66 protein-coding genes and 4 pseudogenes (2 of these 70 cut by a window edge) are annotated in these 115343 nt (G+C 57.4%); 28 read left to right on the top strand and 42 right to left on the bottom strand.

Going from position 1 to position 115343, the window contains the following annotated elements; all coding sequences use genetic code 11:
• The 6 genes from IEV53_RS09025 to IEV53_RS09000 all read right to left on the bottom strand — a co-directional run.
• Positions 1-11734, bottom strand: the 5' portion of a protein-coding gene (locus tag IEV53_RS09025) for a two-partner secretion domain-containing protein (RefSeq protein ID WP_188426456.1). It extends 1307 nt beyond the left edge of the window; 11734 of the gene's 13041 nt are visible here — the first part of the coding sequence; the start codon lies at positions 11732-11734; its stop codon lies off the left edge, out of view.
• 14 nt (positions 11735-11748) lie between these two features.
• The gene (locus IEV53_RS09020) at positions 11749-13509 is read right to left on the bottom strand and encodes a ShlB/FhaC/HecB family hemolysin secretion/activation protein (protein WP_188426455.1); all 1761 of its coding nucleotides are present in this window, start codon (positions 13507-13509) and stop codon (positions 11749-11751) included.
• A gap of 40 nt (positions 13510-13549) precedes the next feature.
• Positions 13550-14164 (bottom strand): invasion associated locus B family protein, encoded by a 615-nt coding sequence (locus tag IEV53_RS09015; protein WP_188426454.1) that lies wholly within the window; start codon positions 14162-14164, stop codon positions 13550-13552.
• Between the two features lie 439 nt (positions 14165-14603).
• Positions 14604-16082 carry a S41 family peptidase gene (locus tag IEV53_RS09010; RefSeq protein ID WP_229719789.1) on the bottom strand — a complete coding sequence of 493 codons (1479 nt, stop codon included), beginning with the start codon at positions 16080-16082 and terminating at the stop codon, positions 14604-14606.
• Between the two features lie 363 nt (positions 16083-16445).
• The gene (locus IEV53_RS09005) at positions 16446-19328 is read right to left on the bottom strand and encodes a TonB-dependent receptor plug domain-containing protein (protein WP_188426452.1); all 2883 of its coding nucleotides are present in this window, start codon (positions 19326-19328) and stop codon (positions 16446-16448) included.
• Positions 19329-19443: 115 nt separating this feature from the next.
• On the bottom strand, positions 19444-21723 hold the full coding sequence (locus IEV53_RS09000; RefSeq protein WP_188426451.1) for a Tat pathway signal protein: 2280 nt from the start codon (positions 21721-21723) through the stop codon (positions 19444-19446).
• Positions 21724-21944: 221 nt separating this feature from the next.
• Here IEV53_RS09000 and IEV53_RS08995 point away from each other — a divergent pair, with 221 nt between their 5' ends.
• Positions 21945-22649 carry a GntR family transcriptional regulator gene (locus IEV53_RS08995; protein WP_188426450.1) on the top strand — a complete coding sequence of 235 codons (705 nt, stop codon included), beginning with the start codon at positions 21945-21947 and terminating at the stop codon, positions 22647-22649.
• Here the strand turns inward: IEV53_RS08995 and IEV53_RS08990 are convergent.
• Genes IEV53_RS08990 through IEV53_RS08980 form a run of 3 tightly spaced genes read right to left on the bottom strand, consistent with a single transcriptional unit; the run spans position 22621 to position 26104 of the window.
• Positions 22621-24189, bottom strand: coding sequence for a DUF5597 domain-containing protein (locus IEV53_RS08990; RefSeq protein WP_188426449.1), 1569 nt, complete (start codon positions 24187-24189; stop codon positions 22621-22623). The genes IEV53_RS08995 and IEV53_RS08990 overlap by 29 nt on opposite strands.
• A complete protein-coding gene (locus tag IEV53_RS08985; protein ID WP_188426448.1) occupies positions 24186-25193 on the bottom strand; it encodes a 4-hydroxyproline epimerase in 1008 nt (335 codons plus the stop codon). Before IEV53_RS08985 ends, IEV53_RS08990 begins: the two co-directional genes overlap by 4 nt.
• Before the next feature lie 23 nt (positions 25194-25216).
• On the bottom strand, positions 25217-26104 hold the full coding sequence (locus tag IEV53_RS08980; RefSeq protein WP_188426447.1) for a dihydrodipicolinate synthase family protein: 888 nt from the start codon (positions 26102-26104) through the stop codon (positions 25217-25219).
• A 101-nt stretch (positions 26105-26205) separates the two neighbouring features.
• Here IEV53_RS08980 and IEV53_RS08975 point away from each other — a divergent pair, with 101 nt between their 5' ends.
• Genes IEV53_RS08975 through IEV53_RS08945 form a run of 7 tightly spaced genes read left to right on the top strand, consistent with a single transcriptional unit; the run spans position 26206 to position 37256 of the window.
• A complete protein-coding gene (locus tag IEV53_RS08975) occupies positions 26206-27354 on the top strand; it encodes a M24 family metallopeptidase (RefSeq protein ID WP_188426446.1) in 1149 nt (382 codons plus the stop codon).
• Positions 27351-29771 (top strand): glycoside hydrolase family 127 protein, encoded by a 2421-nt coding sequence (locus tag IEV53_RS08970; RefSeq protein ID WP_188426445.1) that lies wholly within the window; start codon positions 27351-27353, stop codon positions 29769-29771. The genes IEV53_RS08975 and IEV53_RS08970 overlap by 4 nt, the downstream gene beginning before the upstream one ends.
• Positions 29768-31525 (top strand): M24 family metallopeptidase, encoded by a 1758-nt coding sequence (locus tag IEV53_RS08965; RefSeq protein ID WP_188426444.1) that lies wholly within the window; start codon positions 29768-29770, stop codon positions 31523-31525. Before IEV53_RS08970 ends, IEV53_RS08965 begins: the two co-directional genes overlap by 4 nt.
• Positions 31522-32766 carry an NAD(P)/FAD-dependent oxidoreductase gene (locus IEV53_RS08960; RefSeq protein ID WP_229719788.1) on the top strand — a complete coding sequence of 415 codons (1245 nt, stop codon included), beginning with the start codon at positions 31522-31524 and terminating at the stop codon, positions 32764-32766. Before IEV53_RS08965 ends, IEV53_RS08960 begins: the two co-directional genes overlap by 4 nt.
• Positions 32763-34328 carry an aldehyde dehydrogenase (NADP(+)) gene (locus IEV53_RS08955; RefSeq protein ID WP_188426443.1) on the top strand — a complete coding sequence of 522 codons (1566 nt, stop codon included), beginning with the start codon at positions 32763-32765 and terminating at the stop codon, positions 34326-34328. Before IEV53_RS08960 ends, IEV53_RS08955 begins: the two co-directional genes overlap by 4 nt.
• A 54-nt stretch (positions 34329-34382) precedes the next feature.
• Entirely contained in the window at positions 34383-35900 is a 1518-nt protein-coding gene (locus IEV53_RS08950) for an APC family permease (RefSeq protein WP_188426442.1), read from the top strand.
• Between the two features lie 12 nt (positions 35901-35912).
• Positions 35913-37256: an MFS transporter gene (locus IEV53_RS08945; RefSeq protein WP_188426441.1), complete on the top strand. Its 1344-nt coding sequence runs from the start codon at positions 35913-35915 to the stop codon at positions 37254-37256.
• Between the two features lie 231 nt (positions 37257-37487).
• Here IEV53_RS08945 and IEV53_RS08940 read toward each other — a convergent pair whose 3' ends face one another.
• Positions 37488-38324 carry a helix-turn-helix transcriptional regulator gene (locus IEV53_RS08940; protein WP_264784318.1) on the bottom strand — a complete coding sequence of 279 codons (837 nt, stop codon included), beginning with the start codon at positions 38322-38324 and terminating at the stop codon, positions 37488-37490.
• A gap of 97 nt (positions 38325-38421) precedes the next feature.
• On the opposite strand from IEV53_RS08940, the gene IEV53_RS08935 reads away from it, so the two are divergent.
• Complete coding sequence (locus tag IEV53_RS08935; protein WP_188426440.1) at positions 38422-39315, top strand: SDR family oxidoreductase; 894 nt, start codon at positions 38422-38424, stop codon at positions 39313-39315.
• Between the two features lie 446 nt (positions 39316-39761).
• Here the strand turns inward: IEV53_RS08935 and IEV53_RS08930 are convergent, their stop codons facing one another.
• Complete coding sequence (locus tag IEV53_RS08930) at positions 39762-40586, bottom strand: IS5 family transposase (RefSeq protein WP_188426439.1); 825 nt, start codon at positions 40584-40586, stop codon at positions 39762-39764.
• 190 nt (positions 40587-40776) lie between these two features.
• On the opposite strand from IEV53_RS08930, the gene IEV53_RS08925 reads away from it, so the two are divergent.
• Positions 40777-41700 (top strand): aliphatic sulfonate ABC transporter substrate-binding protein, encoded by a 924-nt coding sequence (locus IEV53_RS08925; RefSeq protein WP_188426438.1) that lies wholly within the window; start codon positions 40777-40779, stop codon positions 41698-41700.
• Between the two features lie 13 nt (positions 41701-41713).
• On the opposite strand, the gene IEV53_RS08920 is transcribed toward IEV53_RS08925, so the two are convergent.
• A complete protein-coding gene (locus IEV53_RS08920; RefSeq protein WP_188426437.1) occupies positions 41714-42448 on the bottom strand; it encodes an ABC transporter ATP-binding protein in 735 nt (244 codons plus the stop codon).
• A complete protein-coding gene (locus IEV53_RS08915) occupies positions 42448-43275 on the bottom strand; it encodes an ABC transporter permease (RefSeq protein ID WP_188426551.1) in 828 nt (275 codons plus the stop codon). The genes IEV53_RS08920 and IEV53_RS08915 overlap by 1 nt, the downstream gene beginning before the upstream one ends.
• 147 nt (positions 43276-43422) lie before the next feature.
• Here IEV53_RS08915 and IEV53_RS08910 point away from each other — a divergent pair, with 147 nt between their 5' ends.
• From IEV53_RS08910 to IEV53_RS08890, 5 genes are all read left to right on the top strand, one after another.
• Entirely contained in the window at positions 43423-44409 is a 987-nt protein-coding gene (locus IEV53_RS08910; RefSeq protein ID WP_188426436.1) for an aliphatic sulfonate ABC transporter substrate-binding protein, read from the top strand.
• Entirely contained in the window at positions 44406-45977 is a 1572-nt protein-coding gene (locus IEV53_RS08905) for an FAD-dependent oxidoreductase (RefSeq protein ID WP_188426435.1), read from the top strand. Before IEV53_RS08910 ends, IEV53_RS08905 begins: the two co-directional genes overlap by 4 nt.
• Positions 45974-46309 (top strand): 4Fe-4S dicluster domain-containing protein, encoded by a 336-nt coding sequence (locus IEV53_RS08900; RefSeq protein ID WP_188426434.1) that lies wholly within the window; start codon positions 45974-45976, stop codon positions 46307-46309. Before IEV53_RS08905 ends, IEV53_RS08900 begins: the two co-directional genes overlap by 4 nt.
• Positions 46310-46402: 93 nt before the next feature.
• Positions 46403-47527 (top strand): LLM class flavin-dependent oxidoreductase, encoded by a 1125-nt coding sequence (locus IEV53_RS08895; protein ID WP_188426433.1) that lies wholly within the window; start codon positions 46403-46405, stop codon positions 47525-47527.
• Positions 47520-49748: a TonB-dependent siderophore receptor gene (locus IEV53_RS08890; RefSeq protein ID WP_229719786.1), complete on the top strand. Its 2229-nt coding sequence runs from the start codon at positions 47520-47522 to the stop codon at positions 49746-49748. The genes IEV53_RS08895 and IEV53_RS08890 overlap by 8 nt, the downstream gene beginning before the upstream one ends.
• A gap of 148 nt (positions 49749-49896) precedes the next feature.
• Here IEV53_RS08890 and IEV53_RS08885 read toward each other — a convergent pair whose 3' ends face one another.
• Positions 49897-50985: an LLM class flavin-dependent oxidoreductase gene (locus IEV53_RS08885; protein ID WP_188426432.1), complete on the bottom strand. Its 1089-nt coding sequence runs from the start codon at positions 50983-50985 to the stop codon at positions 49897-49899.
• Positions 50986-51111: 126 nt separating this feature from the next.
• The gene (locus IEV53_RS08880) at positions 51112-53538 is read right to left on the bottom strand and encodes a TonB-dependent receptor (RefSeq protein ID WP_188426431.1); all 2427 of its coding nucleotides are present in this window, start codon (positions 53536-53538) and stop codon (positions 51112-51114) included.
• A gap of 174 nt (positions 53539-53712) precedes the next feature.
• Between IEV53_RS08880 and IEV53_RS08875 the strand changes: the two genes are divergently transcribed.
• The 3 genes from IEV53_RS08875 (at position 53713) to IEV53_RS08865 (ending at position 56945) form a co-directional block, all read left to right on the top strand.
• Positions 53713-54852, top strand: a complete 1140-nt coding sequence (locus tag IEV53_RS08875) for an acyl-CoA dehydrogenase family protein (RefSeq protein WP_188426430.1) — start codon at positions 53713-53715, stop codon at positions 54850-54852.
• Positions 54849-55811: an ABC transporter substrate-binding protein gene (locus IEV53_RS08870; RefSeq protein WP_188426429.1), complete on the top strand. Its 963-nt coding sequence runs from the start codon at positions 54849-54851 to the stop codon at positions 55809-55811. Before IEV53_RS08875 ends, IEV53_RS08870 begins: the two co-directional genes overlap by 4 nt.
• Positions 55812-56507: 696 nt before the next feature.
• Positions 56508-56945 carry a hypothetical protein gene (locus IEV53_RS08865; protein WP_188426428.1) on the top strand — a complete coding sequence of 146 codons (438 nt, stop codon included), beginning with the start codon at positions 56508-56510 and terminating at the stop codon, positions 56943-56945.
• Positions 56946-57265: 320 nt separating this feature from the next.
• Here the strand turns inward: IEV53_RS08865 and IEV53_RS08860 are convergent, their stop codons facing one another.
• The 5 genes from IEV53_RS08860 to IEV53_RS08840 are packed head-to-tail and all read right to left on the bottom strand — an operon-like array spanning position 57266 to position 62374.
• Complete coding sequence (locus IEV53_RS08860) at positions 57266-58855, bottom strand: rhodanese-like domain-containing protein (RefSeq protein ID WP_229719785.1); 1590 nt, start codon at positions 58853-58855, stop codon at positions 57266-57268.
• Positions 58852-59433, bottom strand: a complete 582-nt coding sequence (locus IEV53_RS08855) for a cysteine dioxygenase family protein (protein WP_188426426.1) — start codon at positions 59431-59433, stop codon at positions 58852-58854. The genes IEV53_RS08860 and IEV53_RS08855 overlap by 4 nt, the downstream gene beginning before the upstream one ends.
• An 8-nt stretch (positions 59434-59441) precedes the next feature.
• The gene (locus IEV53_RS08850; RefSeq protein ID WP_188426425.1) at positions 59442-60236 is read right to left on the bottom strand and encodes a class II aldolase/adducin family protein; all 795 of its coding nucleotides are present in this window, start codon (positions 60234-60236) and stop codon (positions 59442-59444) included.
• 16 nt (positions 60237-60252) lie between these two features.
• A complete protein-coding gene (locus tag IEV53_RS08845) occupies positions 60253-61269 on the bottom strand; it encodes an NAD(P)-dependent oxidoreductase (protein WP_188426424.1) in 1017 nt (338 codons plus the stop codon).
• Position 61270: 1 nt separating this feature from the next.
• Positions 61271-62374: an LLM class flavin-dependent oxidoreductase gene (locus IEV53_RS08840; RefSeq protein WP_188426423.1), complete on the bottom strand. Its 1104-nt coding sequence runs from the start codon at positions 62372-62374 to the stop codon at positions 61271-61273.
• Between the two features lie 116 nt (positions 62375-62490).
• Here IEV53_RS08840 and IEV53_RS08835 point away from each other — a divergent pair, with 116 nt between their 5' ends.
• From IEV53_RS08835 to IEV53_RS08825, 3 genes and pseudogenes are all read left to right on the top strand, one after another.
• Positions 62491-63399: a LysR substrate-binding domain-containing protein gene (locus IEV53_RS08835; protein WP_188426422.1), complete on the top strand. Its 909-nt coding sequence runs from the start codon at positions 62491-62493 to the stop codon at positions 63397-63399.
• A 109-nt stretch (positions 63400-63508) separates the two neighbouring features.
• Entirely contained in the window at positions 63509-64189 is a 681-nt protein-coding gene (locus tag IEV53_RS08830; protein WP_188426421.1) for a peroxiredoxin-like family protein, read from the top strand.
• Between the two features lie 117 nt (positions 64190-64306).
• Positions 64307-65060 (top strand): annotated as a pseudogene (locus IEV53_RS08825) (IS5 family transposase).
• Positions 65061-65455: 395 nt separating this feature from the next.
• On the opposite strand, the gene IEV53_RS08820 reads toward IEV53_RS08825, so the two are convergent.
• The gene (locus tag IEV53_RS08820; protein WP_188426420.1) at positions 65456-66148 is read right to left on the bottom strand and encodes a hypothetical protein; all 693 of its coding nucleotides are present in this window, start codon (positions 66146-66148) and stop codon (positions 65456-65458) included.
• Between the two features lie 94 nt (positions 66149-66242).
• A complete protein-coding gene (locus IEV53_RS08815; protein WP_188426419.1) occupies positions 66243-66773 on the bottom strand; it encodes a contact-dependent growth inhibition system immunity protein in 531 nt (176 codons plus the stop codon).
• Positions 66774-67125: 352 nt separating this feature from the next.
• Between IEV53_RS08815 and IEV53_RS14960 the strand changes: the two genes are divergently transcribed.
• Complete coding sequence (locus IEV53_RS14960; RefSeq protein WP_371869854.1) at positions 67126-67302, top strand: DDE-type integrase/transposase/recombinase; 177 nt, start codon at positions 67126-67128, stop codon at positions 67300-67302.
• Between the two features lie 362 nt (positions 67303-67664).
• Here IEV53_RS14960 and IEV53_RS08805 read toward each other — a convergent pair whose 3' ends face one another.
• Complete coding sequence (locus IEV53_RS08805) at positions 67665-67952, bottom strand: hypothetical protein (RefSeq protein WP_188426418.1); 288 nt, start codon at positions 67950-67952, stop codon at positions 67665-67667.
• Positions 67953-68128: 176 nt separating this feature from the next.
• Here IEV53_RS08805 and IEV53_RS14955 point away from each other — a divergent pair.
• The 3 genes and pseudogenes from IEV53_RS14955 to IEV53_RS08790 form a co-directional block, all read left to right on the top strand.
• Positions 68129-68232, top strand: a pseudogene (locus tag IEV53_RS14955) (IS5/IS1182 family transposase); the annotation flags it as partial.
• Between the two features lie 386 nt (positions 68233-68618).
• Entirely contained in the window at positions 68619-72821 is a 4203-nt protein-coding gene (locus IEV53_RS08795; protein WP_188426417.1) for a beta strand repeat-containing protein, read from the top strand.
• On the top strand, positions 72821-74605 hold the full coding sequence (locus IEV53_RS08790; RefSeq protein ID WP_188426416.1) for a ShlB/FhaC/HecB family hemolysin secretion/activation protein: 1785 nt from the start codon (positions 72821-72823) through the stop codon (positions 74603-74605). Before IEV53_RS08795 ends, IEV53_RS08790 begins: the two co-directional genes overlap by 1 nt.
• 71 nt (positions 74606-74676) lie before the next feature.
• On the opposite strand, the pseudogene IEV53_RS08785 reads toward IEV53_RS08790, so the two are convergent.
• From IEV53_RS08785 to IEV53_RS08760, 6 genes and pseudogenes are all read right to left on the bottom strand, one after another.
• A pseudogene (locus tag IEV53_RS08785) lies at positions 74677-75476 on the bottom strand (IS5 family transposase).
• Positions 75477-75524: 48 nt separating this feature from the next.
• On the bottom strand, positions 75525-77660 hold the full coding sequence (locus IEV53_RS08780) for an HlyD family efflux transporter periplasmic adaptor subunit (RefSeq protein ID WP_188426415.1): 2136 nt from the start codon (positions 77658-77660) through the stop codon (positions 75525-75527).
• Positions 77633-78949, bottom strand: a complete 1317-nt coding sequence (locus IEV53_RS08775) for an efflux RND transporter periplasmic adaptor subunit (RefSeq protein ID WP_188426414.1) — start codon at positions 78947-78949, stop codon at positions 77633-77635. The genes IEV53_RS08780 and IEV53_RS08775 overlap by 28 nt, the downstream gene beginning before the upstream one ends.
• Positions 78933-79784 (bottom strand): efflux RND transporter periplasmic adaptor subunit, encoded by an 852-nt coding sequence (locus tag IEV53_RS08770; protein ID WP_188426413.1) that lies wholly within the window; start codon positions 79782-79784, stop codon positions 78933-78935. The genes IEV53_RS08775 and IEV53_RS08770 overlap by 17 nt, the downstream gene beginning before the upstream one ends.
• Positions 79785-79824: 40 nt before the next feature.
• Positions 79825-81504, bottom strand: a complete 1680-nt coding sequence (locus IEV53_RS08765; RefSeq protein WP_188426412.1) for a TolC family protein — start codon at positions 81502-81504, stop codon at positions 79825-79827.
• A gap of 118 nt (positions 81505-81622) precedes the next feature.
• Positions 81623-93565, bottom strand: coding sequence for a DUF4347 domain-containing protein (locus tag IEV53_RS08760; RefSeq protein WP_268234638.1), 11943 nt, complete (start codon positions 93563-93565; stop codon positions 81623-81625).
• Positions 93566-94912: 1347 nt separating this feature from the next.
• On the opposite strand from IEV53_RS08760, the gene IEV53_RS08755 reads away from it, so the two are divergent.
• The gene (locus IEV53_RS08755; protein ID WP_188426410.1) at positions 94913-95236 is read left to right on the top strand and encodes a hypothetical protein; all 324 of its coding nucleotides are present in this window, start codon (positions 94913-94915) and stop codon (positions 95234-95236) included.
• A 1384-nt stretch (positions 95237-96620) separates the two neighbouring features.
• On the opposite strand, the gene IEV53_RS08750 is transcribed toward IEV53_RS08755, so the two are convergent.
• From IEV53_RS08750 to metX, 12 genes and pseudogenes are all read right to left on the bottom strand, one after another.
• Entirely contained in the window at positions 96621-97529 is a 909-nt protein-coding gene (locus tag IEV53_RS08750; protein ID WP_188426409.1) for an NAD-dependent epimerase/dehydratase family protein, read from the bottom strand.
• Between the two features lie 12 nt (positions 97530-97541).
• A complete protein-coding gene (locus tag IEV53_RS08745; protein ID WP_188426408.1) occupies positions 97542-97934 on the bottom strand; it encodes a cupin domain-containing protein in 393 nt (130 codons plus the stop codon).
• Entirely contained in the window at positions 97931-98494 is a 564-nt protein-coding gene (locus tag IEV53_RS08740; RefSeq protein ID WP_188426407.1) for an RrF2 family transcriptional regulator, read from the bottom strand. Before IEV53_RS08740 ends, IEV53_RS08745 begins: the two co-directional genes overlap by 4 nt.
• Before the next feature lie 801 nt (positions 98495-99295).
• A pseudogene (locus IEV53_RS14950) lies at positions 99296-100042 on the bottom strand (transposase).
• A gap of 662 nt (positions 100043-100704) precedes the next feature.
• Complete coding sequence (locus tag IEV53_RS08735) at positions 100705-101340, bottom strand: glutathione binding-like protein (RefSeq protein ID WP_188426406.1); 636 nt, start codon at positions 101338-101340, stop codon at positions 100705-100707.
• 28 nt (positions 101341-101368) lie between these two features.
• Positions 101369-102181 (bottom strand): Cof-type HAD-IIB family hydrolase, encoded by an 813-nt coding sequence (locus tag IEV53_RS08730; protein ID WP_188426405.1) that lies wholly within the window; start codon positions 102179-102181, stop codon positions 101369-101371.
• Entirely contained in the window at positions 102181-104553 is a 2373-nt protein-coding gene (locus tag IEV53_RS08725; protein ID WP_188426404.1) for a phosphoketolase family protein, read from the bottom strand. Before IEV53_RS08725 ends, IEV53_RS08730 begins: the two co-directional genes overlap by 1 nt.
• Positions 104550-105752 (bottom strand): acetate/propionate family kinase, encoded by a 1203-nt coding sequence (locus IEV53_RS08720; protein WP_188426403.1) that lies wholly within the window; start codon positions 105750-105752, stop codon positions 104550-104552. Before IEV53_RS08720 ends, IEV53_RS08725 begins: the two co-directional genes overlap by 4 nt.
• Positions 105753-106166: 414 nt before the next feature.
• On the bottom strand, positions 106167-107516 hold the full coding sequence (locus IEV53_RS08715) for a DEAD/DEAH box helicase (protein ID WP_188426402.1): 1350 nt from the start codon (positions 107514-107516) through the stop codon (positions 106167-106169).
• A gap of 288 nt (positions 107517-107804) precedes the next feature.
• Positions 107805-108413 carry a nitroreductase family protein gene (locus IEV53_RS08710; RefSeq protein WP_188426401.1) on the bottom strand — a complete coding sequence of 203 codons (609 nt, stop codon included), beginning with the start codon at positions 108411-108413 and terminating at the stop codon, positions 107805-107807.
• Between the two features lie 128 nt (positions 108414-108541).
• Positions 108542-109141 carry a methionine biosynthesis protein MetW gene (gene metW, locus IEV53_RS08705; RefSeq protein ID WP_188426400.1) on the bottom strand — a complete coding sequence of 200 codons (600 nt, stop codon included), beginning with the start codon at positions 109139-109141 and terminating at the stop codon, positions 108542-108544.
• The gene (gene metX / locus IEV53_RS08700; protein WP_188426399.1) at positions 109131-110369 is read right to left on the bottom strand and encodes a homoserine O-acetyltransferase MetX; all 1239 of its coding nucleotides are present in this window, start codon (positions 110367-110369) and stop codon (positions 109131-109133) included. Before metX ends, metW begins: the two co-directional genes overlap by 11 nt.
• Positions 110370-110662: 293 nt before the next feature.
• Between metX and IEV53_RS08695 the strand changes: the two genes are divergently transcribed.
• A complete protein-coding gene (locus IEV53_RS08695; protein WP_188426398.1) occupies positions 110663-114415 on the top strand; it encodes a glycoside hydrolase family 99-like domain-containing protein in 3753 nt (1250 codons plus the stop codon).
• 57 nt (positions 114416-114472) lie between these two features.
• Here the strand turns inward: IEV53_RS08695 and moaB are convergent, their stop codons facing one another.
• Positions 114473-115003, bottom strand: a complete 531-nt coding sequence (gene moaB, locus IEV53_RS08690) for a molybdenum cofactor biosynthesis protein B (RefSeq protein ID WP_188426397.1) — start codon at positions 115001-115003, stop codon at positions 114473-114475.
• Between the two features lie 230 nt (positions 115004-115233).
• Here moaB and IEV53_RS08685 point away from each other — a divergent pair, with 230 nt between their 5' ends.
• Positions 115234-115343 carry the 5' portion of an NAD kinase gene (locus IEV53_RS08685; RefSeq protein ID WP_188426396.1) on the top strand. It continues 694 nt past the right edge of the window, so only the first 110 of its 804 coding nucleotides appear in the window; it begins with the start codon at positions 115234-115236; the stop codon falls past the right edge of the window.

The following is a 115343-nucleotide window of genomic DNA, read 5'->3' as shown; positions in this document are numbered from 1 at the left end:
CCTGCTTGCCAACCTCTACGGCGCTTTCTGCGAGTGTCTGTGCGGCGGTCTGGATCTGGAGCGTCGTGTTCAGCTTCTTCGCGTTGAAATCATTGTCCAGATGCCCGTTCGCGCCAGCGAGATCGGTGCTGTAATGCCCCGTCGTGCTGCCGCTCTGCACATCGATAGTGCCCGTGATGACCGATTGCGTGATGCTGCTCTCGCTGTGGTCCTCGTGACCTACCGCAAACGTGCTGGTCTTGAGCACATCTTCCGGCGCCTCGTCTTTCGAATACCCGCCACCCGCCGAGACGCTCGTGCCGCTCCAGCGCGAGATGTTCTCCAGGCTCTCCGCCGTCAGACTGCCGGTGCTGAAATGGTTGCGCTCCGCCTCAGCCGTGCTGCTGATTACGCCGCCGGTCAGATGCGTGTTGCCGGACACCTCGACATCAAGACCATCTTTACCCGCATAAAGACCCGATTGGTCCTTTCCGGTCGAACGGTATTCGTCCGTGATCGACGTGTGGGCCATGCTCGCGCCACCACCCGTCTGACCGACGCCCGTAACGGGGACGGAAATACTCGCACCACCCGATGTCGAATGGCTTTCGTAATGCGCCGTATCTTGCGGGCTCTTGATGACCAGATTACCCGTCTGCACACCGATATGACCGCCAGAGACCACCGCACCATCAAGCGTCGTCGTGCCGGGCGTGGTCAGTGTGACACTATTCGTGCCAGTCACCGTCGTCACAACATGCGTCGTGCTGTCAGACTGGCTATGCTGTGTCGAACCACCAACAGAACCCGTAACACTCACGCCGGCACGAGCCCCTTTAGGCCCTGCACCAATACTCGCCTTCACCCCGACCGAGACGCCAAAGGAACTGCTTGACCCTTCCGTCTCGCCTTTTTCAACGCCTGATTGCAGCATGATGTCCTTGCTGGCAGCAAGAACCACATCCTTGCCCGATAGCTGACCCGCCGTGACACTGATCGCACCGTTCTGCGCATCCGCAGCATTGTCACCACGCGCCACCATGGCAAGCGTGCCACCCGCGCTGGCAGACGAGCCCTGCAACGTCGTCTGGCTCTGACTCGAGGCCGTCTTGCTGGTCGAGAAACCCACACTCGCCTGCACGCCGATGATATCGTCTTTCCATGCGCCACTCGGATAGGCTCCTGCCTCACCCACCGCCGTCTGAAGGCCGCCAAGCACCCCGAGCACACCGTTTTCCTGCTTCGATGCCGCAAGCGCGCCATTGACCGCCTGCCCAATCATAGAGCCCGGTGAGAGCCCGATGCTGGCGCCGATGGATTTCTCCTTATGCGCCGTGCTCTGTGTCTGGCTGTTCTCCTTGGCCAGCAACGAGACGGACGAGCCCGAGAGCGTCAGATCGTTCGCCGCCGACAATGCCGAGCCGTCTATCGTGAGTGCCTTGCCCGCATTGAGCGCAACGCTGCCGCCCAGCGAGGCCAGAACCGACGGAGTCCAGACCGTGCTCGAGGACGATGATTTGTCGTCGCGCATGCCATAGCCCAGCGTCCCCTGCGCGCCCTGGCTGCTCAGCGATATACCCGCCACGTGATGCGACGCACTCGCCTCGCTCTGCGTCTTCGTGGCCTCCAGCGTCAGATTGCCCCCCGCAGAAAGCGAGACATCGCCCTGCGCGCCTATCAGACCCTTGAGGCTCATATCCCCGCCCGACAGACCCGTCAGCGTGCCACCGGACGTCACGTTCGAGCCGCGCTCGACCGACAGACTGCCCTTGTCGGTGAAGCTGCTATGCGTCAGGAAGCCCGACTTGCTGCCAGAGATGTCATGGCTGCTGCTGTCCGTGACAGACCCAAGATCGAGCGATTTGGCCGCAGACAGCACCATATTGCCTGTGCTGTCGATCGTCGCACCCGCCGATTTCAGATCGCCCCCAAGGGCCGCCAGAACCGCATTGCCACCCGCTCTGATGGAGCTCGTGTAATTCTGCGTCTGGCTGAACGCGCTGCTGACATTGGCGCCCTTCACCGCCGTGGCCTGACGCACCGTCGCGGCCCCAAGCGTCAGGCTGTTGCCCGCCAGCATCGACAGGTCGCCACCCGAACTCAGGCGACCGCCATTGAAGGTGATGTCATTGCTGGCCGAGAGTGACGCCGCACCACTCGCCGTGATCGTGCCGACCGAGCCCAGCTGGCCCTGATTGCCGCCATTGACCAGATAATCGTTCAGCGTCGCGCTGTTGATGATCGAGCCGTTCTGCGCCACCAGGCTCACCGAGCCGCCTGCCAGCGTGCCCGTATTGGTGATGTCGCCATTGCGCGCCAGAATGCTCAGGCTGTTGCTGCCCGAGATCGTCCCGCTATTCGTGACGCTCGATCCCGCAAGCGACACGTCTTTCGCCGCAATCGTGCCACCGCTCAGCGCTACATTGCCTGGGGCCAGATAGAGCTTCGGCGCCAGCACCGTCGCACCATTCACCTGCACCGGCACATACCAGACGATATTCTGCGTCAGGGACGCTTTTTGCTCATCGCTCAGCGCCTGACCAAAAGTCAGACCAAGGCGCTGCGCCTGATCTGCTCCGTTCGTGACCAGTGCCTGCATCTGGGAAGATGCGTTGACAAACGTGCCGCCCAGGAAGGTCTGGCCCGTCGCCGAAACAATCTGCTGCTGCACATATTGCTGGTCGAAATAGGAATCACCCAGAAACGTATAATCCGACGGTGTCTTGCCCAGACGATCCACAAGATATTGCGAGCCGTGAAACGCTGTCAGGCTCGTATAGGCCGGGTTCGTCTCGACCAGATAATGCGCCTGGGGCGACGGGTTGGGCACATAGAGCGCGCTGCCTGCCGGAATGGAGGTAATCACCTGCATTACCGACGGATCAGAGCTGTTCAGAAAACCCGGGAGACGCAAATGCTGCGCTGCATCCGCTGCCGTCTGGACGCCTTCCTGTGGAAGCACACCTCCACCGGCAAGAGAGGGCGCTGACCCACCGGATGGCGGACGACCGCCGGAAAGCCCGTTGCCGCCCTGGCCCGGCTGGAGCCCTTCGGGTGTGATGCTGCCCCCTGTTTCGGGTCGTCCGCCCGCCAGTCCATTGCCCTGACCTGGCGCAGTCAGCGATCCACCACCGTTGTGCGCAAGATCGGTGTTACCACCGCCGGCGAGAGCACCCGTATCGAACGCGCCAAGCCCGTCATGCCCTGACTGGGCTGTCGCCTGTTGCCCGGAGCCAGTCAAGAACCCGCCATCTAGCCCAGTGCCCGATATGCCTCCCTGCGCCCCGGCGCCACCGGAAACGCCCGTATCGATATTCCCTGTCGGGCGATCGGCACCGGGCAGCGTCAGGGAACCGCCGCCTACTGCCTGACCGTTCAGGCCAGGCGCTGTCACACCACCCGGCGTGCCGCCTTGGTATTGCGAGGCGGCGGCAAGCTGTGCGGCGGTCGCATGCTGGATAATCGTGCTGTTGTTGATCTGCCCTGCAAAATCGCCGATCAGGCTGTTGGCGGCCACAATCGTGCCAGACAACCCGTTTGAGCGGCTGCTGCCCCAGATCTGGCTTGGCCAAGGCCAGCCACCACCCGATCCAACCTGCCAGCCACCGGGAAACCAAGGATTGGCCGCCTCACCGGGGGGCATGTACCAACGGCAGGAATTTCCGTTATAGCAGGTCAGCGTATAGGTAACGCTCGTGTCGTACCCGACATTGTTCAGCGAGCCGCCCTTAAGCGACATGTTGTTGCCAGCAGCCAGATGGCTGGCATCATTGGTAATGGCGCCACTGGTCGTAACGTTCAGATCATGCCCTGCTGAAATGACGGAGGGTGCGTTCGAGGCTGTGGCCAGAGACCCGACGCCGGTTACGACAACCTTCGAGGCGGCAGTGCCGCCATAAAGCGCAGCGAGCACGTAGCCCGATCCCGGTTTACCATCCGGCGTCAGCAAACCGTCAGGAGTCTGGATGGCCAGGATCTTCTGACCCCAGTAATACTGCCCCGTATTGCCGAGATTCGAAGGTGTCGGCGGGTTTGCCAAAGCCTGATCGTAGGTTTGGCTATAAACAACCTGACCCTGCTGATAGGTGACACCGCCAATGATATCATTGGTCAGGGACCGCGCGCTGATGACGACATCACCCTGAGCGCTGCCTGTCAGAATCTGGCCAGAACTGTTCGTGATATCCCCGGCAAACTGGCCCGACCTGCCTCCAATCGTCAGATCGCCTGCATCGGAAAGGATAGCGCCCTGACGGTTGGTCAGATTGCCATCCAGCGCGATCTGCACGCCCTGCGTACCGCTGATCAGCCCTGTATTTGTCAGACTGCCGGGTGTCGAGAGAGACAGGGCAGCGCCTGCGATAAGAGCGCCGTTATTGGCAATATCAGGCGCCATGGCGGTGATCCCGCCACCCGCAATGACGCCAGCCCCGGCATTGATGTGCCAGCCGGAATCCAGGGTGAGGCGCGCGTCGCCTCCGGCAGAGAACAAAAAGCTCCCGACATCCTGCGCCGTGGAGAAATCGAGGTTACGCGTGGTCTGGACCGCGCTGGTTCCCGTGAGCGCGCTGGTATAGAGCGTCAGATCCCGTCCGGCCTGAAGCGTACCCCCGGTGAGATCGAGCTGGCGCATACGTGCGCCCTGCCCGGCAGTGAGGGACAGGTCGCCTCCTTGCGTCAGGATCGTGCCCTGGGAGCTCTCAATCTGCTGCGCAGCAACAGCAAGGTCCGACCCGGCCTGCAGGCGCCCCCCGTTATTGATCAGGTCGTCAAGCGCATGGCCTGCCCCATCTCTGGCGATGGACAGCGCGCCACCGACAGCAAGAACCTGGCCCGCATCATTCGATAGACGACCGGTCTGAAGCGTAATGTCGCGCCCCGCCTGCAACAGGCCATTGTCATTGGCGATAGATCCCGTCGCAATGCGCACCGACCCGTCTGTGCCAATGATGCGCCCGCCCTGATCATTGCGCAGGGACGAGGCCGTGAGTGACACCAGCCCCTGACCGGAGCCAATCTGCCCGCCGCGATTATCAGTGTTGGCCGTATTCAGCGTCACATCGGCCAGACCATAAATCAGGCCGTTATTCGTCAGGTCTCCGGGCAGTGACAGTGAGAGTGCGCCGCCCGAAAGCATGAGATTGCTGTTGGTCAGCTGCGTGGCGTTCAGCGTCAGCTGGTTTCCACGGGCGGTGATTTCGCCTGCATTATCGAGCGCACCCTGCAAAACAAGTGTTGCATTGCCATTGGCAACAATCCCGGCCTGAGCCGCATTCTCCAGTGAGCCAGACTGAATAGACAGCAACCCCTGGGTTGCTTCAGTCTGGATCACGCCTCGATTGATCAGGGCAGCACCGCTTGTGAGGGCAAGATTACCCTGCGTGCTGGCCATGATGCCGTGCTGGTCATTCGAGACGCTGCCAGCCTGCACTGTCAGGTCGCCCACCGAGGCGATCTTTCCTGCGTTGATGAACCCGTTGGTCACCATCAGCCCCATGGACTGACCACTGGTGACCTGACTGTTTTCACCGCCTTGATAGGAGCCCGCATCGAGCGTGACCGCTCCTGTCGCCTGGATCGCGCCATTCGTATTGGTCACGCTGCCGTTGCCTGACCCACGAAGAACCAGATCGCCCGCCTGAGCCAGTATCTGACCATTGTCATTGGCAAGGTCGGTAAAGCCGATACTGACAGGCCCGTTACCCTGGATAATCCCCTGGGTATTGGTCACACTGTCGATCGCATTGGCCACCCCGATAGACACAGAAGCCGATTTTGAGAGGACAAGCCCCAGCGTATTGTCAAATTGTGGCGCAGCCAGCGCCACAGAGCCGTCCGCCTGAAGGACACCGCTTTTATTGGCTATGGCCGTACCGGTCAGCGTAAGCAGGCCACCCTGTGCAATGATCCGTCCCGACCCGTTGATGATACGCGCAGCGTCAAGCGTGATATCACCGTTTGCCGTACCTATCTGCCCGTCAGTGTTGTCAAACTGACCAGCCATGCGCGCCACGACGCCTGCGTCAGCGTAAATCACCCCGCTATTTGTCGCGCCGTTCTGAACGGTAAGCCGGGTCTGGGCAACGCTTCCGAGGAAACCTGAATTTGTAGCGTCCTGCGCAGCGAGTATCAGCGCACCCTGACGCGAGACGAATGTGCCCGTATTGCCCAGACTGCCTGTGATCGAAGCGCCAATGTCGCGTTGCGCGGCAATCGTGCCGCTATTCTGGAGGTCCGATGCCTCAAGCGTCAGGGTGCTCAGATCGCCAGAGGCCTGGACGGCGCCCGCATTGGCAATGGCCTGGGCCGTCAGTGCGAGAGTCTGGCCTTTTGCCGAAATGACCGCAGGCGAGTCAGCGCTTTGACCGACGAGGTTGGTAATACTATGGGCTGCAAGGGCGAGATTACCCCCGGCATCGATATGACCCGCATTGACGACATCGCCACTCAAAAGCAGGCCCATATCGCCGCTGGAAGTCAGCATCGAGGCGATGGAACCAGTATAGGCGCCCGCACCAAGGCGCAGATTTCCGGCGCTCTGGATGATCCCGCCCGTGTTATCGAGCGCACCATCACCAGAAAGCGCAAGATCCATCCCGCCTGCGGTGGTCAGGATCGTGCCATTGCTGTTTGTCAGAGAATTCGCCTTGAGCGACAGCGTTGAAGTCGCTTGCAGGGTCGAGGCATCGTTCACAACTGCCGTACTCGGCATGCCCTGTCTGCCTGCAATATCGAGTGCGCCGTCACGGGTCAGGATCTGCCCGCCTGCCCGATTGGTCAAATTGGCAGTCTCAATGGTCTGGCCCGTCTGGCCCTGCAGGATGCCACCCTCATTAAGAAGCGTGTCCGTCTTTATCTGCAGGTCTCTGCGGGTCGAGAGAATGGTTCCACCCACATTCGTCAGACTACCGGTATCAATCGAAACCGTGCCTGTATCGGCCCCAATCTGGCCCTCACCACGATTTGCCAAAGTGCCGGCGGCCAACGTAACGCCCTGCGCTCCATAGAAGGTGCCCTCATTGAGCACTGAACTGGAAAGCTGCAGCGACAGCAGATCCGACGCTGCCATAGTACCGCCGTTTTGCAGCGACGACGCATTGAGGGTGAGACTGCCGCCGAGGGCACTAAGCTTGCCGGTGTTAATCACGGCATCGCTGACCGAGACAGTGACGTCTCCATTACCGAGGATATTCCCGGTATTCGTCAGCCCCGCCGTAACAATCGTGAGTGTTTTTCCGGCTGCCGAGCTCTGTATGATACCGCTATTGGAAAGCGCATCTGCGCTATGCGCATTAGTCGTGAGCGTCAGATCGCCATTTTTCGCAGCAATCAGGCCTCCCGCACCGTTGATCAGCCTGTCAACGGTCAGGGCAAGATCGGTACCGCTGGAGATGATGCCCTGATTATCGAGATCGCCTGAGACCGAGAGCGCCATACCGGCGTTCCCGAGAAGGGAGCTGCCTGCGTCAGACTCATAATGCTTTGTGGCGATTGAGAGTACGCCGGTCGCACCGATGGTCCCTCCCTGGTTGAGTATGGAGGATAACGGGTTTTCCCCGTTTTGCAGGATCAGATCCGATCCCAAGGAGAGCACAGCTCCGCCGTTGCGATTATCGAGCGCACTGACGGTGCCCGTAACCTTGTCCTGCCCCTGTATGGTGCCAGCCCGGTTATCGACATCTCCCGAAATCAGAGACACGCTGCCCTTCGGAGAGATGATTTTGCCTTGGTGATTGAGCAGTGTGGCAGAGGTGATCATGATGGATCCGTTGCCATTGCCGATCTGGCCATCACTATTATCGAGTGCGCCACCCGCCCTGATCGTCGTACCCGTCGCGCCATAGAGCGTGCCGCTGTTGCGCAGGGCATCCTGAACGGACACGCTCAGCAAGCCGTTTTGCGCACCGATCTGCCCGGTTGATGACAGCGCTCCCGCCGTCAGTGACAGATCGCCCTTGCCCGCCAGCAGTGACCCACCGACCGAAGCCAATCCATCCATGCGCAAGGTCAAGCTGTCCGCAGACTGCACAAGGCCAGACCCGGCATAGCGCGCGCCATTCAGAGAAACGGCACCAGCATTCAGCGTGCCCAGCTGGCCGTTATTGGTAAGACCTGCGCCTTGTGCTGTGATTGACAGACCGCCTGTTGTTGCAACCATCTGCCCGTGGGCATCATTGACCAGACCACCCTGGGCGCTGAGCGTCATGCCCTGCGCCGACAGGATCTGGCCGTCATTCTGCACGCCGCCCGAGGCCGTAAGATCCAGAGTGGCATCTGATGCCAGAGACGCACCTTGGGCGGCGTTATATTGTGCCAGTGTCGCTGTCAGAGGCCCGGACGCATAAATGACACCCGCCCCGTTATTCGTCAGCGCCTGTGCCGAGACAGACAAGACGCCGCCCTTGGCTGAAAGCGTGCCGTCACTATTGTCGATATCGCCCGATACGGTCAGACCGAGCGCACCAGAAGAGGCGATGATCCTGCCCCGGTTATTGGCAACAGAACCTGCCGTGACAGAGACCGCACCATTCCCCGAACCAATCTGGCCATCACTGTTATCGAGCGCGCTACCCGCCTTAATCGTCGTACCCGTCGCGCCATAAAGCGTGCCGCTGTTACGCAGGGTATTGCGCGACGAAAGTCTGAGTGCTCCTGCCTGCGCACCGATCTCCCCGGAAGACGAGAAATCATCAAATGACAGGGTCAAATCGCCACGCCCAGCCAAAAGCGAGCCTGTCATCGCAACATTGCCGACCGCCGCGATATCCAGCCCATCGGCAGATTGAATCAGGCCAGCGCCGGTCATTTCTGCTGCGCGAACCTGCACAGTGCCTGTGTTGACCGTACCTATCTTGCCATCATTATTAAGGCCTGATCCCTGAGCAGATATGTCAAGATTACCGTCTGAAGCGATGATCCGCCCCTCAGACCCGTTGTCGAGACCACCCTCAGCCTTGACCGACATGGCGCTTGCAGATTGCACCAGCCCGTCATTCTGAACACTACCCGAGGTGGAGAGATCCAGTGTCGTATCTGACGCAAGAGACGCCCCCTGTGTGGCGTTATATTGTGCCAGTGTCGCTGTCAGAGGCCCGGACGCATAAATGACACCCGACCCGTTATTCTTCAGCGCCTGCCCCAAAACAGACAAGGCGCCGCCCTTGGCCGAAAGCGTGCCGTCACTATTGTCGATATCGCCCGATACGGTCACACCGAGCGCACCAGAAGAGGCGATGATCCTGCCCCGGTTATTGGCGACAGAGCCTGCCGTGACAGAGACCGCACCATTCCCCGCACCGATCTGGCCGTCACTGTTATCGAGCGCGCCACCCGCACCGATCGCCGCACCCGTCGCGCCATAAAGTGTGCCGCTGTTGCGCAGGGCATCCTGAACGGACACGCTCAGCAAGCCGTTTTGCGCACCGATCTGCCCGGTTGATGACAGCGCTCCCGCCGTCAGTGACAAATCCCCCTTGCCTGCCAGCAGCGACCCACCGACCGAAGCCAGTCCGTCCATACGCAGCGTCAAACTGTCCGCAGACTGCACGAGGCCAGACCCGGCATAGCTCGCGCCATTCAGAGAAACGGCACCAGCGTTCAGCGTACCGAGCTGACCGTTATTGGTCAGACCTGCGCCCTGTGCCGTGATCGACAGGCCGTCAGTCGTCGCAACGATCTGGCCATTCGCACCGTTACCCAGTCCGCCCTGCGCGCTAAGCCTCATACCTTGCGCGGACAGGATCTGGCCGTCATTCTGAACAGTACCCGAAGCGGTGAGGTCGAGCGTGGCATCTGATGCTACAGACGCCCCCTGTACGGCGTTATATTGTGCCAGTGTCGCTGTCAGAGGCCCGGACGCATAAATGACACCCGAACCGTTATTGGTCAGCGCCTGTGCCGACACAGACAAGACGCCGCCCCTGGCTGAAAGCGTGCCGTCACTATTGTCGATATCGCCCGATACGGTCAGACCGAGCGCACCAGAAGAGGCGATGATCCTGCCCCGGTTATTGGCAACAGAACCTGCCGTGACAGAGACCGCACCATTCCCCGAACCAATCTGGCCATCACTATTATCAAGCGCACCACCAGCCCTGATCGTCGCACCCGTGGCGCCATAAAGCGTGCCGCTGTTACGCAACGCTGTCTGCACTGAGAAAGACATGGCGCCGGATACAGCCTGGATCGTGCCAGAATTGCTCAGAGACTGAAGAGCCGCTCCCGACAAACTGTAAGCCTGAATATTGCCCGAATTGGCTAGGGATGGACTGTTTTCAAAAGACAGATCCTGCCCTGCGATAATGCTCCCGGCATTACCAAATTGCGTCGCCGTAAAGTGCATGGCGTCATGCGAGGCTATACGACTTGTTTCGTCGTTAGCGATCGCGTTGGCGGTGATCGAAAGAGCCCCGCCCTGGGCCGCAAGTTCACCCCCGCTCTGTGAAAATTTGCCGTTTGCCCGGAGTGCGACCGAACTGCCCTGTGACGCAATCTGTCCACTATTGGCGATATCTCCTGCGCTTTGCAGGTCGAGTTGTCCCTGTGCAGCCAGAACGCCGCCGGTCTCATTACCGATAGACTGCGCGGATGCAGAGAGAGCGCCGCCGCTCGCTGCGAGCGTACCGCTGTTGCGAACGTCGTTACGTGCCGCGATACGAATGCCGGCACCCCCAGCCGCTTTCAGGGAGCCCGTATTGCGCACAGTTGTAGCCGAGAGCACGATCCCCTGCTGTGAGTCGATCTGACCTGACTGGGTGATGGCCCCGGTCGATGTCAGTTGCGTTGAGGCGCCCGACTGGATCGATCCTGCCTGCTGCGTCTCTCCAGCCGCCATTTCGACCCGGCCGGATGCGCTCATCTTACCATTCAGGACGAGTTGCCCATCCGTTGTAAGAGTCATGTCACCGGCATTGGCAGCCATTGTGCCGTTGACACGAACACCCGCACCTGCCTCACTGACGAGCATGGAGATCTGCCCGGCATAGAGCCCGCCCAACGCGGTACTGTCTATCGCAAAAGCCGGTGCCGGGCTTCCATCCTTGTCGAGCGGATGAACCTGACCAGTTTCGTAATCGATACGGTTCTGCCCAACGACAAGACGCGCGTTCTGGGCATTGACCTGGGCACTGAACGTGACGCGACGGCTGAGGATGTCGAGAACCGGGACCGCGGTAAAATTACCCCCCTGCCCTTCAAATGCAACATAACCATCCTGCACCTTAAGCGCAGCCAGCTTTCCAGTTGTGTCGATCTCGGAATGACCTGAAGCGAGCGTAACCCGGCTCGTATTGACGAAGCCGCATCCGTTACACGTGATGCCATTGGGGTTGGCAATAACGACATTGGCACTTTGCCCGGCGACTTCCGTTGTCCCCAGCATCTGACTGGCATGGGGGCCTGTCACCTCATTGAGGATGACCTTTGCACTAGTCCCATTCAGATTGGCATTGCCATAAACATACCCACCCAACTGGGTCTGGGCCGCCTTTGTCGCGTTGTTGAGGATAAGCCCCTTCTGCTCGACCCCATATTCCGTGAACATGTTATGCGACAGACCTGCGCCGTTGGGCGTGGCGATGTTAAGCTGCTGCACGCCATTGGCGGCTCGGTCCAGATTGGGCGCAGGGGCGCTCGGCATCGTGTGATTATCAATCACGATTGACGGCGCGGCCTGTTGGGCACTCGCTATGGCGGGAAACAGGGCCATATCTGCGGAAAGAAAAACCGCCAGGAGTTTGCGAAGGTTTTTCTTCATGAGAGTGTCATTCATCAGAAGCGCACTCCTGTCTGGAATGCAGCAATCCAGCCCTCGTCAGGGAGAGGGCCATGAGCAATGGCATGGGTTGCAGAAGCACCCCAGAACACCGGGCCGCTGACCTTGCGCAGCCCGAAGCCGGCACCGGCAATGGAGCCCCCCCGCAGTGCTGGCGGCAGATTGTCCGCTCGGTATCCGAGCTTCACGAACCCGCTATCAATGATCCCGTAGAACTCTGTGCCGTCGACAAACAGGCGACAGAGGCCCCGGTACACGCCACAGCGTTCGTGAAGATCGAGCGGGGCCAGGCGATAGGAGATATCGTCGCGGACATAGAGCCCCTTGTTCCCCACCAGCATCTGGCTCAGGAAGCCGCGTACCGTGTAGGGGCCGCCGAGCTGCAGCTGCTCCGTCGCGAATTGATTGCGTGAACTGAGTTCACCATGAAAGGAGACGTGCCAGGACAACCCGAATGGAAGAGGCTCGTAGCCATCAATATCCAGTGCAGGCTTGACGTATCTTGTGTGCGGCTCGCTCTCTATCGGATGCGCGAAACTTGACCTTGTGCCTGCGCCGTCTGTGCCGAAACGAACACCGAGCGTCATATACCAAAGCCCGCCGAGTGCCTTAAGAGACTCACTGGCCTGGGTCACGACCGAGGCCTGGCGTGCACTTTGCGTATTCAGCCGGACATGGTTGAGAGTGGAGTTGAATGATTTAAGTTCGTAAAGCGCTTGCAGGGTCGTTACCCCGACACTGTTGCGCGCGACAACGCGTGAGACGCCGAAACGGAAATCACGGCGACGCCCGCCGAGACGATAATCCTCACCCAATGTCTGGAGGTGATAGACATCATCAGACATCCAGAACCCGCTAAAGACCGACCATTTGCCGTAGGGGATCGAACCATCGGCTGAAAAATACTGCGTGCCCCGGTGACCTGCCGATCCGACCAGAGAGTGGTCATATTCGACTGACCACATATCCAGCAGGCCCAGCGCATCCTGAGCCGTCAGAAGTGCATGGCCCGTCTCATGGCCGGTCTGGTATTGTCCATTATTATCTGCCCAGACTTGCCCATGCAGGATGCCAGGATTTTGCTCCTGGATGACAACCGAGGAGCTTCCTGGCTTGTCACCTGGAACGATCTGCATTTTTGCCGACCAGTTAGGCATACGGTTCATCTGGTCCAGACCCTGCTCAAGATCGCGCAAGTTCAGGAGATGGTCGCGCAGCCCAGGGAACCCCATGAGTTCATGATGCCGCGCGGAGATGCCGGCGAACTGGATCGAAGAGAGCGTACCTTCTATCACCACGATGCGCAGTCTGCCGGACTGCAGGGACTGCTCGGGCAGATAGGCACGGGACGTGACATTACCCTGCTGCACATAGGCACGGTTAATATCGTCGAGCGCGTGATTGAAGTCACTGACACCGAGACAGCGTCCCCCGTAGCGCTGGATCACCCCGTTCCTGGCGGGTTCGCTCAGATGCGGCGCATTCTCGATCGAAAGAGACCAGACCCTGACGCAGCTTCCCCCGCCTTTTATCGGGGACGGATTATGAAATTGGGTGTCGCTGTCTGGTGGAGGCAGCATATCCAGCTGCTGCTGACGCTGCCTGAAACGCTGGAACTGATCCTGTGACGACCCTGGGCCTGCTGGCATCAATGCAGGCGGATCAGCCCGCATCTGAGCCTGGGCGTGTGCTGTAGCGTAGTAAAAAAGGGAGAATCCACCTGTCAGGGCAAGGCAGATAACGCGTGACGCAGACATTGAAACAGGCCCGGTTTAAGAGATGCGCTTGAAGATGACGTCAGTGTGAAGCAGGGCGAGCCATCAACTGCTCGGCGGCTGCCAAGGCACCATCAAGGCCGTCGAGCGCAAAATTGATCGTCAGCACGCCGTCTAGGAGCTTGTTGATTTGCATATGCCCCTGCTTGCCATGCCTAAGGGCGCGGGACTGCTGCTCCGTCAGTTCCAGAACCGACAAACAGCCGGTCGGAATGCAGCTTTGCCAGGCAAGGGTGAGGGGAGCATTGGCGTCTGCAACCAGATGAGCCGGTTTGACCAGCGATAGCCCAAGAGGTGTCATGAGCGTCAGACGCCATGGACGGCTTGCTATAGGCATCTTGACCGTATCCGGCGTCGCCTTTGCCAGAATCACTCCACCGATCGGAACGTCTTTCTTGTCGGCTTCTTGCTTGGAGAGTCGTTGCTCAACCGTACAAATATTCGGCGCACCATTCAGTGAACCGGCGGGATAGATGCAACGATAGGTCCAGTCCCCCACCGACCCGGAGACAGTTGCGGGAGATGCTGTCGGGGTAGTCGGAAGTGGCGCTTGTTCAGCGGCGGCAAATCCCGGAGCCGCCATGAATGCACCAGCAATCACGGAAAGGAGAGAAAGACGCGCAATACTGCGTTTCATTGTAGATACACCTGCAACATTCCTGTTGCCCGGCGCATTACGCCTTTTCCATTATAAAAACAGTATTAAAACTCCCTTAGATATCAAACATAATTGATAATTGACGATATTATTGAATATTAATCGACATTAATTAACTCTTTAACGGTAGACTCGCATGACTGGAGCTCGAGTAAAAATCAGGAAGGCCGTCGGCGATTGCCCGGCATAACGCTCAATCGGATTAAGACTGAAAATGAACACTTCCATTTCCTTCCATTATCGGAAGTAGATGCAATGCGCAGAAAATCGCGATGGAATATCTGGAAAGCGACCGAGGGAGCGGCATGCAGGACAGACTAGCGTAATTGCTAACCGGTAAGTAGCGGTTGGCTGGCTGCCATAAGTTTTCCAGTCGGGCTCGACAGGCATGTGAGCTAATTCTCGCTAATATTTGCGCCTAGTGGCGCTTTCGAGAATCACCAGTCAGGTCGTTTGCGATGGCTTGCAAAGCGCGTTCGGCCCGTGCCCGCTCGCTTTCGCCTTCGGTTGGCAGCACGGGAATGTCGGGCACAATGCCAGCTTCCTCGTTTGTACCCCTCGCGCGTAATCTCATACAATTCGGCACTCGGATACGAAGATGCGAGTGTCGAAGGATGATGGGGTCGCTCTTCGTCATGAAGCCGCACCCATCTCCACCTGTGCGATTGCCAACAAGCTTCGCGATCCGGTTGTCTTGCATAACGGCTGCAAACATTTCAGCCGACGAGTAGGAGCGCTGGTCAGCAAGGACATAAATCGGCCCAGTCCAGCTGCCAAAGTATGACTGAACTGTGGATGCAGAAGAAAGAGCGGCTGCAGCTTTGCTGTCGCCCAGGGCATTTTGGGCCAGGCCAGCGGAATAGCCTCCAGCATAGCCCGCAAAGAGTAGCCGATTGCAATGCGTCGGCGACCAGACGCGTTGTTCGCGCCATACCCATGACAGGTCGCAACGATTCTCACCGATCGCCGCGGCCCGCTGGGAGAAAAAGGATCGTGCGTCTAAGAGCGCAGCCTTGGCGTCATGCGATTGAGTGACGGCGAGCGCTTCGTCAATATCTCTTATCTCGTCAGCAAAGTAGCGACCTGCATCGGATGCATCTGCCATTAGAAGCCGTGCGGATCGTACCGGCCTGTCAGTAAAGAGACGGGGCGTCCAGTCTCCGCTATCGTCGCCTCCGCTGTCATTGCCAATATCAACGACAAGGGCCGTGGCACCGGTGTGACGCAGCGTTCTGATCTCAGCCGCCATATCCTGAAACCAGCGTAGCTCCGCCGCGCCGTGCATTGAATCGCGAGTGATTGCCCTGCCAGCCTGCCGCAGGTCCGCCCACGCATGCAAACAGGCGGCAGGAAAGGCGCGGGCACGGAAGTTCTGGATGCGGATGATACCAAGCATCACGCCCGATCGCGTGATGGTGCCGGCCCGGAACGTCGAGCCAAGCCCGTCCAATATCAACTTGAAGCCAGGTAGCCCCTCCAATGGCAAAGAAAAAGCGACTGATCCGGTCGAGGCGTATCCCAGCGCTGCGCAACCTTCGATCGGCGCCGCCGGATCAAGCGCAGGCTGGCTGGGCTCGATCGGAGGTGTCGTCGCTACAGCTAGGTACGGCAACTCGGAAAGATGTCCATCATGAAAGCCCGCAATAAAAGCGCGAATGGCGTCGGCTGCCTGGGTGTCATCGTTCGCCGACGCCACTGCAACCGCGGTCTTGCGATCAAGCGCCGGTAAGTCGACCCCGCCGGCGTCGGAGGCTTTCCATGCGAGATTAGCGTAACGGTTCACCAACTCGGTTTTGAGCTGTGAATAATCCTGTTGCCACGCTTTGCGATCAAACGAGGCGGCTGCAGATGAAGTTGAGGGCAGCAGACTTAAGGCAATCGGTAGAAGCAGGCGCATAGAGAGCTCCATCAGGGCAGCACCGAATGCCTATGTGATAGCTCGACGTTTATGTCCGGGCAAAGACGGATCGTGCAGGCTGAGCGTTAGAGGTGGCGACGATACTCGGAAAGCTCGCAGCTAGCGCGGAAGGGCCGTTGGTCAAAAAGAACGGAAAACCCCTGTCCGGCAACTCTGCCCCAACGCAACGAACCTGCACAGCACTGTGATAAATGGATGTAAGATCACCGCGTCTTCCTCAAAAGCCTTTGGCTACCTTCGAAGAATTTTAGGACAGCCTTCACGTGGTGAAAACTCCGATCTTTTTTCCTCTTTGTGATGTACATTAGAGCCAATGCACATCACAGAGAGATATTATAACCTTCAGAAGCTGACGCCCGCCTGAAGAAAAACATATCGACCGATAATCTGCTGAGGGTACATCGAAAGGGCTGTATTGGTTGCACCATCAGGCACGAAGGGCGGTTTCTTGTCCAGGATGTTCTGGACGCCACCCTCGAAATTCCACCGCCCTGTGCGATAATCGACGGTCACGTCGTGCGAAAAGATGCCCGGAACCTTGCAATAAACGAACGACTTGCAGGAAAGATCGGTCGAGCCATCGTTGAAGTGCATTCCTCCTATATAATTCATCATGTAGGTCAGGGAGATGTTGTTATGGCGCCATGTTACCGTCGCGTAATCGCGCACGCGCGGCTGACCGCCACCTGCCTGATAAAAAAGCCTGCCCGCATAGTTGTACCATGAACCGCCGGGCGTGTTTTGCTGCAGATAGCTGACCAACTGCTGGAAGTTGTTGCTCACCGTGAGACTGTCATATCGCGTGACACGCAGTGTGTAGCTCAGGTCAAAATCGATACCGCTCGTCCTCAGTCCGCCTAGGTTCTGATAGGTATCGTTGATCTGCGTAATCTGTCCGGAGGCGTTTCGTGCAGAGATATAGCTGCAATAAGACGGGTTGGCACCGGTGTAGCATTCATCGGCGATATACTGACCGGGCAAGGTGCCGATCATGTTTTTGAGCGTGTAATGCCAATACTCGACGGAGGCCTGTAGATTGGGAATCCAGCGCGGCGTGATGACCGTCCCGACCGTATAGGTACGCCCCTCCTCGGGCTTAAGCGCGGCATTGCCGCCTGAAAGCTGAGGGAGCTGTCCTGAGTTGGCGTTGACGAAGGTAGCCGTGTTGACCCCTTGCTTGGCACAATTCGCCACGACCATGGGCGAAAGTGCCCCATAGCTGCTGGCCTGTGCGCAGGGATCATTGCCCGAATAATAACCGATCGCATGGCCTCCATAGAGTTCAGTGATGGTCGGGGCGCGGAAAGATGTGCCGAGTGTTGCACGGAAGCGGATATCGCGTACCGGTGCCCAGTTGATTCCGACCTTCCAGTTATAGGCGTCGCCGAACGTATTGTAATGCGACCAGCGCCCCTGACCATCAATAGTCAGATCCTTGGCCAGAAACGCGTCCTGCAGCAGCGGAATTTTACCCTCAAGATAGGCTTCGGTCGCATTATATCCGCCACCGGTATAAGTGGAGCCACCACCCAGATCGCCATTTGCCGCCAAAGGATCGGGAGAATAACTACCCTGCTCGCTACGATGCTCCATGCCAAGCGCGATACCGACGGCGCCGCCATGCTGATAGGGCAGCTTGACCACGTCGTTATTGTGCACACGCAGATTGAAATCACGCATCTGGTAATAGGCATGGTCGATCTGCGTGTGGCGCAGATAGGCCGCCTGGGCGGTCGTCAGGGATGTCCCGGGATTGATCAGCGAGCACCCGGTAGAGGCAACACAGATCGACGGGTCATAGACGACCGCACTGGCCGCATTCGTGGGATCGACCTGACGTGAGCCGAGTGCCTGCAGATAATGCGCATAATTCAGCGAGTTCTCTGCGTTCAGCATGGCCTGAGAGGTGCCGTAGGTCATAGACGCATCATAGAACCAGTTGGCAACGATACGTCCCTTGGCCCCGCCCATAACCTGAGTCGTGTCTACCGCCTCCTCATAGCGCCGGGACCCGAGATCCGTGAAACGGCGATAGAGCGAGACATCCTGACCCCAGTAATTATAGGGGCTGCCGCTGGGCAGGATGATTGAGGACTCCAGAGTCGACGGGTAGGACGCTCCCGTGGTGGGCCATCCGGCCAGAAAATTATTAGCGGTTTTGTGCGAGTAACGCACATTCGCGTAGAGCTGGAGATGATCATTGACGTCGTAATGGGCGTCACCGCTCAAATTGGACGATTGCAGGCTGTTCGACAGGTTCTGCGCCGACGCGAAATTGTAGCGGTCGGCGTTCGTGAAACTGTGATAGCCGGCTGCCGTGCCGGAACCATTCGAAACATAGCTGTTATCGCCGACAAACACGCGCGTGTTTGCGGTAATGGAACTGCCATAAGGGATGGTCGCCCCTGGAGCGACATTCGCGTTCCACGGCAGAGCCGACCAGTCGCGGTTACGCTGCATGACGCCGCTGGTGGTCAGATACTGGCCAAAAACGGAGATATTGCCGCGACCGTGGTTAAAATTGAAACCCTTGTAGCCGGAAATCTTACCTGTCGCGCCATCGCCCACGTCGGTGATGCCGCCGCGTACCGTGATCCCGCCTGTGGTGAGGTCGTGCTTGAGCTTGATATTAATGACACCCGATACCGCATCGGCACCATAAAGCTCGGAGCCACCATCCTTGAGAATCTCGACCGAAGCGATCTGATCCACCGGCAAGGCGTTCAGATCAACGCATGAGGAGCCCTGCCCCATTGTCTGGACCTGACGCTTACCATCCACCAGAACCAGAACGCGGTTAGGACCAAGATTGCGCAGATCGGCACAGGACATACCCAGACCACCATTAGACTGGGTATTGGTCGAGGTGCCGCTTGCTCCACCGGTACCGATGGACGGCAGGCGCTGCAAATAATCACCGATCGTGACGGCCGATGTCTTCTGAATTTCACGAGCCGTGATGATCTGAACCGGGTTGGCGTTCTGGTCCTTGTTCTGGCTCAGCGCCGAACCGGTCACCGTGACCGTCTCGATCCTGCCACCGTCAGACGCTGCGTTCGACAACACGCTTCGCTTTGACATCGTACCCGCCTTGGTCCGGGCGACGCTGGCAGACATGGCTTTCCTGCTTTTGCTATCCTGCGTGAGTCCTGCTGCCTGTGCGGATGCCGTCATTGCAAGGAATGACGCTCCGACGCAGAGCATGAGGCGATGGGACTGTCTCATGGAACTTCATGTCCTTCTCTGGCCACAACGTGGCAACACCGCCACCGATGAGATACCAGATATCGTATACGCTACGATTCTGCAACGTTCCATTTAAGATATGATACACCCTACCTCAGGTCGATTTCAGAATGATCTCGATCCGAGAGTCTCGCACGTCACCCGGGTGTATGACGAGTGCCGCCCCTGACAGGACGAGAGCATGAGGCGGCAGACTACCCGTCACCGACCGGGGGATCCTGGATTTCGGCAAACGCAGGGCGAGCCTTATCGTGTCGGGCAAAGCACGCTCAGCGGTAACCCACATATCGAGGCGCGATCCGTCCGATCGCCGCCTCAGAGTGAAGCTGATCTTACCCCATCGTGTCGGCGCGTCCGACACGGCAATGCCACTTTCCGACCACACCCAACTGCGTGGAACGCCGCGAGCAAGATGAAGAGTGGTGCCATTTTCATCCTCATGCACAAGCGCCTCCCTGAGGAGGATGGGCAGGGTCATTTGTGCAGGGAGACAGAACAGGGCGAGCTCCCCTCTCAGCCCTGCCACCTCGGACGCCGTCCAGCTTCCACGCGTATGGATGTGATAGCGGTGGGCATAGAGGAACAAGATGAATTCCCTGATACGATCCTGACGCAGAAGAGCCAGCGCATAGCCGTAGGAAATGAATCCAAGCATGTCTCGGCTTTCAGCACTTGGGGGAGCCAGATTGCCGACAACGCCCATGACCGTCGCGCCATGGGCACGCATCGAATTGATAAGCTGATTTTCCAGATCTGGCGTGAGCACCCCGGACTGAAGCAACTCGGCATAAACCCGATGCGCCCATTGCTGCTCACTGTATCGATGCGTGAGCAGAGACTTGCGAAAGCTCTCGGACACACCAGGGAGGATGGGGACATAGGGAGGCGACTGGTCGTGCTGGATCGAGGACGACAGCGCTTCATTCACGCGAGCGCGCAGCTGTTTCGCCCGTTTCAGCCAATCCTCGCTAAGGGCTGTCTCGCCGGGGGCGAGGGCCCTCCAGAGAATGGCGCCATCCTCCAGGCCACGCGCGGCGAGACCGGAATTACTGAAATAGGGCTTCCACCAGATCGATGGATCGGGAAACAGGCACGCGTCGCTCTCGCTCCAGCCCGCGATAAGCCCGTGGGCCGGGTCCGCATCGGGTAACCCAAGGGCCTTGTCATGGAGCGCCACCAGCACCTGAGCCATGGCGCCTATCTTCAACTGGTAGCGTTGCAGCACAGCAAGATCGCCGCTCAGCCGCGCATAAAGCGCGAGCAGAGACAGCGTCAGCCCTGTTTGCCCCACTTCAGGGCCGCGCATTGCGACCAGCCCATCCGGCGTCACAAAATGCTCGAACTGGTCGATCAGGATCGCCTTCGCCTGATCGAAGCGACCCCAAACCAGATTGGCATAGAGCGAGGCCGTAAATATGTCCTGGAACCCGTCATATTCCGGACCGGCATAATCCCTGTCGACCACACCGTAACGCGCGCCCGTCCCTCCGCGACGCACAATGAGTTCCTTCACGAAACCATGGGTGGCAATATCGCTCCAGTCTGCCCGCGGAAGGTGAATTTGCATTTGACCAATCTGGGTCTTGCGCCAGAAAAATACACAGCGCAGCAGCGCCGCGTTGAACTGGCTCTCATCTGGATCGGGTCGGAAAGGTCCGAAAGGCGGATAGCTCGTCCCATAGACCACCCGTTCGACTTTCCCGTTCGAAACAAGCGTGACCCGCTGCCAGCTTGGCACCTGATGGATTTCCGTAGTGTCTGTCTCGGCGAAAACCATGACCTCCCAGTAGCGACCTGGACCTGTCTGGAACTGTTTGACAATGATCGGCAGATCCCCACCAAGGAGCCCCTCCCGACGATGGGCTACCAACGGTGCTCCGGCATGAAGTTCCGGGGCGATACGATCAACATGCCAGTTGCGCGTGTTGCCTGCTGGCGTGAGCGGCATGACATCATCAGCCTGAGGCGTGCCAATGAAACTGGTCCAGACGATGCGGCCAACCTGCTCGCTTTCGAAATGACTATCTACCGATGGTGCGGCATCGCGCACCGCCATCTCGTCGGGGTCGTCTTCCCCACGCAGCAATGTATCGGCCAGCAGATCGGCCTCGGCGAGGGCAAGACGGGGAAAGGAAAGGCCGCAATAGGGCACTCCGGCGGGGGCCTCGTAACTTTCGAGAAAGCGACTGAGCTTGATCGTCTCACCTGTCGATGAATGGAGCGTGAGTGCTCCGTCGGGTGTCGCCCTGTCCTCCACGATCTTCCATGCCTGCCCCCTGCCAGACAATACAGGCCGGACAGCTTCCCCCTGCCCCAGCGCAATGCCGCGCATCGCAAGGCTGGCGGCAGAGAATACGCCGCCCAACAGGATCATCCTTCTCTTCATCATCATTCGCTCCGCCGCGATTAGACCAAGGGCCGTCCCAAAATCCTCTTTGCAGGACGCATGCGGACGCGGCACAACCTCTCCTGTCGGCCACGCCAGTCATATTGCGCACCTCGAAATGGCTGGTGGCCTCGTTTTGTATACGATATATGATTGTGTCATCCCCCGCGGATCGTGACAAGACCGCAACGAAAAGGTAACGCCGTTTCATGACCCTCGCCGCGCGCAAGATGCAGCCTCTTATCGTCAGGTCCATTACGGACCAGCTCTATGGCGTGTTGCGTGAACAGATCCTCTCCGGGGCACTTCCCGCCGGTCAGCCGATCCGCCAGGATACGTTGGCAGCCGAGTTCAACATCAGCAAAATCCCTCTGCGCGAAACTTTGGCGCGTCTGGAGCAGGATGGTCTGGTCAAGGCGCAGCCCAAGCGCGGCTATACCGTTTGTGAGCTTACCTCACGAGAGGCAGAGGACGTGTTCAAGCTGCGTCTGAGGCTCGAGCCCAGCGCTGCGGCAGAGGCTGCCCTTCTGGCTACGGCCGCAGATCAGAAAACAGCCCAGAAGGCGCTCAAGGAATTGGAGACTGCCGCAAAGCAACATCGTACCGATCTGAGCAACTTTAACCGCGTGTTCCACCTATCTCTCGTGCGACCGGGCGCCGGGCGTCTGACACTTCACGTGATCGAGACGTTGAGCGTGATTGCCGAGCGTTATGTCCGCTTCCACCTCCATCCCCTGGGGCGTGATACGCGCGCCAATACTGAGCATCGGGAAATCCTCGCCGCCTGGCTCGAGCGCGATGCCCTGACTGTCGAGACCTTACTCGTCGAACATCTTCAGGACACGCTGGAGGATCTACGCACCGAACTGGACATCAAACAGCCCATCAAGGCGACACTTCAACCCGAAGCATGACACCCTCAGGCGGCAGATTAAGCCCGCTATCGGTCTCGTCACCGTTCCAGATACGCGTTCCATGCCACGCCCCTTTGGCGTCGATCTCCCCCTGCTCGACACGCCTGACTTCGTGAAGGCTGGTGTCGTGTAGCGCCGCTGTCAGACCGATGCGCGACGCGGCGCCGATAACGAGGAAATGTGTCTCGTCTAGGCGCGCGACGACTGCGCGACCCATTGGCTTGTCACGGATCGGCGCCGATGAAGGGTCGGGCTGTCCCCATTGCGCACCATAACTCGCCTTGACGATCCAGTGACCCAGGCGATGCGTGGGCGACGGCGCCCCGGGTTCCTCAATGAGCGAGACCACGTCACCGCGTGCTGCGAGAGGCACCAGTACAGGAGCCGTTTGCGCGAGGAGGCGGTTATCGGCCCCATGAAGTCGAATGGCCGCATCGTGCAGATCCGGATCATCGACACCGAAGACGGAGGCGCCGAGCGCGCCGCGTGACAGCATGTCCCACGTCCATCGCGCATTTTCTTCCGTTATGCCGCTCTCAGACAGGAAGGGCGCGTTATCTGCCCGCTGATAGGGCAGCACCCCCGCCTGATATTCCGCGAAATTACCCGTATAGGTATCAGTGCCAATCACGTCGATTGCCGGGGTCTCCCGCTTCCAGAGATCGAGCATATTTACGGTGGCGCCACCACTCGGATATTCGACCCCTGGTTGCGTCAGGCCTCGATAGCGCAACCAGACATTAACGTAGAGCGGCAGCGGATACTCTGCCTTTCCTGCCGCGGCGACACCATTCACGTAACGTGATACAGACCAGGCCGCGAAATACTCGGCGGCATCACTACCGAAACGCCCCATCCAGTCGGTTCCCCGCGCACCGTTTGCAAGATCGGCCGGGACCAGCGCGTGAAAGGCAACCTCAGCCTCGGGGCTATGGTCGCGTACAGTGCCGAGCAGTCCGGGCTCGTTCTCCACCTGAACCATGATCACCGTATGTTCGACAGAATCGCGCTCACGCAGATGCTTCATCAACGCGCTGAAAGCCTGCTTGTCCTTCTCGAGTGTCTGGCTACCGAAGGGCGACATACCATCCAGCTGGCGGCCATCGGCATCGCGCAGGCGAGGAAAACGTTTTGTGTCGCGTTTCATCCAGAGCGGCACGTAATGTCCTGCGCCGTTCTTCCAGGTGCCGAACCAGAGCAAAGCAAGGCGTTTGCGATGCGTACGTGCCTGGGTGATGAGGGTGTCGACCATCGAAAAATCATAATGCCCCTCAGCAGGCTCCATAATTTCCCAGTAGACCGGAGCCTGCACCGTATTGACAGAGAGGGCATCTGCCGCCTTCCAGAAAACTGGAAGGTACTCTGGCCAGGCGCTTGAATTATGCATCTGGGCCGCGAGAACAAAGAAGGGTCTGCCATCGACCTCCATGTGGAAATGCCCGTCATGTCCCTTCATGCAGGGCATCGGCGTGACACCACCAAATGCCGCCGAGCACCCGAAAAGAAGCGCAGCCGCGCAGGCTGAGACGAGTCCCCTCATGAGACCTGGAATCCGTGGCAGAAGACATCCTCCGGATCGATCCAGAGAGTATTGAAACCGGTTGACACCGCACGGCCTTCGATCAGCGGTATGATTGCCGGAACGGTCCCGTTCGGCCCGGGGAGCGAAGTGAGCGATTCGATCGTACCGATGAACCGGCTGTGGATATAACTCTCATGTATGAAAGGGTGGCCCGGCTGCAAAAGCCCTTTGTGATGGAGGTGGGCGAGGCGTGCCGAGGTTCCGGTGCCGCATGGGCTGCGATCAATCGCATGATCGCCGTAAAATACGGCATTGCGCCCTTGAGTAGGTGAAAGCCCCTTATCCGCCCAGAGGACATGTGAGACGCCGTTGATGGCAGGGTCGAGTGGATGGACCGGGTGACACTTCGCCTGCACAGCCAGCCTGACTCGCGGGCTCAGGTCCAAAATGCGTTGTGCCCCCAGCGCGTCCAGCCCTTCATATCCAGGTTGGGGCTCAATGATTGCATAGTAGTTACCGCCATACGCCACGTCGACTACAAGAGGGCCGATGCCAGGTACGTCGATGTTGATACCGGTGGCGGCGACATAAGAAGGCACATTGCGAATACGCACCTTCGTAACCCGCCCTGCCTCTTCGGTGTATGAGATATCGATCAATCCGGCCGGGACTTCGAGCTTCAGCGTACCCGGCTCGCGAGGCACAAGCAGCCCATGCTCGAGGGCGAATGTGACCAGACCGATCGTGCCATGGCCACACATGGGTAAGCAGCCGCTCGTCTCGATGAAAAGGATACCGCCGTCGGTATCCTGCCGGCTCGGAGGATACAGGAACCCTCCGGACATCATGCTGTGACCACGCGGTTCATAACAAAGCCCGGTTCTGATCCAATCGAAGCGTTCGAGAAAGTCCAGCCGCCTCTCTCCCATCGTCGCACCACGCAGCAGGGGCGTGCCTCCAGCAACGAGCCGCACAGGGTTACCGGCCGTGTGGCCGTCGATACAGAAAAAAGTGTGACGCATGGATATCCCCGGTTTGCCTGAGATCAGAACGGACGACTGGCGGCGGCGGTCTCGACCATACGGGTCACCGCGTCCCGTCGCGCGCCCTCTAGAGGCAGACGCGGCAGACGCACGCGCTCGGAGCCACGCCCCATGATCTGCTCTGCCAGCTTGATGGACTGGACAAGGTCATGATCCGCATCCAGATGGAGCAAGGGCATGAACCAGCGATAGATACGCAGCGCCATTTCAAGATCCTTACGCTGCAGCGCCTCGACGAGGGCGACGGATTCCTTGGGAAAAGCGCTGGTCAGACCGGAAATCCAGCCCTCTGCGCCCAGCAACAAGCCTTCGAAGGCTACGTCGTCGAGCCCTGCCATGATGACGAAGCGATCGCCGAACTCATTGGCGACATCGGTGTAGCGACGTGTATCGGCAGAACTTTCCTTGATGGCCTGAATCGTCGGGCATTCGGCCAGACGCGCAAGAACGTCCATTTCGATATTCACGCGGTAGGCGGTCGGGTTGTTGTAAAGCATGATCGGCAGATCCGAGGCCGCAGCGACCTGCTTGAAATGATGCTCCAGTTCATGGGGTTTGGGGACATAGACCATGGCAGGAAGCACCATCAGCGCATCTGCGCCCACACGTGCCGCCTGACGGGCGAATGCGACCGCGCGTGGCGTCGTGAGCTCTGACACGCCGACAAAGTAGGGGACGCGCCCTGCAATAACTTCGTGGGCGGCTTCGAGCACACGGATCTTCTCATCTGGTTCGAGCGAGTTGTTCTCACCGCATGTTCCCATGATCACGAGCCCATGGACGCCGTCATTGATCAGGTTATCGAGAACCTGCTGCGTCGCGCCGAGATCGACCGAAAGATCCTGCGAGAACTGCGTCGTTGCTGCGGGGAAAACGCCTGACCATTTCATGATTTCTTTACCTCTTACGATAGCGGAGCGACTTGCTCCCTCACCTCATTATCGTCTATCGTATACGTAACATAATCAACATGAATTTTGAGGGCAGGCTGATGAACCACTCGGGGACACCCCCTCTTCGCATTGAAAAATCGGAGTTCGAACAGCGCGTTTCCGCCTGCCGTGCAATGCTTGCAGAGCAGGGTCTCGATGCCGTCATCGTCAATGCGGGTGCCAGTCTTCACTATTTCGCGGGCATACCCTGGACGCCGACAGAGCGACTCGTAGCCCTCGTTATTCCCGCCTCAGGACGACCGCGCATGGTCTGCCCACATTTCGAGGTCGGATCGTTGCGTGACTGCATCATGATCGATGTCGATCTGCTCACATGGGAGGAAGATGTACCACCCTGTATCGTCGCTCTGGATGCATTCCTCGCTGGAGCCAAGGTCGGGCTCGATCCCGAATTCAGCTTTCGTTTCGTTAGCGGTTTCAAAGACGCTCGTCCTGATCTGCGCTTCGGCAGCGCGGAATCGGTGATCGATCCGATGCGGGCTCAGAAATCGTCCTCCGAGATTTCCCTCATCCAGCATGCAATGTCCCTGACGCTGCGTGTCCATGAGGCCGTTTTCCACGCCTTGAAGCCAGGCCTCACGGCCAGTGCCATCTGCAGGATGATTGACGAACAGCATGTTGCCTTCGGTGCGCCGCAAGGTTCCTATTTCTGCGCCGTGCAATTTGGCGTGGCGACAGCTTTTCCCCATGGTCTCGCAGGCGACCAGATTCTGGAAAGGGACAGTCTCGTTCTGATCGATACAGGCTGCCGCATCGCCGGTTATCACTCCGATATCACTCGGACCTATGCCTTCGGCAGCATTCCCGACTTGCAGGCAGAAATATGGGCGATCGAAAAAGAGGCGCAACTTGCTGCCTTTTCTGCGGCAGAGCCAGGAGCGCCCTGCCATGCCGTCGACGATGCCGCGCGCGCGGTGCTCGAGGCGCGTGGCCTCGGACCAGACTATGCGCTGCCGGGGCTACCGCATCGCACGGGCCACGGCGTCGGGCTGGCCATTCATGAAGCACCCTATCTTGTGCGCGGCAATAAGACTCCTCTGCGTGCCGGACATTGCGGGTCGATCGAACCGATGATCGTTGTTCCGAATGCCTTCGGTATCCGACTGGAGGACCACTTCTACATGACCGAACAGGGACCGGAGTGGTTCACACGCCCTGCCCATGACGTCAGGCACCCTTTCGGATGAGCCCGGCCCTCACGCGCAGAGCCCTTCTGAGCGGAGTGGCTGCTCTCACCTGCCCAGCCATGGCCAACACGCCCCCCTTCGACGCCGGAAATGTTGAGGCCGACGCAATGAAGGGCGGCCCACGTCTCACCGCCCTCCCCATGCACCAGGTGCGGTTGCTGCCTTCACCCTGGCAGCAGGCGCAGACCGTGAATGCTGCTTATCTAATGCGTCTCGAGCCTGACAGGCTCCTCCATCATTATCGCAGTCAGGCCGGACTGGCGCCCAAAGGCGCTGCTTATGGCGGATGGGAATCCGACACGATTGCAGGCCATACGCTCGGCCATTATCTGAGCGCCCTCAGTCTGCATCATGCCCAGACCGGTGATGCTGCGTTCCGAGCGCGCGTTGCCTATATCACCGCCGAGCTTGCACTCTGTCAGGCTCGCGATCCATCGGGTTACATCGGCGGCTTCACCAGTCGTCAGCAGAACAAGATCCTGCCGGGCAAGATTGTTTTCGAGCAGATCCGGCTCGGTCAGATCCATTCGACTGGTTTCGATCTGAATGGCGCCTGGTCGCCACTCTATAACTGGCACAAGCTCTTCGCGGGCCTGCTGGATGCGGAGCTCCATTGCGCCGATCCGCGCGCGCGCGGTCTCATGACGAGGCTGGGAACCTATATCGAGGGCGTGTTCAATCCGCTCTCCGACGCGCAGATCCAGCAGGTCCTTGCCTGCGAATACGGGGGGCTGAATGAGAGTTTCGCAGAACTGCATGCACGCAGCGGCGATCCCAGATGGCTTCGGCTCGCCCGGCTCCTCCAGGACCGCCGCACCCTCTCGCCCCTGATCGAGGGGCAGGACAATCTGGCCAATCTCCATGCCAATACACAGATACCAAAAGTCATCGGGCTGGAACGTCTGTATGAGATTTCTGGAGCGGCAGGCGACGCTGTTGCATCGGAGACATTCTGGCACGCCGTGACGCAACGATACAGCTATGTCATCGGCGGCAACGGAGACAGGGAGTATTTCCCTCCGCCGGATACGATATCGCGTCATATTACAGAACAGACCTGCGAGACCTGTGCCAGCTATAATATGCTCAAACTCACGCGGCAGCTTTATGCCCGGCAACAGGACAACACGTTCTTCGATTACTATGAGCGCACTCAGCTCAACCATATCCGCGCGCAGCAGCATCCGGGCACCGGCATGTTCTGCTATATGACGCCACTGATGTCGGGGGCGAAGCGCGACTATTCCACGCCTTTCGATGATTTCTGGTGCTGCGTCGGTACGGGCATGGAGAGCCATGCCAAGCATGGGGATTCAATCTACTGGCAGGAGAATGAGCGGGCACTGCGCGTCATGCTCTATATCCCCTCACGCGTCTTCTGGAGCGCGGGCGGCATCACCCTGCGCCTGGATACTAGGTACCCAGATGACGGTCACATCCGGCTTGTGATCGAGCAAGCGCCCTCACAGGCGCGCACCCTGAGTTTCCGCATCCCGCACTGGAGCCATCTGGAAGCCGTTTTGCTGAATGGGGAGGCGTTCGACGTGCAGGCCGCTGCCGGCATGCTGCGGATCGAGCGTATCTGGCAACCAGAAGATGTTTTGTCCTTCACCCTGGCCTTGCCGCTGCGCAGTGAGACGACCCCGGATAGCAAGTCCGTCATCGCCCTCCTGCACGGTCCTACCGTGCTGGCCGCCGATCTCGCCCCTGCAGCAGCGGCATGGGACGAAATGGCGCCTGTGCTCGTCGGGACATCGATTCTGGACGCCCTCATTCCCGACCCCACCATGCCCGGGAGCTGGAAGACAAGTCATATCGGTCGTCCACAAGATCTGGTCCTGCGCCCCTTTCATGCGCTGCATGATCGCCGGGCCGCTGTCTATTTCCCGGTATTCACCGAGGCGGAATGGCGACAGAAGAGCGTGCTCTATGCCGAGCAGGAGAAACGCCGTCATCTGATTGCGTCCCATGCCATCGACGTTGTCCACCCCGGCGAGATGCAATCCGAGCGTGATCACGCCGTCACGAGCGCCTTCTCGTTCCCCGTCATTTATCGCGGTCGTAACGGGCGTGACGCACGCTCTGGGGGCTGGTTCTCCTGTCAGATGGGGTGCGGATCGCACGATCCGCTTCTGCTGCAAACCACCTACTGGGGGGGGGAGCGTCGACGCCATTTCTCGGTTCTGGTGGATGGGATCGAGATTGCCCGTGAACGTCTCGAAAACGATGCACCCGACAGCTTCTTCAACCGTCGCTACCCTGTTCCACTTGCCCTCACACGTGACAAGCGCCGCATCACGGTAACCTTCCGCCCCGAGCTGGATTTCAGCGCCGGACCTGTCTTCGGCCTGGCCCTACTGGCGGCCGCGAATTTGCCGCCCCTTACGAACCCTTCACAGGAGATTGCCTGGCCATGATGTCTCATGCGACGCGCCTCGCTGCCCTCCGGGCCGAACTCTCTTCACTGGACGTCGACGGTTTTCTTCTCCCTCGGGGTGACGAGCATCTAGGTGAATATGTTCCAGATAGTGCCGCCCGCCTTGCCTGGCTGACGGGGTTTACCGGCTCGGCAGGATGCGCGCTCATCCTCCCCGACCGGGCGATAATATTTTCAGACGGGCGCTACCAGCTTCAGCTTGCACAGCAGATCGATCCCGCTCTCTGGCAATACGGGCATCTCTATGAGACGCCTCCACAGAACTGGCTTGCACGCCATGGTGGTCTGGCCCGTATCGGCTACGACCCGAAAATCATCAGCGAGGTCGAACTTCGTCCCTTCATAGCCGCGGGCTGCCTCATGATCCCTCTCGGGCGAAACCCGGTCGATGCGATCTGGAGGGATCGCCCTGCAGTGCCTGCCTCGCAGGTCACAATACAACCCGATCGCTGGACCGGACGCAGCGCGGAAGACAAGGTCGCGACACTGGCAGAGACGCTGCGGGATGAAGGGCAGAATGCGGTCATCCTTCCCGATCCCGGCTGTATTGCCTGGCTATTGAACATCCGCGGATCAGATCTGCCCTATCTTCCCGTAGCACTCTGTTTTGCCATTCTGCATGCGGAAGGCACCGTGGATCTTTTCATCGATCCCGGTCGCCTTGCCGATCCGGTAAGGGCTCATCTGGGCACCACAACGCAGATCCACACCCCAGATGCCCTTCAGGGGGCCCTGATCGCTCTTGGCGGAAAAACCATACGCATCGATCAGGCGAGATGTCCTGTCTGGTTCGCGCAGACGCTGCGGGAAGCAGGCGCAACCATCCTCGACGGGGTCGATCCCTGCCTGCTTCCAAGAGCCTGCAAGACGGCAGCTGAGCGTGACGGTATGCGCGAAGCGCATCTTCTCGACGGGATCGCGCTCACCCGATTTCTCTGCTGGTTCGAGAAAAACGGGATCGGGCTGAGCGAGACCGACCTGGCCGGGCGTCTTCTCGCCTTCCGTCTCGAGGCCGATTCCTGTCTTGGAGCGAGTTTCGACAGCATCGCCTGCGCCGGGCCGAACGCCGCTATGATGCATTACATGCCGCACCGCGGCGAGGACGCTGTCATCGGTCGGGAGATGTTTTTCCTGATCGATAGTGGGGGCCAGTATCGCAGCGGGACCACGGATGTGACCCGCACGATCTGGACAGGCGATCGGCCGCCGGCCTCATGGTGCGATCAGTACACGAGGGTCCTCAAGGGGCTTATCGCGCTGAGCCGCGCTGTCTTTCCCGAAGCTACTCCCGGCTATCGGCTCGATCCTCTTGCGCGCCACGCACTCTGGGAGGCAGGGCTGGACTTTGATCACGGCGCGGGTCACGGGCTCGGCAGCTATCTGAGCGTGCATGAATGGCCGCTTGGCTTCACACGTCGTCCGGTGCTCGACCCTGTTCACGAGCACATGGTTCTGACAAACGAACCGGGCTATTACGCCCCCGGATCGCATGGCATGCGTTTGGAGAACGCCATGCTGGCCACGCTGGACACTATCGGCGAGGCGGGGCGATATCTGCGCTTCGAAACCCTGACCCTTGCACCAATCGATCGCCGGGGCATCGACGTGACACTCCTCACGCAAACCGAGATCGACTGGCTCGATCATTATCATGCGCGTGTCTTCCGGATGCTGTCGCCCTATCTCGGTGATGATGAATCCGCCTGGCTCAATCACGTCTGCCAGCCGCTATGAGCCGCATCGTCATCATCGGTGGGGGAATCATCGGTCGCGCCGCAGCTTACAGGCTGCAGAAATCCGGTCATGCCGTGACCCTTGCGGCCATCCCGGACCTGCAGCCGGCATCATGGGGCAATGCCGGTCATATCGCCACCGAACAGATCACCCCTCTCGCCCACTTCTCAACCATGCGCCGCGCCCTCACTGAGCGTTTTCCGGCCGGGCCGGTCGCCATCGACTGGCAACGCCCTGCAACCCTTCTACCCTGGTCCCTCCGCTTCATGCGTGCCTGTCTGCCCGACCAGACTGCCCGTGGCGATGCAGCGCTCGGCCGATTGATGAGGCATGCTTTGCCCGCATGGGAACGGCTGGTAACGGATCTAGGCGCTCCCGATCTTCTCGACCGGCATGGGGTCGTCAAATTATGGGAAGGCCCCCGGGCGCGGGACGTTCAACTGGCTGCGCAATCCGCCGATCACGGCACAGCGAGGGTGATGCCCCTCTTTGAAGCCGAATTCTCCGCCATACGTGACCGCATCGCGGTACCGCTCGATGCGGGGCTTCGATATCAGGGCACGGCGCATGTCACCGATCCACGCCGCGTTCTTGATACCCTTCTCGAGGCGTTTCTGCACGCGGGAGGAAGGTCGATCGAGGCAGAGGCCCTTTCCCTTCAGCGTCGTGACAGCGTGATATGCGTCGAGACCACGCGCGGCGCGCAGGAGGCCGATCATGTTGTTCTGGCCTGCGGCGTGCGTTCCGCCAAGCTGGTCCCGTTCCTGCGCGTGCCCCTCATCGCCGAGAGGGGGTATCATATCCAATGGGCGCATGGGGGGAACTGGGCACTCCCTAATCTGATCTTCGAAAATCGGGCGCTCGTGGTGACCCGCTTCGGCACGCAGTTACGCGCGACATCGTTTGTCGAATTTACCAGTCCGGACAGCCTGCCCGACCCACGGAAATGGCTTTGGCTCGAAGACCAGGTACGCAGGCTGGGTCTGCCGGTCGCGTCTCCTTTCACCCGCTGGCACGGCGCCAGACCGACCCTGCCGGATTATCTCCCTGCAATCGGTCCCTCCCGCACCATGCCAGGGCTGCATGTTGCCTATGGCCATAACCATCTCGGTCTGACGCTGGCAGCCATCACGGCAGAGATGCTTGCGGACAGCGTTGCAGGCCGCGCCCCCATGCGGGCTTTCAGTCCTGATCGCTTCGGCCGCCCGCTCTTTCGCAAAATGAGGAAACAATGCTCATGACCCTTACAGGTGCCCTCCTGATTGGCGACCAGCGTATCACGCGCGCCAATGGTTTCCGCGCGCGAAATGCCCGCAGCGGCGCGACGCTCGACGGCCAGTTCACGAACGCCATTGCCCAGGATGTCGACCAGGCCTGCCAGCTTGCCGATGCCGCTTTTGACTCCTATCGCGCGACCTCACCCGAGATGCGCGCCAAGTTTCTCGATGCAATTGCTGACGAGATCGAGGCGCTCGGCGACGCGCTCATTGTCCGGGCCTGCGCCGAGAGCGGTCTGCCAGAGGCACGGATCAGAGGCGAGCGTGGACGCACCATGGGCCAGCTACGGATGTTCGCCTCTCTCCTGCGAGATGGAAGCTGTTTCGACGCCCGTATCGACACGGCCCTGCCTGACAGAAAGCCGCTCCCCCGGGCTGATCTGAGGCAGATCCGCATAGGGGTGGGCCCTGTCGCCGTATTCGGCGCAAGCAATTTCCCTCTGGCCTTCTCGGTCGCAGGCGGCGACACAGCCTCGGCGCTTGCCGCAGGCTGTCCGGTCGTGGCACGCGCCCATTCCGCTCATCCCGGCACGAGCGAACTCATCGGCAATGCTATCATCCTGGCGCGTCAGCACTGTGGACTGCATGAAGGGGTGTTCTCCCTTATCGGCGGCGAAGGCCATGAGATCGGTGCCTCGCTGGTGCAGCATCCCGCCATTCAGGCGGTCGGGTTCACAGGGTCACGTCAGGGTGGGCTAGCGCTATCCCGCCTCGCAGCGGCACGCCTTGTTCCCATTCCCGTTTATGCCGAAATGAGCAGCATCAACCCGGTCTATCTCTTGGGGGGGGCCCTGCGTGAAAAGGCTGAGGCCCTTGCGGAGGGTTTCGTGGCATCTCTGACCATGGGAGCGGGTCAGTTCTGCACCAATCCGGGCCTCGTTCTTGCCCTGGCCGGCCCCGATCTGGAACGCTTCGTCGAGCGCGCGCGAGGCGCGATCGCCAAAGCAGTGTCGGCGACCATGCTGACGCAGGGTATACGTCATGCCTATGACGAAGGTGTCGAGATGCTGGCTTCCCGCCCGGGTGCCGTGATTGTGGCTCAAGGGCCTCTCGACCACGAGGCCGGATGCCGCGCGGCGCTGTTCCGAAGCGACGCACAGGCATTCGTGGCCGATCGCGTCATGAGCCACGAGATCTTCGGCGCCTGTTCGCTCATCATCGCCTGCGACACGATCGACACCATGCTGGATGTGACCCGCAGCCTTGAGGGGCAACTGACAGCCACGCTTCAGATGACCGCGGAGGATCTGCCGGTCGCACGACATCTGTTGCCAATTCTCGAACGCAAGGTCGGACGTATTCTTGCCAATAGCTGGCCAACGGGGGTCGAAGTTTCGGCTGCGATGGTCCATGGCGGCCCCTTTCCCGCGACATCCGATCCACGCAGCACTTCTGTCGGCACCGGGGCAATCGAACGCTTCCTCAGACCTGTCTGCTATCAGGATATCCCCGATGAGCTCCTTCCCGACGGGCTTCAGGATGCCAATCCTCTCGCCCTGCCACGTCGGGTCGATCCCGCGATGTAACACCTTCACAGTGTGATCTCCCTCACCATGCGCACACCCATCGGAGGATGACCGATGTTACAGGATGACAGCGAAGGTTTTCGCAAATCGCTAGGCCTGCTCGACCTCACTATGATCGGCTTCGGCTCGATTTTCGGCTCGGGTTGGCTTTTCGCAGCGCCTCATGTGGCGGATATAGCCGGCCCGGCCAGCATCGTCAGTTGGTTTACCGGCGGCGTGGCCGTACTTCTGATCGGGCTCGTCTATTGCGAGCTCGGTGCATCCTTGCCCAAAGCTGGCGGTGTGGTTCACTATCCCGAGCGCTCTCATGGACCGGCCGCTGCCTTCGTGATGGGGCTGATCACAACCATTGCCTTCACGAGCCTTATAGCCATCGAGATTGTGGCAGCGCGGCAATATGCGGGGGCCTGGATTACCGGGCTCAACCGCAACGCAGCGGGCGATCCGACATGGCTCGGCTGGGGGATGCAGGCTGTAGTGCTGCTCGGGCTCTTTGCCCTTAACCGGAGTGGCATGTCACGCTTCGCATTGGCAAATAATGTGATCACCCTGTTTAAATTCCTTGTTCCGCTAGCTGTCATCATCCTTCTCTTCATGCATTTCGACGCTGACAATTTCACGGCGCAGGGCTTTACTCCGTTTGGCGCACAGGGAATCGAAACGGCAGTCTCAACCGGCGGGATAATCTTTGCCTATCTGGGCCTGACACCCATCCTGTCGGTGGCCAGCGAGGTAAAAAACCCACAGCGCACCATCCCGATAGCCCTTATCGCCTCGGTTGTTCTGTCCACCCTGGTCTATGTGCTGCTTCAGACAGCCTTTATCGGAAGTCTTCCTGCCGCACTGATGCATGATGGCTGGGGGGCAATCGGTAACCATCTGCCATTGCCCTTTCATGACATCGCGCTGTTGCTGGGTCTGGGCGGCCTCGCGATTGTGGTCGTCCTCGACGCGATCCTCTCTCCAACCGGAACCGGCAATGTTTATATGTCGGCGGCGCCAAGGGTGATCTATGCCTGGTCCAGAGCAGGCGTTTTTTTTCCAGTATTCAAACGTGTCAATGCGAAGACCGGTGTGCCCGATCCGGCTCTCGCGCTTACCTTCGGCCTCGCCCTATTCTGGACACTCCCTTTTCCCTCATGGCAGGCTCTGATCTCGGTTGTTTCGTCGGCCCTGATGCTTAGCTACGCGTTTGCACCGCTCTGTGCAGCCGCATTGCGTCGTAGCCAACCTGCCTTGCCACGCCCGTTCCGGCTGCGCGGCTTTGGCTTTTTTTCTCCTGTCTCCTTTATGATCGCAAGTCTCATCGTTGTCTGGACAGGTTGGGCCACACTGAGCTGGCTTCTGCCTTTCGTCATTGTCATCGCAAGCGCTTTCATGCTGTTCTGTAAACGCAACGATAACGCGGTCCAGTCAGTGCTCTGGATGCCAAGTTATCTCATTGGTCTGCTCGTTTTTTCCTGGCTTGGTCCCTTCGGTGGCCGTGCTGTGCTCGATACCCTCACTACTGATCTGGGCGTGGGGGTCCTGAGCCTCGTCATTCACGAATGGGCGGCACGCACTGCCCTATGAAAGTGCTGCTGCATGTCTGATCCCGCGCCCCGCCCTCTCAAGGCACACCCAGCGGGCCTGTATTTCATCGCTGCCGCCCAGGGTGCCTGGTATTTTTCCCGCTACAGTACCCAGGCGATACTGGTGCTCTATCTCGCCCATGTCGTGTACGCCGCGCCACAGGGCGGCGCCTTCCCCGGGGTTGATACTTTGCGCCGCCTCCTCTCATGGGAGGCACAGACCGCTAATCCTCAAGCACTGGCCTCGACGACGATCGGATTGCTGGCCCTGTGCATGATTCCGACACAGATTTTCGGCGGCTTTCTGTCAGATCGCTTCCTTGGACGACGCTACGGTGCCATGACCGGGTTGGTCTTCCTGACGCTGGCCCCGGTCTTCTGGGCGTTTGATACAAGCTTCATTCTTGCGCTGCCCTGCTTTGTTCTAGGTCTCTCGTTTGCAGTGAATCTTTTTGCACAGGTGGGAGATCTGTATGCCGATGACGATCCTCGCCGCCCGGATGCCTATCAGATCATGTCGCTGGTGCAGGAGGCTGCCGTCATCATCGGTCCGACGTTCTGCGGCTGGCTGGCGGCGCGGTATGGCTGGCATTACGGTTTTGCTGCGGCGGGGAGCGTCATGCTTGCCGGCACTCTTGCGTATGGCATGGGCTGGCGCCATCTGCCTTCGCCTGCTCCATCGCGCGATGGAGCACGACCCCAGGGGGCGTCACCCCTCGCGCTGCTCAGGCTTGGTATGCGTATCGCGCTTCTGATCCCGATGCTCGCCATGATCTTCATCTGTAACGAGCAGATATACGACACCTATCTGATCTGGGGCGAACAACACTACGACCGCCATCTCTTCGGGTGGGTCTTCCCGGCGAGCTGGCTCATGTCGCTGGACGCAGGCGTAAGCTTCATCACTCAGATCATGGCGATCGCCTTCTGGCGTTTTTACATGCGTCGTCGCGGAATGCCCGGAGAATGGGGCCAGATCGTCAGCTTTGGCATGATCGGGCTGGTGGCACCTCTCGTACTGGCCTATGCCTCCGTACTACACTCTGGTGGTGGTCAGATCAGTATGTCATGGGGGCTCATGTTCCATGTCGTCAATGACCTTGCCATGGCGACGATCATGCCGATAAGCCTCGCCCTGTTCATCAAGCTTGCACCTGTCAGCGCCAAAAGCATGGCAGCCGCTGCCTACGCTTTAGTAGCGCGTTTGGCAGACATTATGGCCGGTCAGATCGGCCAGAACCTGCCAAGTTGGGGCTCGACGCGTTTCTGGCTGCTTCACACAGCCATTATGGCCATTGGACTCGCATTGCTCATCGCCGCCCGACCGCTTTACAAAATTGGAAACCCGCAAACATAGTATACTTTTGGAAAACTATAGGAATAACAGGCGTCGTTAAATGCACATCCGAATACGCGGTTTTATGTACGCTTCATGATTTGCTAGTTTACGTAGCGGATCGCGGCAACCAAAATTGCCAGGCGCGACCCATTTGAGGCATTTGACGTGACATTACCCTATCACCTCAAAGCAGATTACCACCGATTTCTTTACATTACAGAATATCCACACATCATTTCACATTGAGATTCAGTCATTCGCATCCGAATAGGGTATCGCCATCAGCTTTCTGATACGTTGAAGGTCTCGATCTGTAGAGGGGTTATAGACGATGAGCCCTAGGTCGGACCTGCCCTCTACGCTAAATCTAGAGTATTCCAGCTCGATCAGACCTACTGCCGGGTGCTTCAGACGTTTTGTTCCCTCACCCTGTTGCTGGATATCGTTGCTCTGCCATAGCGCCAGGAATTCAGGACTGCGCGCGCCGAGTTCCGTCACGAATTGATGGATTTCGGCGGATGCCCCTGCACGACTGACGTCGGCACGGAAAGCGGCGACAACCGATCTTGCAAGCAGCGTCCAGTCTACCTGCATCTGGCGTATATGAGGCGTGCAGAAAACGATTTTGAGAATATTACGCTGGTCTGGTGCCAGTTCACCGTAATTGGTCAGAACTGCCGCGGCGGCTTTGTTCCAGGCCACTATATCCCATAGGGGCGTTTTGACAATCGCAGGGCTATATTCGAAAGCATCGAGCACACGTTGCAAACGCGGCGTAATACCCTCCGACACCCGGTATTTCACCTCAGGGGGATGACCGAGCGCAAGCATATACAAATGGTCACGCTCGGGCTCTGTTAGAAGCAAACCCTTGGCCAGGCGATCAAGTACATCAGAGGAAGGCGCGCCGCCTCGCCCCTGCTCAAGCCAGGTATACCAGGTCGGACTGATATTGGAACGCTGGGCCACTTCCTCCCGACGAAGCCCCGGCGTGCGCCGCCGCTTGGCGGAGAAACCAAGCGTCACAGGGTCAAGCCGCGCGCGACGGTCTCTGAGATAAGCGCCGAAAGATGCTGAAGAGGTCAAGGCGAGCCTGTTGGTTTCTATACCGGGATAACGTCACTACTGTAACGGGATAGATATTAGGATCATGAGCAAGGTCAGACAATCGAAGGGTTTGACCATGAAAATTTTTCTGACAGGGGCCAACGGGTTCATCGGATCCCAACTGGTCTCTGAGCTTATTAACGCAGGGCATCAGGTTCTGGGTCTGTCGCGTTCGGACGCAGGTGCTCGGAAGCTGATCGCTTTGGGTGCCGAAGTTCATCGGGGAGATCTGAAGGATCTTCATAGCCTGCGGGCCGGCGCAGAAAACTGCGATGGCGTCATTCACACAGCTTTCGACCATGATTTCACAAATTACGTTGCCAATTGCGAGCAGGATCGGCGCGTCATTGAGGCTTTGGGCGCGGCACTGCGTGGGTCACATCGACCATTTGTCATCACATCGACGACCTTGTTTGGAGAGGCGACGCTTGGGCGCACTGCGGATGAAGATGTTTTCAACACACTTCATACCAACCCCCGCATCCTCTCCGAAATAGCGGCCCAGGAAATGATTGAGCGGGGTATGAATGTCTCGCTGGTACGTCTGTCGCAAATCCACGATAGAACGCGTCAGGGTCTCGTCACCTTCCTCGTGCAACTTGCTCTGCAGACAGGTCGATCGGCCTATATCGACGACACTATATGCCAATGGTCTGCCGCCCATCTGATCGATACAGCGCAATTGTTTCGTCTCGCGGTGGAAAAAGGCGCTGCAGGTGCGCGATTTCACGCAACTGCAGAAGAAGGGGTGCCCGTTCGCGAAATAGCGGACGCCATCGGGAAACGGCTTGGCATGCCGGTCGTGGCCTTGTCCGAAAAAGACGCATCATCACATTTTGGCTGGCTGCACGGGTTCGTCTCCAAAAACATGACCGCCTCAAGCGCGAAAACTCAGGCACGGCTAGGATGGACACCACAGGGGCCCGACCTGCTCAGCGATATCGCCAACCTCGACTTCACGGATGCCTGAGAGGGTAGCTCTTCGGATGGGACAATCGTCCTGAGCGAATTTTCTGCATCTGGAAGATATTTGGGTCAGTCTGGCGCGATCGCGGTAGCAGACCGCTATCGCGCACCATCGCGATGAATACATTCTGACCAGACGCGGGCCGTCCAGCCAGAATGAGACGTGAGCGGCTAACGAGATAGTGTAAGCGAAATCCTCAAAGATCTATGATAGCGTGTCGCATTCAGTTTTCGGTCCTCGCGTTTATCGAAAACAATCTCCTCAATATTTCAGTATAAATATGCCCCTTTATCGCCGTGTATTGATGTCTCGGGGGATTTACGCCTCATGAGCGACACTCTATCAAAACAACAAATGTCCCTCTTTCACCTATCTCAACCTCTCTATTGGCTAGGTTTAGGACCCATTGATTTGGATGTGTAAATCCGTCTCAGAGCCTGTTTGGAAACTCACGGATGGGCATTTCTGCGGGTGAGATTGGCGCCCATGGCGACGAGGATCATGGCTTGTGAGACGTCAATACGACGCTCATAGTCACGCACTAGACGTCGCCAGCGGGTCATCCAGCCAAAGGTCCGCTCCACGACCCATCGACGGGGCAGAATCTCGAAGCCCTTCGCTCCGTCCCTGCGTCGGATGACCTCGACGACGAAGTCCAGATAGGCCGCCTTGTCCATCAACTGGAGCCGGTCGTAAGCCCCGTCGGCGAACAGGTGCTTCACCCAGGGCCAGCGCTTGCGGATCGCATCCAGGATCATCTGCGCGCCCGCGCTGTCGGAGATGTCGGCCGGGGTCAGATTGACCATCAGCAGACGTCCGTCTGTATCCACGGCAATATGCCGCTTGCGCCCGACGACCTTCTTGCCGGCGTCATAACCTCTTGTTTGCGCATGCGGTGCCTTGATGCTCTGGCTGTCGACCACCCCGGCGGTCGGGCTCGTCTCGCGACCTGACCGCTCCCGATCGAGCATCAGTTCGACGTCACGAATAGTCTGAAACAGAAACCGCCGGGCCAGCTCCCGAAACCAGCCATAGACCGTGCGCCAGTGGCCGAAATGGATCGGCAACATCCGCCAGCCGCAGCCCGAGCGGACCAGGTAGCGCACCGCGTTAATCACCTCACGAAATTCGATCTCGCGTGGACGGCCCATGCGCCCCGGTTCGGGCATCAGCGGCGCGATCCGCGCCCATTCCTCGTCCGTCATGTCCGACGGATAACGCTTCGTCTTGCGGGCAATCCCGGACATTCGGGCCCTCTGCTCTGGTGTCCACATCCAGAGCTTGAATCACATCTGCTCCAACTTTCCAAACAGGCTCTTAGGCATTGAGATCGCTCGCCGGATGTCGCCCCTGATCGTGGCAACATCTCTTCACGATCAGGTAAAAATTATCTAGATCGAATTGTAGATTTTTTTAACAACCACAAACTATCGTTGTTTTGGTTTTTACGATCGGATTTGCGCGATGACAGTGACAAGACGAGCCACCCTGATCGCAGCGGGCGCTGCCGCACTCTTTCCATTTGCTGCGAAGGCGGCCCCTACTCTCCGTATCGGCTATCAGCGTTACAGCACACTGATCGTCACCAAGCATCTCGGTCTGATGGAAAAGGCGCTGGCTCCCCACGGCATAAATGTCAGCTGGGCGGAATTCGTGGCTGGCCCCCAATTGCTGCAGGCTCTGGCGGCAGGCGCGATAGATCTGGGTCAGACGGGTGATGCCCCGCCCGTCTTTGCTGAGGCCGCACAGCCCGGCGGGCTGGTTTATCTCGGCTACGAACCCCCGGCACCAGATGCCGCAGCCATTCTGGTGCGCAAAGACAGCGCCATACGGCAGGTGGCCGATCTGCGGGGCAAGCGTATCGCACTCAATCGTGGGTCCAATGTTCACTGGTTTCTGCTGGAGGCCTTGAGGCGCGCCGGGCTGGGCTTTCACGATGTGCATGTCAGCTATCTGACCCCGCCCGCTGCCCGGGCGGCTTTCGAAAATGGTCACATTGACGCTTGGGCAATATGGGACCCGTATCTCTCAAGCGCGCTCAACGATCAGACGTCAATTTTGACCACCGCTGAGGGCATAGTCAATAACCGCGAGTTTTTCCTGATCAGCAAAGCTTTTGCGCAGCAGCCCCATGATATCGTGGCTGCGGTCTCGAGTGCCATCGCTCAAACAGATGAATGGGCTATGGCGAACAAGGCGCAGGTTGCGACCCTGTTCGCAAAGGAGACCGGGCTTGCGCTGGATGCCGTAAGCCATGCGCTCTCAACCCGGTCTTTCGGTTTCCACAGCATGGACCAGTCGATGATTGACGAGCAGATGAATGTCGCCAGAGGCCTCAAGGACTCCGGGGTCATTCCGTCGCTGCCTGCGATAACTCCTTATCGCTGAGCCTATTGCGGGGTCACGATGTGACCCCCAGCGCGTGCAGCAAGCGCTCGCGCAAGGCTTCGAACGCCGGATCGGCATGACGCCTCGGGCGGGCGAGAGGAATTTCGACCTCTGTGCGGATTTCGCCACGCTCGAGAACAAGGGCTCGGTCTGCAAGAGCGAGCGCCTCATCGACATCATGCGTGACCAGAAGGACGGCGCAGTCATGACGCTTCCACAGGTCGAGAACCAGCTTCTGCATGCGCAGTCGCGTGAGCGCATCAAGTGCCGCAAAGGGCTCATCGAGCATCAACAGCTTCGGCTCACGAATGAGGGCGCGGGCCAACGCGGCACGCTGGGCTTCGCCACCAGACAGGGTAAGCGGCCATGCATCAAGACGATGTCCCAACCCGACTTCGTGCAGTATCGCCTCGGCTTGAGCGTTCCATTCTTTGCCATCGAAACCCAGCGTGACATTATCGGTCACGTTTTTCCAAGGCAGGAGCCGGTGCTCCTGAAAAACGACCGAAACGGCTGAAGGCCGGTCGATCTGCCCCTCCTCCACCGTATCAAGTCCGGCCAGGGCACGTAGCAGGGTGGATTTGCCTGAGCCGCTATGCCCAAGAAGCGCGACAAACTCGCCCGGTGCAATATCAAGATTGAGATTGCGCAGGATGGTTGTTTCACCAAAGCGTCGCGTGAAATGGCGTATGCTTACCGCATTCCCGGCAAGCTCGAATTCGGCCTTTGTCAGGGAGTTCGCGCTCATCAGCGTGTGCCTCCCTGCACTGCCGTCCGCCCACGCCATGTAAGGAGGCGTCCTTCGGCCAGGCGCACGATCTGATCGGATAGGAGACCGAGCACGGCGTAGACTGCCAGCCCGACAAGGATGATATCAGTCCGCAAGAAATCTTCGGCGTCCATCATCATATGGCCAATGCCGCTATCAGCGTTCACCTGTTCAGCAACAACAAGCATCAGCCACGAGATACCCACGGCAAAGCGGATACCAACCAGAAGATCGGGCAGCGCTCCGGGTATGATGATATCGCGAATGATCTTCCACCGCGACAAGCCGAGAGTCTTGGCAAGTTCGATCAGCTTCGGGTCGATGCTGCGTATACCTTTGTACAGATTAAGATAGACGGGAAATTTCACGCCCAGAGCTACGAGCAGTATCTTCGGAAGCTCGCCGATGCCGAACCACAGAATGAAAAGCGGCACCAGCGCCAGAGCGGGCAAGGTACGCGCCATCTGCATGGGCGCGTCGACAATGTCTTCACCAACCCGGGACAACCCGGCAACAAGGGCGAGCGCAACGCCAACGGCAATGCCCAATACAAGTCCAGCCCCTGCCCGCCCGAGAGAGACGAGCAGATTCTGCGGAAGTGTACGGTCCAGAGTGAGCGACCATGCTGTATGCACAATCTGGACTGGAGAGGCGAGCAGGCGCGACGGGATAAGCCCCGCCTGCGCTCCTGCCTGCCAGAGCACCAGAAGCAGGGCCACCGACAGGTAGCGCCGGCAGAACCGAAGCAGCCCGCCAGTACTCAGGCTTCGCTGATGCGAGGCAGTGCGCGCGGGAAACAGGTTCATGACCAGCTCGACCATTCCACATTCCTTATATGTGATTTATGGATATGCTAGACTTTAATATCATCTCAGTCAGTTAAATTTTTCATATGTCACTCTTGAGCGTATTTTGGCTTCCTCTCGCCGCCCGGGCCTCGCTACGACTGACCCATGATCTTCAAACAACGGGTCGCAAGACCTTCCCTTCGCCCTTTCCTGGCGCGTCCATACCCGCGCCTTGCGCATCGCGTGGCTGCGCTCGCTGCCCTCGTCGTGGGGGCAACAACATGCGCGGCGCAAGCCGAGACGCTGGTGGTGGCCGATCAGCGCGGCATGCAACGCGCCCTGCTTCAGGCGGCGCATGCTGACAAGGATCTCGGGTTTGACATCCGCTGGGTAGAATTCGATGCCGCGGCCCCGCTCCTTCAGGCGCTGGGTGCCGGGGCTGTCGATCTGGGCATTGCAGGTGACGGGCCCTATCTCTTCGCCTGGGCTGCGGGCATTCCGGCCCGCGCTGTCCTGCTTCTGCCGCCACGCGGCGGTGGGCATATGACCGCCATCATTGTGCCAGCCCAAAGCCCGGTGCACAGCCTCAGCAATCTGGCAGGGCGGAAAATCGCGACAGGGCGCGGCTCGATCGGTCACCTGCTGGCGCTCAGTCTTTTCGACAGCGCATCAGGAAAGCACCCTGATTATGTCTTTCTGCCACCGTCACAGGCCAAGTCGGCGCTCGACTCCGGTGCAGTCGACGCCTGGGCAACCTGGGAGCCCTATGTGACGCTCGCCGCCGCCCAAACCGGCGCGCGCGTCGTGGCTGACGGTCAGAATGTCATGCCCAATAATGGCTTCATGGTCGCAAGCACGCGGGCGATAACTGACAAGCATCCGCAGATTGCGGTTTTCCTTAAGCGCATCACGCAGGCCTATGGTTGGGGGCGCGCCCACCCGCAGGAATTCGCTGCGCTGCTTTCACATCAAACTGGTCTGCCCCCCGATGTCGCCAATAAAGTGGCGCAGGAACAGATCACCGCGCCCGGGCCGATCACCAATGAAACGGTCAATGAAGAAGCCCGTGTGATCGCAACCTACCGCAAGGCGCAACTTGTCAACCCGTCGCGAAAGCTGGACGACGCTTTTGACCGCAGCTTTGTCCCGTGAACGAGGGCGGGCTCCACCATCATCAGTCAGATATCCTTGTCATTGGCGGCGGATTATCGGGTTGCTGGGCCGCTCTGACGGCGGCACGTGCCGGTGCACGCGTGCTGCTGCTTGAGAAGGGGTATTGCGGCACCTCTGGCGTTGCCGCACCGGCGGGCCCCGGTCATTGGTGGGTTCCCCCTCTCCCCGGCGCTCGGGAAGAAGCAGTAAAAGCCCGCCTCGATAAAGCGCAAGGGCTCGGCGAAGCGACATGGATGCATCGCATCATGGCTCGCACATGGCAGACCCTGCCGGATATCGGCCGTCATTATCAGTACGAGCCCGATGACAGCGGTCGGATCCGGCTCAACGCCCTGAGAGGGCCGGAATATCTCAGGGCGCTTCGTACATATTGCCTCGCTGCGGGTGTCCAGATCCTCGATCACTCCCCGGTTTTCGGTCTCTTGCGTGACAAGGCGGGGCGCGTTGCAGGGGCTTACGGCGTCCATTTCCAAGGGGCGCTCGGGCCTTACCGCGCACAAGCTGGTGCTGTCATTCTCGCAACAGGAGGCTGCGCCTTTCAGTCTCGCCTGCTTGGCGCGGCGAATAATACGGGCGATGGGCATCTGATGGCCGCGCAAGCTGGCGCGCAGTTTTCAGGAATGGAGTTTTCATCCATTTTCAGCATCGTGCCCCATAACACCACCATGTCGCGCGCCATGATCTACAGCTTTGCGCGCTATCTCGACAATGCAGGGCAGGAAATTGCACCGGATGCAGAAGGCCAGAGCTTTCTTGGCGTGGCACGGGCGCTCGCTCAAGGCAGGGTTCTTTGCGATCTTTCGGCGGCTCCAGAGACGGTCCGCGCTCAACTGCCTCTTATCTCACCCAACGTCATGCTGCCCTTTCGTCGTCAGGGGATAGACCCCTTCCAGGAGCGTTTTCCGATCGATCTCGTTGGCGAAGGGACAATCAGGGGCGTGGGCGGTATCAGGTTAAAAGGCGAAAACTGGCAGACAGGGGTGCCGGGGCTCTATGCAACAGGTGATGTTGCCTCGCGTGAAAGTGTGACCGGTCCGATCAGTGGCGGTGGGGCCGTCAATGCCGCCTGGGCGCTCAGTTCGGGTTGCCTCGCTGCAGAGGCTGCTCTGGCAGAAGGACACGTCAGCACCGGAGAGCTGGAACCCTTCACCGATAATGAGGCATGCTCCAACGGACAAAACGGGTCTGACTCACGAGAGAAAACCATACGCAAGCAGATCCAGGCAGTGATGCTCGATGCCCCCACCCAGCTTTCCCGCAATGCGGGGAATTTGAGAGCCGCGAGAAATGCACTCGAGAATTGCCATGACAGTCTGACCTATTCGGCGCCTGGAGGCTCCTGGCGGCAGCGGCAACAGCGACGCGAGACGCAGGCCCTTCTCGCCGTGGCGCGATGGTGCACAGCGAGTGCTCTGGAGCGTACCGAGACGCTCGGCATGCACCGCCGTGAAGATGCGATTACCAAAGCGTCGGATGTTCCCGCCTATCATGTCATCAGTAGTGGGCTGGAGCACGTGCAGTCCCGGAGGGAGGCAGTTCACGCATGATCGAGCTCATTCTTGAGGCACAATGCACAGCTTGCGGCGAGTGCGTAACGATCTGTCCGAGCAATGTTTTTGATGGCGGTCCTGGCGGTGTGCCGGTGCTCGCACGTCAACAGGACTGCCAGACCTGCTTTCTATGCGAGCTTTACTGTGAGACGGATGCACTTTTCGTGCACCCCGACGCCACTGCCACACATGACCTTACCGCTATTGACGTCGCAACGGGTGATTACCGGCGTGATTCCGGTTGGGGGAGCTGGGCAGAAGACGCGCAGTATCGCAACGAACACTGGCGAATGGGAGATGTGTTTGCGCTGGCCCGCTCGCGCACTTGAACAATGTTCATGTATTGATTGAATAGTAATCGTTCCTGATTACAGCGCCGGTGGGGGATAGTTCGTTATCGGAAAATAGATAGCGGAACGCCTATGTCTGTCGAATTTATCGGCTATGTCTCTGCTCGAGAGCAGAGCGAAATCATTTCTCCCCAAGGTCCAGATGTCGATCCGGCCTATATCGAGACCACGGCACGGCTCCATGAGCGTGCGGGGTTTGACCGGGCGCTCGTTGCCTTTCATTCCAGCGCACCAGACAGCTTGCTGATTGCGCAGCATGCGGCCTCAGTGACCAAAAGACTAAGTCTGCTTATCGCCCACCGTCCAGGCTTCACGGCCCCTACTCTTGCCGCCCGACAGCTCGCGACACTTGATCATCTGAGTTGTGGTCGTGTTGCTGTGCATATCATCACAGGTGGCAACGATCGGGAACTCAAGGCAGACGGTGACCATCTGTCGAAGGCGGAACGTTACGCCCGTACGGATGAATATCTGACCCTTCTCAGAAGTGAATGGACGTCAACCGTGCCATTCACAGTCAAGGGTCGCTATTACAATATCGAGGACGCCTTTTCGGAAGTACGCCCCTTTAACGCTGAAACGATCCCTATCTACTTCGGCGGCGCATCCGAAGAGGCCATTACGGTGGCAGGGCGCCACGCCGACGCCTATGCGCTCTGGGGAGAGTCTTTGGCCGGGGCGAGAGAGCTCGTTGATCGTGTAACCGCCAGTGCAGCGAGGCACGGGCGCAAGCCCCGTTTTTCAATCTCCTTCAGGCCCATCATTGGTGCGACGGAACAGCAGGCTTGGGAGCGCGCGCATGATATCGAAGCGCAAATCATCGCACGCCAGAAGCTTACGCTTGAGGGCTCGCAAAGTGGGCTCGATACTGCCGGAACCGCGATTACTGGCGATGACCTACCCGGCAATGCCGGATCCCGCCGCCTCCAGGCTTTATCCTCGCAGGGTGATCGCCATGATTCCCGTCTCTGGACCGGGGTGGCCAGGCTCACGGGCGGACGATGGAACTCGACGTCCCTCGTGGGCACCGCCGAACAAGTCGTGGAGTCTCTGCTTGCCTATTATCGCCTCGGCATCGGGACCTTCCTGATACGGGGTTTCGATCCACTGGCAGATGCAGAAATTTACGGCAAGGAATTGATACCGCTTGTCAGGGAGCGCGTCTCAAAAGAAGAGGCGTCACTGTCTCATGGCTAAACGCTCTGTCTACACAGCATCCTCGCTTCATACACGCATGGCTCTGTCTGCCATTGGCCTCGCGCTCTGCTCCACAGCCCTTGCCCATGCGGCTACTCCCGCCGGAAAAAGCAAGGAAAAGACCGGGGCGCATAACGGCCCCCTACACAGAACGAACCGCCCCGCAGGGGCCGGTCGCCAGACGCGAGGAAAGGCCCCTGCGCTTTCCGCACAATCGCCCGAGACCGTGACAGTACACGCCAACGCGCGCGCACCCAGACTGGCGGGAAAAGTTTCACTCGGCATCCTGGGGACCCGGTCAGAACTCGATACACCCTTTTCAATCGCCTCTGCTTCTGCTGCCCAGATACAGAAACTGCAAGCTGCGGATATCAATGATGTGTTCCGTTACGAGCCGGGAATACAGGAGAATTCCAATGGAGGGTCGACAGCTTCTGGGTCGAGTTTTCGCGTTCGCGGACTGAATCTCGACTGGACCAATGGCTACAAGATTGATGGATTGGCAATTCCTTACTGGTATATTGATATACCGCTCGCCAATATTGACCGGCTACAACTGGTCAAAGGTGCCTCAGCCTTCATGTATGGGTTCGGCTCGCCAGGCGGCGTGCTGGATTACCAACTCAAGGCCCCGGTCGAAGATCGTCAGATCGCCGCAGAGGCAGGATACAGGTCTGATGCTGTATTCAGACAAATGCTTGATATTGGCGGATCGTTGGACCATGCCCATCGCGTAGAAACACGTTTCTCTTTCGGCAGCGAAGTGGGCGACCAGTACAATCAGAGCTTTGTGCGCAATCTTTCTCTCTCATTCACGACGCGCGTCAGACTTTCTGACAGTCTGCACTGGCATTTTGAGAGTTTTTACATGAACACCTTGCAAAAAGGCATGGTAAACGGTGTTGCAGTCTCCAATACATTGACATCGCTTGAGACAATCAGCGGTCGAGCCCCTTTTGGTGCTGCCAATTCGTGGAAAACGAACGACCTCAAAAGATTTAGTACAGGATTTGACTGGGATATCGCCCAAGACTGGAGGGCCTCGGTAGTCTACGGATACACCCATCTCGATGAGCGTTTTCCGTCAAATCAGGTGACGTTTACCAGCCCCACTGGCGATTATTACAATCAGAGCTTTCAGCAGACACGGGTTCTCACCTACCATCAGGTGAATGCCGGACTGAACGGACATTTCATGACCGGACCCTTGCGTCATGACGTCAGTTTTGGTCTCACATGGTTGCGACAGATCTTTGACGCTGATGCCGCCTCTGGCACGGGAACGGTCAAGGAATATGGCAATATCCATATCGACCGGCCGACCCTGACCAACGCCACCGCCTATGATCCGAAGCTCTATCGCTATGTCGATTATATGCAGCTTGCACCCTACTGGACCGACACGATCAGCTGGCATCGCTGGTCGCTGATGGCGGGCGGGCGTTATACCGACTATCACGAGAACGATTTCCTGCCCTCAGGCAGTATCAGCGCTGCACACCGCAATAACCCGGTGACACCAATCGTTTCTCTGTCATACAAGCCCGATGCCGGGGTAAATCTCTATTTCAGCTATGTTGAGTCGATGCAAAGCGGCGGTCAGGCAGGCACGACCAATGTCAATTACATGCAGGTATTCGGGCCGATCCGCAGCCAGGAATACGAACTGGGACTGAAACTTCAGAGGAAACGCTGGAGCGGTACCCTGGCGGTTTACCGGCTTGATACGGGCGCTGCGTACACCAATGCGCAGAACTATTACGTGCAGGATGGTCTGTCGCGCTATCAGGGTGTCGAAGCATCAGCGGGCTGGCAGGTGACACGCGACCTGACCATCGGCGGAAGCCTGACTTATCTCGACGCACGCTATGTAAAAGCGGCTGCGGGGTATAAAGGGCACAGGCTTGAGGCCGTCGCACCGTTCCAGGCAGCCTTCAGCGCGGATTATGCTACCCCTTTCATCAGAAATTTCGTTTTCAGCGTCGGGTTCAATTACGTATCGTCAAGCTGGCTCGATGCTGCCAACACGTTCAGACTGCCCTCCTATATCGTCGGCAATGTCGGTGCGAGTTACTGGACCCACGTTGGGCGGCACAAGCTGACGCTGAGAGCGGGCACGCAGAACATCGGGAATGTGCAATACTGGGTGAGTCGCGGCAATCGCGGCCTCTTCCCGGGCGCGCCACGCACCGCGACGCTGAGCGCTCGTCTTGATTTCTGAGGGCACCGACCCTGTTCACGGCGCGCCAACGCCATAGGCTGTAAAAGAAGAGAATGCACTCTGATTTTGTTCCCTTCCCTGCGATCATCTGACGGCAGGGAAGGAAAAAAGAGAGCGAACAAGAAGCGCCGTCGCGGCGCAGCCTGAACTAGCCGGCCTGCACCGACTGCAGCGCGTCATAGGCCGCGATCTTCTCCCGGACGACTGGCAAAAGGTCACGCCCATAGATTTCCGCATCGCCGAGGGGGTCAAACCCTCGAATGAGGAAATGATCGACGCCCAGACGATAATATTCGAGCATGGCTTCAGCTACCTGCTCAGGCGTACCGACCAACCCGGTAGAATTGCCAGCCGCCCCCGTCAATTGGGCGACGCCAGTCCAGAGCCTTTCATCCTGACGCAGAGCAGAAGCCGTTTCCAGAAGACGGCGCGAGCCATCATTGGGCGGCGCATGATCGCGGATCGGCAGGCCTTGGCGAATGCGGGCCTCGCGCACACGCTCGACAATAGACGCGGCCTTGCGCCAGGCCTCTTCCTCGGTGGCGGCAATGACCGGCCTGAGCGACAGCGAGAACCCCGGCGAGCGTCCATAACGGGCTGCCGAGGCCCGCACACGCCTGATCGTCTCCCGGGTGGCAGACAGTGTTTCCCCCCAGGTAGCGTAAACATCGGCATGACGCCCGGCCACTTCGATGGCTTCGGGAGACGTTCCTCCAAAAAATACCGGTAGATGCTCTGGCTTTATGGCGCTCTGCGCCTTGCGTATCCGATAAAAACGTCCGTCATGATCGAAGGGCGCGTCAGCCTGCCATTCCTGACGAAGAACATCGAGATATTCATCACTGCGCGCATAACGTTCGGCTTTGGTCGTGCCGACATCGCCGTCACGGGCCATTTCCTCATCCGCGCCACCGGTGATGATATGAACGGCTATGCGCCCGTTGGAGAGTTGGTCAAGTGTCGAGAGTTGCCGCGCCGCCAGTGTAGGCTGCGTGAAGCCGGGGCGATGAGCCACGAGAAAACCAAGCCTTGTGGTAAGGGCGGCGCCATAAGCCGCTACAATCTGGCTCTCCGGCGTGTTGGAACCGAACGGGATGAGAACCCGATCAAATCCCCCTTCTTCCTGCACACGCAGGGCATTACGCACGTAATCGAGGTCGAGGGCACGGTTACGCGTGCCCTGATCAACCTCCGAACTGTTGTTGAACCCGATATACCCGATGAATTTGACCGACATGGATCCTGACTCCGCAAAAGCATGCGACGTCATCCGAGCGCCAATTCGGCACGAGGACAAACGAGTTCGGGTGTTGAGAGACTTCAGTTTTTCCAATGGGTACGCGTTCTGACCCGTGCTTGCTCATCAAAGACGGAATTCGACGGAACCGTAAATTGTGCGCGGATCGTTGAATGCCGCCGCATAATAGACCGGCACGCCTCCCCCCTGCACAAAACTGAGGGTTTGAGGGTAGCGATGGTCCAGAAGATTCCGGCCGTTGACTGTCACCGTCCATCGGTGGTTGGCGCTCGTCCAGGCGGCAATTGCGTTGACATAGGTCTGGGCTGGCAGGCGTGTCTGGGCGTTGGTCAATGCATCGGTGAAGAGGCTCGACTGATAGGAAATATCTGCCCCGACCCGCCAGGCACCGGGCAGACGAGGCACCGCGAAGCTGTAACTCGTGCCTGCATGCATTTGAAAACGGGGCGAATAGGGCAGCGGGCCACCCGCGCGCGGCGTGCCGTTGAGCGTCTGCCCATTAGCCAGGCGTGTTTGGCTGAAAGTACCGGCGAAGCTGTCGAGCTGGGCAAACAGCCAGGATGCCGTGCCGTTAATCTCCCAGCCTTTCGTGACCTGCGCTGTTGTCTCGAACTCAGCGCCGACAGAGTGACCCTTGCCCGCATTGTAGCGTCTCGTCAGGCCTGAGGCAGGGTCCAGAGTGGTCACCTGGATATTCTGGAAATCGTTATAGAAGATATCGGCATTCGCGGTCAGGATACCGGGTATCGGTCTCGTCTTCGCACCGATTTCATAGGTGGTCAGAATTTCGGGTTTGTAGGGCAAGAGGGCCTGCAACCTGCCGAGCGCGGTGGGCGTCTGTGCCCGATAGTCGAAGCCGCCGGATTTGCTCCCTTGGGATATAGAGACGTAGGGCATGAGCCGCGATGTCGCCTGCCAGGTCAACGCCCCCTTCGGCAGTAGCTGCGTCCAGCTGCGGGTCACACCGGCGCTCCAGGCCTGCTGGCCCGGTGTGGCGGAATAGAGTGTCTGCAGATTATTGGCGACGCCTTGCGTATAGGGAGACGCTGCAACGAGATAGGAAAGCTGCTCGGAGTTCGAGTGGTTTTCCCAGTTGAAGCGCAGCCCGGCCGTGGCCGTCAGCGTCGGGGTAAGGCGATAATGCGCCTCGCCGTAAACCGCCCAGTTGCGTGTAAGCTGATCGATCACGGCATAAACAGGCTGATATCGTATCAGCGCCGGATTATTGGTCTGTGTCCCAGCGGCGTTATTGGCCCGACGTTGCGTAAACCAGTCTTCGTAAAAGAAAAATGCGCCTGTGGTGAAGGAAAAGCGGCCATAATCGCCCTTGAGATGCACATCCTGCGAGTAGGCGCGGTCACGATAGGACAGAAGCTGCGAAGCACGGATATAGGTGTCACCGAAATTATCGTAATCTCCCTTCATGTCATAGCCGCGTATGCCGGTGGTGCCATGCAGCGTCAGATGGGAGTCGAGGATGTAATTGATGTTCCCTGTAAATCCGGCCTCGTTGTAATTGTTTTTCGGATAGATGCGCGAATACAGACCGTAGCGATAGGGATTCAGCAGGTTGCCATAACCGCGATTGGTGCTGTTATCGATCGTGCCATCGAAAGCCAGGGTGATGTCGAGCTGTTCATTGGGCGTAAATCGTAACTTGCCACGTCCCTGACTGTAATCGATATTATTCTCGCCACGATTGAGCGTGTAATTGTGGTCGATGCTGCCACGACCATGATGGTTCAGCGCGATACTGGCATAAATCTTGTCCTTGAGCAGCGCACCGCTGGCAGCCACGCTCAGGCGATATTCATTATAAGAACCATAGCCCGCAAGCGCCGAAACATGGGTGCGGTTGGTTGGCACTTCCGTCGTGATACGCACGGCGCCCCCTTCGGCCTGATGGCCTTCCGTAAAACCAACCGGACCACGGCTGATGGCAATAGCCTCGATATCGAGCAATTCCTGCATCGTGCCGAGTGTGCGTGGCAGATAGACGCCGTCGATATAGGTCCCGACCGATGGCTCACCCTGAGGGTCCAGTTCTCCGATGCCGCGAATGAAGTAATTCGTAGCCGAATAACCGACTGAGGCACGCGGCTGGTAGAGATTGGGGGTCAGATTGCTGATCTGGCGCATATCGGTCACGCCCAGCGCGCGAAGCCTGTCACCTGTCAGAACGGAAATGGATTGCGCCGTCTTCTGCGCCTGATCGACCAGATGATCGGCACGTGACGGCGCGCTTACAACCAGCGTTTCACTTCCCGCAGGTAGGTAACTTCCCTGCTGCCGGGGTTTTACCGCAGCGGGTTTCCTGAGCGCTGTATCCGTCTTCCTGCGGGTCTGGTGCTTGTCATTGAATGACGGCAGGCCAGCCTGACTGCCGGACTGGGTTCGCGTCGCTCCGTGAGCCGTGGCCACAAGGCTGCAGACAAGTGCCGCAGAAGTGCTCGTGCAGAGCAGCAGACGAAACAGGTCTGTCTGTCCTTTCCGCGCAGAAGCAGGGGCGACGTGTCGTGCAAGCGGGGTCATCGAGGCTCTCCGAAATGATAGGCCTCGTATTTATTGTGCAACGATTGTATATTTCAACAAACAACAACATTCAATAGTGAAATATGACCCATGACTGTTCCTCATTTTGTTTTCCGGGGAGCGGTCCATAGAAAAGACCCGATACAGAGGTCCGGCCCAGAGGAAGAAAAACAGATGACGGTTTCCGCCCCCCTGCTCGAAACGCTCGCGTCGGCTTTTGCCCGTCGCGCAGCCACTCATGATCAGTCGGGAGAAATCTGCACTGCCAATCTGGCCGATCTGCGCGAGGCAGGGCTTCTGGCCCTGACAGTTCGACCCGAATTTGGTGGAAAAGGCGCAGGGTTGCGTGATGTGACGCGTGTGATCTCGGCCATCGCGAAAGGAGACCCATCAACGGCTTTGATTCTCTCGATGCAATATCTGCAACATGCCGGTGCCGCATCGGCGCAATGGCCTGAAGCGACCCATCGGCTGATTTCTGAAGAAGCTGTCAGAACGGGGGCGCTCATCAATGCACTGCGTGTCGAGCCAGCGCTTGGAACCCCGGCGCGAGGCGGTATCCCTGCAACCGTCCTGCGCCGTCAGAACGGATCATGGGTGCTCACGGGCAGCAAGATCTATTCGACCGGCTCAACCGCGCTGCGCTGGGGAATTGTCTGGGCAGCCACCGACGAGGCCCATCCCCGTGTCGGCCATGTTCTGGTTCCGCTCGACCAGGATGGCGTCTCGATTGAGCCGAGCTGGAACCATCTCGGCATGCGCGCCACCGGCAGCCATACGATCTCCTTCACGAATGTGTCGGTGCCTGATGAGCATCTGCTTGAGCTACGCGCGCCCGACGACTGGAAAGGCCATGGAGACGATCTGGCCGCCTGGCATGGCGTGGTGATTGCCGCCCTTTATGACGGCGTGGCGAGAGCCGCTGTCGAGTGGTTTCACGGTTTCCTGCGCGATCGCACACCTGCCAATCTTGGCCAGAGTCTCGCCACGCTGCCGCGCTTTCATGAAATCGCGGGAGAAATCGAGGCCCTTCTGCTCAGTAACGAGGCCCTGATCGCCCATCAGATCGCCCGTCAGGAGCGGCGCGAAGCGACCGCGACAGAGGCCAATCTCACCAAACATATCGTGACCGAAAATGCGATCAGGGCCGTGGAGCGCTGTATCGCCGCCATCGGCAACCCCGCCCTCACGAGGGATAACCCGCTCGAGCGCCATTACCGCAATGTTCTGTGTGCCCGTATCCATACACCCCAGGCCGATATCGCTCTCTCTGCCGCCGGTCGTGCGGCCCTGCAACAGGACAGACCCGTATGAAACTCTCCAGAAGAGCCCTGCTGGCCAGCATTCCCGCCGCGACACTCCTGCCACAGCGCAGCTTTGCCGACGATCTGTCGCAGGTAACACTGCGCGTTGCGACGTTTCGTGGCGCCGATCAGACGCTCCTGCGAACGACGGGGCTTGATGACTTCCCATACAAGGTCGTTTTCAGCGAATTCAATTCCGGCAATCTGATCGCCCGGGCGATAGATGCCGATGCGATCGATCTTGGTGCCTGGAGTGAGATCCCGATGGTGTTCGCGGCGTCAAGCGGTGCGCGTGTCGCAGTGGCAGCAACGCTCGAAGGGCCAACCACCAATCAGGCGGTTCTGGTTCCGACCAGATCACCGCTCAAAAGCTTCAGCGATCTGCGCGGCAAGCGCGTGGGCTACATCCGCTCGACCACCACGCAGTATTTTCTGCTCAAGATGCTGGCACGGCATAATATGACGCTGGCCGATATCACTCCTGTCGCCCTCGGCATGAGCGAGGGTCTGACGGCGTTGAAATCCGGCAGTCTCGACGCCTGGGCCACCTATGGCTATGCCATCGAAATTCTTGAGGCAGATAACAGCGCCCGTATCCTTGAAAGCGCAGAGGATATCCTGTCTGGCCATTACTTCATCGGCATCAATCCGCAGCATCTTGGCGATACAGGTTTCAAGACCGCCTCGGCCGATTACATCAATCGCCTAGGCAAGGCGTATTCGCAGCTCAATGCCGACAAACCCCGCTGGGCGCGCGCCGTCGCACCAGACGTGCATGTTCCCGAACCGCTCGTCCTCTCCTATCTCAATCACATGAACCGCGCCTATCACACGCGGCCATGGAAGCCATCTGATATCGCCACAGCATCAGAGGTCGCCCATACCCTCGGCGGCGCTGGCGCCCTGCCCCCCAACCCGAACCTCGCCTCGGTATTCACGCCAGCCTTGAGCTCCCTCCTGAACGGCTGACAGGCGATGAAGCGGTGATGCCAGGTCAACTGAAACCGGTTATCCGAAGCCCACGGAAAGGTTGTTGGCAAGCTAAAAGCAGTTGCATCGCTCGATTTGGCTGAAACCCTGATCTGGAGGGTGTGACGGGTCATGGCGATAGTGCTGCCAGCCGGTAAAGAGAAGAAACTCACGATAACGGAGAAGATAGAAGCGAAGCGTTGACACCCACCGGATGAGCAGAATTTCTGCATGATACGCTCGTGTCTCTGCGAGGGCCGACGGCTGCCTTCGGCATGATTGTTCAGGCCCTTGCGCCGGAGATAACGTGCGAAAAGACCAATCTGCCGTCAGGCCTTTTCGTGACACTTCGGCCTGTCGGTGATCATGCGGCCTACCCACAGATCTTTCCGCTTTCTAAAGCTGATCAGCAGGCGTGTCACGGCTCGAATACTCCGGCGGGTCGGCACGTTACCGTTAAAAACATACCTCTTCTGATCCTTCATAGAGCAGCCTCCGTTATGTTTAGCCAAGTGGCTCGCAACAGTTTTTACCACATAAAGGAGAAAGAGTAGTACATCTCGCATTGATCAAAACCCAGTGGATTTGGCATTGCCAGAACACTAGGTCTTAGGGCTTATGGAAAACATTATCGCGGGCCAGGGTTGTCCAAAAATAAAAAAACACAAAGACTTTGACACAATCAGAGGATGATCAATGCATAAGCCACCATGGCAGTATATCGGAGAGAATATAGCGGCATTTCCGATACATGATCTTTTTTATTGCGATTATTTCGACGAAGAATCGGGTGATAAATCCATAGGCCTCCCTGCGGCTGGCATTTCGATGAATCTTGATAAAGAGAACACTATACAATCTGTCTTTCTCTACGCGGAATATGCAGAAACTGATTATGGTCGGTATGGCGGAACATTGCCTTTTGACCTGCGTTTTGAAATGTCCAGAAATGATGTGAGAACGCTCCTGGGGGAGCCGGATTTCTCGAGGGGACCGTGTTATAACGAGTTTCTGAAAAGAACGAGCAACCCACTGGACCGATACTATAGAGATGAAAAATCTTATGCATTCGAGTACCTTCCAACTCTAAGTTCAATAAATATTATCTGTATATTCAGGAAGATTATTGATTAATATACACTTTTACAAATATTTCTATTTTCCTTTCGATGCTATTGATTGTTTTCATGTAAAGTTTTTATTTATATTACAGTATTGTTTTGTAATTCTGAAATTATTATCAGTCAATTGCAAGGGGCACCTGCTTGTCCTTATCCACCGGACCAAGGATTCGACCTATCAGAGCACCCCGGCCGCTCTTCGCACCTCAATACTCTTCACAGTTCTCTATCGAACTGCACCAACCGACATAACATCACCGATCGACGAGAAGGAATAGCCAGTCCGACATGGATCGCACTGGCGTCAGTCTGTCAAGGTCTATCGCGATCGGGTCAGATTGGACCCAAAACACGGAAATTATGTGTTCCATCGCGCTCAAGCTGCGCGATAAGACCGAACTCCCAGTCGAGATAGGCCTGCATCGCCGCAGCGCCGTTATCTGTTCCCTCATAAGGGCGCTTATAGACATCGTCGGTTGATGTCAGAGCGCGTGCTTCATCAAGTCCCGCCTCAAGGGCAAAGCCCTTGGCACGCCAGGCCTCCGTACCGCCCTGCAACACACGCACATCGATCCCTAGCGCAGCAAGTTCGGGCGCGGTGAGCGCGGCCAGACGACCATCAGGAGAGGTCAGGACAATTCGCCCGATTTCCCGTGCCTTGAGCTGTGTTGCAAGCTCCGCCCGTGTCCCGAACACCGCGCCTGGGATATGCCCTTTCCGATAGATTGGGGTCGTCGCCAGATCGACGAGAAAAGATTTTTCCGCCTCATTGGCATAGGATTGCGGCGAAACGACGCGGATACTGGGAGACGAAGCGCCCGGCCAGACATCCTTAGCACCAGTATTGGTCGCCAGCTCGAGATCTCCCCATTCGGCCAGCACATAGACCTCGTTCCATCCGAGTTGACGCAGCCAGTGTCCGGCCATGCGCGCCCTTACGCCGTCATCATCGCTCAACACGATCGTGCCGTGACGCACGGCAATCCACTCATCCGTCGCCTGTATGAGCTGACCACCCGGCGCAGAGGCAAAACCCTGAAGATGCCCCGCCGCATATTCTTCCGGCAAACGCACATCCAGACGATAAAGCGTGCGCGTTCTGTCCGCCTGCAACGCAAGAAATTCTGCTGGCGTGAGCGTTCTGACACCGGTCGCTTCAGCCAGTTCTTCAGCCCGCTTCCGGGCCAGAGCCACATGATCTGCGCTTGGCGGGGCGCCCGCTTCATGCTGGCCGCGCGCAACGTCGAACCCGGCGAGAGTCCAGCCGATCGTTCCATTACGCAAGGCAAAGACGGGGTTCGGCAGGGCCGCATTGACGAGCGATTGCGCGCCTATGATCGACCGTGTGCGCCCGGCACAATTGACCACGATGGTGGTGTCAGGAGACGGCGCATTATCGCGTGCCCTGTAGGCAAGATCTCCGCCTGGAACGCTGCGTCCGCCGGGAATGGACATGACTTCATATTCGCTGAAACGCCGCGCATCGAGAATTACGATATTCTCGCCCTCTGCGATGCGCTTCTCCAGCTCTTCTGCAGGAAGTGAGGGCGTCTGACGTTCATGCTCGACGAGCTCGCCAAAAGCCTTGGACGGCACGTTCACGTCAATGAAGATCTCGCCGCCACTCTCACGCCAGCCAGCGAGGCCGCCTTCAAGCGACGCAACATTGCCATAGCCCAGCGCCGCAAGAAGCGGCAGAGCCCGGGCGACATAGCCTTCTCCGTCGTCATAGACCACGATCGGCGCATCGCCCCTCGGTACGAGGCGATTGATATCAAGATCGAGCCTGCCGAGTGGAATACTGACCGCAAAAAGCGGATGAGCGCGTGAAAACGGCCCCTCTTCACGCAGATCGATCAGCGCGATTTCGCGCCCCTCGCGCAAGGATGCCCGCACAAGCTCGGACGATATGGTTCTTGTCATTTCGTTAGATCCCATAGATTGGGCACAACATCGGACGAGTAGCCGGAGATGAAGATTTTCTCCTGCCCGGTCTCGATGTCATAGGTGGCGCGCGCGACAGCGCCGATATTGGCACCGTAAACATGGATGGAGAGCGAGGTCTCATCAGCAAGCGCGTTGGAGACGCGATGATAATCGCGCTCGCCTGGGCGCAGGAGTCCGACATGGCCGGGCTCGAGGATCTCTTCCGCTTCCAGCACGAAACCTGCCCCGGTGCGGGTGTAGCTTTCCTCGCGCTCACGACCACGGAGAATGCCGATCAGACCCCAGACACGATGGTCGTGCAAGGGCGTGGTCTGACCCGGCCCCCAGACGAAACTCACCACCGAAAACCGACCGTAGGGATCAGCGTGGAGCAGATACTGGCTATAGCGTTCGGGGTCAGGACGGGCGAACTGCTCCGGCAACCAGCGATCATGCGCGATCAGACTGCGCAGAAGCACTGCCCCCTGGTCGAGAATACGCTCCTGTCCCTCATTGCGATCAATGAGGGCCGTGAACGCTTCCACAAATTCCCGCAAAGGGGTGATGCTTGCCATGGAAGTGCTCAATCCAGAAGTTCGGGCTCTGCCGCCGTGATCCAGTCCCAAAGAGGCTGGAAGGAATAGTATCCACCCTGATGCGTACCAACCTGGCTCGCGGTCAGACGGGCGATATCGGGAGCGATAGGTCGCGTTTCCCCCGCCGCCTGAGCGAGCAGTTGTGTCTGGGCGGCATTATCCATGGCGAGAAACCACCATGCGGCTGCTTCGACAGTTGGTCCGACAGTCAAAAGGCCGTGGTTTTGTAAAATGAGCGCCTTTCGCTGGCCGAGAGTGCGCGCCAGACGATCGCCCTCATCATCATTCAGAACGACGCCGGAAAACGGGTCGAAAACCGCGTGATCTTCATAAAAGGCGCAGGCATCCTGTGTCAGTGGGGCAATTTCGATCCCGAGGGTGGAAAATGCCTTGCCATAGGTCGAGTGGGTATGTGCGGCAGCGATCACATCAGGCCGTTCGCGGTGAATGGCCGAGTGAATGGTAAAGCCCGCCTGATTGATCGGTTTGTCTCCGATCAGGATATTCCCTTCACGATCGACCAGCTGAAGGTCCGAAACCTTGATCTGCGAGAAATGAACCGCAAGCGGATTAATCCAGAACCGATCCGGAAACTCGGGATCACGCGCCGTCACATGCCCGGCCAGCCCCTGATCGAAACCATATCGGCCAAATAGCCGGAACGTCGCTGCAAGCCGTTGCTTGCGGTGCAGCCGCTCCTCCTCAAAGCTCTGTGGCTCAGGGCGAGGCCTGAGCCGGATAACGCGGGCAGGTGCTGTCTTTTCGGGTGCGAGAACACTCATAGTCAGGACTTTCAGATTAGACGCGTAACGGATCTGCGATTTTCGACGGGCTCTCGATACGGTTCACAAGAGACTCGCCGACGAGAAAATTTCGGATATTTCCGGCAATCAGGGCTGCGAGCCGTTCACGCCCCTGCCCTCCAGACCAGGCAATATGCGGTGTGAGACGGATAGCGGGATGGCTGTAGAAAGCATGTCCGGCCGGGAGTGGCTCGGGTTCGGTCACATCCAGTGTTGCCAGACGCACGATTCCGCTCGACAGCGCCTCGATAAGGGCTTCCTGATCAATCAGCCCCCCTCTGGCGACATTGATCAGATGGAGGCCAGGCTTTGCATGGGACAAGGCGCGCCGGTCAACGCAATGCCGCGTTTCGTCATCGAGCGGCAGGGCCAGCACCACGATGTCGCTAGCAGCAAGCAGATCGGGCAGACTGTCCACCGAGGCGATACCGGGCAATTCAGCCTGACGTGACTTTCGGCAGACACGCAATTCCAGGCCGAAGGCTTCCGCACGCCTTGCGACGGCACCCCCTATGGCGCCGAACCCGGCCAGCCCCAATGTTTTCCCATCGAGCGTGCCGAGCGGTTTGAGTGCATCCGCAGACGCGTAGTCCTCGGGTCCATGGGCATGGCGCGAAGAGAGATTTTTCACGTCATCAAGGATTGCTGCCAGAACATAATCGGCAATCGCTTCGGCCGTCACACCGCGACCCGTCGTGACTTCTGGAACATCGAAAAGCCAGGCAGGAAAGCCGTCGACCCCTGATGAGGCGATCTGGACCCATTCTAGATTGAATGGCCATCCTTCGGGTGGCGTAGCGGGCGCCTGACGCCATGCAGATGACGGGCCTGTCACGAGAATGGTCGCATCACCCACCTGCCAGGGCGCTTCCTCCCGAGACGCTGAACGGAACACTGCTTGAGGAAGGAGGCCGACGGCATCGGTCAGATCGAGGCCGATCTGGTTGAGAACCCGTATCGTCCTCGCCTCAAGGGCCTCTCCTGGCGAAACACGTTCCAGAACCTGGCTCATCTCACGCGGCCTTGCTGGCGGAAATCTGTGCCGTCTGGGCCTCTTCACGGGCGATCAACGCCTTGACGCGCGGTATGAGATCGCTGCCGTAAGAAAGCGCATCGGGCAGAGGATCAAAGCCGCGTATCAGGAACGTGGAAATGCCCAGACGGTGGTAATCGAGCAGCGCATCAGCCACTTGATCTGGTGTGCCCACAAGCGATGTTGAGTTCCCCTTCGCCCCTGTCAGGGCCGCGATGCCAGTCCACAGGCGCTTGTCGGCGCGATGGTTGTTGCCTGCTGCGGCCAGAAGACGGCGCGAACCCTCTGCATGAATATGCGCCTCTCTGCCGAAGCCTGTTCTGCTCAGCAGAGCCTGCGCTCGCGCCAGAATACCCTCGGCCTTGGCCCAGGCGCCGTCTTCGGTCTCGGCTAGTATGGGCCTGAGAGAGAGCGAAAACCTTGGGGAGCGGCCATAGGGTACCGCTGCCGCCCTGACCCTTGCAACGGTCTCGGCAACCTGGGCATAGCTTTCTCCCCAAAGCGCATAGACGTCAGCGTGCTTTCCCGCCACTTCTATGGCCTCGGGAGAAGAGCCGCCGAAATAGACCGGTATTCCCGCGGGATTTCGGGGCCTTATCTGGGAGCGGCCGCCGGCAACACGATAAAAGCGGCCGTCATAATCGAACGGCTCTTCCGAGCCCCATTCGAGACGTATGATGTCGAGATATTCGCGGGTACGCGCGTAGCGTTCCGATTTTGTTGTAAAATCGCCATCTGCCTGAAATTCGATATCGCTTGCCCCGGTAATGATATGGGGGGCGACACGCCCATTCGAGAGATGGTCGAGCGTCGCGAACTGACGCGCCGCAAGAGTGGGAGCAATAAAGCCTGGCCTGTGGGCGATCAGCAAGCCAAGCTTTGGCGCGATAGCCTGGGCATGGGCCGCTACCGTGAAGCTGTCGGGCGAGTCCGAATGCAGCGCGAAAAGCGCACGATCAAAACCAGCGCTTTCGTGGATCTTGGCTGCGGTCTCGACATAAAGCGGGTCGAAACTTGCGCCGGCGGGCGCGATGGTTTCCGACGCGTTGCGATTGCCGACAAAGCCTATGAACTCGACAGCCATCCTGCTTCTCCCATTTACCAAATCTGTGTCGTGGTAATCCTATTTCACATTGAGTTTTCCGATCATTCAACGCAACAATATTAAATAGACAGTTTTATATCGTTAAACGAGGCTCCATGTCAGAAGCTCCCTCCCCACCCCCGCAGCGTCAGCCAAGACGCATGGCGACCAATATGCCGACAGAACTCGTCCGGTCTTTCGTGGCGATCGTCGATGCCGGCTCCATGGCACAGGCGACGGAAGCGATTTTTCTGACCCAGTCAGCGCTCAGCCTTCAGATGAAACGTCTGGAAGACCTGCTGCAGCAGAAACTCTTTCGTCGCGATGGTCGGGCTCTGACACTGACAGCCGCAGGAGAGGATCTTCTCGTCAGGGCGCGACAGTTTCTCGCCTTGAACGATCAGATCGTTCAATCAATGGGTCAGGGCTTTGACCCGGAGCCGATCCATCTCGGCATGACCCAGGACTACGCCGACACCATCCTCCCTGGGACTCTCGCGCGATTTCACCATGCTCATCCGCGAGCCCGGCTGCGTCTGCATGTCGGAGGCACCATGGATCTGCTCGATCTGTATGACCGCAGCAAGCTCGATATCGTGCTTGGCTTCGGTCGCCATGCTGAACGTGGCGATGCTGAACTGGTCGAGGTCGCCCAGACCCGCATGATCTGGCTCGGCAATCAGACGCATGCGGATTCCGGCGAAGTGCCTCTGGTCCTGCTCGAACCGCCCTGCCAGTTCCGTAACGCTGTTCTCACCACGTTGCAGAATGCAGGCCGTGAGCACCGCATCCTGCTCGAGACGCCCCATCTTCCCGGCCTAAGAGCAGCCCTGAAGAGCGGGCTCGGTGCCAGTGCCCGGACAACCGGCTATGCTGCGGCTGCGGGGTTGCCGGTCATGGCCTCCGGCAGCCTGCCCAACCTGCCGGACCTTCCGACAATATTGTTCAAGCGGCGAGGTATCTCGGAAGCAGCCGATGACCTTGCCGAATTGCTGGTGCAGGAAACCCGGGATAATCAGGAATGAAGGTCTCATGAGAAACGTCAAACTGGAGGTTGAGCGAAACTCTGTTGGGATTTCGCAAAGCCTCTGACACCGTAGGGGGGAATATCAGCCATCTCAGGAGCATGATCTCATGGGCGATTTCCCCGCAGCCCTCAATGCAAAAGACCGGAAGACCCCCTCTCTGTCAGAACGGTTCGAGGCCCTCGAACGCGAGCGGGAACGATCCTGGCCCGCAGAGGCTCTGGCGATTAATCGCAACCAACGCGCGCTTCTTGTTCGCGAGCATGATCTTTCATCAGGACCTGGCGTTGGGGATCGGTTTCCTGACGCCTTGCTTACCAGGCTGGACGGCACGCGACTGACCTATCCTCAGGCGGATGATAAGCCATCAGTCCTGGTATTTTTCCGTTTTGCCGGATGCCCGGCCTGTAATATCGCCTTGCCGTATTACCGCGATCATCTGTTTCCGGAACTCAGGCGCCTCGACGTTGAGCTGATCGCTATATCCCCCCAGCCGCCCCAGCTTCTCCGCGCGATCAGCGAGGCGCATCAATTGCCATTTGCCGTCGTGACGGATGAAGGCCTCGAGCTGTCGCGCAAGCTCGGCATCACTTACGAATACGACGAACCATCCCGTCAGGCCGCAATCGAAAAAGGCATCGACCCTCGAAGCCTCAACGGAACGGACAAGTGGGAACTCCCCAAACCCGCGATATACGTATTGGACCATAAAAAACAGATCGTCTTCCGCGACGTGTCCCCTGACTGGATGCAGCGAACGGATGTCGGAAGAATTGTGGAGGCTCTGTAAAATAACTGACGTGGAGAATACTCAGAACGGGTGATAAGAAGTTTCATAGCATTTCTTTAAAATCCGTTTGATTAACGCGTGCCTGCAACGGCCCTGTGTAATCAGGCTCAGGCCTCAATGATCAGATGGCAGAGATCTGATCTAGGCTTTACGAGAAGGCTGAGAAGGAGCGACCAATTTTCTCTAACGGGCAATCGGCTGAAGCGCATTCCACCGTTCGTTCCCGAGTACCACGGCAAACTACGTGTTGATGGCCTTCGCGTGCCGGGAGACATCCTTTTTTTTGTAAACCGCAATAGTGTTCGCTGGCGTGATGTGCCCCGGGAAAACGGGCTGCGCGAGGCGCTTTACAGACGCTGAAAGCGTGAGGACAACATGGGTGTTTTCACGCGAATGATGGTTGGCCTACCTGTTGCGAAATCTGAACTTCGGACCATCATGGTGAACACACTTTGCAACAAGGCATTCCATACGGCTCCAAGCCTGAGGTAAAAGAGGGAATACAGAGCATCTGATCGGTTGCATCGAAGGCGGGATAGACATCACCTGGCATGCAGACAACGACCAGAACGGACGACCGCAGAGCTTCTTTTTGACAACCGAACAGGCTAGAGATTTCGCTGGCGCCTCTGTCCTGCTGGACAGCCTTCCTATAGCATAGTGAACGCTGGCAGACAGGGGTTATGACGCTGCCTCCTTCAGGGATGCCTTGGAGGAGAGAGAGATCACTTCCCCACCAATTCTATGACAGAAATGCCGCGGAAAACCGATAAGGTATGACCGGCGGGAATACAAAAAGTGTAACCGTTTAGAGATCATGTTCGGGAGGCTCAAGGACTGGCGGCAGGTTGCAGCACATGATGACAGATGACCGACCGTTTCCTTCACAGTCTTCCATCTCGCTGCAACGGTTATGCTCTGGCTATGAGTATTAATCCCGCGGGGTAGACACAACTCATGTGCGCGGTCGTTTTTTAATGAAGTATTCTATTATTTCGGAGCATACATTATCTGCAGCTTTCCCTCGGTCGCGCTCGTCGATTGTGTAAATAATACTCTCCAATTTATTTTCCATCTTACTCAAAAATTTAGTAATGAATCTATTTTCAAAAGAGTATATGATATCCTCCGTTAATCTTATTTTTGATTGCAAAAATATTAAGTCAATACCTCCGTCTATATGAGATCGACACACATCCCTTAGGCTGGCAATTTCTCTATCAAATTCATTCATCGATTTCCCCAATAACGCTCATTCTGAGTTTACTAGCCTTCTAAGAAAACTTTTTCACATTGCCTGACAAAATCAGAAGACAGCACCATATTGCCCGTGCTGTCGATTATCGCACCCGCCGATTTCAGATCGCCCCCAAGGGCCGCCAGAACCGCATTGCCACCCGCACTGATGGAGCTCGTGTAATTCTGCGTCTGGCTGAACGCGCTGCTGACATTGGCGCCCTTCACCGCCGTGGCCTGACGCACTGTCCCGGCCCCAAGCGTCAGGCTGTTGCCCGCCAGCATCGACAAATCACCACCCGAACTCAGGCGACCGCCATTGAAGGTAATGTCATTGCTGGCCGAGAGCAACGCCGCATCGCTCGCCGCAATCGTGCCGCCGCTCAGCGCGACATTGCCCGGCGCCAGATAAAGCTTCGGCGCCAGCACCGTCGCACCATTCACCTGCGCCGGCACATACCAGACGATGTTCTGCGTCAGGGACGCCTTCTGTTCATCGCTCAGCGCCTGACCGAAAGTCAACCCAAGGCGCTGCGCCTGATCCGCTCGGTTCGTGACCAGTGCCTGCATCTGAGAGGATGCGTTGACAAACGTGCCGCCGAGAAAGGTCTGGCCCGTCGCAGACACAATCTGCTGCTGCACATATTGCTGGTCAAAATAGGAATTACCCAGGAACGTATAATCCGACGGTGTCTTGCCCAGACGATCCACAAGATATTGCAAGCCGTGATATCTGTTTGCGTGTCGTTTTTAAATTCGATCTGCTTCTTCAGAAGTGCGCTCTACGAAAATTTTCATGCAACTCTCTTGCTTCGGCTCATATACATCTACTCAAAGCAAGACGCGCCGCTACGCCTATCTCTTCCGCGCTGCTATCGGCGGGAATAACTACGTTATCCTCTTCAGAAATCCCATCTAAAGACCACGACTCCAATTTATCATGGAACCATGGTCTTATTTTTATATCTTTAGCGCTCTTTACCACATCACAATTTTTCATATTTTTGAACATGGCTTTTTTTGTCTTATAGCCAAATTTCTCCATAGTCTCCGTCACCCACTTTTTATAACGCTCCTCCGTCAGGATATAATTATGGAGGGGTGCATCGTATTCAACGTCAGGGTGGACTACGACATCATTGCGAGGCGCTGGAACCACAAACCTGCTGGCGCCAAGGGCAGGCAATATTGCCAATCCAAAATCTATATTATTTACTTCTGGAGAAAGATAAATATTTTCTCCGGAATGATCATACTGAAATATTCTATATCCATAGTGCGTTTTTACATTTATGAATTTCTCGGTCATTTTTATATTTGCCCAATACCGTCTATCAACAATGCTCATTTTAGTTTCCATAATTTGAGGTTAATTCCTATTTCAGTAGCATAGTCGTGCGCTCGATTAAGCGGTAATGTCACGTTAAGTCTGGAATAGTAAAGGCTGACGATGAGAGTGTCGTCTTCGAGCAACAAACGGCACCGATTTCCGAGAAAGTTGATTGCGCATGCGGTTTGGCTCTATTTCGGTTTCTCACGGAACTTTTGTCTCGTTGAAGAAATGTTGCTCGAGCGGGCGTTGTCGCCTGGTATAAAATGATCCGTCGGTGGAACCTGGAGTTCGGTACGGCTTATGCCCACTGCCTGCGACGCAAGAAGGCCTGACCTGGCGATATCCCGCGTCTGAACAAGGTACGATTATGATCCGTGGCCAATTTCACAGGCTGTGGGTGCCCGTGGATCACGAGGGGTATGTTCTCGATGAAATCCTGCTGACCCGTAGGAACATCAAAGCAGCAAGACGTCTGCTGATACAGCTTTCGAGACAGCAGAGCTTGCGCCCCAGCCGCATGAGCACTGAGAAGGCGAGAAGTTGAAATCCTACCAAGCAGCCAGACGAAAAATGCGCCTCTCGCTTTCGCATAAGGGTCTGAAAATGGGTCAGAAAACAGCCATTTAAACCTGCAAAAACATGAGCGGTTCATGCAGAATTTTCCTTAACCAGACGGGTGTCAACGCTTCGTCTCTGTCTTTTCGGCAATTCGTAATCTCTTAGTCCCCTCCGCCTTCATCACCACCGCTTTTTCGCTGCACATTCATCGTATCAGAGCTTTCGCTCGACGGAGTAGCGCGACCGCTCTCAGCATCTGCATATCCCTCTCGTGGGCTTCAGTCCACCTCCTCAAGTTAACGTGACAGTACCTGTTCTGACTAAGAACCGCCAGCCTGAGCATTAAAACTATCTTTTACATATCTTATTGATTTCGTTTTCTATTTTCTTTCCAGAAAAAGTAATATTGTCTCCATTATATTTAACAACAAGGGTTTTTTCTGATAAGATTTTTACAGGCCTTTTGCTTGACCAAGTCCCATCTTTTTTCTTGTAAAAATCGCGACATTCAATTTGTCCCCAATTTCCGTTATCTTTCTGCGAATATAACTGAAAATTCATCGGTTTTGCATCTTCGGCAAAGGATCGTCCCACCAACATTTCCAATGTTGCAACCAACAGAATTTTTTTTCTCATGGCGGTTCCCGTTACCTATAAAATGGTAATTATAGCTTAATATTATGATATTCCGAGTAAATAATCAAAATTTCTATAACGCAGGATTCCGATTTCATCCTCCTTGCCATGATTCTAGGCTCAGGACCCATTTTCTTAGGCAGCGACCTGTTTCAGGCCCTGTGAGGAGACTGCAAATGAGTGACATGAACTGGCTGACTTACGAGCAAATGATCCTCTGCGGCCCTTTTTTCCCAAGAGCCACGGCAGGCACCGTGTTAGTGACCACAGCGTCCGGAGTGATCCGCGCTGACACGATGCTTCACGAGAGTATGTTCCACATAGAACCCTGAATTCCAGGACGAAGCCTCCACGGAAGGCCGTCAAGTACGACAGCCGCAAATACAAATGCCGCAACCGCATTGAGACCACGTTTGGCAGGGTTAAGAACTCGCGACGGAACGTAACACGCTACATCAGATACCTAACCCTTTCTTTCTCCGCCATATGCGTCGCCGCAATCGCCATGTTCTGGCCCTGAGCCTAGTTGCGCTCCTCGCAAATGTGACCGAGGCGTCATAAAAGTTTTTTCATATTTCTCTAGTATTATTTTTTGTAACAGATATCGTTCCGTTCACAAAATAGAGATGGCCTGCCGGACATCAGACACGAAAACGGAATCCAAGCATGACACTGACCGCGCGTATTCTCTTGCTGGGTTTTACGGCGCTTACGCCAGGCCTTGCTCTGGCGCAGGCCCTGCCGAGCGGGGGGAGTTTTACTGCAGGCAGTGGCAGCATTGCGAGCGCTGGCACTGCCATGACGGTAACGCAGAGCACGGCACGCGGCGTCATCAACTGGCAGGGGTTTTCCATCGCTTCTGGCCATTCGGTGCAGTTCGAGAATGGCAGCGGTGCCACCCTGAACAGGGTGACGGGCGCACAGATGTCCGAGCTTCAGGGGCATCTTGGCGCCACGGGCTCGCTCTATCTCATCAATCCCAATGGCATCGTGATTGGTCCCAAAGGTACAGTCGCCACAGGTGGCAGCTTCGTCGCCTCGACCCGTGACACAACCGACAGAGCTTTCATGAAGGGGGGCAGCCTCGCCTTCTCCGGCAACTCGTCGGGCACGGTCAGGAATGAGGGCAGGATCACCAGCACGAATGGCAATGTCGTGCTGGTTGGGCAATCGGTCAGCAATAGCGGCACGGTGAATGCGGCCAATGGCACGGTGGCGCTTGCTGCGGGCAACAAGGTGATCCTGAGCGAGGCAGAGGGCCCTGACGGGATCTATGTCGAGACCGATGCCACTGCCAAGGGCGATGTGACCAATACGGGCCACATCCAGGCAGCAGCGGCCACGCTTGCAGCTGCGGGGGGCAATGTCTATGCGCTGGCAGGTAATCGCGACCGGCTGATCCAGGCCACCGGCACCAGAACGGTCAATGGACAGATCTGGCTCACCGCCCCTCAGGGCAAGGTGACGGTCGAGGATACGACTGTCATTGCCACTACCCGGGACGGTGCAGGCGGTACGATCCGGGCCAATGGACATGAGGTTGGCCTCGGCAGTCGTGCCGTACTCGATGCCTCTGCCACGAAGTCGGGTAAGCAGGGCGGCCATGTTCTGGTGGGCACGGATGCCATGGGCGGGGTCAATCTCGCCACACGCACGACCATTGCCAGTGGTGCGACGCTCAAAGCCCGCGGCAAGGATAATGGTGCGGGCGGTGACATCGAGACCTCGGCGCATACGATGGAGCTGGGTAACGCCACGATCGATGCAGGCACAGGCGGGCAGTGGCTCCTCGATCCTACTGACCTGACCATCGATGCCAACGCGGCCGCCACGATCAACAACACGCTGGCCTCTGGCAACAATGTCACCCAGCAGACCACCGCCAACGCGGCTAGCGGCTACGGTACAAGCTCTGGCAGTAACGGGGATATCATCCTCAATGCGCCGATCTCGTGGAGCACAGCCAGCACGCTGACCCTGAGTGCGTATCATAGCATCACACTCAATGCCGGGATTACCGTCACCGGCAATGGCACGCTGGCTTTGGTCACGAATAATAATAGTGGTGGCACCAGCAGCGGCGGTACACTGGCCCTGAACGGCAGTGCCATTCAGTTTCCCAACCGAAATACCACCGCCAATACCGGTGGCGCAGTGACCATCAATGGCAATGCCTATACCCTGATCGCCAGCACGAATGATCTGCAAGATATCGGGACCAGCGGGTATTACGCCCTTGCCCATCCCCTCGATGCCAGCGCTGTGTCGAACTTTACCCCCCTCGGCGGATCGAACGGCTTTGCCGGCGATTTCAACGGCCTCGGCAATACCATCTCCAATCTGACCATCTCTTCGAACGCAAAATATGTGGGCCTGTTCGGGCAGGTCGCCTCAGGCGGCACGATCGAAAATATTGGTATGATCGAAGAAAGCGCGACTGGATCAGCCTCAAACTCTAATGTTGGCACAATAGCTGGCTCTAATTATGGTTTGGTAAGTCATGTCTACGCGACCGGAGCCGACAATACTGGCGTCTCCTCCTCGAGTATCGGCGGACTAATAGGCTACAATCAAGGTACGATCAGCAATGCATATTCAACCGGATCGGTCTCGGCCTCAGGCAATGGTAGCAACATCGGCGGGCTAGTCGGTACAAATTACGGTACGATCAACAACACCTACGCGACTACAATCGTTTCCGGCACCGCTTCCGATGCAGGCGGGCTCGTCGGTTATAATCTTACAACGATCAGCAACGCGTACTCGACTGGGTCAGTATCGAGTGTGGCCGCCTTCAGCGGTGGATTTGTTGGTTATAATTTTGGTGAAATTAGCGGAAACTTCTGGGATGTGTCGTCTAGCAGAATGCCCGGAGGCGTGGGGGGGGGTGGCGGATCTGGCCTGACGGGCCTAACGACGGCACAGTTACAATCCTCCCTTCCTGTCGGGTTCAGCGCTCTGACATGGAGCAATGCAGGGAACCGAACGACGCCGTATCTTCTGGGTCTGAGTGGCAACCAAGTGTTCAGTGTCAACGACACTGCCGCGAATCTCTACACGGTTGTGCTCAACCTCCCCCAGCTCCAGGCCATGCAGAATAATCTGGCCGGGCGCTACGTGCTTGGCAACGCGGTCGACGCCTCAGGATATACGGGATTTACTCCTATCGGATCCGGCAACTCCCCATTCACCGGAACGCTCGACGGCCTAGGTTACACAGTAAACAATCTCGTCATCTCGTCAGGCGCGTATAGTGTCGGTCTTATAGGACAGCTCGGCACTGATACTAATGTCGGAAATACCAACGGCGTCATAAAAAATATCGGCATGCTTGGCGGGAGCATTTCAGGCACAGGCAGGAGTGTCGGTGGCCTGGTCGGCGCTAACCTCGGCTCGATCAGCCACGCCTACGCCACCGGAAACGTCTCAGCCTCAAGCGCAGATAGCTCTGTGGGCGGTTTGGTGGGCTGGAATGACGGCGGCACCATCGACAACGCATATGCTACAGGCAAAGTCACAGGTACAGCCGAGATTAGCGCTATCGGTGGTCTGGTGGGCTGGAACGACGGCGGCACCATCATCAATGCCTACGCTACAGGCAGTGTCACCGGCACAGCAGAAGGTAGCGCTATCGGCGGCTTGCTGGGTGCGAACAATGACAGTCTGATCACTAACGTTTACGGCACTGGCAACGTCTCCAGCACAGGCGCAAACAGCTATATAGGCGGCCTGGCGGGTTATCAGCGGGGGCAAACCACTATCAGTAATGCCTATTGGGACACGACGACGACTAGCCAGACCCTGGGTGTAGGGGCCGGGAGTGCAGGCGGCGCAACAGGCCTGACAACGAATGAATGGCTGACAAAGGGGCCGTTGGCGAATGGAAACTTAAACGGCTTTACGGATCTGTCGGCCTGGATTTCCGGGTCTCCTTACCCTGTGCTGTCTGCTCTGCCTTATATTGTGATCAAGTCCAATGGTGCGACGCAGGTCTATGGATCAAGTGTCATTAGCGCCTCCGGCATAACCTATACGGACCAGAGTGGCGCCGACGTTAACGGCAGGATCAATGGCACGATCACTTGGCAAAATGCAGTCCTCTCAAAAACTAGCAATGCTGGCTCCAGAGGGGCTATCTATGGCACGGGTGTGACGGCTGATGGCTATCAGGTCACCTACGCTCCAGCCTTTGATGGCATCAATACAAATACGATCACGCCCGCCCCACTCACGATCACGGCCCTCAACCAGAACGGCGTCTACGGCCAGACGCCGATGCTCGGCAGCACGGCCTTCGCGACTAGTGGTCTCGTCAATGGTGACACTGTGACGGGCGCCACGCTGACCTCAGGCGCCACTAGTGCAAGCCCTGCGGGGAGCTATGCGATTGCTGTATCGAATGCGGTCGGAACGGGACTGGCCAATTATGCCATTCTTTACCGCTCCGCCCTACTGACGATTTCTGCGCCAGCGCCTGTTGTGCCTGAGCCCGTGACGCCCACCCCCGTTACCCCGGCGCCTGTCGCGCCTGTCGCGCCTGAGCCCGTGACACCTGCGCCTATTATTCCAATGCCGGTTACCCCGTCGCCTGCCGTACCTGAGCCCGTCACACCCGCGCCCGTAACACCTCCAGCTTCTGTTGTGGCGCTTGCCAGAATTTTCTGGCCCACGCCGGTTTCGGCACAGGCCAATATCAGCTTCAGCGGGGCGAATAACCGCGCCAGCATTCCGATCGCAGTTTCATCTTCAAACAGTTTAGCAAGTTCCACCCCCTTCCCCGAACAGATCATCCTTGCAGGCGGTCGATCAGCCTATCGCATTACCCTGCCCGCCACCTCTGTTACCAACCAGCTCCGGAAAGCACAGTAATGCGCCCGATCATTCTGTCGGGCCGCGCGCTCGTCCTTCTTCCGCTCCTGGCCCTGCCACATGACGCGCACGCCCAGGCCTATAGTCGCCTAGCGCCCAAACAGCCCGTGGCGCCGGTCATGCCACCCCGCGTCATCCCGCCGGGTCGGGAGAATAATCCCCTGCCCCAGTCGGCCTCCCTCGTGACGTCCTCCCTCAAGGGGCTGGTCTTCGTCTCCCGCAGCCAGGATGTGCAGGTGGCCGGGGTTGCGGTCGATAAAACGGGTATCACCTCTTCCGGCCTGCCCCTGATTGCGGATAGAGCGCTGCAGGCCGCACTCTACGCCCGACTGGGCAAGCCCGTGACGTTCGACGATCTCAACACCATCGCCCGCCAGGTCGATACGCTCTATCGCCGCAAGGGACATCCATTCGTTACCCTCACCATCCCGCCCCAGAATGTCAGTAACGGAATCATCCAGATCCTGGTCACCGAATATCGCCTCGGCGCCGTCAGGACGCAGGGTAATCGCTGGTTTTCCGACGACCTTATCCGACAGGAAAGCGGTCTGGTTCCGGAACAGACCCTGACACTGGCAGGGGTGCAGGACGATCTCGACCGGCTCAACAGCAATCCGTTTCGCAGTACCGATGCCGTGTTTGCTCCGGGCCAGGCCCAGGGCACCACAGACGTCATTCTCCAGACAAGGGATCGTCTGCCGCTCCATGTCTATGGCTCCTATGACAATGCCGGCGTGCCCGTGCTCGGCCAATCCGAATGGGCGCTGGGCGGCACCTGGGGCAATGTTGCAGGTCTGGACCAGACCCTTTCCTATCAGTTCACCCATGCCGCCAGCGATCGCTATAGCGGCCATGCCCTGACATGGACCGCCCCCCTGCCATGGCGGGACAGGCTTCAGGTCTTTGGCTCCTATGCCTGGCAGAAGCCCGATCTCGGGGCCGATAACCGCGATATGGGACAGACCGGCCATAGCGGACAGGCCAGCCTGCGCTATATCCATGATCTGCCCACCCTGTCGCTCGGCAGGAAGATGCGTCTGATCCAGGACATTCAGATCGGTTTCGACTTCAAGACCACCAACAACACCCTCGAATTCGGCGGCATCAGCGTTTTCGACAGCCAGGCCGAGGTGGCCCAGTTCCCTATCGTCTATAACGCCGCCATGAACGATCCCTGGGGGCAGACCACCTTCCAGAACCAGCTGATCTCCAGCCCGGGCGGCATGACAGGGGCCAATCGTCGCAGGAATTTCAATGTGCTCGTGCCTAGCGCCAATGATCGTTACGTTTTCGATGCGATAAGCCTGACACGCACCACATGGCTGCCGGGCGGGCTCTCCTGGATACTTCAGGCCACAGGTCAGGTTTCAAGCACCAATCTGATGTACAGCAACCAGCTTGCGCTTGGCGGGCTCTATACCTCGCGCGGTTATTATACTGACACGGCTCTGGGAAGTGAGGGCGTGAGCGTCACCAACGAAATCCGCTCGCCTGCCTTCAGCCTGCTCGACCCGCTCGGTCTACGCTCGACCCTGCGTGACAGTGAGCAGATCGGCGTGTTCTACGATTATGGCCACGTCACCCAGGTCAAACCCATTCCCAATCTGAGCAATGAGACCGACCTTTCCAGCATCGGTCTCGATCTGCACAGTGCGATGGGGCGCTACGCCACTCTCACCTTCAACGTCGGCTGGCGTTTGCGTGGCCTTTCCGGTTCCTTGCGGCAGAGCCTCTACGGCAACAAGGGCGCTTTCGGAAACATGTCGCTGACCGTCGGTTATTAAGGGCGCAGCGCTGTTTCAGCAGGCGTGGGTGAAATGCGGTTCATTTGCCTCTCGCTCTGACAACAGGAGAGTCAGTGCGAGGGAGTCTTCGCTAGGTTTGTAACATATAGCCAGAACATAACGAATGCGGCGAGGCATTCAGCGTATCAGGACACGGTCTAGCATCTGTCGTCGCGCGTAGTGACGGGGCTCCGGCCCCTGGAGCGTCCTGATATGATCTCGATCCGAATGTAGCACCGGTATTTGCCTTAGTCATAACTTACGAGCATCGTGCGGGATCTACGTCTCATATTGCAGGGTATGCCCTCCTACACCTTCAGTCCGCCTCTGAAACAGTCGCTGTCATAGCTGCGATCACATATAAGCCATTCCGACGCAGGAAGACTGTCGATTCAGGCCACCGCTTCCGTTTAATCGTTGATCGGCCCTGCCGTCATGAAGAAGTTAACCAACTGACCATTGCTATCTGTTAGCGCGTACTACCTCGGGTTTATGCCAACTTTCAAACGCCTGATCAGGCTGCCCACATCCTTTTTCTGATCCGCAGGCTGGACGCAGCGCGGTGCGTCTTCAGATAGGTCGCATCGATCACGGTCGTCTGATAGACTGACCAGCGAGCGGCCAGGCCGATCATCATGCCGACGAAAACCGGGCGGCCTCCCAGCGCTTCCTGCGAGCGTAGAACGTCTTGGGCGGACCATATCTGCGATGCGTCACGCCAACGCAGCTTGTTGCGGTTCACGAAAATGATCCCCGTTAACACGCGCAGATCATCGACGCGTGATCTGCCATGGTACTTCTGAAAGAGCGGCTTCAGACGAGCTATCTTCTCGGCCCTTAGCCAATACAGATTGCTCGCCCTCAGTCTCATCGCAGAGGCTAATTCCGGTTTTACCGTCCGAGCCAATAGCTTTAGAGCCTAGTCGAGAAATATATCCATCACCGATGAAACGATCGCATTATACAAATAAACGGAGAGATATATGCTTTTTCCGTCTATCACCAAAACGCCTGGAGATTGTATTTTTCTCGCAAACTCCCCAATAGAAATGGACTCTACACGGTATAGCGCCCTATCGGGCTTGATATTGCCTACGATATTTTTCGCTTTTATGGCCCCTCTGCCGGCATCCCACAAAACAGCTTTCTTTATGCTCTCTTCCGGGAAGTCATGTACGATCTGTATCGACGAAGACGTCTTTCGATCCTGGTCGTAAGGAACAAAGCTGGCACCTTCTCCTTTCTGTATATAATCAAGCTGTCTTTGCGTGGCATAGGCCGTGATCCGGCTTTTACCAGGGGCTACCAGAACGGCAATTTTCTGGTGCCGCGCGATCAGGTTGCCCTTTCGTATCGAATCGGAAACGTCGCGCAGAACGCCACTAAAGGGCGCACGCAAGGTCAGGCTCGCTTCACGTTCATTCGCTTTTTCGAGGGCAGCGAGCGCAGCCGCTTTATGGGCGATACTATCATTCAGGGATTGGAGACCGACGGAGTTGCGCATGAGCTGCGTGGTAATGTCAGACCAGTATCTCAGCTCAGCTCGGGCATGGACGATATCTCTCGCAATTGCATCATCGTGCAGCACGAGGATCGGCTCTCCCTTGGCGACGGGCATCCCTTCGGTTCCGACATACGCTATGGTGCCGTGCTCGCGACTTGTCAATTCGGTCTCTTCCAAAGCCTCCATGACAGCGGGGAGATGGATTGCAGACGGCAGAGGCAGAAAGAGGGCAAGCAGCAGTAGCATGCAAAGCCCCAGAAACCGGGCACGCCCATGGTGGGGTGCCTGCGTAAACGAACGCGCCCAGATGTGGGCTTCACGCATGATAGGCATGATGATGAAGACCCCTATCTCAATCGCCATAAGTACGAGACCAAGCGCCTCGAAAGTGGCATGGTAAACGAGCAGAGCGATGCCGAAGAACAGGAAGAAACGATAAATCCATGTACTGAAAGCCCAGCAAGCGACCAGCGGTTTTTTATGCGTCGGAAGCTCACCCGGCTCACGATCGGCTGTTACGTCTCCGAATACCGCGCGACGCAGTATCCATCGCGAATAAGCGAAGGCACGTTCCTGTAGATTTTCAGTTCCGATCAGATCTGAGAAAATATAATAGCCGTCGAACCGCATGAGTGGATTGAGATTGACGGTCAGCGCCATTACCCAGCTCGATGCGGCAAGAGCCAGCGCTGCTTCGCGCGCGGTTCCATCCGGAAGGACGATCCACAACCACGCCGCCAAGCTGCCCAGAAAAAGCTCTGCGGTCATTCCGGCAATATCGATGGCTATCCGCGCACGCGGCGATGTCAGACGCCACGCATTGGTTGTATTGGTCCAGAGCACCGGACAAAGCACCAAAAGCGCGAGGCCCATTGACGGAACACGACAACCGAGGCGCTTGGCCGCAAGGCCGTGTCCGATCTCATGCATGATTTTTGACAGGAAATATGCGCAGCCAACGAGGGCAAAGCCGCGCCACGACCAAAGGTCGCCAATATCATGAACGAACATATCCCATTGCTGCGTGATAACGCAGAGGGCGCTGATGCCGAGTCCGGCGATTATCAACCATACCCTTCGGCCCGTCATGAAGCGCAGCCTGGCCTCCCACCTGCCGAGTAAGGCATCTGGATTACACAGCGTGACTGAAATGAAGAGATAGTGGTGAATCAGCCATTTCACCGGGTTGGAGCGCTTACGCGCCAGAATTTCGACGAACTGCCGCGTGTGGTCTGCTGTGTTGGGCAGGGTTAGTCGCGCACCTATCAGGAATTTTCGCAATCGTTCTATATCATCCGGACTAACACGGATCGCTGTCTCAGACCGCATGGCATCGGCGATGCGACTGGCATCGGCGAGATGCCAGCGGTTCAACGCCTCGATATCGTACCAGGGCAGTTTGATGTAGCGATGGGCAACGGGATCATAGAGGATCCACGTCGGATGACCATTCTCAGGCTGGCCGGGTAGAAGCTGCAAATCCTCCCTTAGCAACGGCCAGGCAGATTGCGTGGTCGGAGACATCACAGCCACGGGCGGATGACCTGCCACGGCCTACGAAAGATCCATAGGGCCAGCAGCGTACGTGGGCCAACGATCTTACCCGTTCCCTCGTCACCCAGATGCGCCTCGTTATCGAGATCAGCCCGGAACTCGTAGACCGATGACATATCGCCAAGTTGTTTGGGGGCATACGCGTGACTGATTAGCTGCCCATGTACAGGATGCTCGGGCCGACTGTTGTTGTAAAAGACCACCGGAGCGCTATCCGCGACATGCCAAAGCCCATCGGGCGCAATTGCGATCTTGAGCATCCTCGATCTGCGTGGCGCGACAACCAGTATTTTCTCACCCGTCTGGGCGGGCTTGCCAGTCCAGGCAAGGCGGTCGGCAAACAGGGCTATGCCATCGATGGGGGCCCGGATGACAGTTTTTTCGAGGAGAGAGGCCTGATATGTCACATCGGCTTTCGCGGATTCGATTTTGTCCTGAAGAGGGCCGATTTCAGTGCGAGCCTTGACGTCGTCAACGCCGGACTCCAGCGCTTCCTGATACTGAGTTTCGGCCACGGCCAGGCTTTCCCGCGCCACGGAAAGTGCATTCTGGATCTGCGCCCGGTCCAGCTCGATCAGCACCTGTCCTTTTTTCACTGGCTGGTTAGGGTCGACCTTGAGATCCAGCACTACGCTCTCGAAAGGGGCCACAAGCTGAGCAGGCTCGGAAGGAATGATTTCGGCACGTCCAATCATGGAGCTGTGGACAGGAAAACAACCAAGGGCGAGTAAACCTATACCGGCAATCATGACCGACCGCCTGACCCGCGGCACCTTGCGGGGCTGAGCCTGCACGCAGAATAATGCCTGGCCGATGGCGGGGCCTATACGCTGCAGAATGGCCAGTTCGTGGCCGTCGCTAAAAGCCGTATGTCGGCCGAGGAGTAGTATTCCTAGCTCATGACCATTCCATTCGAGAGGCAGGGAGAGGAAAAACGGGGGCAGAATATCTGCATTGTCGGCCCCACCCGCCAACGCATCACGCTCATGGCTCTCAGGCTGCTTCGACAAGAAACTGCCGGAAACCGCTTTGAGCCAGCGGGCAAAGGTACCATCAGGGTCAAAATCGGGAGTTCCAGATACGGCGCGCAGCTCGCGTGTGCGATCCTCAAAGAAAGCTGCATGTGAGTACTGCACGACATTACGCGTCTCGTTGACCATAACGAACGACAACGTCTCCCTGTCATGCGCCGACCTGAGCCTGTCTGAGAAAGCGATAAATCGTGCGAGGGTTTCTGCCTGCCGATGGCGATCCTGTGGCGTGAAAAGCTCAGAAATTGGCGTCACCTGTCATTCCGGGAAGTAGCCCGGGATGCTCCGATGTGATCGCCGCATACACCCTGATGGTCCTGCTGACCGGATCAGCGGCACCCGAGATACGCGAAAGAACCGCGTCGTAGGTCTTGCCTGTCTCGTCGATCGTCACGTGAAACGCCGTGCCGGTCTTGTGTGTGGTCAAAAGACGCGCCGGAATCAGAAAGGAGATTTCGAGATGCGAAGGATCAACGATACTGATCATCGGTCCACCAAGCGTCAGAAACTGATCGCGGTGCACGGCGATTTCTGACACCGTGCCATCGAAGGGAGCCACAACCGAGCAATAGGATAGGGCCGCCTGGGTTACACCCAGATCAGCCTGTGCCGCGGCAAGATCGGCTCGGGTCGTCTGATAATCTGCGTTGGACCAGCTCTGCAGCTTGCGCAGATTGTTCTGTGTTTCGACGAGCGAACGGTATTTCTGCACTTCCGCCTGCGCATGCAGATTCTGGCTCTGCGCCATCAGGCAATCAAACCCGACCAGCAAATCACCCTTGTGAAAGCTGTCGCCATCCCTGAACGGCAGCGTGGTAACCCGACCTGCCATCGGAGATGAAATCTTCGCACTTTCTGTGGCCAGAATCTGAACCGTATAGTGGTGCTGCGTGTCGCCGGAAAAAGACGTGCTCGCTCCGGCGCTTGTGCCAGGAACAACCGGTAAGCTCGCGACCCCTGGCAGGGGCGCTTGGGGCAGGCCAGGCGCGTTGCCTGACGCCGGGGCCATCGTGTCAGCCTGCCCCGCGCTGGGCAGACCAAGGACTATCGCTGCCAGCAATAGGCAGGTGCAGGGAGATTTATACGGCATGATCTTCCATCATCTTTCGCGTGTTTAAAGTGGCGCTTTTTCAGGCATGCGATGCAGCAGTGATCTGAGACAGGGTTTGGCCACCGGTTACAGGCGCCAGCCTGGGCGGATTACTTTGGGGGGCTCCGGCGTCATGGCTGTCGATCGGCGGAGGCGCCGCCGGTGCGTGGATGATCTGTGCAGGCGTGGCCGAGCCAGCCGCTGAGTTGTTTGCAAGCGTCATGTCAGGAAGAACGCCGCTCTTCCATGCAGTGATAGAGCGCGCGACCTGCGCTGTGAGGTGATCGATATGGCTCAGATCAGCATTGGCAGGCACGATATCGAGACCGACGGAATTATAGAGGTTGGCCAGAGCCCCGTGTGTCTGGGCAAGAGTACGGGCATAATCGACCTCAGCAATGAGACCAGCCATTTCGTGACGGATCATGTCCGCACCCGATTGCGCACCAGCCTGTGTGGCGCGTGTTGCGACGGTTTCCATCTGCTTGCCGATATCGTCGGTCTGTCGCGCCGAAGCAAGCATATCCAGACTATTGAGATATTGCTGCGCGCTCAGGTTGGTTTCGGCAATGAGTGATACCGAGAGCGCCATCTGACGCGCACGCGAGGCATCAATGGCGCTGTGTGCCACTGCAATTGCTCTTGGTCCCCTGATCAGATTCATCAGGTTGAAGGTCGCCCGTACGCCTACCTGCCCCCAAACATTATTGTAGAGCAGTTTGTTGGTATCGTAATTCTCGCTGCCCAATGCCCCCACGCCCGGCGACATGCGCACGATCTGAGCATAAATATCCTGCCGGCTGATTTTTTGCTGATAGCTTTCTTCGCGCAGCTCGGGCCGCATCACCAGTGTAATTTCTTCCAGTTTCGCCATGTCCTGTATGGGGCGCGCCGTCAGCACCTCATCCGATGTGATCAGCGTAACAGGCGTGCCTGGAGCAACGTTGATGAAAGAACGCAACTGGATCTGGGCAGATACCAGATCATTGCGCATCTGATACAGCTGACGTAACAGCTGCATCACGTTCTGCTGGTAATCGAGCAGGATCAAAGGGTTCTGCAAATGCGCATCTGCAGCGTGTTTTGAATTATCGAGCATGACACGCGCATCAGCGATCATAGGATCGATTTTCGGCAGAATGGCCTGCGCTGCACGAGCACGCCAGTAAACTTCAGCGGTATTGCGCACGAGCGTATTGATGGCGCGACGGCGGCGTTCCACAGCAATCAGGGCACGATATCCCTGCTGACGTGCCTGAAAATAGCTTACTCCGATATCGGTCAGATCCCATGAGAACTGGACATCTGCCGTGCCATGGGTGGGAACTTCGGAATAAGAATAATCGAGCGAACGCTGATTGGTAAATTCATCTATACTTTCTGCGGCATTGTTGTTGTTTCGGGTGGTATAGCCTGCATCAGCGGCCAATTGCGGCAGCATGTTCGTCAGCGAGAGATCAAGCTGCTTTTCCTGCTGGGTGATCTCGAGCTTCGCGACCTCGATCTGATAATTATAGGCCAGAGCTCGGGCTATGGCTTGCTCCAACGATAATTCGGGGGTTGCAAGCGGCACGTAATGCTTCTGTATTTCACTACGATCATTCACCGCACGCGTGATATTTTCGTTCATCGTCATTGGTTGCGGACGGATGCCGCAGGCCGTGAGGGATACAAGCCCTATGACAGCGGTGCCGCTACGGAACAGGGTTTTCAGACGCATTGTTTTCCTCGGAGTGAAAAGAGTTTGTTTGTGAGCCGCCCGGCACCGCCGGGAGCAAAAAATACGGCCCCCGCGCTTTAAGCGGAGCGTCAATGCTGGGCTCCAGAAGTGTCTGGCATCACGACCGTCCGCGTAACGCTGCACGTCCGCCAGGTATGGGCTGCGCCGAGGGCGCAGCGCGCAGCAACTGATGACGTAGCGGGCGATGACCATTCGTAGCGGTATTCAAAGTTGTCGGGGATGCCAGTTCCGGCACATTACCAAGAAGCTCCAGCATCGGGTCCCGCCCGATCGTTATACGGATACTGCTCTCGGCAAAGCGAAGCGCAGTGTCGCGTGCCTCTACTTTCAGATCTACAAAGTCCGGAGCCTCTATGGGGGCCACAACGGTGAAGCAGCCTGTCAACGGGTCGAAGATGATCCAGTCTGGCAAGGGTGCGCCGTTTTTCTGTGTCGCTCGCATCTCGAGAGCAGCAAGCGGACCGCTGCTGTCGAACACGCCTGCAATTGAGACCGCATCCTGCGTCTGCACGAGAACGAAAGCCTGCCTGTCGGTACCGCGCAGCCAGCCAGAGGGTGTGTCTGTCAGTCCCGTCTTTTCATAAGGGCCAAGCCAGGCCTGTACGACCGGCTCCGCAAGTGCCGAAGCCGAAAAGCCTTCGCGCAGTGTATCGGTTGTCAGTCGCGGCAAACCGAAGCGTGCACCAACATCCTGTGCAGCAGCGGTGCCGGTCAGGAAGAGTGCTTGAGCCGACGTATGGCCAAATGGTCCGGTACCAGTGTCGAGAAATCCGATAGTGGCCACATTGTTCCGCAGGAGATGTGCTTCCAGCGTGGCACTGCCAGTAAAAGTACCAGAGCCCTGAAACATGATCGTGGCATTGGCAGGCACTACGAAAGCGTGCTGCGGCGATACCTCCACCGGAATGACAACCCAGCTTTTGCCGCCATCGGTAGTATAGCGCCAGGAACCTTCAGAGGGCTGAGTCGGATTTGCCGTGATGACAATCCCGCCGAACACATCGCTTGTACTGCCTGTCGGATTGAGCGCGGTCTTCTGATTCCGCCTGAAATCCGTAAATCGGTCGGAAATCAGATCGTGAAGGTTGCCCCCCCCATTGGGCACGTTGATGTTTCCATCACCGGGCATAACCTCCGGGCGCAGCAGGTTGGCCTGGACTGTTGTGTTGAGTGGAATGGCGTCAAGGGCGACGGCTCCGTTGGGATCGGGGTTGGAGAGATCAATATTCTGTACAACGTTCTTGAGCGCATTGCCCGCCAGGCCCGGGGTGATGAGTGCATTATTTGTGGCGATCGGCCGTCCATCGAGAGGCAGAGGCGCCCCGTTGAAATCCGGCGCAGGCGCAAAGGCAATAAGCACGTCCTTCGGCAGGATCAGCGCATGCGCCGGATCGATCGATGTCGGGATTGAGATCCAGTGCTGTCCACCATCGGTGGAATAGACCCAACTTCCCTCGGAGGTCGGTGTCGGATTGCCGACGATGGCTACACCAGCAATGGGTACCGAGACGGAGCCTGTCGGGTTGATAGCGGTTTGCTGCTGGTCGGAAGTATTTCCGTACCCGGGTCCGAACAGGGTTTCGACCGTCTGCCCCTGCGGCACTCCGTCCTGCGTTATGCCCGGCAGAAAGGCCACACCGGAAGCCGTTGGTGCATCAGGTATGGCCGCAATACTCGTATTGAGATCGACCGTACTGGCCGACACGGCCATCGTACCACCATTCTGGCTTACATCGACATTGGATTGAGCGACACCACCCTGGGCGATGACTTGGCCTGTCGTTCTACCGAAAACCGGAACTGCAGAGCTGTCGATCAAGTGGGCGCTGAGCGGCAGGGGGGCGCCATTGAAATCGGGGGCCGGGGCAAACGAAAGCAGTACATCGGCACTCAGTACCAGCGCTGAGCTATCTGAGACGGTTCCGATACTGGTCCAAGTCTGCCCGCCGTCAGTAGAGTAGCGCCATACCCCTTCGGAAACTGGGGTCGGATTGGCCGTGATGGCGATACCGGCAAAGGTGTTGGCCAGCGACCCCGTCGGGTTGGCTGTGCTCTGCTGCTGGTCCGCAGCATCATTGAAGCTGGCCCCGAACAAGGTGGCAACGTTCTGGGCTGGCGACGCCATATCTTCCATCCCGGTCGGAAGTGTTGCCGAGCCTTTAGCCACAGGGGCATCATTTACCGCCACGATCGCTGTGTTGAGATCGACACTCGCAACGGAAATCGGCGTCGTGCCGCCATTATCGCGAATATCCACTCCAGACTGAACGAGGCCACCCTGAGCAATCATGGCCCCTGTCGTGGTGCCGAAAACCGAAACCGTAGAGCTGTCGATCAAATGCGCGGTAAGTGGTGGCGGCTGGCCGTTGAAGTCCGGCGCCGGGACGAACGACAAAAGCGTGTCGGCACTCATCACCAGAGCCGAGGCGTCAGAGACCGTACCGATAGCGGTCCAGGTTTTGCCGCCATCGGTAGAGTAACGCCATACTCCCTCGGAGACCGGCGTGGTATTGGCCGTTATGGCGATGCCCGCAAGAATGTTGGCCTCCGACCCCGCGGGATTGTTCACGTTGAGCTGTTGGTCTGTGCTATCGTCGAAGTTGCTACCGAAGAGAGTGGCGACGCTTTGCGCAACCGGTGTCTGATCTTCCATGCCAGCAGGTAGTGTGGCCATGCCCGTAGCTATTGGGGCGTCATTGACGGGCGCGATAATCGTTTCGATTCCGATTATATCGGCACTTACTGCGCTCTCTCCACCAAACAGCGGCACATAATCGTGCCGCGCCGTAGCCAGCGCCGCAATGTCAGAGCCCCTCATCGAGGTGGTCGCCTGTTCGGTGCTGTCATCTACCAGATGCACCTGCAGTGACATCGGTGCACCGTTGAAGTCGGAAGCTGGGGCAAAATCCAGCAGCGCACTCTTGCTCAGGACGAGGGCATTGGCTGCTGAAACCTGACCAACCGCTGTCCATGTCTTGCCGCCATCAATGGAGTAGCGCCAGAAACCTTCGGAGACCGGGGTCGGATTACCGCTTACGATAATACCCGCAAGGTGGGATTCCACCGAGCCGGTCGGGTTCTGTGGCGTTCTCTGACGGTCGGCCGAACTGTCGAAAGACGAAGAGAACAACGCGTCGACGCTTTTGCCGGAAACGGGACCGTCATCTTCAGTCCCTGTGCCGAATGCGACGTTGCTTGTGGCTCGTGGTGATGAATGCACAGCCGTGACAGACGTGCTGAGGTCGACACTGGCCGACGAGATGGCGGTGATGCCGCCATTGCTGGTTACATCCACCCCCGGTTGGGCAACATTATTTTGTGCGACGAACGCCCCTGTCGTGGCCCCGAAGACCGGCATCGTGGAGCTATCGATCAGATGGGCGCTGAGCGGCATGGGGATGCCATTATAATTGGGCGCCGGTGTGAAGGTGAGCAACGCATTGGCGTTGAGAACGAGCGCGGAGTGTGGCGAAACCGTACCTACCGCTACCCACGTCTTGCCCCCGTCAATGGAATAGCGCCACGCCCCCTCGGAAGACGGGGTGGTGTTGCCCGTAATTGCAATACCAGCCAATATATTGGCTGTGGATCCGGCAGGATTGGCCTCGCTCTGCTGCTGGTCGGCCGTATCGTCAAAATTGTTACCGAACAGGGTGAGCACGCTCTCGGAAACAACAGGGCCGTGCTCGATGGAAGCCGGCAGGCCAGCCTGATCTGTCGAAACGACCGGGGCATCGTTAACCGAGGCCACAGTCACGCCGAGAGATGACTGGCCAGCAGAGACAGCCGTCGTGCCACCATTGCTGGTCACATCCACACCCTGCTGCACAATACCACCCTGAGCGATCATTGCGCCGGTGGTGGTCCCGAACACCTGAGTTGCAGAACTATCAATCAGACGCTCGCCGAGCGGGGCGGGCTGACCGTTGAAATTGGCAGAGGGCGAGAAGGACAGCTTGATGTCCCGGCTAAGCACCAGAGCGTTGCTGTCCGAAACGCTTCCCACGGGCAACCAGGTTTTGCCGTTATCAGTCGAGTACACCCACTGGCCCTCTGACACCGGGGTCGTGTTCGAAACGATGGCGATCCCTGCGAGGGTGTTGGCTTGCGAACCGGTGGGGTTATCAGCGGTCTGTTGCTGATCGGCCCGATCGCTGAATTTCGTGTCGAATAGCGAGCCGATCGACTGTCCCGTGCTTTCGGGACCCTGATCTTCTGTTCCATTGGCCAGAGTAGCATTGCCGGTGACGATGGGGGCGTCGTTGACCGCTGACACTGCTGTGCCCAGAGGCACGGTATTCAGGGAAACTGCGCTATCGCCACCCTGATTTTTGCTGATATCTACGTTTCTTTGCGCCGTGCTGGTGCCCGCGAGCGCCTCTCCCGTTACCGCACCATAGACCGGGATCTGGGATGAAGAATCGATGAGGTGCGCGTTTAGCGGCTGCGGTGCGCCATTGAAATCGGGCGGCGCCTGATAGGTCAGCAGCGTATTGCTGCCCAGAACCAGCGCATTGGTCTCACTCAGATCCGTCGGAATGAATATCCAGGTCTTGCCACCGTCCGTCGAATAGGACCAATGACCCTCGGCATCTGGCGTGGGGTTGGAGACCAGAGCAATACCCGCGAGGGTGTTAGCCTCCGACCCTGTCGGGTTGTCGGCGGTTTTCTGGGCGTCCGCCGTGTCACTGAACTGCGCACCGAACAGCTGCGCCACACTTTTCACGGGAGCGGGCTGACCTTCTGTACCATCTCCGAGCGATGCCTTGCCGTTGGCGATAGGCGCGTTGTTCAGCGCAATGACCGTCTGCGGCAGCGTCTGCAGAGCAGAGGAATACGAGGCCGCCGCATCGGTGCCAGAGCCGAAAGATCCGATAGTAGGCAGGGATGCAAAGCTTCCGTTTGCATGCGGGTCATATTGATCCCAGGCACGGTAAGTCAGCGCGTTAGGAATGCTGCCATTGAAGTTTTGCGCAGTTGGCACAAAGGCTACACGTGTCTGCGAATCAGCTAGCAGGAACAACCCGTTGGTGCTCGAGACCGTATCGGCCGCGCTTGCGTTGAAAGCAAGCCAGTGCGCGCCATTATCAACAGTGTAATACCAGCTGCCGAATTGTGTGCTCGCGCCCGTAATCACCATACCCGGCACAGAACCGGTTGATCCATCATGAATGTTGTTGGCATCGGGATCGATAACAGTCTGGGCGTTTATCAGCGCCGAGACAAGGGTGCCTACCGCGCCTGAGGGCAGGCCTGGCACCCCAGACTGATTTTCGCTCACCGAAACAAGCGCAACGGGCTTTGTCGTGTCGAGCACAGGTGAATCGTCATGGGCGGCAACGGCAATGGTGACGGCGTTGCTCTGCGTCAAGACGTTACTATTCGAAAGCGTAACGGTCCGAGTCAGCATGCGCGTGCCGGTCGAGGGCGTGTCGCTGCTGTCATAATAACTGATCGCTTGGAGCGCCTTGTTCCACTGCACCTGGGTGGCGGTGTTATTGGCCGATGAGAGGGTAAGAGTGCCGCTCGCAGCGTCATAGACACTGGTTATATTGCCGGTCGCGGCGCTGGCGGTGAAGGCAAGATGATCCTCCCCTGCCGATGCAGCGCCTGTAAGTGAGAGCGACACCTTGCTGATTGAAGCATTGCCAGAAAGTGCCGGAAGCGGGATCTGACTCGCCGCAGTTGACGCAGCGCTGTTATTCGGCTCGTCGAAAGAGATGTTGTTCGCCTTGGTGGCAACCGTATTGAACACCGTGAAGACGGGCGTGCTCGTTTTTATGCCGCCGGTTCCTTGGGCGTTGTCCTTGGCATTGTTGTGATCATCAATCGTGACCCCCAGCGTTGTCAGGGTCTGGTCAGTCGATGTGGCGGTGCTGGCATACGTCAGATTCTGCAGTACGGAAGTGACCGTCTGGCTTGTGGTCCCGGAGCCGAAGGTCAGAGCCAGAACACCGCTCTTGACGGTGTAGGTACCGATAGTGACGCCCCCAAGTATGGCACTACCGTTCGAGAGGGTAAGGCCATTCTGCCCGCCATAAACATCGTTTGCGTTCGGTGCTGGCGTTTTCCTATTGGCCTGATAACGCTGCACCGTCAGCACACTGCCTGAATAGCTGTAAGTGCTCGCGTCGACCGAAATCAGCTTGTCCAGTTCGGCGTCTGATGCTGTGACCGCGCTGGTTGCGCCCGAAGACGTGTGGAACATGGCGCCGGCCACGCCCGCATTCTGCGTAAGCACCGTGCTCTGGTCGGCATTGGCGATGACAGGTGCCTGATCGGGAAGGCGATAGACAATCGAGACATCCGGCATGGTATTGCCGGCAGCTGTCGACTTTGAGATGGCTGAACCAGCGATGCCGCTGGTAACGTAGATATTAGTCTCATAGGCAGGCAGGTTCTGGCTCGACGTAGCACTGTTCGCTGTTTGCGGAGCGGTGATCGTTACCTGACCGTTAGGCAGCCCATAGAAAGTGAAGTTGCCGTTGGCATCGGTCTGTGTCGTCTCGGTGATCTTGCCAGCCGTTGCAGTGACAGTGACATTTGCCAGTGGCGTATCAAGGCGGCTGTCGTAACTGGGCACCGCCCCCTTGATGCCGAGTGCCTGAAAGAGCTGCCCGGAAACAACCGAAAGGCCAACACTCTCTGTGTCGACGTAGTTATTGACATCGGTCTGGCTTACACCCGTACGTCCACCTGTCGCCGAGCTTGCCTTGTCGCCGGTCGTATCGTTCAGCGTCTGAGGAGATGCGCTGACAAGGCCTTCATAAGTGACGGTCGAGTTGTGAGTTGCCGACGGCTTCGTCTTGTCGGTCAGTTGCACCTGATAGGTGTAACTGATGCTATTGGAGCCGGCGGCATTACCGATGCTGCCGATCGAGACATGAAGCCCGGACGTATCAGACGTAACGGTGTTATCGGCAGACCCAGTATAGCTGCCAGACACATAGGTCGTATTGTCGCCGAGGGGGTCATTAACCTGCACACGGTACGCCGGGCTGGTGCCATTATTGGTGAGGGTTACGGTATAGGTTGCAGTAGCGGTTGCGGTATCGAAACCGGTCTGCACCTGCGTCATCGATATGCTGGGTTCGACGACGGTCTGCGTAACCGGTGCAGAGGGCGCCCCCCCGATACCGGGCGCATCCGCACGGTCGCCGATATACAGGGCCTCGGTGTTGGCCGTCTTGCCTGAGGCCGTGTTGGCGCTCGTATTGGCGATAATCCCGTTGAACTCGAAAATGATCTGGTTGGCGACCGAGGTGCTGTCATCATTCGAGACGGTACCGAAATCGATTACCAGATAACCATTGGATATCTTGACAGAGTTTTTGACAAAATCGGCATTTACTTTGGCGGTGGGCGTAACATTGGCCGGGTCAGTGCGTGACCCGTTCTCCTTGACCTGGATCTGACTATTGGTGCCATCTTTGTCGAGCGTGGACGACGTGATCTGACCGCTTGTGCTCAGAAAGGCGACGCGCATATCCCCCACCAGGGCATCGACGTCATTGGTCGGAATTGTGACGCCTGCAGGGATCGAAACAGAGAGCTCGATATGGTTCGATCCTTTGGGGATATCGACAGAGCCCTTGAGGCGGACAATATCACCGATTGGCGTCGTCACGCTGGTTTGCGGGGACGATTCACTGGCCTGGTTGCCGTTGGACTCACCCACGATCGTGAGTTGCAGGTTTTTATAGGTATCGATCGTATTTGAAACGCTGGCCGCAAGGCTGAATTTATGCCCTGTCGACGAATTAGCATTAGCCACAGTGCTCTGACTCGGCATGCTGTTGTAGCTGCCGGACTGGGTGCTGACAGTATCTGCCGTCCCTGCCGCCTGGCCAGGTTTTACCTTCGCCTGAAAAGTGAAGACAGTCTTTGCTCCAACGGACAGCGCGTTGTTTACACCGCCGATCGTCAGTGTTCCATCGCTGTTTTCAGTGATGGAAACGCCAGATCCCGACTGAACGCTCGCTGAGCCACTGACGAGGGTCAGATTGCTCAGAGACAGGATCTGCGTGAGGTCTTCAGCGATCGATTTGCCGTTATTCTGCAGTGAATATGTATAGGTCACTGTCTGACCACTATACATCGCAGTTCCACCATCGCTCGTGAGGGTGCCAACGACATCAGGGTCAATCTGCGTGAAGCGCAGCGAATTAGAGCCTACCGGGCCACCACTATAAATAAGCTGTGAGACAGTATCGTATGTCGTATCGGGTGCGGCCCCTATGTCGTCCTGCCCATCGGGAAAAGTGGCCTTGAAATCAACCGTGACGGCCTTAGCGCTGTAAGTGCTTTTGCTGTCATCGGAGGTGTTAGAGACGGATGTTCCCAGAGAGACGGTGAGTGTCTTGCCATCCGCGCTCGCTACGGCGCTGCTGTCATAACTCGCGGACGAACTGTCTGACGAGTTTGGATCACCGATCTGGACAGTTACCTTACTGCCGGGCAGGACGATCATACCCTTGGGCAGAGGAACCGTGATGGTCACATTCGACCCGTTATTGCTGATTTGTCCCTCTGGTATCGACACGACAGCGGTAATTTCACGCGTTTCACCTGGCACGACATTCGTGCCGGCATCACCGGTCGGGCTGTTATACGCTGGGTATTTCGTACTCAATGTGATTGTCGGACTTGCAAGTACGGCTTGCGCGCTATCCGTGAGTGTATCGCCCGCCGGATCGGAGCCTGTACCATCTACAAAATTATCACCACCTGCGCGATTTGAGAATGCTGCGACAAGACCTGTGTTCTGAAGCGTCTGGCCCAGAACCACCGCCTGCGGCAATTTGATGTCGTAAATGACAGTCAACAGGTCACGATGATCTGCATCTCCCGTTGCGTAGAGGACGGGATCGTTTGCTGAGGTCGCAATTATTCGCGCACCGCCGGAGCTGAAATAGGCGCTCTTGTCAGTTGAGTAGTTGATCTGGTTGCCGTCAGAGTCGCGTCCTATAACCTGGAAATTGCTGACGTCGTCAACCGTGATCCCGCTCGGCAGGACTCCTGCAAGAAAGACGTCATAAGCGGCATAGGCGCCCGTGTTGCTGACAGTTGTTGCAACACGTATCGTATCGCCGCCATTGATCTGCTTTGAGGCATTGGCGTTGATGGCAATCATATCGAGGTTATCGATGGCTGACGATGCATCAGGAGCGCCCTTGACGAAAGGGTTGCCTGTTGTCCCAGCCTTGCTGAACACGGTGGACGGATCTACGACCGTGCCATCTTTCTGATTGGTGTATTGGAGCGATTTGGCATTGCCCCCATCATCCACCACAGACACGATTCCTGTAACCGTATTCAGGGCAGGTTCAGCCAGTCTGGCGCCCGCAATCTGCTGTGAGACGACCGTTTTTCCGCCGCCATTGATAAGCGCGCCCTGCACCATATTGGTTAGGGGTAGACCATCCGCCATCGGCGCATTCGAGGCCGTGGTTGTGAAATAGATGGTGACAGCGGAGTTTCCTGGCGTTTCCGAAGATTGCGACAAGCCGAAATCGAGGCTGTTGGACCCGGCACTGGCTGTTGCGCCGCCGCTGATACTCACCCCTTTCGGCGCGGAGACCAGAGCGTATTGTCCACTGGGGGGAAAGCCCGAGTTGCTATCTGACTGGCTATAGCTCGTACCGTTGCCACCGGCCTGGGTCGGATCTGTAACGGAATAGACTTGCTGCGGGAGGTAGGAAGTCAGGTGCAGGTTGTTGTAATTGCCTGAAAGCATGGAATAAGTCAGGGCATAGGTGACCTGATCGCCAGGGCGAATAGCGCTTGCGTCGGCGCTTGCGCCATTGACCGCCACAACCTTGATCGTGGCGTTACCATTGGGAACGACCAGCCCTGTCTGCCCCCCATCACCAATCTGTGAGGTATCCGTTGGAGACGACCCATCCGCATTGGCATAGTCACCCTGAACACTGTCCGTACCCCTGAGCGCATCGGACCCGGCAAGAAGCGTACCGGTAGTGGCGGTGCCATTTGCATAATGGGTGAGCGCTTTTGCCTGATAGGTCAGGCTACCTGTCGCACCGGCCGGAAGCAGGCCGTCGGCGATGGCCTTGCCGATATCGAAACGCGCGATTGTATGGCCTGTCTGACTGTCTCTTTCGAAGGACCAAAGGTTATTGCTACCGCTGACATAAACGTTATCACCATTTATTGTCTGGGTGCTGGCATTATCTATCGTGCCGAGATTCAGCGTCTGCTTTGCGCCGCCTTTCACCGAGTAAGTGAAGACCGGACTGGAAGCCGGATCGATGGTCTGGCCATCGTCGATGTCCTGAGTAATGACCGGTTTGCTAAGCGCATTGAAATCCGAGGTCTGAATTGCCGCAGTATATCTGATCGTATCGGTAGGCAGGACATAACCGGGTGTATTGCCGGTCGTTATATCCTGCGAACTGTTCTGCAGCGCAACCGATTTGGCGGTCACAACAGCACTGCTCGTGTCGCCATTACCCGATACCGGTACCTGCGTGCCATTACCGGAAGTCCAGTCATCAGCCGAGTAGGTGACGTCGGGTGCGGCAACATTGGCAGAAGCGCCAGAATTGCCGAGAACCGATGAGCCATCCGCATTATTCTGCGGCACATAAGCCTGCAATGAGACCCTGACATTGGTCGCGCTCGCGTCGAGCGACGGGATGGTGACACTGAACTTTGCGCCGTAACCGTTATCGCTGGAGACAAGTGTCACCTGGGCGTCAGGGACCACCGTCCCGTCGGCATAGAGAACCTGTGGTGCCGTGGAGCCTGGCAGGTAAACGGTGTTCGACGGAAGGGTAATGACTGTTTGAAAATTCTTGATCGGTGCATTGTTATCCTTGGTGGCCGGTGCCGGGGTAATGGTTGTGGTGTAGGTGATCGGGAAATCCGAACCGGTCGCTGTCTCTGCGTTATCTGTGGCGGTTGTGGTCTGAGATATCGTCCTGACTGTCACGAGCGAGGTATCGAGCGGATCAGTCACGGCGGTGCCTGAGATGGGCGCGTCGACGGACGGGTTGTTCTGCGCGTCCTGACCGAGGTAAAATCCCCCCAGCGCTGAAATCGGCAGGGTTGCAGACCCAACAGATGCGGTTGCATCAACCTTGAAAACTGCCTGTATCGCAGCGGCGGGCTGGCCGGGAGAATAGCTTCCGAAGGGCAATTGACTGAAAACGATATTGTCGCCAACAGAAGCCCCTGAAGGCGCTTCTATGAAAATCTGTTTGCCATTTGCATCGCGGACATAGGGATTGTTTACCCCCAACTGACCCTCATGGCCGGAAATCGTGTCGCTTACTGAAACGCGCTGCAGTGTCATCGGATTGCCGAGATAGGTGAGCGATTGCAACGCCGCGCTCTTCCCTTCGGTCTTCGGCTCCAGAACCGCGATGTATGGACCGTAGCCAACCGCGTTCGACGCCGTGTTCGAAAAGGAGATTGTTTCGGTGAACGTCCCACCTACAGGAACAACGCTGTCGGAATGCGACAGTGTGACCGTGGGCTGGGCCTGGTCCAGAACGGTGTGATATCCTGCAACGCCAGACGCGCCGAAAACGTCATGCACGATAAATTCGCGGCTTTTGCTTTCGAGTGTCCAGTCGCCGCCTTCAGCGCTGACGCCTACGGCGTTAGAACTTGCGGCGACATCGGTCCGGGTCAGATCGTGAAGAGAATTGACAAGGCTCTGTCCGTTGGCGCCCTCACCCGTGTCGCACGCCCATAGCAGGATCTGCCCGTCACTGGCGAAATGTGACGACCAAGAGGTTATCTCGTCCCTGTTCGCTTCCAGCGTCTTCTGATCAAAGCCGCTGCCCAGAGACAGTTTTCCCTCACTACCGTACGAAATGAAACTGACGGTTTCGAGATTTTGCGACTGGTTGATAACGTCCGTGATCTGCTTCAGCGCATCTGATCCGGGGGCGATCTGCACAACCCGCGTACCCGTAGGCAACGCGTCAGCGATCGTCCTCCAGTCGGCAACCCCCGTGTCGATAAAGGCGAGAGATCGGCTTGAATGCGATGCGGTTTCAGGAGCTCTCTCCACGCCTAGAGAAACACGAATTCCTTCAGCGCGATGATCGCTGATTGGTGCCACAACGTGCTCGTGATGAAGATTTTGTCCTTCGAAGACCCTACGAGGTTCAAGTATTCTTCGCACGCAAACACACCCTTCTCGAGTTTTCCGCGTTGAGGTTCGAGTGCACAACAGCGCTCAAATCCGCCCACCACGTCAAAAATATCGTTACGGCGGTTACATATTTTAACGTTTTGTCCTATTTCCAATTGGTTAATGATAATTAATATGCATTGATTACAATATGTTGCATGTTATGAATTAAATTAGCGATAATAAGAAACTTTTTTGGCACATCATTTTTTCACATTTTTGTCATGAAATACGTTAATTTAACGCCAAATCACTACGGTATTATCTATGGCAATCTCGCACTCCCTTCTAGATCATTATGACTTATTAAAATAGAATCTATTCCTTTCTTTAATTTAAGTATTCGAGTAAAATCCACACGGTTGTGTATTTCCCGCATTAAATATTTAAAAAATATAATTCTAGGCCATGATCTGCTTTGCCGTTACAATATCTCATAGGCCAAGCATCAGACCTCTGCACACACATTGTATCGCCAATCACGTGACCGAGGTCTCTTGCGTGTCCAAGGCCATTTGCGGCGGTCCCTCACCCGCAGGATAAGCTGATGAGGTAGCCCGAGGCTTATGCATATTCATCCAAAATGCCGCAGATGGGCGATCTGATTTAGTCGGTAGTCAAGCAATCTGAGCGTGTTCGGCTAGTTTTATAAAGTCCCCTAACCTTGTGAGATGCCTCTCATCGCATTTTTGACGGCAGCTTTTTGCAAACTGCAGTTCTCAGGACAAAACCGATATGCCTTGCAAATACGGCTTGCAAGAGACATCCCCAATCCCTCGAAATGCTCTAAATCAGGATATTTTGACTGATGAGGTCTGCAATAAGAGATGACGGCAACCATCAAATTCGTAGCAAGGATAAGATTCGAGCCAGTTCACTGTATGATGCGAGATGCCGCGTCGATACGAAGGTCCATATGGATAGGCATGAAACCGAGCGCTTTCGCAACGTCCCTAAAACCGGGATACCCGCGCATGTTGACCTGGAAGCCACCCCCGTTCCCTCTCGGGCCTGTTCCGGTCCGCGCAAAATAATTGACAGAATGCGGCAGCAACCTCGGGAAAAATTCGTCGTCGCCATCCGTGATCATCACGGCGCGGCCTAGGCCGTCTAAGTGAAAATATCGCTCCCAGACAATGCAACATTCACAGTTTTCTGCGACAGAGAACGTTTCGTTAACCATTTAACCGCGCTCATGTCGCCTCACTGTCACGAGGGCGCATTATGAAATCTCACATCACAACCATGGCTACGGCGATGATTTTTACCTCGTGCCTTTGTTCCTGCCACAAGAAGCAGGAGCACACAGCAGAATTAAATCTGAAAGATGTGAATTGCCACACACTCGATAAAACGGGACTTTGCGAAGAAAAATATGGTGCCAACGGTTTCGAAATAGCGGAGATCCCCGAGGAATATCGGGAGCAATTTTTAACGGAATGCGGGGCGACTATCCCTTGTGATGTTGTGCTCACGGTGCCGTCAGATATCAGCATTAAAAAAGGTATCTGTCGGATCGTTCGAATGGAGTGGAAACTGACGATGTGAGGCCCGATCCACTATAACCAGAACCGTATCCCACCGAAATGCGGGAAGTTCTCAAAATTTAAGAGAGGGATCGTTTGATATTCCTGTCTTTTATGCCTTTTTTTGTAATGGATTCGCAATAATACGCTTCCCGAATGGTAAAAAACAGCGTAAGCAACCGGCAATGACGAAATCAATCATCCTCTTCTGCGCGACTGGTCTGGCTTGGGCTGCTTCGTGCCTGCTGCAGGTTCTCAACCTCGAGGGAACCTGCCTTATACAGGACAGAGTGTTACTCCTCGCTAATGTGATGCTCGTCGCTTGCGTTGTCGTCCTTCTGGCGAGGCTAGTTCTACCAAAAAAAAATAAGGCTTGATGAGTGAGGCGCCTCGCAAGGGATAAAGTGCAGCACGGACACGTTTTTTTAACGACTGACATTTCACCTAATGGCAGCAGCCTGTTGAGGTAAAATGCGTAGAAACTACGTCGTTGTGCCACTCATCCTATCGGCATTGGCTTTAGCTGGCGTTGCCTCTCGTCGCACCAGCTTGGCGAGACACCCCGTCGAGCTACGCCTGAAACTCGTGCAGTGCCATGTCACAGGTCTCGAAAGCTATTGCGAAGAGATTGGTGGAGGTAAGATGTTCGAAGTCGCGGACATACCTGAAGCCTTGCGAGATAACCTCATAACGCAGTGCAGTATTCGCTCCTACTGTGACATGACCCTGACTGTACCTTATAGGGAGGCTCGGAAAACGCAGATCCACACTATAATGGACGCTTCGTGGGACGAAACCTAGGAGAGCCTCCCAAAGATATTCGTTCCTGATTTAGACAGAGATGTTATCACATTCCGAAACGAGTCTTACGACAGTCATGTGCACTAAGGTCGAACCCCCTTGGCGCTTGCGAAGATGATAGACAGCTCCCTTCCCCTTCCTTCCGCAAGGCAGGTCCAACAGGGCAATTTGCGGCGCACAGCAAGTTGGAAATGCTCAATCGACAACAATCTACACATCATCTGCATGCGCAATCCACAGCCTGACCACTTAAGCCAAACGGACGCAGGGGGTCAAAGGCGCAGCATTCCCCAAATCGTTCTCGGGCTTGCAATTGGGGTTTCCCGTAGAAACTGCTTATCGTCAAGCTGTCTTCCAGCGCAGCAGTTCGTAAGACAACAAGCTGAGTATTCGCAGCCGTGAGGCAACCCTGCGCAGTTGCCGCGCCCTGTTGGAAGGCAACTGACGCTACGGTCAGGGAGAATGTCCGGCGCTCAACACGACGTTTTTTCAGAGACGTTTAGACCAGACGCGAAGCCCGCTCGCCCTTCGGACAATGTAATTGCCCCATAACGAGGTTCCGCAAGGCAACTGAAGCAACTGCCATAATATGAGCTGGTGGATACTCAGGAAGCAAGCCATGGATTGTGCCGGAACTCACAAGAGAGAGCCTTTTTTGACATTCGATTATCTGCTCCTGAAAGCTCATTATGATAATAAAGCGCCTCCGCGCCCATCGTCTTCAGGGCTTCCGATGCACCGATCCTTTGGGGCGGCGGCCCGCCGAGCCATTTTGAGAGAGCTGCAATGAATTTTGTCACCTCCAACGGGTAATCATCTACAATGTTGTAAACGCCAGACGGTGCGCACAATGCAGACACGGTAGCCATCGCTGCGTCATCAACATGGACAAGCGAGAATTTACTGCTCCCAGCCCCGAAGATCGGGCTGGGCGCCGTCCTGATACGCTCGCAAAGCGGACCCTTGTTCCAGTACCACGTGCCCGGACCGTAAAAGAAGCCATAGCGCAGGGCGACCCCCTCCATCGACCGCGCCCCCAGAACCCGGCGCTCAAGTTCTGCGTACATTTTCGCGCTTTGCCCTATGTGCCCCGGGGCCGCAATACGAAGTGCCGAAGCTTCGGTCGCAAGCTGTCCCTCCCCGTCGAGATAGAAACCCGATGATTGCTGGATATAGCGCCTGACACCAAAAGCCTCTGCTGCGGCGAAAAGATTCCCCCCCCCTTCGAGCCTCAATTGCCGATCGAAAGGTAACCGCTCAGGCATCTCAGCAGGATCGGAGGGCAAGGACGTCAGTTGATCGATAACCACATCAGGGCGCACGTCTCGCAACGCATCAAAAAGACTCTCCCGGTCAAGGGCATTGCCGCTGATCGGTGTTGCACCCATGCTAGCCATAAGGGCGGCACTTGCCGGCTTGCTCGCCAATCCATAGGTTTCGACACCGGCAGCGAGCAAACGTTTGATCAGAGGACGCCCCAAAGCGCCTGTGGCTCCTGCAACGAATATTTTCATAGCAGATAACCCTCAGTGTTTTTCCGGCAGGACAAATGGCGTGCTCGCATCCTTGACGAAAAAGGCGAGAAATTTTGCGGGTTTGGTCTGACTGGCGTTTCGCCCAACGAGATGGACGTCATTCGGCCCTTCGAAAAATGTCTCGCCTTTCGTCAGCGTTACCGCCTTCTGGCCGCGCACCTGCATGACAACCGACCCTTCAAGCACATACACAAAAACCGAGGCATTATGACGATGGATCGGGTCGCTGCCTCCAGGAGCGTAATCCACCACAAGCATAGCTCCCTCCTTTCCTGGAATGCCGGAAAGATCGTGCGTTATCAGGGGCGTTACACGCGTCTCTGCCCGTGCCTGAGCTCCAGCAAGGAGTAGAAGGGCTGCAACTGTATAGAGATATTTCTTCATGATGACCTCGTTATCGTCGTTTTGTTTCTCAGAGATTTGTTTTTGCGTGCGGCACCACGACGACGTGTCTTGATCCTGGAATCGAACCAGGATTGTGCGTCGCCAATGAAATGCGGAGGGGCCTTTTCGCGCACCTGCCCGGCCAGATCCGCCAGCGTGATTTGTGCCAGCTCATGTCGCATCGCTTGTTCGGCGCGCAGCATGGCGGCGTGAATGCCGCAGACGCCCTGGGTTGCCCATCGCGGCGGGTCTTCGGCAAACAAGGCGCATCGGCCTCTGATTTCCTGACAATTGAAGAGGCTTTTTCGCCCTTCAATCACATCGACCACCGCCAGAATGCTGATCTCACTGGCAGGCCGGGCAAGACTATACCCGCCCCGCACTCCCTCGGACGCAACAAGCAGCCCAGCTTTTTCCAGCTTCGGGAGAAGCTTGGCCATGAATGCTGCAGGTATGTCTTGCAACTCAGCCAGATCGAGACTGCTGACGGGTTCGTTGTTTTCAACAAGCCAGATCAGGCTGTGAAGAACATATTCAGTGCTTGCGCCGTAGAGTGCCATAACGCGGACTATATGAGTCCGCGTTATGATTCGCAAGAGGCTCATTCCGACTGGACGTGTGGAAGTGTGCCATCTAACCGTTCACCTCAACAGATCCGCACGACCCAATATCCTGTATGAGCTGCGGCCTGCGTCCATCAGTCGAAAGCTGAGCAAAATTTACGTCCAAACGCTGTGCTGCGTCCGACCCAATCGTGAGCCGAGCTTGCAACTGCGAGAGTGCTTTGACGAAGCTTTCGCCGAACCAAGTTCGACCGAACGAACAATAAGAGTTCCACCAAAAAACAGAAAATATTTCGATGGATCCTCGTTTAAAGCCTACGCATCACGGCAAAAGATCTGTTTTCCACCCCCTTTTGGGTGAACCTCGCCCGACACACTCCACTCGGTCTGGATTTTTCCGATCCACCTCCAAAGATTGGAAAAAATATAAGTCACGATCAACTCAATTGCCTCAATATCGATTTCGTCTGGGGGCTATTTGAAAACGAAAGAGACATTCATGACATTCCTGTTGATATATAGAGATGCTGAAGCGAGGTTTGGCGTTCCTTCTGAAAACACCGCTTATCTTGCAGATTCTTCCATTTCGACTTCATTGTAATACATTTTTTCATCAACTATCAGCATCATTTGCGGCAATACGAATTACTTATCCGTGACATAAATTCGATATAAATATACAAAAAAATACTTCATTAAATGTTCTTTATCAAACCTCAACTTTCAGGCCTGCTTAGGGCAATATGGATAAGCGTTTCCGCGATTACGGTAAGCCCCCTTAGCTGCGAGGGTCATTGGCTATAAGGCGTTGATGTGGCGCTCGTAGTCCCGTTCGAGACCCCGCGAGCGAGTTATCCAGTCAAGGGTGCGTTTCACAGCCCATCGATGGGGCAGAACCTTGAAGACCTTCGTTCCGTCACAGCGGCCATGATCTAGACGATGAAATTCGGTCGGCTGGGTTATCCACCAGTTGGACGCCGGCATAGGCACCATCGGCAGGCAGATGCTTTAGACCCATGGCCAGCGCTTGCGAATCGCATCTAGGATCGACCCAGCGGCGGCAGTGGCTGAGATTTCGGTCGAAAGCAAATAATCATCAGAAGACGCCCGCCAGGATCAATGGCGATATGGCGCTTACAGCCCACGATCTTCTCACCAGCATCATAATCTTTTGTTTTTGAGGGCTTGTCCTCTATGCTTTGGCTGTAGATTAGCCCGGCTGTTGGGCTCGTTTATTCCCCCGTTCACTTCTGGTCGAGCACAGGTTCACCGTCATGGATGGTCTTAAAGCAAAAACCCTCGCGTCAATTCGCGGAACCTGCCATTGATCGTGCACCAGTGGCCGAAAGGGAAAGGGAACGGCAGCATGAGTTAGCCGCAGCCCGAGCGGGCCAGATAGCGTACCAGTTTGAACACCTCTCGGAATTCGACTTCCGGCGGACGACCCATATGCTCCGCTTCATGCATCGGGCGGGCGAACCGCTCCTATTCCTCGCCTATCATGTCGGACGAACAGCGCTTCGTCTTTCGGGCAGTCCTGGCCACTGCGAATTCCTGTTTTGACGTTCAGATCCAAAGCTTGAATCATACATCAAAAGCTTTAAAGAAAGGCTATGAGGACATAGCCTTTCTGCACCATATCGTAGAAGTATTTGCAGTTTAATACTTTAATGTAAAAATTATTCTGAATTATAGCTAAAATATGATCTTAATTTCCGCCCCCTGTTGCAGTTCCTCTGCGGCACTGCTGCATCTAGCATGCATCTGGTTTGGGCCTGTCCTGTATCGCGCGATCGGTGCTAGTGTGTTGCCATCACTTCCTTTGCAGCGGACCATACTCTGCGGCATCACCGCCTTCTATCTTTTGCGCGGGATAGCCTTCGCACCGATGCAGATCTGCTTCCCCGGTAGAACTATGAACTTCTGGTTCTGGAGCTCTTCCATGTGCTTCAATATTGGGCTGCTCCATGTTGTCGGCTTACGGCAGGCATGGAGCAGGCATCGTCGCCGCGCGCCGTAATCGCTGCAACGCAAAATGGTCTGACCGACGATGAGCCAGGACTGTCACTCGCTTGCTACCCTCTGCCAAAGAGGGAAACGTTGTATTTGATTGGCTAAGCATCGAACGCCTCAATTCGGTCATGGGGCCCGGAAGCGTGTCGATCACAGACTGGGAGCTGTGACGGCCCCCAGCCCGTAATCTTGGCTTAGCGCTTCACTTCCTCAGCTTTCGCAAGGGCACGCTGCGTTGGGGGACGGCCTTCTATTGCCTCACGCCATGCCTTGATCATGGGGAAAGAGTTGAGATTGATGCCCTGCTCTTTCCAGGTGCGCGTCCAGGGATAAGTCGCCATATCGGCAATGCCATATTCATCCCCACTGACGAATGGCTGCGCTTTCAGTCGCGTCTCGAGCACCCCGTACAGGCGTTTCGTCTCATCCTGGTAGCGCTTAATCACGTATGGGATTTTTTCTGGAGCATAGAGGGCGAAGTGATGGTTCTGGCCGAGCATCGGTCCGAAACCTCCCATCTGCCAGAACAGCCATTCGAGCGTCGCAATCTTCTTGCGAGGGTCAGACGAAAGGAAACGCCCCGTCTTTTCCGCAAGGTAAAGCAGGATTTCACCTGACTCGAAGACACTCAGCGGCGCACCGCCATCCGCCGGCTCATGATCGACGATAGCCGGCATCTTGTTGTTAGGAGAGATCTTGAGAAAATCGGGCTTGAACTGGTCACCCTTGCCGATATCCACCGGGATAATCCGGTAATCGAGACCGGCCTCCTCAAGAAACAGCGTAATCTTGTGGCCATTGGGGGTCGGCCAATAATAGAGATCGATCACTGGGCACTATCCTGTTCTGTGAGGCAGATCAGGCGGTAACGTTTCCAAGCACATAGCGTTCGAGGCCGATCGCAAATCCTTCATCCTCACAGGACAAGGTGACGTGAGTTGCTGCAGCCTTGACCGTGTCATTGGCCTGCCCCATGGCGATCGACATACCGCTCTTTGCAAACATCAGCATATCGTTAGGCTGGTCGCCCATCGTCACCATTGCTGATGCGGGAATGTCGAGCAGGGTTTCAAGAGTGGTAACAACCCCTCCCTTGTTGGCGTCACGATTGGTGACATCCACATAATAGGGCTGCGAACACGCCGCAGAGGCTGTCTTTCCGAGAGCTTCCTGCAGGTCCTTTTCGAGTTTCTGCATCAGCTTGAGATCGTCACTGACCCCGGTGATTTTCACCACATCGTCGAGATGCCTTGAGACATCATCGACGCGCGGGGCGAATTTCACTGTCCACTCCTCACGCGACACATGAGGGGCATCCCAGTCGCTCACGAACCAGTCATGACTGGTGTAGATCCAGGGATCGGCCCCATGATCACGAATGATCTTGAGAACCGTATCCACCTGGGCATGGGTCAGGCGCTTGGTGTCGATGACGCTCCAGTCCGGATGGACCAGAACGCCACCATTGAAACCGGCGATCGGCAATTCGAGCGCCAAGGGTTCAATCAGCATCGCCATGCCACGAGGGGGGCGGCCGCTCGTAATGGCAAATCCTATGCCCCGATCTCTCAGGGCATGGACGGCGCGGATGGCGCGTGGCGTCAGGATCTTGTCCTGAGTAACCAGCGTGCCGTCCACATCGGCGAGGACGAGTTGAACCGGTCCCGACATCAGCCCCTGTTCCCCTGCCACTTCCAGTTCAGGATTTCGGGCATGTCCTGACCATACTGGGCGATATAACGCTTATGCTCGACGAGCTTGTCGTTGATCATCTGCGTGACATAGGCCGCATGACCCGAGAGCGACGTCACACGGCGCACGGCGTTCAGGATGATGTGGTAACGATCAAGGTTGTTACGCACAGTCATGTCAAACGGCGTGGTTGTAGTGCCTTCCTCGCGGAAACCATGCACATGGAAGTTTGCACGGTTGCTGCGACGATAGATCAGGCGATGCACAAGCTGCGGATAGCCGTGGAACGCGAACAGTACCGGCTTGTCCTTGGTGAACAGATTGTCGAACATGACATCGTCCAGGCCATGAGGATGCTCGCTGGGCGACTGCAGGGTCATCAGATCAACCACGTTCACAAAACGCACCTTGAGGTCAGGTGTGTGTTCACGCAGAAGCTGAATGGCTGCGAGCGCCTCAACCGTCGGGACGTCACCAGCAGAGGCGATCACGAGGTCGGGCTCATAACCCTTGTCGTTGCTCGCCCACTGCCAGATACCAATACCCTGGCTGCAATGAGCGATGGCTGCGTCCATATCGAGCCACTGGTGCTCGGGCTGCTTGCCGGCCACGATGACATTGATGCGATCCCAGCTTTCAAGGCAGTGCTTGGCCACATACAGCAGGGTGTTTGCATCGGGCGGCAGATACACGCGGGCAATATCGGCCTTCTTGTTCACCACATGATCCATGAAGCCCGGATCCTGATGGCTGAAGCCGTTATGATCCTGACGCCAGACATGTGAAGTCAGCAGGTAGTTCAGCGAGGCAATCGGGCGGCGCCACTGAACTTCTTTCGCCGATTTGATCCATTTCGCATGCTGGTTGACCATGGAGTCCACCAGATGGACGAAGGCCTCGTAGCACGAGAAAAAGCCATGGCGACCGGTCAGAAGATAGCCTTCGAGCCAGCCCTGAATGGTGTGCTCGCTGAGAATTTCCATGACCAGACCATCGGGAGCAAGATGATCGTCGTAAGAACGCGTCTCTGCGGTCCAGGCGCGATTGGTCACTTCAAGCACGTCATTCAGACGGTTCGAATTGTTCTCATCCGGCGACAGCACGCGGAAATTGCGGCTCTCGAGATTCATGCGCATCACGTCGCGCAGCCACGAGCCGAGAATACGGGTGCTTTCAGCCTGAACAGCGCCGGGTGACGGCACTGTCAGGGCGTGACCTTCGATATCCGGCATACGCAACGGACGGCGCAGCTGGCCACCATTGGCATGAGGATTGTCGCTCATGCGCAGTGTGCCCTCAGGCGCAAGCGCTGCGATTTCAGCGTGCAGACGACCATTCTCGTCGAAAAGCGTCTCAGGCTTGTAGCTGCGCATCCAGTCTTCGAGGATCTTCAGATGGCCCGGCTTCTCGATGTCGGTCAGCGGCACCTGATGCGAGCGCCAGTAGCCTTCGCAACGCTGCCCGTCGACTTCCTTCGGACCCGTCCAGCCCTTGGGGGTGCGCATGATGATCATCGGCCAAGTAGGACGCTCGCCCGAGTTTTCGGTACGTGCGCGCTTCTGGATTTCCGCAATCTTGTCAAAGCACTCGTCCATGGCCTTCGCCATCGCCTGGTGCACGACGTCAGGATCGCTGCCCTTAACGATGATCGGCTCGTAGCCATAGCCACGGAACAGATCGAGCAGCTCGGTTTCCGGGATACGTGCCAGAACCGTCGGATTGGCGATCTTGTAGCCATTCAGATGCAGGATCGGCAGAACGGCGCCGTCATTGCGCGGATCAAGGAACTTGTTGCTGTGCCAGGAGGTCGCAAGCGGCCCCGTCTCGGCTTCACCATCGCCGACGACACAGGCAACGACCAGATCAGGGTTATCAAGTACCGCACCATAGGCGTGGGAAACCGAATAGCCGAGTTCACCGCCCTCATGAATCGAACCGGGTGTGGTCGCCGCCACATGGCTCGGAATACCACCGGGGAACGAGAACTGCTTGACCAGACGGCCAAGGCCCTCGACATCCTGCGAAACTTCCGGGAAGTATTCGCTATAGGTGCCTTCGAGATAGGTTGCCGCAACAACGCCAGGAGCCCCGTGGCCGGGACCTGCGATGAAGAGCACGCTCTTCTGGCGCTCCTTGATGATGCGGTTGAGATGCAGATAAAGCAGCGTCAGACCAGGCGTCGTGCCGAAATGGCCGAGCAGGCGTGGCTTCACATGCTCGATCTTGAGCGGATCACGCAGGAGCGGGTTGTCCAGAAGATAGATCTGGGCAACCGAGAGGTAATTTGCAGCCTGCCACCACTTGTCGAAAAGAGCGAGCTGCGCTGTTGAAAGCGGACCTTTTTCGGTCATGACTTGTGACTTCCTTCCATTATTTTTTTTGTTTGGCGAAAGATTGTTGTTTCCTCATCCGCAGGAACAACCAGCACCATGACCCGTCCCGATCGTTGGCTGATCGTGGGACGGCCTGCAAGGTTCGCGTCTTCGCAGAGTTGAACGTCGAGCCATTTGAGTCTCTGACACACAGCGCGCCGGAAAGCGGCGTCGTGCTGTCCGATACCGCCCGTGAAGACGATGGCATCGACCCCGCCCATCTGGGCGATCAGGCCACCTGCCTGCTGCACGAAACGCTCGACAAACATATCGAGCGCAAGCTGCACATTCTCGTCGGCGTCGTTTTCGCGCAGGACACGCATATCGCTCGAAAGCCCGGAAACACCGCGCAGTCCGGACTTGTAATAGAGAGTGTCCTGAACCTCCTTCGGCGACATGTTTTTCTGTTGCAGAAGATAGAGAATGGCGCCGGGATCAATGGTTCCGCAGCGCGTTCCCATCATCAGGCCATCCAGAACCGTCAGCCCCATGGTCGTCGCAGTGCTGCGCCCATGAACAAGGGCACAAAGGCTGGCACCGTTGCCGATATGCGCAACGAGAACGCGTTTATGCGCGATGGTGGGGAAACGCGCCTCAAGCTCACTCGCTATGAAATCATAGGAAAGCCCGTGAAATCCATAGACGCGCGCGCCCCCGTCGAGCAGTTCTGCCGGGAGAGGAAGACGCGTGCGCACTGTCGGGATAGTGTGATGAAATGACGTATCGAAACACGCCACCTGCAGCAGGTCTGGCTTCTGCTCCATCAGCAGGCGCATCGGAGCAATGCTGGGAGGCTGATGAAGGGGGGCGAGAGGCACGAGAGCCTCAAGTTGCCCGATTACCTCGCGATCGACACGGGTCGGACCCTCGAAATGGGGCCCACCATGGACCACACGGTGGCCGACAGCCGCAATGCTTGAACCGCTATCATGATTTTCGACGAAGTTCAGGACATGTCGGATCATCTGACCATGGGCATCGGTCTGGTTATCACCAGACTCGATCACCATACGCTTGCTGACTCCATCCGGAGTACGCGACGTCAAGATGGCGCCCCCGGGCTGGTATTCGACCAACCCCGAGAGCAATCGCTCAGTCGCACTCGCCTCGTCGAACAGAGCAAACTTTATGCTCGATGAGCCCGAGTTGAGCGTAAGAATGGTTCTGCTGTGAGACACGTACCGTCCTCGAAATACCCGGCGCCATTGCCGACATCCGAGTGTTAAACCGCGTGATCTATCGGCGGTTCAAACATAACATGTCCGTAATAGGGTACCCGATTTACCCCAATTCGCAAATTTCCCATGTATTTCCGAGCGTTAGAGTGGAAATCTAGCATTTTTCTACACGGAGTTGTGACAATAGTGCATCATGGCTCGTCAGAAATGGGAACGCCACAGCCCACTATATGATCAGAGCTGAAATACCTGCTTCACAATTTGTCGAAACATTTAGTCAAAGACTTGTGGATACCTCAAACATAAAAAGCCTCAGACCTTTAAGGCCTGAGGCTTTCGTTGCATCCATTCTGCAGGTCTTGCCGGACTACCCGGTCACTCCGGCATATACGCCGAAGACCGCATGCCGTTATTTTACTTCGAACGCGGGCGTGACGGACGACTACCCTGCGGGCGGTTATTGCCGCCCGGACGCCCGCCTGAGGGGCGACCGCCTTCATTGCCACCGCGCGAACCCGAGCCGGGACGGCCACCGCCGCCAGAGCGCTGACCACCGCCACGAGGCTGGTTGCGACCGCGGCCACCGCCACCCAGAACAGGCGGACGCATGGTTGAATTCTGCGCCTCTTCCGAATGATAGGCATGGTCAGTCACAACCGGAATGGCCTTGCCGATGAGCTTTTCAATATCACGCAGCCATGCGCGCTGTTCGGCATCGCACAGCGATACAGCCCAGCCGTCACGGCCTGCACGTGCTGTACGACCAATACGATGCACATAGCTCTCGGCAACGTTGGGAAGATCGTAATTGAAGACATGGCTCACATCGTCCACGTCGATGCCGCGCGCCGCGATATCAGTGGCGACCAGCACCTTGACCGAACCGTCGCGGAAGCCCGCCATGGCACGCTCGCGCGCGCCCTGCGACTTGTTGCCATGAATGGCCTCGGAACGGATACCCTCAGCATTGAGGAAATCGGCCACCTTGTTCGCTTCATGCTTCATCAGCGTGAACACGACAGCGCGCTGTACCTTGGGATTCTTGACCAGAAGCAAGGTCGCGGCGCGCTTGTCTTCCGACTTCACGAACATCACACCTTGGCGGATACGATCGACCGTGGAAGAGGGCGGCGTGACCTCGACCTTTGCAGGATCATGAAGGAGCGAATGGGCCAGATCCTCGATTGCCTTGGGCATGGTAGCCGAAAACAGAACGGTCTGGCGGCTCTTGGGCAGAAGCGCCACGATACGCTTGATGTCGCGCACAAAGCCCATGTCGAGCATGCGGTCAGCCTCATCGAGCACCAGAACCTCAAGGTCGTGCAGATCGATATGACCCTGGCCGATCAGATCGAGCAGTCGGCCCGGTGCTGCTGTCAGCACGTCCACGCCGCGACGCATGGCTTCGACCTGACGCCCCTGCCCTACGCCGCCGAAAATCACGGCATGGCGAAGCTTCATGTGGCGGGCGTAGTTCTTGAAGCTGTCGTCGATCTGGGCTGCGAGTTCGCGCGTCGGCGCAAGCACCAGAACGCGCGCGCTCTTGGGTGTCAGCGGGCGCGGATGGGTCAGCAGGCGATGCAGGGCGGGAAGCGCAAACGCTGCCGTCTTGCCGGTTCCGGTCTGGGCAAGACCCAGAAGATCGCGGCCCTGCAGAAGATAGGGGATCGCGCCCGCCTGAATCGGGGTCGGGGTCGTATACCCTTCCTCGGTCAGCGCGCGCTGGATGGGCATGGCAAGCTGAAGATCGGCAAAACTGGTCATAAAAGAGGCGCCTCCTCGGGCACGAGCCATGCGAATTGCACGCGGCTCACGGGATGACGCCTCTTGGCCCGGACGTCACAAGGGAAAGATGAGATCCGGGAATGACGGGTCAGGCTACGCAAAAGGCGCCCGTTGCCAGACGCCCGTGCCGACAGAGTCAAATCTGGACCGGGAAGGCCCCCATATAGGCAGAGCCCATCCCGGACGCAAGCAGTTCCCCTAACAAAACAGTCAGGATCTTCACAAAAGTCCCGCCGCCGCGCAGATCGGCGCGGCGGTGCGCTTTCGTCAGGAGAAGCGGTTATGAATAATCGTCTCGTTCAGCGGCAGATGCCCGCCATGGGGCGGATATTCCGCCGCCTTCTTCCCGATCGCAACGAACATGACAACTTCGTGGTCTTCGGGCAGGTTGATGAGCGAGCCCACCGCCTTGAAGTCGAACCCGTCCATCGGGCAACTCTGATAGCCATGGGCAGCCGCTGCGAGCATCAATGCATAAGCAGCCATGCCGCAGGAGCGAATGCCCTCGTCACGCTGCAGCTGTTCATTGCCGCTATAGAACTGGTTGATCATGCCCTCATAGGTCGTCTGCATCTTGTCAGGAGCCGCTGCCCAATAGCGCGCCGGGTTCTTTTCCCATGCCTTGAAATCGGCACAGAGAATGATCAGCGCACTCGCCTCTTCGACCTGAGGCTGGTTCCAGGAAACTTCGCGTATCTGCTTTCTCAATGCAGGGTCAGAGACCACGACAAAACGCCAATGCTGGATATTGAACGCCGTGGGAGCCTTGCGCCCGGCGTCAAGGATAGAGCGAAGCTCCGCCTCGGAAATGGTCACATTGGGATCGAAGCGCTTGGCTGAGCGACGCTCGGCAATCGCAGTCAGAATATCGGTCATGGAAACTCCGCTCTCCTGTCATCACAGGGCGTTGGAAAACCTGAAGGAAGAAATCATGCAACCATGGGCTGTGGCGCGAGTAAAGTCTTATTTCGACAAAAATCGAAATAAGACTCGGGCGCAGGGTGCTATTTGCGGCGCAGCAGAAACAGGGCCTGCTCACCAAAGAGATTGGCCAGTCTGATCGAGCGTCGCCACGGCGCACGTTCGCCTGCCTCGTCAATGGCGAGCCAGCGATCGATTACATAGCCCTCTGCTTCGCACAGGGCGAGGAAGTCCTGAATGGTACAGGGGTGGATATTCGGCGTTTCGTACCAGGGCGTGTGCCACACGGCATTCATGGGCATCCGACCGCTGAGCAGGATCTGCAACCTCAGACGCCAGTGACCAAAATTCGGAAAGGAAACGATGGCGTGTCGGCCGATGCGCAGCATCTGGCGCAGCACTTCGCGCGGTTTCTCTACCGCCTGCAACGTGCGCTGCAACACCACATAATCGAAAGCATCGTCGGAATAATGTGCCAGATCATGATCGGCGTCGCCATGCATCACCGGCAGCCCATGCGCGACAGAGCGCGTCACCTCGCCCATATCGATCTCGATACCACGGGCGTCACACTGACGCGTGCGAAAAAGATGGTCGATCAACGCGCCATCGCCACTGCCGACATCCAGAACGCGCGTCCCCGGCTCGATCATTTCAGCAATCAGGTGCTGATCAAGACGCATGACGCCCTCCGAGACCGGCCTGCTCTGCCGCACCGTTGATGAAACCGCGCATGGTTCGCTCGAGATCGGGCTCGTCCAGCAGAAAGGCGTCATGCCCCCTGTCGCTCTCGATCTCAACAAAGGACACGTTGACCCCGGCCTTGTTGAGCGCGCGCGCCAGAAGACGCGATTGCGATGTCGGAAAAAGCCAGTCGGACGTGAACGAGATGATGCAGAACCGCGTCGCGCAGTTACGGAAAGGCGCAGAGAGATCGCCATCGTAATCAGCGCTCAGATCGAAATAATCGAGCGCCCGTGTGATGGTGAGATAGGAGTTGGCGTCAAAGCGACGCACGAAGCTCGACCCCTGATGACGAAGATAGCTCTCAACCTCGAAAATCTCGCCAAAAAGAGACGTGCCCTTCGAGGCCGCGTCATGAGACGGCACGGCATCACGCCTCGTGCGACGCCCGAATTTCTGTGTCAGCGCCTCTTCGGAAAGATAGGTGATATGCGCCATCATGCGGGCCACAGCGAGGCCCTTCGCCGGGATGGTGCCATGCGCCCAATACCGCCCGCCACGCCAATCAGGATCGCCGCAGATCGCCTGACGACTGACCTCGTTGAACGCGATATTCTGGGCTGAGTGAAACGGTGCGGTCGCAATGGGCATGGCAGCGCCGACACGTTCGGGAAAGCTCGCTACCCATTGCAGAACCTGCATTCCACCCATTGAGCCGCCGATTGCGGCAAACAGGCGCCCGATACCCAGATAATCGAGCAGTCTGGCCTGGGCAAACACCATGTCCCTTATTGTGATGGGAGGGAAATCCGTGCCCCAGGGTTCGCCATTGCCACGCAGTGTCTTGGGGCCTGAAGACCCCATGCAGCCGCCGAGCACATTGACGCATATGACGTAGAAACGATCCGTGTCGATCGCATTGCCGGGACCGACCGCCCGATTCCACCAGCCCGGCTTGCCTGTCACCGGATGGGTCTCGGCCACATATTGATCGCCCGTCAGGGCATGGCAGACCAGTATGACGTTATCGCGTTTCGGCGAGAGCGTGCCATAGGCGCAGTAGGCAATATCGAGGGGCGCTATATGGGCCCCACATTCGAGCGTAAGTCCCTCTGCAAGCGTAACGCTGAACGACGTGGAAACGCCACCACCGTCCTTACCACAAGGGGCCTCGGTCACACCGGCACCCTCTGCCCCAACCGCAGATGCGTCAGAATGATTATGCATGGCCTCTCAACTCGCATGAGCGCCGACGCCCTCCGAAGGGTGCGACCGGATCACTCGAACGCCTCATCATGACTCCCTCAATGCCTGCATGCGGCTGCCTGGTGGCGGCCCGAGACAAGGCGGGGAAGCAGATATGGCATTTGCCGCGCGTGGCTGCAATTGGCCGACAACGTCTCCAGCAGAAAGAGTGTTCGCGGACTGAGCTCCAACTCGTCCGGCGGACGACGCAATATCTGGTCGTTCTTCGTAAAAGCATTTAATGTTTTATTAACGAATCGCCGGAGAAACCGATTATGCCCACGATCCTCAAAACGATTGGCCATTCCGGTCTTTTCGACACGGCATTCTATCTGTCCCGCAATCCCGATCTGCACGAAATCGGTAGCGGTGCGCTCCTGCATTATCACTCGGCGGGATGGCGCGAGGGGCGCAAACCAAATCCATTTTTCGATCCGCTCTGGTACCTTTCCACCTATAGAGACGTCACCGAAGATCCTCTTCACCATTACATCACACGCGGCGAGTATGAAGGACGGCGCCCGGTGCCCTGGTTCGATCCGATCTGGTATCGTCAGGCCAATCAGGTTTCTGCCAACACAAATGCCCTAGCTCATTATCTGGCAAACAGGCAGACACCCGGCATCCGGCCTATGCCCGAATTCGACCCGGAGTTCTATCTACGCAACTACCCCGACGTAGCCTCTTCCGGAATGGACCCGGTCGAGCATTACATGGTGCAGGGCTATCGTGAGGTCCGGCGCCCTTTCGAAAAATTCGATCCCGGCTTCTACCGCCTGCGCTACCTGCGTCATCAGCCTGATGCCAATCCTTTCCTGCACTGGCTCGCCCATCGTCATGAGGCGGGTGTCTTTCCCTGCCTTCCAGACCACGAAACCACCATCGCCAGGGAAATCAGACGGCGGACGCAACCTGGCCCCCTCTATGAGGAGCGCCAGCCCTTGCCGGAAGCCGCCATTCGCCGCGTGCGCCTGCTCGCTTATTACCTGCCCCAGTTTCACCCCAACGAGGCCAATGATCGCTGGTGGGGAACCGGGTTTACGGAATGGACCAATCTTGCCCGGGGCGTGCCGCGCTTCGCCGATCACTACCAGCCACGTACGCCGCGCGATCTTGGGCATTACAGGCTCGACAGCCTGGCCACGCTTCAGGCTCAGGCACGCATGGCACGCGAGAGCGGCATTGAAGGTTTCGTTTTCTATCACTACTGGTTCAATGGCCGCCGGTTGCTCGATCGCCCCATGGAGTTGCTGCTTGGGGCACCGGAGATCGACTTACCCTTCTGTCTGATGTGGGCAAACGAGAACTGGAGCCGCCGATGGGATGGCGGTGACAGCGATGTACTGATCTCGCAAGACTATCGAGAGGAAGACGACGAGGCGCTGATCGCCGATTTCGGTCGGCACATGAAAGATAGGCGGTACATCCGGATCGGATCGCGGCCCCTCTTCATGCTATACAGACCCGGTGCCATTCCCGATGCAGCAAGACGCATTGCAAAATGGCGCACCCTGTTCCGGGAACAGGAAAAAATCGACCCAATCTTCATCATGGCGCAAGCCTTTGACGACAACGATCCACGTCCTTTCGGAATGGACGGTGCTATTGAGTTTCCCCCACACAAATTGTCGGTCAGCTGCACCCCTATCGAAGACAAGGTGCAAATTCTCGATGAAGATATGACGGCCCGGATCTATGATTATGGCGAACTCGTCGAAAATGCTCTAGCGGACCCTGCCCCTGACTTTCCGCTGATCCGTACCCTAGCCCCGTCTTGGGACAATGACCCGAGACGCCAGGGAGCGGGCCTCGTCCTGCACGGTTCCACACCGAGACTGTATGAGCACTGGCTCAAGGAAAGCATTTCCAAGGCACTACTGAACCCGTTCATGGGGGAACCCTTTCTCTGCGTAAATGCATGGAATGAGTGGGCCGAAGGTGCCTATCTGGAGCCGGATATCCACTTCGGTTCAGCCTATCTGAATGCGACCGCACGGGCCGTGACCGGATTTCAGAGCAGACTTGGCGCACATCGTCTCCTGTTGATCGGTCACGACGCCTTTCCTGCGGGCGCCCAGATGCTCCTTCTGGCGCTTGGCACAGCATTGAAGCGCCATCATGGTATTGAGATTACCTTCGTTCTTCTCTGTGGAGGCGATCTGCTTTCGCGCTATCGACATGTGGCGAATGTCGAGATTCTCAATCCGGGCACACCGTCCTGCGTCGAGCGCCTTCAGTCGCTCAAGGCTGAGGGGTTTGCCTCAGCCATCATGAACAGCGCGGTCTCGGCAAGACTTGCCCCCGATCTTGCTCTTGCCGAGCTTCCTTTTATTCTGCTCATTCATGAGCTACCGGGCATGCTTCGCCAGCATCGTCTAGAAGAGCCGCTCACTCTCGCACGCAAACAGGCACGCGCTGTGGTCGTGCCTGGCGCACAGCTGACGAGGCTTTGCCCTGAAGCAATCATCGCCCCTCAAGGGCTCTACAATCAGATCGCATTTTCCAGCAACGACAGAAAACGCGCGCGACTGGCATATGGCATCGACCCAGACGCGCTGCTTATGATCGGCATCGGATATGGGGACGCTCGCAAGGGCTTCGACCTGTTCCTGCAGCTTTGGCAAATGCTCCAAAGCTCAAGCTTTCACGGCTATGATTACCATGCTGACCCCGACCGTAAACCACGCCCGATTCATTTCATGTGGGTTGGCAATCTCGACGCGCAAATGAAGCGCAGCCTACAGACCGATATCGAAGGCGCATTGGCAACACGGCGCTTCCACCTGCCGGGTCGCGTAGAAGACGTGAACCCCTTCTTGTCGGCATCGGATCTGTTTCTCCTCATGTCGCGAGAAGATCCATATCCCTCTGTGGCGCTCGAAGCCCTCGCATCTGGCTTGCCTTGTGTCGCGTTTGCCAGAAATGGAATGATCCCAGACCTCCTGTTAGAGCTCGAGCAGGAGGGAGATACACGCAATCATATCGTCGAACCTGGTGATTTGCCTGCCATCGGCGCAGTTATCCTGCGTCAGACGCATGATCGATCCGACAGCCTCGCAAACCGCATCAAGCGCGGCGCAGAGCTTGCAGAACGTTTCGCATTCGGTCCCTATGTCACGCGCCTTGCTGCACTCGCCATGCCAGACCTGCCCAGCATTTCGGTCGTGGTCCTCTCTTATAATTACGCTCACTACCTGGCAGCGCGTCTGGCAACAATCTTTGCCCAGGATTGCCCGATCAGGGAGATCATCGTTCTCGATGATGCCTCAAACGACGGAAGCGCCGAGTTGTCGGAGCGTATCGCCACGTCATTCGGTCGCACGATCAAGCTAGTCGCAGGAACCAGGCGAAGCGGTTCGGTGTTTGCCCAGTGGCGTAAGGCAGTCGACCTTGCAACCGGTGACTGGATATGGATTGCCGAAGCCGATGACCTCTCTGAGCCAGGATTTCTCTCCGCCTTGAGCAACATGATCAGCCAGTCGCCCGATGCGGTGATGGCCTTCTGCGACAGTCGCGCCATCGACGAAACCGGCGCAGAGATCTCAGCCGATTATCAGACCTATTACCGCAGCCATGTCGGCCATCGGCTCGAGCGGAACATGCTGATCGACGGTGAAAGCTTCGCCCGCGAATATCTGGGCAAATGCAATCTGGTTCTTAATGTAAGCTCAGCCCTGTTCCGTCGTCGTGCCCTGAGTGTGGCAATGGAAGCCTGTCGCGTTGACCTCACCCAGATCCGCCTGGCTGGTGACTGGCGTCTTTATATCGAATTACTGATGCGCCCGGGCAGTCAGGTTGCCTATCTTGCCAAACCTCTCAACATTCACAGACGCCACGACCGCTCAGTGACCGGGTCGCTCGATCAGAAGTCTCATCTGGGCGAAATTGCCATGATGCATGATCTGATCAGCAAGCGTCTGGGACGTCCCCTCGATTTGATGAGAGATCAACGCTCCTATCGCGAGCTGCTGAAAAAGCAGTTCGGCCTCACCTCAAGGCCGCGCAAAAAACAGTTTCCCGCTCCCTGAAGGCAACGGGAACAGGCAGGTGCTGCCCCCGTTCCGGCTCTCGATCCGCAGGAATGCCTAGGCCTGACTGAGCCGTGGCATCAGATCGACGAAATTGCACGGGCGGTGACGGCTGTCGAATTGCTGGCAGAGGATGGAATCCCAGCCATCGGCAACCGCCCCGGTCGAACCGGGCAGCGCAAAAAGAAACTTGCCTTTTGCGAGACCGCCCAGAGCTCTCGACTGGATGGTCGAGGTGCCGATCTTGGCATAGGATAGCCACCGGAAAAGCTCACCAAATCCAGGAATTTCCTTTTCGATCACCCTGAAAAATGCCTCTGGCGTCACGTCTCTGGCCGTAATGCCGGTGCCGCCCGTCGTGATGATTGCGTCGATGTCATCCCGGTCGATCCACAGGCGCAGGCGCTCGACAATTTCCCCCAGCGTGTCCGGCACAAGGTCGCGCGCCGCGAGATGATGTCCGGCTTTTTCGATGCGCTCTGCGAGAAGCGAGCCAGAACGATCGGTCTCCGGCGTGCGCGTATCGGAAATGGTCAACACAGCAAAATGACAGGGCTTGAACTCAGCCTGGTTGTCGATTTCAGTCATGATCGAAGTCTTTCCTCAAAGAAGGAAGTATAGGCTTCCGTTCTGTTTTACCAAGACGCAAAGTGGCGATCAGAGCCCAACATTGTCAGGCAAGATGCATGGTTGCGAGGATTGAGCCTCGCCGGTAGGGTAGTCCGATTAATTCCAGTTCAGGTGTGCGAACAGGTGAATTCCCCGGTGTTTCCTGCTTTTACCGATCCGGCTCCGTTCCTTGAGGTCGGCGCCCCGATATGAGCATCCCCCCAGCGCCTTCGGCTCGCTTCTCCCGGCCTCCCGAACGCATCGCCTTCCTCGCATCACCCACAGAAATCGCCCAGAAGGCTCGGGCAAAACTGGTCGA

Origin of the sequence: Asaia siamensis (assembly GCF_014635085.1) — a bacterium.
GTDB classification, from domain to species: Bacteria; Pseudomonadota; Alphaproteobacteria; order Acetobacterales; family Acetobacteraceae; genus Asaia; species Asaia siamensis.
The sequence above is the reverse complement of the archived record's forward strand: the minus strand, read 5'-3'. Positions and strand labels throughout refer to the sequence as shown.

Coding starts and splice junctions, on each gene's coding strand:
- IEV53_RS09020 (WP_188426455.1), bottom strand. CDS start 13,509: ATGTCTGCGTCACGCGTTATCTGCCTTGCCCTGACAGGTGGATTCTCC.
- IEV53_RS09015 (WP_188426454.1), bottom strand. CDS start 14,164: ATGAAACGCAGTATTGCGCGTCTTTCTCTCCTTTCCGTGATTGCTGGT.
- IEV53_RS09010 (WP_229719789.1), bottom strand. CDS start 16,082: ATGCGCCTGCTTCTACCGATTGCCTTAAGTCTGCTGCCCTCAACTTCA.
- IEV53_RS09005 (WP_188426452.1), bottom strand. CDS start 19,328: ATGAGACAGTCCCATCGCCTCATGCTCTGCGTCGGAGCGTCATTCCTT.
- IEV53_RS09000 (WP_188426451.1), bottom strand. CDS start 21,723: ATGATCCTGTTGGGCGGCGTATTCTCTGCCGCCAGCCTTGCGATGCGC.
- IEV53_RS08995 (WP_188426450.1), top strand. CDS start 21,945: ATGACCCTCGCCGCGCGCAAGATGCAGCCTCTTATCGTCAGGTCCATT.
- IEV53_RS08990 (WP_188426449.1), bottom strand. CDS start 24,189: ATGAGGGGACTCGTCTCAGCCTGCGCGGCTGCGCTTCTTTTCGGGTGC.
- IEV53_RS08985 (WP_188426448.1), bottom strand. CDS start 25,193: ATGCGTCACACTTTTTTCTGTATCGACGGCCACACGGCCGGTAACCCT.
- IEV53_RS08980 (WP_188426447.1), bottom strand. CDS start 26,104: ATGAAATGGTCAGGCGTTTTCCCCGCAGCAACGACGCAGTTCTCGCAG.
- IEV53_RS08975 (WP_188426446.1), top strand. CDS start 26,206: ATGAACCACTCGGGGACACCCCCTCTTCGCATTGAAAAATCGGAGTTC.
- IEV53_RS08970 (WP_188426445.1), top strand. CDS start 27,351: ATGAGCCCGGCCCTCACGCGCAGAGCCCTTCTGAGCGGAGTGGCTGCT.
- IEV53_RS08965 (WP_188426444.1), top strand. CDS start 29,768: ATGATGTCTCATGCGACGCGCCTCGCTGCCCTCCGGGCCGAACTCTCT.
- IEV53_RS08960 (WP_229719788.1), top strand. CDS start 31,522: ATGAGCCGCATCGTCATCATCGGTGGGGGAATCATCGGTCGCGCCGCA.
- IEV53_RS08955 (WP_188426443.1), top strand. CDS start 32,763: ATGACCCTTACAGGTGCCCTCCTGATTGGCGACCAGCGTATCACGCGC.
- IEV53_RS08950 (WP_188426442.1), top strand. CDS start 34,383: ATGTTACAGGATGACAGCGAAGGTTTTCGCAAATCGCTAGGCCTGCTC.
- IEV53_RS08945 (WP_188426441.1), top strand. CDS start 35,913: ATGTCTGATCCCGCGCCCCGCCCTCTCAAGGCACACCCAGCGGGCCTG.
- IEV53_RS08935 (WP_188426440.1), top strand. CDS start 38,422: ATGAAAATTTTTCTGACAGGGGCCAACGGGTTCATCGGATCCCAACTG.
- IEV53_RS08930 (WP_188426439.1), bottom strand. CDS start 40,586: ATGTGGACACCAGAGCAGAGGGCCCGAATGTCCGGGATTGCCCGCAAG.
- IEV53_RS08925 (WP_188426438.1), top strand. CDS start 40,777: ATGACAGTGACAAGACGAGCCACCCTGATCGCAGCGGGCGCTGCCGCA.
- IEV53_RS08920 (WP_188426437.1), bottom strand. CDS start 42,448: ATGAGCGCGAACTCCCTGACAAAGGCCGAATTCGAGCTTGCCGGGAAT.
- IEV53_RS08915 (WP_188426551.1), bottom strand. CDS start 43,275: ATGAACCTGTTTCCCGCGCGCACTGCCTCGCATCAGCGAAGCCTGAGT.
- IEV53_RS08910 (WP_188426436.1), top strand. CDS start 43,423: ATGATCTTCAAACAACGGGTCGCAAGACCTTCCCTTCGCCCTTTCCTG.
- IEV53_RS08900 (WP_188426434.1), top strand. CDS start 45,974: ATGATCGAGCTCATTCTTGAGGCACAATGCACAGCTTGCGGCGAGTGC.
- IEV53_RS08895 (WP_188426433.1), top strand. CDS start 46,403: ATGTCTGTCGAATTTATCGGCTATGTCTCTGCTCGAGAGCAGAGCGAA.
- IEV53_RS08890 (WP_229719786.1), top strand. CDS start 47,520: ATGGCTAAACGCTCTGTCTACACAGCATCCTCGCTTCATACACGCATG.
- IEV53_RS08885 (WP_188426432.1), bottom strand. CDS start 50,985: ATGTCGGTCAAATTCATCGGGTATATCGGGTTCAACAACAGTTCGGAG.
- IEV53_RS08880 (WP_188426431.1), bottom strand. CDS start 53,538: ATGACCCCGCTTGCACGACACGTCGCCCCTGCTTCTGCGCGGAAAGGA.
- IEV53_RS08875 (WP_188426430.1), top strand. CDS start 53,713: ATGACGGTTTCCGCCCCCCTGCTCGAAACGCTCGCGTCGGCTTTTGCC.
- IEV53_RS08870 (WP_188426429.1), top strand. CDS start 54,849: ATGAAACTCTCCAGAAGAGCCCTGCTGGCCAGCATTCCCGCCGCGACA.
- IEV53_RS08865 (WP_188426428.1), top strand. CDS start 56,508: ATGCATAAGCCACCATGGCAGTATATCGGAGAGAATATAGCGGCATTT.
- IEV53_RS08860 (WP_229719785.1), bottom strand. CDS start 58,855: ATGACAAGAACCATATCGTCCGAGCTTGTGCGGGCATCCTTGCGCGAG.
- IEV53_RS08855 (WP_188426426.1), bottom strand. CDS start 59,433: ATGGCAAGCATCACCCCTTTGCGGGAATTTGTGGAAGCGTTCACGGCC.
- IEV53_RS08850 (WP_188426425.1), bottom strand. CDS start 60,236: ATGAGTGTTCTCGCACCCGAAAAGACAGCACCTGCCCGCGTTATCCGG.
- IEV53_RS08845 (WP_188426424.1), bottom strand. CDS start 61,269: ATGAGCCAGGTTCTGGAACGTGTTTCGCCAGGAGAGGCCCTTGAGGCG.
- IEV53_RS08840 (WP_188426423.1), bottom strand. CDS start 62,374: ATGGCTGTCGAGTTCATAGGCTTTGTCGGCAATCGCAACGCGTCGGAA.
- IEV53_RS08835 (WP_188426422.1), top strand. CDS start 62,491: ATGTCAGAAGCTCCCTCCCCACCCCCGCAGCGTCAGCCAAGACGCATG.
- IEV53_RS08830 (WP_188426421.1), top strand. CDS start 63,509: ATGGGCGATTTCCCCGCAGCCCTCAATGCAAAAGACCGGAAGACCCCC.
- IEV53_RS08815 (WP_188426419.1), bottom strand. CDS start 66,773: ATGAGCATTGTTGATAGACGGTATTGGGCAAATATAAAAATGACCGAG.
- IEV53_RS14960 (WP_371869854.1), top strand. CDS start 67,126: ATGATCCGTGGCCAATTTCACAGGCTGTGGGTGCCCGTGGATCACGAG.
- IEV53_RS08805 (WP_188426418.1), bottom strand. CDS start 67,952: ATGAGAAAAAAAATTCTGTTGGTTGCAACATTGGAAATGTTGGTGGGA.
- IEV53_RS08795 (WP_188426417.1), top strand. CDS start 68,619: ATGACACTGACCGCGCGTATTCTCTTGCTGGGTTTTACGGCGCTTACG.
- IEV53_RS08790 (WP_188426416.1), top strand. CDS start 72,821: ATGCGCCCGATCATTCTGTCGGGCCGCGCGCTCGTCCTTCTTCCGCTC.
- IEV53_RS08770 (WP_188426413.1), bottom strand. CDS start 79,784: ATGCCGTATAAATCTCCCTGCACCTGCCTATTGCTGGCAGCGATAGTC.
- IEV53_RS08765 (WP_188426412.1), bottom strand. CDS start 81,504: ATGCGTCTGAAAACCCTGTTCCGTAGCGGCACCGCTGTCATAGGGCTT.
- IEV53_RS08755 (WP_188426410.1), top strand. CDS start 94,913: ATGAAATCTCACATCACAACCATGGCTACGGCGATGATTTTTACCTCG.
- IEV53_RS08750 (WP_188426409.1), bottom strand. CDS start 97,529: ATGAAAATATTCGTTGCAGGAGCCACAGGCGCTTTGGGGCGTCCTCTG.
- IEV53_RS08745 (WP_188426408.1), bottom strand. CDS start 97,934: ATGAAGAAATATCTCTATACAGTTGCAGCCCTTCTACTCCTTGCTGGA.
- IEV53_RS08740 (WP_188426407.1), bottom strand. CDS start 98,494: ATGGCACTCTACGGCGCAAGCACTGAATATGTTCTTCACAGCCTGATC.
- IEV53_RS08730 (WP_188426405.1), bottom strand. CDS start 102,181: ATGTCGGGACCGGTTCAACTCGTCCTCGCCGATGTGGACGGCACGCTG.
- IEV53_RS08725 (WP_188426404.1), bottom strand. CDS start 104,553: ATGACCGAAAAAGGTCCGCTTTCAACAGCGCAGCTCGCTCTTTTCGAC.
- IEV53_RS08715 (WP_188426402.1), bottom strand. CDS start 107,516: ATGACCAGTTTTGCCGATCTTCAGCTTGCCATGCCCATCCAGCGCGCG.
- IEV53_RS08710 (WP_188426401.1), bottom strand. CDS start 108,413: ATGACCGATATTCTGACTGCGATTGCCGAGCGTCGCTCAGCCAAGCGC.
- metW (WP_188426400.1), bottom strand. CDS start 109,141: ATGCGTCTTGATCAGCACCTGATTGCTGAAATGATCGAGCCGGGGACG.
- metX (WP_188426399.1), bottom strand. CDS start 110,369: ATGCATAATCATTCTGACGCATCTGCGGTTGGGGCAGAGGGTGCCGGT.
- IEV53_RS08695 (WP_188426398.1), top strand. CDS start 110,663: ATGCCCACGATCCTCAAAACGATTGGCCATTCCGGTCTTTTCGACACG.
- moaB (WP_188426397.1), bottom strand. CDS start 115,003: ATGACTGAAATCGACAACCAGGCTGAGTTCAAGCCCTGTCATTTTGCT.